Genomic DNA, 110116 nt, shown 5'->3' on the forward strand with positions numbered 1-110116 from the left:
GACCGCGCCTACGTCCGCGACGAGGCTGGCCACCAGCGCTACACCACTCTATGGGGCACTACTGCGGGGAAGATCCCTCACCATAAAGAATGTCGAACTCCGCCTGCCGTTTCTCCCCACGTGTGCGGGGAAGATCTCTGCCCCGGTCGGCTGGTTGACAGCTCGGCTCGGCCCCGCCTCCCGACTCGGCGCTACCGAGCTCCCGATTCGCTCCCCGTCACCGCGCTAGCTTGCGAGCACGGCACATTTCTACTTGCACGAATACAGAGGTATTTCGCTCTAAGAAATATTGTGCGGATGAGTCACATTGCAGTCACAGCGGAGAAATGCACCCAAAAGTTGCCGAAGAAATTGATCACGGAGCTGCCAGGCAGGATACTGGCCTACACGTCGTTTGTCTCATTGAGTTGATGCTTCGTCTCGCCAGCCGGGAACCACAGGTGATAGGAGACCACGAAGCGTCAGATTCCAGTGGAATATGAGTTCCGCCTCTTGAGAATCCCCTTCCCATGGCTTACATATTTATTTAACGCAGGAACTTCCGAATCACAGGGTAGGAGGCCGGCGTGTTAGTCATCTGCTGCAACCAGTGCCAGGACCGGCTAATCGACGACGGCTTCAAGACCTACGTTGAGGCCGAATCCGCGCGACGAGTCCTCGGGTACGTCACGGGCCAACTCACGCCTCATGGCGAAGAGGAAGTACTGTGCACTCCGTGTTCCGGATTCGGCTCCGTCACCGTGCTACCGGTGTCCGCCCCGCTCGAAATGCTGCCCGAGGCCGCCTGAACACGCCTCTGAGTAGCGCTTCCGCCCCTTGCACCTGACCTGGATCTGACACCTCGACAAGACTGGTGCGCAGTCGACAGGTCGGGCGCCTCGCCGAGCCGCATGCTGCACGTCGACAGCCAGGTGAAATCCCACGCCAAGGCGCACTCAAGCCCATCAGGCCTTGCGCTTGAGTCTCTCTTGCGCCGGTGCGTCGCCAGCTCTCGCCACCAGCCCTCCTCGTGCCAACTCTCCAGCTCATGGGATGCATGGCGCCTTCCAGCCTGACCGGCCGCATAAATATGAGAAGACCACACCTGCACTCGCAACGATCTCGGATATCGACTAGCGAAATTCCGTCACCTGCGTGCCTCTCTGATTCGCGGCTAATACAAATGCAGCGCGACAGGATCAAATAACAATGTGCCGATATCCGCGCATCCTTTCATTCAACGGAATGTGCGAGAATTTCTGCACTACATAATGTGCATCAAAGACCGCATTCGACGCCCCATGTAATACATAAGAGATCTTCCGGGTCTTGACGTGTTACATGTGAAAGGTAGCGCAAAGACGGGTCAGCATCGCGTTCAACGGCACGCCACATGTCTCGAACAGTGGAACCGTGAGAGAAAGGCCCTCAAGAGGCGTCCGGAACCCCTCAAGAGTCGCCCGGAACGCCACATGAACTTACCTGTCGCCAGATGATCACTGCGGCGCTTGGACTCCCGTCTCACGAGACTCCACACCGTCTCGCATATTCCGCCCCACACATGATCAATCCCGTCCCACGCACGATCAGATCCCGGCCGCCCCAAAGACATCAACGGTCCGGCCTGCTTCGCACGTGATTGAGCCCTACCCTCGGGCGAGATCATCGCTCTCGCCCAAGTATCACCTACTTCTTGGCTCTGTGGAACGTCCAGAAGGGCTCCACGGGCTCTGGACGTTCCGCAGAGCCAAGAAGTCAGTTCCGGCAGCCGTGCCAGGAGTCATCGATCATCCCATAGAGCCATTTGCGCATCGTGCATCTCTGGGAGAGCGCAGGCACGACGCTCGTTGTTGGTGTTCGCAGACACCCCTCCGCGAGATCAGCCCACGTGGGAGCACTGTTGCCCTCGCGGACGCGGCGGTTCATGATCGAAGTGAAGCGGGTGTGCGGAATTCAAGTCGCTATAGCGGCCTATTCTCCGCACACGAAACGCCGAAACTCTACATCGATCATCGTTGAGGCGGACCAGCATCTACATGTCGACCGTAGACAGATCACCCCCGCGTGCGCGGGGAGCACGTCGCCGACGAGCTGAGAAAGCTCCTGGAGGAAGGATCATCCCCGCGTGCGCGGGGAGCACCACCGCAAAGTGGCCCGCCTCTCGGACGCCGCTGGATCATCCCCGCGTGCGCGGGGAGCACCTGTTACAGACTCTAAGCCAGTTTCCTGACCAAGGATCATCCCCGCGTGCGCGGGGAGCACGCCCGCCGAGACTTATCCGCAGGCTTGTGAGCCGGATCATCCCCGCGTGCGCGGGGAGCACTCTGCTGGTTTGGTGGTGCCGGCGCTCAAACGGGGATCATCCCCGCGTGCGCGGGGAGCACCCTCGGCTCCGGAGCGCGTGACCAGCCATTGAAGGATCATCCCCGCGTGCGCGGGGAGCACTGGGTGGCCCCGTCTCCGATATCAATGTCGAAGGGATCATCCCCGCGTGCGCGGGGAGCACTCCGGATTCCAGTGACCTGACCGGACGAGCCGGGGATCATCCCCGCGTGCGCGGGGAGCACGCAGAGAGTAACCCGTGGCGATTGCGGATCGTCGGATCATCCCCGCGTGCGCGGGGAGCACCCTTTTTGACCAGGGTCGTTGTGCGCGGGCTACCCGATTTTGAGTCACTCTTGTCAAGATCCCAGACGGCGATCTCCGGCTTCTCGAAGATCAACTATAACGGTAGCGGGCATTCGGAAGTGGCGACACTACTTCTTGCGGAACTTCTTGCGTGCGTCGCGTCGCTTCCACACCGTCTCATCGGACGCTGTCGATCCGGCCCGCTGCTGGCGCATCGGCGCTGATGGAGCGGGAACGTAGTCCGGCGCGGTCTGGCGTCGCATAAGCATGACGCCGTCATAGTCAACGGGGGTCCAGTCGTGTCCGTGTACCTCGAAGGCCAGCCGCTGTTCACCGCTCACGGCATAGACCAGCAGTGCACGGCCGTCTTCAACGAACTCGACCACTCGTTCCCACATGTGCTGCCGTACCCGTGCAGAGACGTATCCGACGAAGACGCCTGGGCTGATCTCCAGCAGCCATCGGGTCAGGTGTCCCCGTAAACCTGGCGGTACGGCCGTCAGAACCACGATGGTCATGACGCATCTCCATAGGAGACGCCGCCACGCACGGACAGCACGTATTCGTCCCAGAGCGACACGTCGTCGAAGTCGACGTCACCGCCGTCGTCTGCCACATCGTCCGGCTCGTCAGGTAACAGCAGGCGGCGGATGTCACGCGCGCACCTGTCGAGCAGCTTGCCGTCATGCAGCGCATCCCGGACCAGTCGCCGGGTCACACCGCCGATCTCGCCTTCTTCTTCGGCCGCGACGTCGAATGCGATGGGAATGGTGAGCTCGGCCTTGTACAGGTCGGCAATGTCGTAGACGAATGATCGGTGATGCCCGGTATGGATGAACCCCAGCCCAGGTGAACATGCCAACGCGACGATGACGGCATGCACCACTCCATACAGTGCCGAGTTGGCCGCCGAGAGTGCCTGATTCACCGGGTCGCCGGCTTCCCAGTCCTCCGGGTCGTAGTGACGCCGTGACCACTCCACGCCGGTACGCTCGGCATGCTCGCGGTAGACCCGGCGCACGCGCGCGCCTTCGCGTCCCCGCAGCTTCTGCATGGTCAGCGACGAGACGTCCTCGTCGGGAAAGCGCATCGCGTACATGTCGCGCGCGACGCGTAGCCGTGATTTGGGGTTACTCACTGCTGCCGCCTGCGCCTCCAGCAGCCGGGATGTCCGGGCGAGGGATGTGCCGTGCGCGTAGTAACGCACGCCCCTCTCCCCGACCCAGACGACGGTAGATCCGCTGTCCGACATCAGCGTGATGGCCTGATGAGTGATCGTCGTGCCGGGGCCGAGCAGCAACGCTCCGACCGACGCGCCCGGAATGTGGACCGTTCCTCGCTCATCCGTCGCCGTGATCGCGTTGCTGTCCCGGTTGACGACACACCGCTCCAAGTAGAGAAACGAGATGCGGTCGACGGCCCGGGTGAGTTCTCGTGGCTCGGTCGGGCGGAAGCCGATCGTGTTCATGCCGAGCTCACCGCAACGTCGCTCTCCTCGGCTGCGTTGACAGTTAGACGTGCCAGTGTGAGCAGGCCGCACCCGTATGCCTTGGCTCGGCCAACACCGTGAGTGAGCGTGTGCCGCATCGCGTCGACGTCGGTGATCTCGAGCTTGCCTTGAAACGTCGCCATCGCCACGGTGACTTGGGTGCCCCGGCGCTTGAACCGCCGGATGGAACGATCGACGACGGCGACGTCCGGCTCCGCTTCAGCGACGTCGGGCTCCGCCCCTGCGGCGCCGTCGGCCGGGCCAAATCGCGTCGGCAACACCCGAAATCCCAGCCGCGACGCCCGATCCAGCAGCCACTTCTCCTGTTGTTTGACGGTGACGTGCGGCAGCGGTTTCGTGTCGGTCCAGTCCTCCCGGCGCCCGGAGTGCACCGGGTTCGCCGTGAGGCGAAAGTGCCACTGCTTCCCTACCTGCAGCGAATCGAGCAGATCATCGTATGGCCGGGTCTCCCATGCTTGCGTGGTCGGCCAGCCGGCCTGCTCGACGATGTGCGTGAAGTCCGGTTTATTCGGGCTCGCGACATACAGCAGCACGCGGTGCTTTCCGTACGAGTCCAGCCGCCACAGCACTCGCCCGTCTTCGGCGGCGGGTGGTTCGGCGAATCCCGCGAGCACGGCCGCATGCAATGCCTGCGGTGAGGCCATGAGTCGCCGCGCTCCGCGACGCGCCGGATTGATCGGCATCCTGGTCAAGAACACGTCAGCCTCCTCCCAGCACAGGCATGGGGTCATGCTCGGGCGTCACGTCACCCACGCCCCGGGGGTTGTCGACGACGACGCTGTCCCGCAGCACCGAGCGCCACGCATACATTCGACGGTTCGGATCGAAGCTCACTGGATCGTCGTGGATACGCTCCGCGCCCGGTTCGTCCGGACGGGCGTCACGGATGGTCTCCAGCTGCACCCGGCCGGCGCGATGCCGGGCCTGATGGTGCCTGCTCGCCAGCCACGGCACCGTCTCCAGCGCCGTGGCCAGGTCAGTGTCGTAGATACCGAGTGCGACGGGGCCAGCCGGTGGGCAGGATCGCCGGCCCAGGTAGAGCGGGAACGCCGGGCTGCGCACGGCGGCATCGATCTGCTCCACCAGGGCCTGGTCGCCTTCGAGGACGGCCAGGTATGCGGCGTCGCCGAGGTAGTAGCGCTCGGACAACGGCAACGATTTCCAGGTCACCGAGCCGTCCCGTTCCTTGCGGGGCTGTTGCGCGGTCTGGAAGTCACGTAGCAACCGGCCAGGCTGATCGATACGGACCGCCAGCCGCAGGCCCGGCAGTTCTCCGAGTGGATCAGTGCGGCGCAGACCTTTCGCCGCCGCGACCAGGCCGACGACGCCACTCTTCGTCGGCGCCAGCTCGGTCGTGCGGCGCACGAACTTGCTCCCGGATCCCCACGCCTGCAGCGGGCCGCATAGTCGTAGCGCGACGACACTCATTCTCCGGATCCCAGGCGCGACTCGACGACGGTGCCCAGGCTGGAAACGAGATCGCCCAACGGCACGCTGCCACCGAGGTCGTCCAGGCTCGACGTGTCGTCGCCGACCCGGGTGACCCAGCTCGCCACCGGCGACTCCGCGTACGCTCGCTCGATCTCGCTCGCCTCGTCGCGCAAGGCCTGCGACGCCCGCTTGATCCGGCCTTCAACTTCGGATTCACGCACCGGATTCTCGAAGGCGCCGACCAGGTTGACCGGCTGGCTGTCACGCACCATCACGACGACGGCTTCCGGCAGCGTGCGATTGGCGAACGTGTTCTGTTTGCCCGTTGGCATGGAGCGCACGAACGACTCGACGAATGTTTCCACTGCCCGGCGGGTGGCCGATACGTCGCCGAGGTTCTCCGCCAGCCGGTTCACGTCGACGGTCGCGTACCGGTACAGCGTGGACGAGTTGAACTCGACCGTGCCGATCATTCCGGCACCGGTCTCTTCCTCGGGGTTCGTGTCGTCGACCGCGGTGAAGTAGTCGAACTCGGTTTCTACCGGGTGCACGCTGATCGCGTGCGCGACCTGTGCCGATGCGTCGACGTTCAGGTCGGCCTGATCAGCGACCATCCGGCCGAACAGCGAGATCGCGATCGAATGGTCGCGGTCGGCCAGATCCTTGACCTTTGCCTCCTTCAGAGCTTTGCCGACGTCGTCGGTGTCCGACGCCTCGACTGCCGCGCGCGCCAGGCTCTCGATCTGGCGGCGGCTGAGAAAGACCAGGTAGCCGGATTCCTCGGTGGCGTCCTTTTTCGGTGCCTTCACCTCGATACCGACCGCTTTGAACGTGGCGACGGCCAGCTCGTGCGCGCGCTCTTCCAGCGCCGGTTCCTGCCTGCGGATTTCTTCCGCCAGCAGTTCGACGACGCGGCGTGTGCGCACTCCCAGCTCGGATGGGTCGATCTTGTCCTGGAAATCCACCCGGGTGGCACGTTTCCAGGCCTGGCTCGATACCCGGGCGCGGCGTACGCCGCCGTACACGGCGGTCTTCGGGCTGCCGGTGTCGTCACGGTTGAGGTTGCTCGGCGGGACGGTCTGCAAGATGTGAACGTCGATGATCGTGCGGCTCATGGCTGGTGCTCCCCTACTCGTCGTCGCTGTCTGTGCTGGTGGAGGGCGCGTCGTCGGCCGTCTCGCTGCTCGACGGCACGTGCACCCGGTGGAAGTCGCGACCCCAGGTCAGCCGTACGCCCGTTGCCCAGCCGGGAGTCAGCAGGCCGTGGATGTCGTCGGCGAAGGCGGCATAGTCCAGGCCGATGCTGCATGCCTTGAGCTGGGTGACGAGGCCGCGAACGTGGACGAGGATCTCGTCGATCGTCTCTGCCGTGGCGACCGCCATGAACCGCCGTTCGACGGCGTCCTCGCTCACCTCGGGACGGCTGGCCAGATATCGAACGGCGCGGCCGAAGGAGGTACCGGGTACGTGCATGGCATCCTGCCTCGACTGCTGGTGCACCGCGTAGAGGGTGAGGGCCGCGTGGGCTGCCTGCTCGGCCCGGCTGGCGTGCTCGTCAGTCCCGGCGAGCTGCTCGGGTACCGCACCGATGGTCGTCTCCCAGATCTCCGGGACGCTTCCGGCTGGCTTGCCCAGGCCACGGCGCAGGCGCGCCAGCTCGGCGCGCGCCGCGGGCCGGCCCTCGAGATACTCGCGTTGCAGCTTGCTGATCGTCCACTGCAGCGCCGATCCCAAAGCCCTCATGCGGCGGTGTCGCTGCTGCGGTGCCACCGCCGTCTTCGTAGCCGTCTCCGCCGCCGTATCGGTCGTCATCTCCGCCGCCGTGTCGGTCGTCGTCATTGCGTCTCCTCGTCTGTTGCAAAGGCCAGCGCCAGGTGCTTGCGCAGCGAAGCGCGGAACCAGGCTTCGGCGACGGAAACGTTCACCAGCCGACTGTTGATCGTCCGTCCCCTCCAGGCGGCCGGACCGGCCGACTCCAGCACCTCATTCACGATCGGCCAGCACGCATCACGCACTGTCAACTGCCACGACGTCCGCGCCTGCTGGGCATCGGTGCCGGAGCGCAGCTCGCCAAGCCACCTGCGATACGGCGTTTCCAGCGCGGCATACAGGGCCTCGCGGGGCCGATCACCCGCGCCTGAACCCCGCTCGGCACCGGCTGCCTGCGCGATGTTGTCGGCCAGGGTCCACACCGCGTACGCCACGTTCTCGGCGTCCTGCACTGCTCCCTCGGCCGTCCGGCCGAGTTCGACGCTCTCCTCGTTGATCAGGGCAGCCGTCATGGCCAGCACGTCGTCGACGATCTCGGCGAACGTCGCGCTCTGCGGGCCGTACTCCACGCCGACGATCCGGTTGCGCACCGGGTAGTCCTCCGGCAGGGAATCGCGACGGACGAGATCGCTGATCCACTGCAGGACACCCGGCGCGAGCGACGGCCGGGGTTCCTGCCCGCTCGTTCGCCGTCCCGACAGCGAGGGCAGCATCGCGCCCAGACCTCGCCAGACCGAGCGGCTCGGATCGTGCACCCGTGGCATGTAGACGACCTGCTTGAATTTCTTGCTCTGCGGCTCGCTGTGCCGCCAGGTGGTGTGCGGCTCCACCGGGTTCCGGTTGTGTGGCTGGATCTTGTCGCCGTTCGCCAGTACGACACCGGTGACGCCCCGCCGATCGCCCACCAGCCGGATCCGGCGGGTTTGCCACGTGTAAAGGTCGATCGCACCCGCCGGCGGGCGATCTTCGTCCCATGTCGGGCCGTCGACGTCGCGTTCCCACGGCGGCACGTCGTCCCGGCCACCGATCCGGACGTAATCCGATGCCTCGCGGCCGATGAGGTTGAGCAGCAACGTCTCACGCAAGTTCCGCCCCTCGGGGAGGACGCCTCCGATCTGCCCGCTCCATCCCGGGCCAATCGGGTAGCCCTTGCCGCCCTTGGCTTTCGGATCGTCGACCGCGCCGGTCTTGATCCCAGAGGGATCGAACGCCTGCGTATTCACTAGCCAGCGCGCAGCCTCGGCAGCCTCGATGCGTTCCAAGCTGGCAGCTGAGCGCGTCGTGAAGTACGGCGCGCCGTTCGGCACGTCGGCGACAATCTTCTCCAGCCCGCTGACCTCATCCTTGGCGCTACGAAGGCCGGGCACCTGGAAAAACGGCTGCGTCGCGTCGAACAGATCGAACCGGTGCCGGACGCGGCCGGCGTATGTGGTTATCTCCTCCATCGGCAGCGAGCCGGCTCGCCACAGCTCCTCCCAGTCGTCGCCGTCTTCGGGCCCGTCGATCGCACGGTGCAGGAACGCCAGCAACAGCCGGGTGATAGCGAACCCCTGCGTGGGCACCTCGCCACCGATCGTGACCAGATCCGGCGCCTTCTCGAACACCTCGAGGACCGACACCTGCTTCTCGTCGCCATGGGGTGTGAGCACCACGATCCACGGTTCGTCGAGCAGGTTGAAGCCGCCGTCATCCGCCGTCATCCGCAAACACCTCCAGTCCCCTCGCTGCCGTGTAGCGGACACGACGGCCGTTGATCTCTGCCCACCCGTGCTCGTCGACAACGAGTGCCGGCAAGCGGAAGATCAAGTGCGAGTGTTCCCACGACGGCGGGGTCGCGCTCCACAGCTCTTCCTCGGCGTCGGCGTTGCTGAACGTCAGCGGCAGCCGGATGGCACAGGCCGCCATGACCTCGGCGAGGTCGTCCGGCGGCACGTCGTCTGCCGGGATCTCGCGCCCGCCCTCCTCGGCCAGCCACGATGGTGTGTGCAGCACGCCCGCGGCGCTACGCTGCACCAGCATCGCTTCCAGGCTCGGCGCACCGTCACGGACCTGGCCCTGGCCTTGCGCCTCCTCGTCGGCTTCGCCGGCCGACGCCGTTATCCAGCCGACGATCGCCTTGCCGGGCTTCGCCGGATCGTTGATCTGGAAATGCCCTGCCTTGTCCTCGCGCCGCCTGCTGGACTCTCGTGACGTCTGCTCGGCCCCGGCCATGGCCTCCTGCCAGCTGTCCGGGCCGACGGGCTCGCCGCCATAGGCCCGCTGGACCAGCGGCGCGATGTCAGCCGGGAGCTCGACAACACCACCCAGCCGCGGCGTCAGGACGGCGGCAGCGCGATAGAGCACGTGGGCGTCGTAGACGTACCGCGCGGCGACCGGCTCCAACGCCGGTGGATCTCGTGACATGTCGGTGCCGCCGATATATGTGCGTGCCGTGCGAAGCTTGGCCGGCCGGTCGGTCTGATCCACACCCCGCTGGTGCCGGTGCAGCCGTCCCATCCGCTGCAACACCAGATCAATCGGCGCGAGATCGGTAACCAGCAGATCGAAGTCGACGTCGAGCGATTGCTCGACCACCTGCGAGGAGACGACGATGTGGCGTGTTGGCCTGTGCACGGCACGCGACGGCGAGCCGAACAGGTCGAGCAGCCGTTCGTCGTTGCGCACCCGGTCCGCCGTGATGAAACGCGCATGCGTCACCGTGATCTCGCCGGGGAACTCATCCTCCAGCCACTCGGCGGTCGCCAGAACCCTGTTCACGGTGTTGCGTACCACGAGCGCGGTTCCGCCACCGGAAAGCTTGTCACGCAGAATCGCGATGAGTGACGCTGAGTCGTCGCCGTGTTCGTCGCACTCCAGGGCGTCCACATGGACCGACGTGCCACGTCCCGACGGTTCAGCTACCCGCGTGTGGACGTCGTTGCCGTCCGTCCAGGTCAACACCGGGTAGCCGATGTCACCATCGATCTCGCCGGTTGCGCCAGTGGTCTCGGCGTTCGAGCCAGTGGCCTCGGCGTCGCTCGCGCCTACATCGTCAGCGGTGCCACTTACTGCTCGCGCCCGGCCTCGCCGATACGCCTCCACCAGCTCCCGGCGCCGGTACCCGGGCAACGTTGCCGACAGCGCTACGACGGGAACGCGATAGGCACCGAGCCACGTGAGCACCCGCAGCAGGTACGAGTTCATGTACGCGTCGTAGGCATGGATCTCATCGATCACGACGACCTTGCCGGCCAGCGCCAGATGCCGCAGCATCAGATGCCGCGCCTTCAGGCCGGCGAACAGCAGCTGATCGATCGTGCCGATAGTGAAGTTGGCCAGCTGCGCCTTCTTCCGGCCGGTCAACCACGAATGCGCGACGACGCGGTGCGCCGGCTCCTTGCGCCGCCGGTTGCCGCCGACCTGCTGGTCACGATCGATCTCACGCGTCCGACCGGCCGAGACGAAACCCCGGAAGAGACGATTGAACTGCTTCTTCCCGTGAGCCAGCATGATCGATCCGCCGATCTGCTGGTGATCGGCACCGATTGCGTCGAGCCAGTCGACTACTCGCGCGAACATGGCGTCGCTGGTGGCCTGGGTCGGTAGCGCGACGAACAGGCCGCCGGCGCCCCAGCGGCTCGCCAGGATCTCGGCCGCTGCCAGCGCCGCCTCGGTCTTGCCCTCCCCCATGGGTGCCTCGACGACGAGCAGACCCGGCTCTGACATCTCCCCGGCGACGTCGACGGTGCTCGCCTGAACCGGGCGCGGTGTCGCGCCGTCAGGAAATGCGAATCTCCTGGTGAACAACTCCTCGGTCGTGGTGTGCGGCAGCGCTGCACGCCACGGCACCGGCAGGCGCAAAGATCGAAGGGCGCGACGCGCCCGGTCGGTGCGGTCGGTGACGTGAGGCAGGTCGTCGGCGTGAAACGGAAAGAGTTCCTCGTTACTGGCAATCCAGTCGGCCAGAATCACCAGCCCGGTCTGCAGTACCTGGGCCTGCTGGGAGAATTTGACATCTGCCCACTTCTCCAGATGCTCCACGGCTCCGGTCCGGCCTGCCTGACGTTCCAGCAGCTCGTCCCAGACGTCGCACCAGAGCCCTTCGCCATACAGCTTCGGGTAGGCCCGGGGCGTGCAATCCAGGTCGACCGGCTCGGGCGGAGTCCCGTGATGACCCCCGAGCACGACGGCCCACGCCTCGGCCGCGCGTCCCGGCCATCCACGGTCACGAAGCCAGCGCTTGAAGATGTGGTGTCCCGTCACCGTGTGATGAGCGCGCTCGCGCTCCATCAGCTCGTTCTTGTGTGCCGGAGTGAACAGCCCCAACCCGCTCATCTGCTGCCCCAGCAGGGTGTGCTGCACCGCAAACGCGGGCGTTGCCTTGCCGATGTCGTGCACGCCAGCAAGAAAACGGCACGCCGTACGGGCCATGACGACATCGCCCGCGAACTCGGCAGCGATGAGATCGACGACGTTGCGCGAAAGCCACTCGTCGAAGAGCTGGCCGGCGACGTCGGCCGAGTCGTCCATGTGCTGCCACAGCGGCAGCCACTCCCCCCGCTCATTCGGGGACTTCGCCCACACCGACCGAGCGGCACTGCTCAAAGATCGATCCCCCACCGAACCCCCTCGGCGCGTTGCTGTGTCATCTGTCGTTCGGCGACCACAGAACCTTCCCCTCTTGCGGCCCTGCAGACGCCTCGACGTTATGCCCCACCCCGGACACAACTCGCTCATCGCACGGATACGACGACCGCGATCTCCGTAGATTGGTAGATGAGCTACACGAAAACAAGCCCTTCAGTCTCTTGTATTTTCGTGCCGATCATCGTATTTGAACGCTTGGATCCGGCGGGACAGTGCGATGTGTGTTGCTGGTCCGACAGAACCATCCCCTTACGCGGGAGCATGGGCCGACCGGGTCATCTGGCCGAGTGCGGTGAGGGATCATCCCCACCGAAGGGAGCACGTACCCCGCGATGACGAGTGCTACTTCTGCGACGGATAATCCCCGCGCACGCGGGGAGCACAGGAGGGATCGATCCATGAGCACGTTCGCCGGAAGATCACCCCCGCGTGCACGGGGAGCACGACAAAGCATCAAGCATCGAATCACGTGTTTGTGGATCATCCCCGCGTGCGCGGGAAGCACCACAACTTCCGCGCTGTCAATGCCCTCAGCCCCGGATCATCCCCGCGTGCGCGGGGAGCACGAGTGCGCCGCGTGTACTGCGGAGAGTGTCCGAGGATCATCCCCGCGTGCGCGGGGAGCACCGTTTCTGGCGCGCCGCGAAATCGAGAAAGAACGGATCATCCCCGCGTGCGCGGGGAGCACGTCATGTCGGGCGGCGGGTCGAGCGGGGGCGCCGGATCATCCCCGCGTGCGCGGGGAGCACTGACAGCGACGTGTACGACGACCCACCGGTGTCGGATCATCCCCGCGTGCGCGGGGAGCACGGGAAACAACACCAACGACGGCAACCAGCCGCCAGGATCATCCCCGCGTGCGCGGGGAGCACCCCCGTTGACTGGGGCGATTCTGATGCCATGCCGGATCATCCCCGCGTGCGCGGGGAGCACGACAGCGACCGCCTCATCGTCTCCGAGTCCGGGGGATCATCCCCGCGTGCGCGGGGAGCACGTCACCAATACCAGCCGGCTCGCAAATCCCGACGGATCATCCCCGCGTGCGCGGGGAGCACAGCGGGCTGATCGGGCTGCGGTGGCCGGACCTGGGATCATCCCCGCGTGCGCGGGGAGCACAATCAGGGTCACGTGTTGACACGGCATGGTGCAGGATCATCCCCGCGTGCGCGGGGAGCACTCTGCTGGTTTGGTGGTGCCGGCGCTCAAACGGGGATCATCCCCGCGTGCGCGGGGAGCACAATTGGTCTCGTCGTCGGTCTCGTCACCAACTAGGATCATCCCCGCGTGCGCGGGGAGCACTACGCGAAACCAGGATGCATCACTGACGATCGCGGATCATCCCCGCGTGCGCGGGGAGCACCTCGTGTAGCGGGATGATCCGTTCCTTGTCGCCGGATCATCCCCGCGTGCGCGGGGAGCACCCGCCAGCCAAGCCGATCAACGACGCTTCGAGAGGATCATCCCCGCGTGCGCGGGGAGCACGCCATGTCGCCTTCCACCTCACGTGGCGTCCAGGGATCATCCCCGCGTGCGCGGGGAGCACTTCGACGGTGATGTGGCCACGTCGGGTGCGGAGGGATCATCCCCGCGTGCGCGGGGAGCACTTCACCAAGAGCGATAGCGACAGCAACTTCTAAGGATCATCCCCGCGTGCGCGGGGAGCACAAAATTGATACAGGCCAAACGCCAGGTTTATAAGGATCATCCCCGCGTGCGCGGGGAGCACGCTGTCAACGCGACACCGCGTAGTTTGGCGCTCGGATCATCCCCGCGTGCGCGGGGAGCAATGAACCCGATTTGGATAAGAGATAAGTCCCCGTGGATCATCCCCGCGTGCGCGGGGAGCACGCGTGGTTTGTTTTGCCGTGGATTTTGGGCATGGGATCATCCCCGCGTGCGCGGGGAGCACAGTGAGTCTGCGGCGCGCCCAGCTCGGCCAGCCGGATCATCCCCGCGTGCGCGGGGAGCACATCACCATCTAACATAACAACGCCAGGCTCTTCGGATCATCCCCGCGTGCGCGGGGAGCACCTTGTCGACGCTCAGCTGTTGCAGCCGCGCCAGGGATCATCCCCGCGTGCGCGGGGAGCACCGGACGTATCAATGTAGAACGTCTCTCCAGGAAGGATCATCCCCGCGTGCGCGGGGAGCACCTTGGTACGTGGTACCAAACTAACAGGTGATCGGGATCATCCCCGCGTGCGCGGGGAGCACACGGGCCACCGGACACCCCAGGCCGGTGGCCCGGGATCATCCCCGCGTGCGCGGGGAGCACGCCCGCCGAACCGCCCACGCTGTCGGCCGCCTGGGATCATCCCCGCGTGCGCGGGGAGCACACCCAGAGCGCCGGCGGGTGGCTGCACGAGAGGGGATCATCCCCGCGTGCGCGGGGAGCACTCCCCCGTGCTGTCCCTGTCCGAGCTGCACTGGGGATCATCCCCGCGTGCGCGGGGAGCACCTCGTCGAGCAGCACCTGCAGGTCCTCGGAGAAGGATCATCCCCGCGTGCGCGGGGAGCACGATCGATGCGGGGGTGGGGTGGATGACTGCTGAGGATCATCCCCGCGTGCGCGGGGAGCACGTTTCACCGATGCTGCCGGGAGCGAGTGGTCGGGGATCATCCCCGCGTGCGCGGGGAGCACATCGACGCGCTGGACTGGCACGACCGCCTGCTGGGATCATCCCCGCGTGCGCGGGGAGCACATTTTGCTGGGCAGGCGAATTATCTGGCGAATCGGATCATCCCCGCGTGCGCGGGGAGCACCATACTCGCCGAGCTGGCGTTCGTTTGGGTAACGGATCATCCCCGCGTGCGCGGGGAGCACATCTGCTGGGAAGTATTGTCACAGTGGCACTTGGGATCATCCCCGCGTGCGCGGGGAGCACACTTGTTGACCAGCAGCAATATACGCCAGTACCCCGAATTTTAGTCAGTCTTGGTCGATCGCCGCGCTCATCTCGATCCCGGTCAGACCCGTACCCGAGCGAGGCGAGCGTTGCACCATGTGATCGAATCAAGAAGCGTTCCTGAGGTTCATCAGTTGTCGGCAGCGTAGCTGACGAACACGCTGAGGTGGATGGCTCGGCCAGGGGAAGCTGGGCACCCGTCGGTCACAACCTCGTGAAGGGCTGCCAGCGTGATGCGCCGGGCAGCCCCACACACAAGGAGCTCCCAGTGCGGCTCAACGTTTGCTGCGTCTATCGAGCCTGAACGCGAATTTGACCTCTAATACGTCATCGGCGGTAACCGAGCGTTTACGCCCGGTAACCGCCGATGAGTGTGGGTGCGTCCACGACTTATGGCTCGACGCGCAAGCGCATCTTCACCTGGGCGGGCTCTTTCTTCGGACCCTCGCCGCTCACACTCACCATGTACAGGCCGGGTTCCTCGTAGGTGTGGGTAATCGAGTCGAAGGCCCCGATGGGCTGTTCCGGTGATCCGTCGCCGAAGTCGATGAGTACGTTGTTGACGTCAAGAAGGCAGGTCCAGAATTCGACCTCCGTGCCGGGTCTGATCTCACGGCTGGGCGAGTAATACGCCCAGCCGCGCGCAATCTTCTTACTCCAGGTCGGCGCGTAGACACGCACGGAGATCGCGTCCCAGTCCTCGGCGCCATCAGCAGTCCGCACGACGAGTTCTTCCGCGTAGTACCCGGGCCGCTCGTAGTGAACGTCGGCATAGATGCCTTTGACGACGCTGCCATCGTGCAGGTGCCACTCGTAATCGACGATCTCCGAACCTGGCCGCGCCACCGAGCGGCTGGCATCCAGCCGGTAGGTACCGTTCGTGCGGACGTGACCGAAATTGCCGGCCAATGCAAGAACCTCGTCCGGATACGTTCGGAAGTACGATTCGATGAGCATCGGATAGGGGTTCACTTGGATCTCGTCGAGGTACAGCTCGACGTTCAACCGCGGCTCATACAGCAGTTTGCGGGCGCCGATACGCGTTTGCCCGGTCAGGCCGATGTGTTCGCCACGTTTCAGCTCGGTGCCAGCCACCACGTCGGTCCTGAGGTACTCGATGTTCATGTGTGAGTATCTGATCTGGGCACCATCGCCAACGTCTTGCGTGACTGGGTTGTAGTCCTGGGCCACTCCGGGCCTCGGCGCCTTCACCACCGTGCCATCGCGCATAGCCACCACGGAGAGTCGATCCGGGATCGCTCCCAGATCTTCACCACGTTGGTAGTACACACAATTGAACGGGACCATCGATCCCCACGTGTTGTGGTATGTGCTGCTTCTCCACCTGTAGTTGGCGATCGGAAACATGATATCTTCCGGAGCCCACGGCAGCCCCGCCTCGATCACCGAGAAACATACGTCCTGGTATCCATGGTACAGAGGGCGATATTGTATAAATCCGTGTGCCCATTTCCCCACCGTCTCCACCATCAGACGCACGCCGCCCACGGTGACAGGAAGGACGCCTGGCCGACAGCATAGGACCATGGGCTCGCCATCCACTTCGACCGTAACCATCGCCGCCGCGATGATTCGATTGTCGTGGATTCCGTCGACCCAGTATTCGGGTTCTGTGTGATATTCGATGTCGATAGGCTTGATAACAGTCGTTCCATTGGAGGTATTCAGCTGCGCAGCCTCACCAAGATCCAACTCGAAAACTGTTGGCCAGGGACCCGTAGCCTGAACCTTATTCAGGATCATTCGATCACCTATTGGTACGTGCTGTGTATAGGATCTGCGATCATCACGCGTGCTCATCACCCGGCCCAGCCGCTATCGAGCACGATTTTCCGCTCCGGCAAGGAACGAGACGGGCCAAGATCAGCAACTTTCACCGCACTTCGGCCCCGCCCACAAAGCCCACCCGAAGAATCGCTTCAAATGACAAGAACGCCCGTCCGCTACCGGCGCCCATCACGATCTCCAGCGGAACTTCAGCCGAAATCATGAAGCTTTCTCGATAATGACAATTCGGCTCTTATGTGGATATTTGACACTGAATCAGCACCTCTCACCATTCCCACCCCCTTCATTTCGCATTACTGAAACTTGAATTTTATTAATCGCATCATACGCCCGACCATGTGGCTCCGCAACCGCCCTCTGAGGATTCAATATTTTGCCTTTCGCGCGCGGGAACAACCTGCGGAGTCGAAGGAGCCCCCTGCACACAACACAACATCAGGGGCAAAATAGTATGTCGACCAGCCACGGCCACTATTGCCCTGGCGCCGATGTTCAATCGAGCGATGTCAACAAGAAAGAATTAAAGATGTCTACTGATTATGCTTCCTTATTTGCGCATTGTGGCAACGATGTCATCGTCGAGAATGATGTCCACATCGAGCGTCCAGAATTATTCGATGTAGGAACCAACGTGAGAATATGTGACGGGTTCTACTGTATGGGGGCGGCACGCGTGACCCTCGGTTCGAACGTCACTCTCTACCCCAGGTGCTTCATACAAGGCTCCGGCGAACTCGTGCTTGCCGACCACGTTGATCTATTCCCGAACGCCTACATGTCCACCGGTCATTCCGACGGCCGGATCCAGGTCGGCGAAGGGTCCCACGTCGCCGCGGGCGCGGCCCTATATGGCAAGTACCGCCTGACGCTCGGTAGGTACTGCAACATCGCAGCCAACGTCGTCCTCTCGACGGTGCAACATGATCCTCGCATCCACGCGCAACCAATGGCACGCGTCCGCAGCCAGGGCGGACCGATCACCATCGCCGACGACGTCTGGATCGGCGCCAACGCCACCGTCACGCCGAACACGACGATCGCGGAAGGTTGCATCATTGGTGCCGGAGCCGTGCTGACTCGGGACACGGAGCCGTACGGCATCTACGGCGGGGTGCCGGCGAGGCGACTGCGGGATCGTGAGGCCGCGTCCGCTGACGACCCGGTGGTGCCTACCTAGCCGGAACCACCATGCAGGTCGACGAATGCCTTGGGCACGAGGGTATCCAGGCGAACGTTCTTGAGAACGTCGACGATCCGCACGGCGGCCTGGCCGTCACCAAACGGCGAATGTGCTTCCTGCGTGCGTTCGTGATGCTCCCAGGTCAGCGCCCGGCGTATAGCCTTCCCGATGCTCGGGGCAGTCTCGTCGCAATCGATCACTGACGCCGCACGGGGACGGCCATCCTGCCGTGTTCCAATGTTCACCGTCGGTGTTTTCAGCGCCGGAGCCTCGATGAGGCCACTCGACGAGTTTCCGATCACGACGTCGGCATGCTTGACCAAGCTCAGGTACGCGGTCTGGCCGAGTGACGGCATGGTGAGCGCGCTTTCCGCGTGCTTGTCGATATAGCGGCTGATCGGCTCCAGTACGTGCGTCCGGCTTTGGTCCACGTTGGTGCCCGTCACCACAACCGTCGACTCGGCGAATGTTTCCAGTGCCTCCACAAGTCCAGCCGCGCCTTGACGACTACCTTCGAGATCAGCCGTGGCGGGATGGTACGTCACGGCAAACAACGGTGTTCGCAGCTCAATACCCAAAAGAGATTCGAGTTCGTCGCGGGCAGGAAGCTCCACCGACATGATGGTGTCTATGCTTGGCACCCCTGTCACGTGAACGCGGCCGGGATCCTCGCCCATCTGGATCACCCGGCGCCGGAAAACCTCGTTGGCGGTGAAATGCACGCTGGCGAGCTTCGTGATGGCGTGCCGCGTCGAATCGTCCGTGGAACCAAAGGACAGTTCGCCACCGCTGATATGAGCGACCGGCAGTAGCCGCAGGTTCGCAGCAATCACGACGCCTAGCGCCTCGTAGCGATCGCCGAGCACGAGCAGGACATCCGGTTGCATTCGATCCAGCGCGTCCGTATAGCCGATGATTCCCAGACCCAGCGACTTGGCGACGGCCGACGGCGTGTCATTGCTTAACACGACGTCTACCTGTTCATCGACGACGAATCCGTCGGCCTCGATCTGCCGCACGGTCAAGCCTTGCTCTCTCACGAGGTGGCCGCCCGTGACCAGCAGGCGCAGATCGATGTCCGGATCGTTCGCGAGTGCCCGGATGACCGCCAACAGCGGCCCATAGTCCGCCCGCGAGCCCGTAAAGACACAAACACGACGCACTATGCCGCTCCTACCGGCACATAGTCTCGGGGTTGCGATCGCACGTCTCGATCCAGCGCAGTGCTCAACATTCCTTCGAAATCCCAGGCCGGTGTATAGCCCAACGTGCGCCTCGCCTTCGCTATCGACAACTCAAAAGCCAACTTCACTGGCATCTGGACGGTGACGGCTTCAGCCTGGCTGTCATGCCGTGCGATGGCCGCCGCCGCGTCGTCGCATGTGGTGGTGTTCGGACCGATGATGTTGAACTCATCGTTGGCCGCCGCGTCACGTTCCATACCCAGGACGATTCCTGTGACGGCGTCACGAACGTCGGTGAGGTGTAACGACCAGGGCATCTTGTCTGGACCGGTCAGAACTATCGCGGGGTTGTCGTCGCGCGATCCGACGGCGGTGTCCAAGAGCAGCGTGGGATCGCCTTGGTTGGCAAGGAGCGGCCACAGATTGCTCCGCCTGCCCGCTGCGTAGTGCGCCGCGAGGAATGCACGCGTCCACGTATGACGAAACAGCGCTGTCGCCTCATTGGGGGCGACGACCGAGCCCAAGCGAAGGATCGTGTACTCCAGCCCGTACAGCTTGTGATAGTTCTGCACAAGCCGCTCGGCGAGTACCTTCGACGTTCCGTAGTAATCGCCTGGAACCTGCCGGCTTTCTTCGGTAATCGGCTGTGCCTGTGGATATGCCGGTCCATACGTGTTGTCCGTGCTGGTGAAGACGAATCGGCGAACGGGAGGGCGCTGGTTCACAGCGGCTTCGAGAAGTCGCAGTGTGCCGCCAACATTGATGTCGAAGTACCGCTCCGGGTCGGTGTCTCCGATTCCCATCTGTGCGGCCAAGTGCACCACCATGTCAGTACCGGCAACGGCCTGTCCCAGAGCCTCGGTATCTGTCAGCCAAGCTTCGACAATCTCGATATCGCGAGCAATCTCTCGGTCGGGGCGCCTTCCGTCAGGTCGGACCATCCCGCGCACGTCATACCCGTCGTGTAGTAAATGCTGGGTGAGCGACGATCCGATCCGACCGCCCACACCCGTCACCAGTACCTTCGTCATCAGCCGTCTCCTTCAAGGCGTCTCAGGCTTCTGGGGATCGTCATCTCCGGAATGACGCGTCGCTCAGCGTCTTGGTCAGGGCGTTGACGACGGTGAGCTGTTCGTCCGGGGTGATGCTCACGGAACTCGGCAGTGACAGGCCATTCCGGTATATGTGTTCGGCCGTCCGTCCGCCGAGACGTTCTGCTGACCTGTAGGGCGCCTGTCGGTGAATTGGCGGCCACAGTCGCCGCGCCTGCACGTCGAGCTCTGCCAGGGCGACCACCACATGGTCGACGTCTACGGGCTCGTCGTCGAGCAGCACCGAATAGAGCCAATATGAAGGGTCTGCCCACGAGGCCGCTGGTGCGGGCGTGAGGGGAAGTGGCCAGAGCCAGTCGTCATAGCGCTCCGCGATTGCACGTTTCGCGTCGAGGAAGGCGTCGAGACGCTCGAGCTGTGCCTGCCCCACGGCGGCAGCTAGATTGCTCAGGCGATAGTTATAGCCGACGGTGTCATGGACGTAATGTCCGGTCGCAAGCTTCGCCTGCGTCGTCAGGTGCCGGGCACGCGCTGCCAGATCGGCGTCGTCGGTCGTGATCATCCCGCCGCCACCGCTAGTCATGATCTTGTTTCCGTTGAACGAGAAGCACCCAATGTCACCGGCCGTGCCGACTTGCCTGCCAGCTAGTTGACCGGCACTCCATGACGCTCCCAATGACTCTGCGGCGTCCTCGACAATCGTGATGCCGAACCGATCTCGCAGATCCAGCAAGGGTTCGAGCTGTGCGGGATGCCCCAGTACATGCACGACCTCGATAACGGCTGGGATCTGCTCACCGTCACGGGCTCGCCGGACGACGTCGTCGTGCAGCCGCTCGGTGTCCATGTTCCATGTCGTCGATTCGCTATCGACGAGCAACGCGTCGGCGCCCGTGTAGCTGATGGCGTTCACAGATGCGATGAACGTGAAATCGGAGACCGCAACGAGCTGACCCGGCGCCGCACCGGCCACGCGCAAGGCGACGTGAAGTGCCGCCGTACCGCTCGAACAGGCCACGGCATGTCGCGCCCCCACGGCTTCGGCGAACTGGCGCTCGAATCGTTCGACGAACGGACCGACCGACGAGACATAGCCACTCGCGATGCATTCCTGGAGATAGTGTGACTCGTTGCCATCCAGTGCCGGCTCGATCAAGGGAATCATCGCTGGTACCTCCCGGCACGCACTGCGTCCACCCGAGGTTCGAGCCATCGCGCCGTCTGCGCCAGACCGTCTCGCAACGTCCATGTCGCCTGCCAGCCCAGTTCGCCTTTGGCCGTGCTCGGTTCGGACAACAGGACCTGCACTTCGCTGGCGGGCGGGCGGATCCGTTCCGGATCGGTACTCACCTGCGCTTCGACGCCAGTGACGTCGCAGCAGGCGGAGAACAGCTCACCAATCGAGACAGCGTCTCCCGTACCGAGCTGCAGCACAGAGCCCGAGACGAGCTCCGAAGTGGCGATACGAACGAATCCATCCACCGTGTCCGTCACATACGTCAGATCCCGGCGTGGGCTGAGACTGCCCAGCCGGACCGTCGTCGCACCACAGAGGAGCTGACCCAGAATGGTGGGGATCACGGCACGGGCAGATTGGCGGGGTCCATAGGTGTTGAACGGGCGCAAGATCAATACATCGCCATCGAAGGAGCGGGCATACGCCTCGCACAACTGATCAGCGCCGATCTTCGACGCCGCGTAAGGCGACTGCGCATGCAGTGGATGTGCCTCCGTGATGGGAATCGACTCGGGCGTCCCGTAGACCTCGCTGGTGGAAGTATGAATCATCCGAACATCGCCACGGTCTCGGACAGCTTCGAGCACGTTCAGCGTGCCGGTGACATTCGTGTCCACGAACGATGCTGGGCTCTCGTAGCTGTAGGGGATGGCCACGAGAGCTGCCAGGTGAAACACCACGTCGACGTTCGCCACTGCTTGCTGCACGGTTCTGGCATCACGGATGTCGCCGAGGCGCACGTCAATATCTGCTAGCCGCTCGCTGTCCAGCTCGTCGAGCCAGCCGAAAGAACCGTTGGAGTTGTAGATACAGAAGGCCGAGACTTTGGCCGCCTCGTCCAGCAACCGCTCAACCAGATGACTACCGATGAATCCGTCAGCTCCCGTCACCAACACACGCTTGTCCGCGAGACTTACCACGCGCTCCCCTTTCGGCTGCTATAGCGAATCGGCCAGCCTTTACGCATCGATCGTCGGCGCACTGGGCACGACCGGGACAGGGGTCTGTTTTATGCGGTACCAGCAGAACTCATCCCCCTTTACTGATGCTTTTCCCTGGAGTTGGAATATTTTTGCGCCTATGCGCCCTTTCAGCACCCGCGCCACAGATTGATGACGCTGATCAGGGCGTTCACACGTAACGACGGTGGGAGCATGATGAAAGGAATAATCCTTGCCGGCGGCAGCGGAAGTAGGCTGTATCCAATAACGATCCCCACTTCCAAACAACTTCTTCCGGTTTACGACAAGCCGATGATCTATTATCCGCTGTCAGTGCTAATGTTAGCGGGAATCACCGACATTCTGATCATTACGACGCCACCGGATCGGCCGATATTTGAGCGTCTACTCGGCGACGGTTCATGGATCGGAATCGAGCTGAGTTATGCCGAGCAAGCAAAACCCAGCGGCCTGGCTGAGGCGTTCATCATCGGCGCTTCGCATATAGGCGAAGACTCAGCTGCTCTCATCCTTGGCGACAACATCTTCCACGGCCCCGGCTTCGCCCAGGTCCTGCGGGACCGAAAACACCACATCGAAGGATGCACGCTGTTCGGCTATCCAGTCTCCGATCCACACCGCTACGGCGTGGGCGAGGCCGACGATGACGGCCGGCTCATCTCGATCGAGGAAAAGCCAGCGCAGCCCCGGTCCAACCGCGCCATCACCGGGCTGTATTACTACGACAACGATGTGATCGACATTGCCAAGCAACTCGAACCATCCGACCGTGGCGAGCTCGAGATCACCGACATCAACCGCGTCTACCTCGAACGCGAAAAGGCCCATATCGTCGACCTCGGGCGTGGATTCGCCTGGATGGATGCAGGTACGCACCAGTCTCTCCTCGAGGCCAGCCAGTACGTACACACACTCGAGGAACGCCAAGGCGTCCGGATAGCGTGCCTGGAAGAGATCGCGTTCAGAATGGGTTTCATCGGTGCAGAAGACTGCTACTCCCTGGGCCGGCGACTCGCGAACTCCCGCTATGGGCAATACGTCATGGAAATCGCGCAATCCGAAGGGAAGTGACCAGGCATGCTCAGCATCCTGGTACCCGGAGGCACCGGCCAGCTCGGCCGGGCTATCGCCGAGCTGGCCGGACCAGACCTCGACGTCCTCGCTCCCGGTTCGGCAGAGCTCAATCTTCTCGACGCTGACATGCTGGGACGAGCCGTCGACGATCTTGCCGAACGCGCTCGCGAGCGGGGCAATCATCCCCTCGTCATCAACGCGGCTGCCTACACGGCAGTTGACGATGCCGAGACCGACGAGCGCCGCGCCTACGACCTGAACGTCCGCGCACCCCAGCGGCTAGCAGCGCGCTGCCGGTCATCGAACGTGCCGCTGATACACATCTCCACGGATTACGTCTTTCCTGGCGACAAGAACGGAGCATATGAGCCAGATGACCCACGTGAGCCTCGCAGCGTCTATGGTCGCACCAAGGCGGTAGGCGAGGATGCCGTGCTCGACGTGAGTTCCCGTTCCTGGATCGTCCGTACGGCCTGGCTCTACAGCGCGTATGGCTCCAACTTCGTGCACACCATGATTCGCCTCGAACGCGAACGTCCGAGGCTAACCGTCGTCGCCGATCAGTACGGCTCGCCAACGTGGGCTGCCGACCTCGCCGCTGGCCTCCTGGAGCTCGGCCGTGCTATCGCCACCTCACGAGCACCGATGCAGCGTGTCCTGCACTGTACGAACGCCGAAAGCACCACATGGTGGGGCTTTGCCCGGGCGATTTTCAGCGAGCTCGGCGCCGACCCGGAACGCGTGAAGCCGTGCTCCAGTGCCGACTTCCCCCGCCCTGCTCCACGTCCTTCGAACTCTGTCTTGTCCCCGAGAATCTGGAACGCCGCAGGGCTTACGCCTATGCGTCCCTGGCACATAGCTTTGCAAAACTTCTTCATATGCAACGAGGACATTTACCGCTACCATGATCGCAAAACGCGACTCACCTGAGGAGTGTCTCAAGTGACCATGGAAGCCAGAAAGCTCACCGTCCCGTACACCTACGCATTCACCGATCATCTGATCCGTGAAAAGCGCGGCGCGTCCATCGATTTTTACCGGCACGATTCATTCGCCAAGGCCATTGGCTACCCGTTGCCAATCGCACATATCAGTCACACCGTTTCCAAACGCGGCACAGTGCGCGGCCTTCACTTTACAGACACGCCTCCTGGCAAGAGCAAATACCTCTATTGCCCTCGCGGCGCGCTGCTCAACATGATCGTTGATCTTCGCATCGGATCGCCCATTTATGGACGCTACGACGTCATCAGGCTCGACCAAGACGCCATTCGGGGTGTATTCCTGCCCGGAGGCGTCGGCCACGCCTACATTGCCCTTGCCGACAAGACCGTCCTCGTCGAGATGTGCTCCACTGATGACCCGGACATCGAGCACACCATCTATCCGCTTGATCCTGACCTTGAACTTCCCTGGCCATCCGCTATCGAACCCATCCTGTCCGAAAAAGAAATGAACGCACCCAAACTCGCCGAATACGAGGTTCCAGCCAAGCTACCCTTCTACGAAGAGTGGGTGGAATATTACGAAAGCTTCCTCAAGTAACTCCAGCCTGCGGTTGCCTGGCCGACGACACCGACCGGCCGGGCAACCGCGAGGCAACGCTTAGCCACTAAGGATCGTCTGCCGGCTCCACCTTTTCCACGCTACGACGTTGCCGAGCTCGCTCCTTCGACACATCCCGTGCAACTCGTCCATCGCCACCCGTGTGCCACACCCCCGAGCCCGCGAGCCTCGCTGATGTCTAACAAAACTCGAGCTCTGCCGCCCCGTCCTTAACGCCTGTCCCCTCATCGAAAATCTCCCCCTCGCTGTTCTCAGCGAACGATGAAACATTGGCTTGGCAAACGATGCCGACACGAGAACGGCACGACCCAATAGCTTCCGAGACACTTGTGGCTTTCGCTCAACCATTTCGAGCACCAGCAAGTAATGCACGAACTCTCGACTAAATGGGGGCTCTTCAGAATGAAGGTTCTGATGCTCACTCATGGCACTCGCGGCGACGTCGAACCTTTCGTAGCACTAGCCCTCGAACTCACATCGAGAGGACATGACGTCGTTCTGTTCGCGCCCGCGTCGTCCGCGCCTCTCGTAAAATCTTATGACCTCGAGTTCGTACCGGTCCACGATACCTGGAACGCCCTGATGCACGAGCCATCGATCCGATCAGGGTTTGAGACCAACTTCAAGACCGTCAAAACCATCACCGCCATGCGGAAGTTCCGACGCTTGGCCAGACAGGTATTAGACGACATGACCGCTGCCGTCTCGTACAACCCAGAGCTTGTTGTCTGTCATGCCAGCGGTCCTCTACATGCCATCGCCGAACGACTCCGCGTACCGGCCGTTATCGTATGCCCGGAACCCGTTTGGATTCCTACGAGGGCATTTCCCAACCCTTTAATACCCTTTCGCCTACCTACCCCGCTCAACCGTCTTTCCTACGCCGCGACTCCCTTATGGATTCGCGGCTTCATCGGCAAGACGACGAAGTGGCGCCGCAAGACGCTGGGCCTCCCTCGCCGTAGACATCAAAACAATTCGCTTCGACGACCCGACGGTTCGCATGCGACCGTTCTACAACCATTTAGTCGACATATCCTACCGGACACATCGGATTATCCGGACTCCGTTCACACTACCGGCTTCTGGTTCCTCCCCACCGTCTCTAGCTGGGTTCCACCCAAACGCCTGTCCGATTTCATCGCAGCGGGAGATCCACCCGTCTATATCGGTTTCGGGAGCATGGCCGGCACCGACCCTAAGGAGACTGGAGAACTTATCCGCCAAGCAACGTCAATCGCCAAGGTACGCGCCGTTGTCGTCTCCGGATCCGGTGGCATCGACCTTGAATACGAATCCGACCAACGAGTATTAAGCATCGATCAAGCACCGTTCAGCTGGCTCTTTCCCCGCATGGCGGCCATCGTCCACCATGGCGGCAGCGGCACAACCGGTGCAGCGCTCCTCGCCGGCCGGCCACAGGTTGTGTGTCCCTTTATGAATACTCAACACTTCTACGCTGAGCGGGTCCATGCCCTCGGCATTTCGCCTGAGCCGTTACCCCAAGATCGCCTGACGGCTCATCACCTCGCTCACCGCATTCATCGTGCGGTTAATGACGTCGAGCTCGAAAGACGAGCAGCTAATATGAGATCACTAATATATACTGAACACGGAACCGGGCGCGCAGTGAAAATTTTTGAATCGACGCTTAATAAAAACGCTATCCAGTAAATCATAAAACTGCCAAATACATTACACCCTTAACGTATCTTTGAAGCCATGGCATCGTCATAAATGCGAGAGCTTAAAACAACTACCGGGATAACCATCACTAAATTGATAAATATAACAGAACACGACCGCTCAACGAACCGTCTTCATAAGTCGCCGACGCCGAAACCAACAACTTCGGAGTGCGGTCATTTAGATATGCAGCGACTTTCATCTTGATCGCTTCGGGCACGACATCGAGATCCGCTACTAGGTGAATCGGCCGCGCAGATGACGTCAGCCACGACCCCGTTACCTTCTTCGTGGCCCCTGAGACAAGGGATTCTGGTCGCCAGTTCCGGCATGACTGATTGCTCCTGTCATTTGCATGATCCGGGGGTGTTGTCACCGGGGCTGGTGGCGTGGGAGGACCGCTGATAGGGACAGGACCGCTGGCTCGACACCGTGCTGTGCGTTGGGCTCGGTAGGTCTCTTCGTAACGTGGGTGCCGGCATCCTTCGCCAGACTTGCGACCAGTCGCCGTATGCGAAGGGGAGCCTATTCAATGCAAGGATAGGACAGATCTGGCTACGCCGTGTTTCTCGGTCTTGATGTCGGCAAGGAAGAACACCACGCCACCGGGCTGGACCCGGCCGGGACGCGGGTGCACGATAAGCCTCTGCCGCAGGCCGAGGACAAGATCCGCGACCTGCTCGAGTCGCTGGCTGTGCGCGGCCGGGTGCTGGTGGTTGTTGACCAGCCCGCCTCGATCGGTGCGCTCGCTGTGGCGGTGACCCGTGACCTGGGCATCGATGTAGCCTACCTGCCCGGGCTGGCAATGCGCCGCATCGCGGACCTGCACCCCGGCAACGCCAAGACCGACGCCCGCGACGCTTACATCATTACCAAGGCCACCCGGTCGATGCCGCGCGCGCTGCGCCGGGTCGACACCGGCGACGAGGCACTGGCCGACCTGGAGGTGATCATCGGCTACGATGACGACCTGGCCGGCGAGATCACCCGGATCAGCAACCGTATCCGCGGCCTGGTAACCCAGGTCAACCCCGCGTTGGAACGAATCCTCGGTCCGAAAGATCCGGCGTTCTGCCGTGCTGGAGCTACTGGCCCGCTTCGGCGGCCCCACAGGACTTGCCACCGCCTCGCGACGACAGTTCGTCGCGGCAACAAAGACCCGCGCGCCGCGCTCCTACGAGAAGTTCGTCGACGCCGTCGGGCACGCCCTGAACGAGCAGACCGTCACCGTGCCAGGAACCCGTGCCGCCGAGATGGTCCTGCCCCAGCTCGCGACCCAGCTGGCCGGACTGCTCGCTCAACGCGAGGCGGCCGCGGCGCAGATCGAGGAGATGCTCGATGCGCACCCTCTTGCCCAGGTCCTGACCTCGATGCCCGGCATCGGCGTCAGGACCGGAGCGCCCGCATCCTCCTCGAGGTCGGCGACGTGTCCTTGTTCCCGAGCAGCCGCCACCTCGCCGCCTACGCAGGACTCGCCCCGGTCACCCGCCGGTCCGGCCTGAGCATCCACGGCGAGCACCCCAGCAAAGCCGGGCAACAAGCAGCTCAAACGCGCCTGCTTCCTCGCCGCGTTCGCCGCGCTGCACCACCCCGCCAGCCGCGCCTACTATGACCGGAAATGCGCCCAGGCCAAGAAGCACAACGCCGCCCTCATCTGCCTCGCCCGACGTCGCTGCGACGTCCTGTTCGCCATGATCCGCAACAAGACCCCGTACAGCCATCCCGAACCTCAGCGAGCTTGACAAGTTTCATAGGGACACCCCCAATCAAACCGGCGACAAACCACGGTCCTGACGAACTTCCATGCCCCATCTACGCGACAGCGCTATGTCAGCGGTGCAGGAAAGAACCGGCCGGTCCGCAACGTCCGGTACGCAGATCCTCAACACCCGACATCCTCATAGGAATCCCTCAGCAGTCTTCGCCCGCTGGTCAACGTCTCTTCGTACTGCGAGGCGTCGCGCCGATTACTGCACTGACCTCGGCCCAATAGATGCCAAATAGATCGTTGCCGCTCGCCAACCCGATAGGCCATATCACCCTCCCCTTTGTGCGTTTCTCACCTCCAAACAAGGCCAGTCAGCCTATCGCGCCTTATGTCGTTTCGCTGATGCGTGCACGCAAAGCCTCATGCCGTTGCTCACCAGTGCACACGATATCACCGTTCATGCAGTCGCTTCTCAAGATCACACTCATGCATTAAATCTAAAGCTGACCTCAGGTACGATAGCTCCATGCTGTTTCAGTAATCGCTTCAATTGATCCATATTCACCTCTTCTGGATCGCTTCGATCTTGAGCAGCAAGAGCCGCCAGCGCACCTGCCGACTGTCCCATAGCCATACACGATGCCTGCACTCTCCCAGCGCTATTTGCCCATCGGTCACTCGCAAAGCACCGTCCTGCGACCAGAAGATTCCTACTGTCTCTGGGCAATAACGCCCTACGCGGAATCGATCCAACCTTTCCATATTCCATCGACTCGAAAAACCACGACGACGAATCAACCCCATGCAAATCAATAGGATAGAAACTATAACAAACAGCATCGTCCCATAAGCGTCCTGTCTTATAATCGTCAAGGGTTACTGCGCCTTTTCCTTCGATGGTGACTGTTTCTCGAATCCCCACCTCGGCCGAAATCCGCGCCACATATACGTCTTCAAGACCTGGTTGTTGCCTGAGGAATCGCACCATCCGATAGACGCTTCTTCTTCCTTCAATCTCTGCCTGTGTACGACCGACACTATCGCGAGCGTTAACCGATATCACATGATTCGCATTTCGGCCATTCTTTCTAAGAAAATCCACGCGAGGATTATCGACATTCCAACATCCATCGCTTGCGCTTATTTCGCCGCGCTCAATTGCTTGCTGGAATTCTAGATCGATCTTCTGAATGTCAATCGAGTCCAGGTCATAGCCCGCCAAATCACAGTCGAGAGTCGCTGGCTGCGTTTCTTCGTGTACATGTACCTTATAGCCTGCGATGAATACCATATTTGCGTCGCCCGTACAATCAACTAGTTGCCGCGTGCTAATCGTTTCCATGCCTCCCTTGCCACAGAGGCGCAATGTCCAACTATCTTGGATTTGAGAAATTTCAGCAATCATTGTATGTAACAATAATTCACAACCGGAATCAAGGACAAAATTGTCGCACAAATGTGAGTAAATCATCGGATCCACTAAGGGTTGATGCATTACGAAATTCGCTTCTGGATCCGAGAAATCCGGCATCTGTGCGCCGCTTTCACGGACAGTTCGCTCGACAAGTTCCCAACCGATGCCAGCAATTATCTGCCTACCCCATGCATGAAAGAGCCCTGGCACGTTGATTCCCGCATTGATGGTCACGCCGCCGAGCCGCGAGTCTTTTTCTACAAGCAGCGTACGTGCTCCAGCACGGCCAGCTTGCGTTGCCGCCACTACTCCGGCCGGGCCACCGCCCACAACGACTACGTCATAGTGTCTCATTGTATCTTCTTCTCGATCCAAAGAACGTTCGAACACATTTCACATGAACTCCTCAAATACGCTAGGTGATTATACGGATTACTATAGCGATCTACATAGCAGATGGAAATGACATGAGTTTCGACCCTTGAAGCTGCGGACGTCCTAACAGTTGCACAACGTTAGGTTACTAACCACATAAGCTCATGCATAAGCTTGCACTTGAAGAAATTTCGTTATGTATTTCGAAACGCACAAATGCCGCACCCTCCTAAATAGTCGCCAATGCAACAATTCTTTCTTGGCAATTTAATAATCAATGGCAAGTGGATTAGATAATACACTGCTAGCCCGATCTCCTTGCACAATGTAAAACACATTAGTGTCGCTTGCAATAACTTCAAGCCCACCGATTAGAAGCACTCTATTAATGTGCATCCATACCAATCCACAATGTTATTCTTAACCTAGGACCAGCATGGGAGTGTTTGGATCGCATCGCCTCGTCGTCGGCCTTGAACTGATTTGTTTGATTGAGTAATTTACCGTGATCAACGTAACTGGCCGGGACCCGTTTATTCTGAGAGTTGCTAACGTTGCTATCCGCAATAGGCCGAAAGTCGACCTAGGTACTAGATCTTGTTGAAGGACTTAGTGTAAAGCTGGTGCTCGTGCTCTGTACCATGAGCTTTGTATCTTGAAAGCCGAATTGCTACAACGTTTCGGAACATGGGATGTATTTCCGCCATTTACTATGGCTTATCAAAGGAGCATTGATAGATAACAGTATCGTACGAATTATATACGATCTTGTGCGTATCGAACATGCTCCGCGATATCGGCTGTCATCTGGAGACAACGACATGTCGTGCATCGATCTTCCCGGGCCAGGGACGCCGATGAGTTTCGGTCCGCGGTGCAGGACACCGCCGACGGCGGCCCGTTGAAATCAGTATCGCATTACCGCTCACCAAGGAGTTCCAATATCACTAAGTAGTCAGTTATTACTACGGCCTAAAACGCGAATTGCCGTACCCGGCGGAACCTCATCGAACGAGCGTCAAGGCTCAAGCCGTCCCTGGTAACGGTGAGAATTGACGTATCGCAGCCCGTTAGCTGTACAGTGGCAGAAGTAGCGTTTAGCGGCACTTCAACAGGCACTCGAGCCCGCCCACCGTGTCGAGCTACAGTGCAAGTGCCCAGTTCGTATTAAACACCTATACTGATATTTCAAGTTTGCGTATCCCTCTAGGACTACCTTTCTCCAGCTAAGGCCAAGGACACCACCAACTGGCTGTTGCAGGGCATATCCCTGTAGAAGCCGGATCGGGCTGAGAGGGCGGGTCTTCCGGAGCAAGATGAGAATTGCCAAGCGCTCATACGCCGAACAGGAAAAGCCCGCTCATGGCCTAATGTCGCGGCCGGCCGTCGTCTGGTGGCTCGGTGCGAGGCTCGTCCGATCGCGCATGCCGCGACGGAGATGGGATCTCCCGTTTGTGTGCTTCGACTCGGTTTACCAATACCGGAGCTATGGCGAGGTCGACCGGCCCAGCGCCTCGCACGTACAACCTACGGCGACGTCGGCCGCAGTGATGTTCCGGATCGAGTAGCTACGCCGGCGCCCGCAAAGCGCTTGGCGCGGCGGATTCCGCCCAAACCGGCCGCCGAGGGAATGGTCATCAGCGTGCACAAGGCGATGCGGCGCCTAGGCCGGCTCGGGCTCAACCGCCGCCGGCTCATCGACTTACCGGAAGGCACTATCGCGCCCCACGTCGCATCGGCGTGCACTGGCCCCGGTGACGCGATCCGCCTCAATGCGAACAAGGTCAGCCGTACCGCCGAACCCGGGGGCCCATGCACCACACCGACAACAGCGACCAAGCCAACCATGCAACGGGGCCAAGAAGGGTAGAGCACGGGCCGAATACACCACGTGCACCACCGCCATCGACGGCCGACTTTCACCTACTTACGCTGAAGCTCTCCCTAAACGAGAAAGCCACCACCGCCATCGGGCTCGTACATCGCGCCAAGGCGTTCTTCGCCGCGCAAGGCATCACCCGCATTCCATACTGCCGCAGGAAGCTAGCCACCAGCCTCCTACTACACACCGGCGTCACCAACGTCATAGCCTCATACACCCCGTGCTCCCGTACCACACGCTCCTGCTCAACATTTCGCGTATCTTTCGACATCCACAAAACCTGTTCACGATCCATCGATTCAGGGATTTGCGGTCGCGAAATCTTCGCACATTTTTTTCGTCTACAACTATTCATAGCACCATCGAGCGCACCTATCGCAATAGACTCTGATGAGGTTTACGAAGTGCCACCATCAAAAATAGGCACCAGCATATTATCACCGCGGCAACACACCAAAACGCAAATTGGTAGCCATTCACAATCGCCGTCCCCGAATGTGTCGGCGCCGCCGAGCTCGCCGTCCCAACAGCGGCTGCCGACGAATAGACCGCGATGCCCAGGGCCCCACCAATTTGCTCCGCCGCTCTAACCAATCCTGATACCAGACCCGTATCAGTATTAGGAAGCTTCGCCGTTGCGAGACCTATTAAAGTCACACTCCCATAACCGACGCCTAAGTTCATAACGGAAAGTCCCGGGAGCGCAACCGTAACGTACTCGGAATTGGGACCGACCCGTGTAAGCAATATTGTTCCAGCAGCGATTAGAAACAACGCAGCAGGAGCGACGATACCTGCTCCGAGCCAGCGCAGCATGTGGTTTGTCGTCAACGAGCCAATGACTACCATTCCAGTCGGAGCAAGGAAGGCCATGCCGGTCTGAAGGGGCGAGTATTCACGTATGTTTTGGAAATAGAGTGTCATGAGCACGCCCACCGCCATTACGCCCCCTGCCATTATCGGAAGTGTGACGACCGCGATTGTTAGTGTTCGTTCACGAAAAATGCTCGGCGTAATCAGCGGCGCCGAGTGAAAATGTTCGACTAATGTCAATGTGCCAAGCAAGATCACAGCCACTATCCCAGCAGCCAGTGTGGTTGGGGAAATCCAACTTTCTTGGCGAGCATTGAGCACTGCGTAAACCAACAAAACGGAACCGCTTGTCACGAGTAGCGCACCGCCTAGGTCGATCGATCCAGAAATTCGTGTCCACATTGGCATCCACCTAGCTGCTGCCGCCACGACGATCAAGCCGACTGGGACGTTGACCAGAAAGATCGCAGACCACGATAGCGTGTGGGTTAGTAAGCCACCGACGAACAGTGAAACACTAGCACCGGTAAAATTAAATGCCGCCCATATAGACAACGCTCTGCGTCGTTCTGGACCAGGAGGAAAGGAAGCAAGCAATATTGACAAAGTCGTCGGTATCACAACCGCAGCACCCAGGCCCTGGAGCGACCGCGCGGCAAGCAAAATTTCCGCTGTGGTTGCAAGTCCCGCAAAAAGCGAGGCAACTGTGTAGACCGATACACCGATAAGGAAGACTTGCTTTCGCCCAAATATGTCAGCAATGCGGCCACCGAGCAATAGAAATCCGCCGAATACCAAAAGATAGGAATTAACCACCCACGTAAGGCCCTCAACACCAAAGCCAAGGTCGCGCTGAATTGGTGGCAAGGCAATTACCACGATAGTTGAATTCACGATCATAAAGAATTGCGTAAGACAAATGATCGCAAAGACGAGACGCCGGCGTGCGACCAACTGTGTTTTCATCATCCTTTACCGTTCCGCAGTTCGCATCCGGTTACCTCGTCGTGGCCATCATGTGATATCAAAATTCTCTCTCGTTCTCGCCAATTCGATTATCCCTAAAGTTCTTGCCCTACTCAGCTGCAACCCGCAGAATGGGTGGTCAGGTAATTTCTGACAAGGGGTACTCTACGGTTGGACATGTTTTCTTGTTCCTGCAGGCGTTGCGCCACACGCTAAATCTTAAATTCTTACAACATTGTTGCGCATGTTATTCACAATTATTTCACCATTTTCAGGAATTTAAGTAGGGGGCAATTTTCGTCGGATTGATACTTCTTCAGTTCAAACAACTTGTTCATACCCTCGGGTCTTGCGACAATGACGGCCAGAGTGACAATGTCGGATGAAAATGCCAATTGGCTAAAAACCATTAACCATAGGCTTTGACGACTCGAAATCTATTTGATTTGACTTTCGGAGATGACTCAGGCGTAGCGCATTAGACGTTCTTGAGGCAGCCTGCACGAGAATATTATTTAGGGGAGGTAGTTTGCGCAGAACTTAGTGTGAACGATAGCTTTCGCCAGCGATACGAGATTTGCGCGTGCGACATTCACAGTCTGTTGGACAGGAAAACGATGACGATACTCGCCGCAGAGCAACGTCAGATCCTGCCGCCAGCTCCCTGATACCCCTTGTCAGCAAAACGACATGTTGTGCGCGAGCGCGTTCGAGGCGGAGGTGCTGGTCGCGTCCGACCACGTCGCAGCCGAGGCTACCCGGTTCGGCGAACCGCATCCTCGGACCATTGGCCGACGTCCACTCGCCCCCGAGCATGTAGATACCCGCCTTATCGAAGCCAACCCGGCCACGCTGAACGAGTATATCGTGACCGTGCCCGGCACCACCGCCGCCGACAGAGTGCTGCGGCAGCTGCCAGACAGCAGCTTGAAAACGGCGCTTTCTCAGCCGCATTAGCGGCTCAGGTCGAGGAACTACTTCATGCCTACCGTCATGCGCAGCTCCTAACCTCCACCCCCGGCATCGGAGTCAGCAATTACGCCCGCATCCTCTTCGAGACCGACGACGCCTCGCACCTCACCAAGTCGGCATACCTCACCGCCTACGACAGCGTCGCCCCCATCACCCGCAAATCCAACACCAGCTTCAAGGGCGAACACCCGGCGCAGGAGACAAGCGCAAACTCAAACGCCCGTGCTTCCTCGTCGCCACCGCATCTGTGTTAAAACCGGCCAGTCGGGCTCGGCACCACAACAAACGCGACCAAGGAAGGCACCCAAAGCCGCCGTCATCTGCCTCGCCCACCTAACGCCATTATTATTCCCCCACGCCCAGTTCCGCTGTAAGTCCCACTACTTCTATCCCTAGCCCCAGACAGCTCGAAAACCTCCACAGGCAGATCCAAGGCTCTGCCACAGCTCAAGCTCATCTGCCAAAGCAGCTGCCGTCCTCGCTGGCCCGTTCCGTTGACCAGCTCGAATCTGTCCACGCCGGTCACATGCCTCATCGAGACCCACGAGACCAAGATCCGTACCGCTACAACGCTACAAGTTCTACGCAAGACCCCATCACCTCGCAGGCTGCGCGGACCTATACGACCAGCAACAACCTCGAGCTCTGGCCAAACATGCAGCTACGTCCGGCCGCAACTACAACTTCCCGCTCATATGCCTGAAACAGGCGCAATCTACCTACAGCCACATCGACTCAGGCCCGCCCATGTTCTCTGCGCTGAACTTGCCTACACCCGGCAGATATCCTATCGATTCTGGGACCGCAAGTGCTCACCTACCCCATGTCGTCTCGCGGGACACGAATCAACATCGGCACCCACTAAAACTACGGTTAACAGCCATACCTACCAGAACGACCTCGACCAGTTCGCCAAAATGTTACAGCTGTCGCGATCAAAGTACCTTTCACCCGTCTCATCTTGACCGCGACCTAGTCAATTCCCAGACTGATTACTCCCTCAATGGCCGCCAGCAGCGCAACTCCTCGTTAAAATCGTCCCCTATGATTGACATATCAGCCCCCACGAAAATATATAATTGCCACTCAAAACAGGAACCGCAAGATCTATCTTCAGTTTCCAACGGGTCCGGCCTGGCAAAATTACGTGTAGCTCATCGCGAATAATTCTGAAGAAATTGGAGTTTAAATACAAACTACATCCAGACCGACGTAAGAACGAATTCATCCGTTCACCATTGACCGGCGTAAGCTCTATTAATCGTCCCGCGCTGCCTAATAGCCATCTCATACGCCAGATCTCTTCTTCCCCTTACGCGCTACCCAGGTTACACATTTTCCGAGAGCCAAAAGTTCCTATGTATCATAATTAACTCATACACGATTAGCATGCATAAGCAACCAATTTTACACAGTTGCTCGCAAATCAATATATCTCACATCGCCTCCATCCCGGGACCTCCAGGATCCGCAGCCATTCAGTCGGAAACAACACAGAGAGAAAATTTTCCATGACCTTAATAACAGCATTTCCCTTGAAACGGTTGACTGAGGTGAGAGTCGAAAGCTTCGGGCAGAACGTCATAACATTAGATTCACTCAAAGACCATGCGTCCTCTGGAGCCAGACATATCCTGATTGAGGTGAACGCCGCGCACACAGGATCGCAACCACAGTACTGCGAAGTTGTAATAAATTCCGACCGGCGAAAAGTCTACAACTGGCGGGAATTTAGTGCCGGGACGCGAGGGGTACTTACGAGGTACAAGCTTGAGCAAACCACAGGCCATGGCGTCGATATCCCCTCGCGCGACCAGGATTTATACGGCGGCGGATTTCTTCTATTTCCGAATGCCTTTCACTCGGACAATCTAAAGATCTTCCAAACAGTTGGGTCATCTGTCGAGGAAAGATTCAATCGACATGTAGGCATATACATGCGACCCGAACCCATAGACTCAATTCAACTCCGGCCATCACAAGACGTGGAACAAGACAACGCCTGGGACATTGGAAGCATTTTTCAATTATACGCAGTCGACGAAAGCCATCTTGTGGGCGAGCAGCATCCGGGAGCCGACGGTAGGATAACCGTAACTGAACCACTACGAGATACAAATCATCTTTCGTTGTTAATGCACATGCGCGCCCAGGAAGGAGTGGAGGCTTGGCAAGGTGAACGCATCTATCAGATCGTAAATGGATCAGATAATGATGACCGCTACGTGGTTCAGCGACTTGGTGGCGAAAACAACGAGGTAAATAAGATAATTGACGGAAGGTTTATCGAACAAAGAGTCGGATGGTCGCCGGATGAACTCGCCCCAAAAGGCTCATTTGGCACGATTGCGGCACTTTATCCAGAACTTCAAAGTGCCGAATTTTATCAGTCTTGGATTAGCCAGCACGCGTCATCGGAAGGCGTATATTTTCCCGTCAGTCAGGAGAATGGTCGATGGGAATATCGGGACCGGGTTTCCGAATTGCGATTCTACCCTAGATTCCGGTCAGGAAGCGCCGTCGGCTCCCGTATAGACGCTTATCGGGTACCATCAAATCCGACGACACGTTATCTAGTTGGTGAAGGCGGCGACAGATTAGTGAAGCTTGATGTCCCGCCAGGGGTAGTATGCCTTAGGGCAATTTTCGTCGCACGCACTGACGCCGACCAAGTCGAGGACGGCATCCTGATTGAACTCAATGAAGATACAAGCACCTTAAACTACGCTCGAAGGCGAGTATCTGCCGCGGACGGAACACATGAGACCGGTCGCGCAGATGACAATGAGTTCGGTGTTGCTCCGGGCCGTCGCGCACCGTCGAATGTGTTTGGTTGCGGTATTTTGAACTTTCTCCAACACGCCGCAGACGATAGGGAAAAGCATGTCCTCGCAATCGTCGGCACATCTGGAGGTCGCCTTGCACTGTATGGTGGACGGTGGCGTAGTAGACATCCAGTTAAGTCAGTGACCTTCAAGCCTAGAATGGGGAACGTCTTTGAGAAAGGTTCGGCATTCGAACTGTCGTTCGTTCCAGAGACCGCTAATCACATATGGGGTTGAGACACGTAATCCGTCCCAAGCTCAGTGTTGTAGATTCTGGAACGCCATACCCGCCGGAACACACTCATGCGCTCCCAATCTAGTCGTTCTCATTCGTAGCGGAACGGACATTAAGAATGGCAAACTCATCGCCACGATAACAAAGAGGCCCAAGCCGAAGCTTACCTGGACAACCTAATCCAAAGGTCTCAACACTTGCTCCCAACATAGAAGGACCTGCTCATGCTCTCGCGCCGACGCCCACCGTCTGCTGAGTTTGCATTCACGTCCGATATCTCGACCGGGAAACTCGAAAAGCTCGGCCCTTTGCCCTGCCCAGCTCCCGGACCTCCCGCGCCCCGCAGTAGGCACGTCGACGCGCTGCCGGCATCGACCTCGGACTGAGGCACACATTAGTGTATGCCTGGCCTCTCTAATCAAGCGGAAATGGCCTTGGTGGTCTCCCACTCCGAGGAGCCGTCACCAGGGCGCTCCATCACCAGCCGAACAACGCTATCCTCGGCGTCCTGTTGTTCTGCGCCTGAGATCTATTAGATATTTGGGCAAGGGAATCGAAGATCTCTTCGGACGTCTTGCATCAGCCGAACCGACGGGCATGTCTTCCACCGCTCGATCCACGCCCTCCTCGTTCTCCAGTGCCGCCACGCTCCCGTGCACGCCGCGGCGAGCAGGCTGGGCGGTAAGCCAGGCGGACCAGCACTCAACCTGGTTGAGTGGGGTGAAGGAGGTGTAAGTTAGGGCGCCCGGCTAGCCACTGCCGCGCCATTAGAGTCTTCTGCATGGCCTAGTGTCGCGTGTCGTAAATGGCCTTAGGGTTGGTGTTTGAAACCATGCAGCTTGGCGAATCGTGCTGCCCCGGCGTTGATGCTGCGTGATCGTGACCGTGCCGAGCTGCAGCGGTGGACGCGCGTGTCGACCGCGCCGGCGGGGCTGGTGCGGGGGCGCGGATTGTGTTGATGGCTGCCGACGGTGTGGCTAACGAGCGGATCGCGACGAGCGTGGGCGTGTCGGTGCCGACGGTGCTCACCTGGCGGGGCCGGTATCAGAGATCGGGCCTGGCGGGCCTCGGCGACGCCGCTCGCTCGGGGCGTGCGCGCAGCGTGGATCACCGGGCGATCGTGACCGCGACACTGACGCCTCCGCCGAAGAAGGTCGGGGTCACACACTGGTCTTCGCGACTGCTCGCGGCGAGGTTAAAGGTCAGCCCGGCCACGGTGGCGCGCGCGTGGCGGTCCTACGGGATCCAGCCGTGGCGGGCCGAGTCGTTCCGGTTCTCCACCGATCCCGAGCTGGTGGGCAAGGTCACCGATGTGGTCGGGCTGTACCTGGCCCCGCCGCAGAACGCGGTCGTGCTGTGTGTGGACGAGACGTCGCAGATCCAGGCGCTGGATCGCAGCCAGCCGGTTCTGCCGATGCAACCGGGACGGGTCGAGCGGCGTTCGCATGACTCCGTCCGACACGGCACCTCGACTCTGTTCGCCGCGCTGGACATCGCGACCGGGCAGGTCACCGCCACGCTCAAGCCGCGGCACCGCCGCCAGGAGTTCCTCGCGTTCTGCAAGCAGGTCGCCCGCGCCTACCCCACTGGCGAGCTGCACCTGGTGATGGACAACTACGCAGCGCACAAGACACCCGAAATGCGCGCCTGGCTGGAGGCGAACCCGCGCATACACGTCCACTTCACCCCCCGACTCACGCCTCCTGGATGAACCTCGTCGAGGTCTGGTTCGGCCTCATCGAGCGCCAAGCCCATCCGCCGCGGCGTGTTCACCTCCGTCAAAGACCTCAACACCAAGATCCGCGTCTTCATCGACGGCTGGAACAACCGATCCCACCCCTTCATCTGGACCAAGACCGCCGAACAAATCCTCGCCAAGGCCAACCCTCAGAAGACTTCAAAGACGAACCACTAGTTGTCGCGGACCAGAGCGTTGTCCAGCCCATTCGGTGTCGCCATGTCGATGCCGACCAGGACACTCCTGCACTCCGCGGCGCGGTCGCAGCGACGCAGCTCGGCGACGAGGCCGTCGGAGACGTTGAACCTGGCAAATAGACTCACAGTTCCATGGCGGACGTAGCCCTCGATGCAGAACTCGCCATGCCTGGCACCATCGCCAGCACCGGCCGGAGCGGTCAAGGGCCTACGCCATAGACATCGGTTCCCCCACGCTCGACGCCGCTCACCTGCAGTTTTGGGCCTCTCAAGCCCGCAAGGCTCCACCGTGAGAGAACTTACGTTCATCAAACTCATTTCAGGCGTAAGAAATCAATCGCGTGCGATCGCCATCGAATTGTCCTTGTTGGTACAAGATCATATACTTCATATCACGACAACGCACTAAGTCCGCATCTCCCAACCCGTAACCCACTGCAATATTTCTACAATCCGGACATCTGCATTTGTCGTGACTCAACGTCGTCGAGACTCCCGTTCGTTCAAATCTATTCACTCAGACTTGTTTCCAAAAAATTAATTGAACGAAACTTCTCTTTTTCTAGTCTCCTTGATACATGACTCCAATCTATCTTCTCTTCCAAACGTTCCTCGGTTATCTCGTCCGCCGACAAGATCATTCGAGATCTCAATCCGAGTATCTCAAGCAGTGAGCGGAATCGCTCAATGCCCCTTTCCGAATTTCCATATATGAAAAATTCTTTGCCAAATAAAATTGAGAATACGCAGCCATGAAACGAATCCGTCACGACGTACCGAGCATCTCGAAAACTCCGTAGCCACGATTCTACAGACGAAATTTCAACTTCTGAATATGACCCGCCTTCGTCTCCTGCCCGACCGGTATCTACTACTCCAAAATCTATGAAATTCGAAATCCTCCCAACGGCATCCATCTTGTCGTCTGTCACATCAAGCATATAACTAAAAACACTCGAATTAGCTTCCTCCTTACCGAAATCATCAAGCAACTCCTCGTAGTCGGAACAATCGAGCAACATCGTTGGATCTAACACCTGTTCGGCGTTAACACCCAGGTACTCTCGGCAAAAGAATACAGCGCTGGCCTCCCTAACTGACACGGCGTCAAACCGCTTCGCCAGCCTCGAGCATACCTCGGTCTCCTCTCTACAGAGCTCCCATCGATCCGTCCCAAATGAAGCCGCATATGCCAACCGCCTAACCGTCCAATCTTCTGCAAAGTGCAAAAAAACATTCGCCATCGAAGTCCGCAGTGCATGCCGCACGTACTCAGGTCGCCATATCTGATCGCTTCCTACAACTATCGCCTCCAAGTCATTCTGATGGAGCTCTGCCATATTCGAAGAAGAAATATGTTGGCCAATATGCTGATCGATAAATAGTTTAGTATTTATCCATTTGTCTTCCGCGCTAGCACTCGACTCGATGACCGACGCATACCTTCTTCCATTGCTCGATTCTTCTGAATCAGTTGAAGGCAAATTTTGCTCCCTAATCCAATGATCTCGGTTAATTATCCACACATCATGCCCCCTCCGTCGTAGAAATTCTTGCAGTGCATAAACCTGAATTATCCCTCCATAGTTAGTATGCAAAGGAAGGGTGAGAATTCCGATCTTCATTTCACTATCTCCTTCCAACATGAACTATCTGGTACATTCGCCTAGCGCACACCCGCGCCAGCACAAGTTGAGAAGACGCTCATATTGAGTACCAAGAACGTAAAGTAATTCAAATGAGGTTACTTTCAGATCGGAATCCATTACCCAAATTGCCGGATATCGCGCTGCCACCCTGATAGCTATTACATAAACCGATGCACTAATGTCTCGCTTAAAACTTCTGGTCGCGGATTCGTCTCATTCATCCGCCCACGATCTTTATACATTGCTCCGATGTAATCTGATCATCTACACATGCCTCGTACTGTTGCAGGCAACATGTCAGGTACGCCAGAGGGCCGTCTTCGGCGGAATCGAGCTCACGGTCAACGCCACGCTGCACTATTCCTTCCACGACGCCCAGTTGTACTGGCTCGCGCCCCATCCTCTCCCACAAATTGCACATGCCGTTAACCTAAACGCCATGTGCAACCGGCGAATAAGATCGACTCGAGACGTAAGCCAATCACAATCTATGCTGACGATCTAGCACATGCCTTACTATTGAGGTATCGTAGATTGCGCAGCCGAAATTCTTCGAGACAAAGGCTTGACGATATGCATGGCATACTCAACAATATTTCTACACATGATCTTTGAACAAGGAACTATGGTCTTACCCAAATCGCATCAGAATAGGCACGATAAGCTAATCTCAACTAAATAGCGTTCCCGCCTTATTAAGTTTATATATTAACGATTATCTTTACTATTTTCTAAAGTCGAAAAGTTGTCCATTTTCGAAAGCTTCAACTTTCAAATATGGAATCCGTCTCGTCCCACCGTACGATGCGTACTTGACCGCGGCTTAGACTCTTCGCCCGTGCTAGTGGCTGTCGACTATTTCGTAATTCTTCTAACGTTTCACCGTCCAACTTGCCTAAGTAGGCGTAACTCAGGATGGATACCGAAAACGTATTTCGCCACTCAAATTATCTCGGAGTAATCCAACCTTAGGTAAGGAGTCCGAACTATGAGCTACAGCGAAGCCGGAATTCATGATCATATTGAACACCTACTGTCCCAACTGGACCTGGAACAAAAAGTTCGGCTCGTGAGTGGCTCTGGCCTGTGGAGGACCTGCGGCGAGGCCCAGATTGGGCTACGTCCGATCGTACTATCCGACGGCCCGTCAGGCGTACGTGGAGAACGGCCTTTCGACGAGCGAGATCCTTCCGTTTGCCTTCCTTGCCCATCGGCCCTAGCCGCGACATGGGATGAGGATCTAATGGCTCGCCTCACCGAGCTCGTTGCCACGGAAGCGCTACGGAAGGGAGCACGGGCCGTGCTTGGCCCCACGATTAACATTCACCGAAGCCCGCTCAGCGGGCGACATTTCGAGTGCTTCTCCGAAGACCCGTTACTTACAGCTCGTATGGCAGTTGTCTATGTTCGAACGTTACAGTCTTTTGGCATCAGCTCTGCCCCCAAACACTACGTCGCAAACGATTCCGAGACTGACCGATTCACGGTGGATGTTCAGGTAGATGAATGCACACTACGCGAACTGTACCTTAAGCCGTTCGAATACGTGGTATCCGCAGGCGCTTGGATGCTGATGGCGGCCTACAATAGCGTTAACGGCTACACGATGACGGAGAGCCCACTGCTGTCCGATCCCTTGAAGGGCGAGTGGGGTTTTGATGGTGTGGTCGTTTCAGACTGGACAGCTGTACGGTCCACTGAAACCGCCGGCAGGGCCGGTACGGACCTCGCCATGCCAGGACCTTCTGCTGAATGGGGCCAACCGCTCGTCACTGCCGTGAAGGAAGAGCGAGTTCCCGAAGCTGCAATCGACGACAAGGTACGTCGAATCTTGCGACTGGCCTGTCGGGTGGGGGCTGTCGAAGGTGTAGAACGGGCCGTTTTGGCGTTTCCTAACGTCGCCGATTCGGGCGGACTCCTACGAGAAGCCGCAGCTAGCTCGATGGTCTTAATTCACAACCCTGATGAGCTGTTGCCATTAGACGCGAATGACTTACGTCGAATAGCGGTAATCGGGCCGAATGCTGAGAGATCACAAATACAAGGTGGAGGAAGTGCCGGAGTTACGCCTACCTATTCAATCTCGGCACTGGAAGGTATACGAGCAGCGGTCGGACAATGTGTTGAAGTAGCCCATCATAAGGGAGTTGACGTCGGAGGGACTCTACGACCCGCTCCAACAGAGGCGTTCGTGAATCTCCACACCGGAGAGCATGGTTTCCAGGTCCAGTTCCTTGACGCCTCTGGCACTGTGGTCGACGTTGAGAACCGCCGTGCGACGACCCTCATATGGACATTGGCCGAACTTTCCGACGTAAAAACCATTGAAGCACGTGCCCGCTTTCGCGCACCTGGTAATGGCAAACACACGCTCGGCGTTGCCGGAAGGGGACACTATGTGGTCGAAGCTTCAGGAGAAGTGTTAATCGACGATTTCGCTAAGCCACGAGATGACTTCGCGGCTGAAGCCCCCACCTACCTTGATGGCGAGTTGATGCTTAACCAGGATCAGCAAGTCGATATAACAGTGAAGTACGAGGTTCCCACTACCGGCCAAATCGCTGAGATTATCATCGCCCTCAAGGAACCGACATGGCCGGACGACGAATCTATTGCATCCTCAGCACGCCTTGCTCAGATGGCTGACGCCGCCATCGTCGTCGTTGGTACCACGGCGTCAGACGAGAGCGAAGGAGCCGATCGTACGACTCTCTCGCTTCCTGGTCGCCAGGACGATCTTGTGTATGCCGTCGCGGCAGCAAACCCTCGCACAGTCGTTGTGGTCAATTCCGGTGCGCCAATTCTCATGCCATGGCACCTTGACGTTGCCTCAGTCCTCATCAGCTGGTTCCCGGGACAAGAGTTCGGAAATGCACTTGCCGACGTACTCTTTGGTGCCCGGGAACCCAACGGTCGGCTACCAACTACATGGTGGAACTACCAAGACGAGTCGATCTTGCCGCAAACTTGCCCTCAAGATGGCCGTCTAAACTATACTGAGGGCATACATATTGGCTATCGTACCCCAATTACAGTAAGAGAGCAGCCTGCGTATCCTTTCGGACACGGGTTAGGATATACGACATGGGAATACTTATCGATCGAAACTGCCGAGAAACTTGACATTGGGCAAGCAACGTGGGTGCATATTCAAGTTTCCAATACCGGCAGACGAACCGGACGAGAAGTGGTGCAGGTATACCTCCAGAGAACGGACTCTGCATACCAGCGACCACGCATCTGGCTGGCCGGTTTCGCACCGGTCGTGGCACAACCTGGCGAAATGGTCGAAGTAGCGGTGGAGCTTGAAGCCCGGGTCTTCGAACACTGGTCTCCCATGTCCCGCCGCTGGGAGATTGAGCCAGGCACATTCACGGTACTTGGCGGCCGATCCGCCGTCGATCTGCGTCTCCACACGGAGATAACATTTGACAGCAAGGTAGTTCCTTGAGCCGGCGTTTCACATCGAAGCTGACAAAGGCCATGGGCCCCGTTGAATCTCATTGTGCTAGTCGTGGTGGGAATTCGAGCTACGTCAATCACCAACAGGCGGAGCTCCTGCATGGCTGCGGTTGACCGAGATCCACGGTCGTACCGGGAGCTACACATGCTTCACATCTGCCCGCTGACTGTCCGCCATGGCATATAACGCTCCCAACAGAACTGTGTGCGTAACCCCGAACAGCACCTTCCTGGCTACCCGATCCGATCGTCGACCACATACCATCCCGCTCAAACAACCGTCACCTGCTCAGCATGAACCTACCGCCGGTCCCAGGCTGATCGGCCTTCGCCTTCACGACTCCGCCAGCGCCGGCTGGAGCCATACCGAACCTTATCGCCGCCCGCGCCCGCGAGGTCGTCCACTCTTTCGGCCGCTCGCAACCTATTCGGATTCGCCGACAACGGTTCCCGAGGAATCGGTAGCGCCATTCAGATCTCGCTCCCCTGCCGCGACGCTCATCTTTACCCCGCCCAGAAGGCTGCGCCTCTTCTCCGTCGGTAGCCAATAGAGACGCCGGCCCAAAGCGATCCTTAGGCCGCATTAAGAACACAAAACGGCAAAAATGAACCTAAGAAATTCGGCGTAAGAGAACTTACATACGGCTCCGAGATATAGATGTGACGAAATCACTCATACCTATCTTCCCCGTTCCGCGAAAAGGCCACATTACATGTCGAATACTCGTCTAGGATCATACTAGTGATTCAAGAATCTTCACTGCACAAGCCGTCCCATTCTCTGCACGGACCCTAGCACCAAGTTGTTCGGCCCGATATGACATGACACGGTCCGTCACAGCCCGATTAATAGCCTGGGCCAGGTCTTCAGATGTGAGTCGTCTTTGTGGTTGTGGAGCACTTGCAACTCCAATCTCATAGAGACGCCGCGCGTTGAACGGTTGATCGACAATGAAAGGGCACAGGACCTGTGGACGACCCGACGCAAGCGCTATGCTCATGGTGCCTGCACCTCCATGATGCACAATTGCTCTCGTGCGCGGAAATAGCCAGTCGTGTTGAGTCTCATTTATACATAAGACTTTCTCACCAAAAGCTTCTGGTTCAATGGCCCCCCAGCCAGTCGCAACAATGGCGCGAACATCAACCCGTTTGAGTGCCTCGGCCACAATACGGGTAGTATGCTCAGGATTCGATCCAACCATGCTGCCGAATCCCACGTATACGGGAGAATCACCAGACGCCAGAAAATCTCTCAAGTCCTGATTTGGTTCGAATTCGTGGCTGTTTGGCAGACGCCAAAAGCCCGTTGTATGGACCCAACTGGGGTAATCCAACGGACTGGGCAAAACAACTGGGCTAAATGCTTGCAATACTGTTACAGGTCCTCCATCAGGTCGTCGCAGAATATCGTGGCGGTTTCGTCGCAAGTCCAATCCCAAGGTCTCTTGACGCCACCTGTCGATAGCTCTCCGGAGGAGTGCATTCATCACCAAATTTGTCGGAAACGCCTTGGTGATCGAATAGGACGCGCGATTGATCACGCGAGATGAGCCGAATCGGAAGGCTGGATGAGCAAAAGAGCTAGTTGGAACCCAAGAAGGATGCAAGCACACAGGCACCGCCGGCACGGCCAACTTTTCAGCTACGTGATGAGCTGGAAGAGTCGCGTGATGGACGATAACATCTGCTCCTTCATCAGCCGCAGCTGAGATATTCTCGAGGCCACCCACCATCGAGGAAGCGTCTTCCCCGAATAGCCGAATAGTTCGCTTTAGGCGCGTCAGAGTATGCCTGTCAGCATCCCATACCAGGGCTCGATATTCCGAACCTGTCAACAATCGATTGAGCTTGTTATTCAGTGGCTTGGTACGAATATTGTACGCTTCCGCAAGAGGGGACAATGCATCAGGCAAAGCAAGCGTGACTTCATGACCAGCCCTTACAAGTTCGATCGCGAGCGCGACAAAGGGTTGTATATCGCCCCGCGTTCCGTTGGTCAGGAGCAAAACCTTCATTTTCGCTTTTCCTTCCCGATATCCAATCGCCCGCGCACAAGCGGCACTTTCTAATATGGTTAAGTCAAAACAGAACTCACTCAATGCCTGAAGACTTTACATAATGCGCTTGATAGAACTAATCAAATCTAACGCTTGGCGGAGTGAATTACAGAGTATTGAGTTCGCAAATTTATTCACTACCTATTCGTTGAGTTCCTGCACACATTGAAATCAACATGCCTTTCCGGCCGTCCCATTGCAAAAAGCTGGGAAGCTGTAGTCATAACTCCTTATGTAAGCGATGAGTGGCTAGGCGAAAAGAACGCAATTGGCTCGTGTAATCAAATATCTCAGGACGGCGAATACTTTCAAAAGGGGGCTATTTCCGCGCCCGCAATATTACATTACTCCAGCAATCCGACGGAGATAATAGTATAGATGAAGAGCGAAACTAGGTAGACTGGCGAAATACCCAGCACTTCTAACGGCTCATTCTGGGGCTGACGGGCATCTCGCCATGACACTATACTGGCCCTGGGGAGATGTACCGTTTCGACACACGCCGCCCTCGTAGTTCGCTCGTAATTTGCGCTTTACTACGACTGAGAGCAGCTGACGGCGATCGAGAATTGACCCTTGGATGAGTTCTTTCAAGAATAGCCGGTAAGGTGTGGACGAATTATCGTCTCTTGGCTCGTAAAAGTTGCCTTTGATTGCGATGAATTTAGTTGACGAGGTAGGACCTGTGCTCGCTCCAGGGGCGGTAATCGTGAGTACCCCGCTGGAACGAGCCAACGCCTCGTTCAGCTAACGATGAGAGGGGTAGGTGCGAACAAGTGGACGAGTTCGAAGCTGAAGGGACGGAACCAACCCTGTCCGTCACCGCGCCGGCACCCGCGCAGCCTCAGTGCAACTCTGCCTACCAACCGTCCGAGCCGGTCGACTTCTGAGGCCGTCAACCCTTCGCGCTTCGACTGCGAACATTACTGCATGTCCGGCCGGGCGGGCCGAGATACCTAGACACCGGTGGACCGGCTGGCGCAGTGGAAAATTCTCCGGAGTGTGCTGGAGGTGCTGATCGACGAACATGTGCGCGATCGGTTTCTCCACACAGCGGGGAGGACGGCGTGACCAGTTTCGATCAGGCGGAGACTGGCGCAAGGCTTGGGAAGCTGAATTCGACACGATGATGGGAATTTCGAGATCCTGACCAACGCCGTTGCGGAAGCTATCGATCTTGCAGGAATCGGTCGAACGGGTTTGACGACGGTGCGAATGAACAGGTTGGACGCCGGGATGGAGACTTCACGCAAACTGGTCGCATGGTGCAATAGTGGTCTGTGTGACTTGCCCCGATAGGATCGGGTCCCACGCTACCCATAAGTGGTTGAATGAGCTTCCCGATGAACGCGCGTGTGGCGCGAGATGCGTGTGGCGCGAGATGAGAGATCGTCGTTCCCCGTGCAATCCTCCAGATCGTCGCCGCACATAAAAAGGTGGCCCTGTTAGGGTCCGCCCGGCACCAAAGAAGTTTCAGAAGACCGTCAGGCGCAAATCACGTCGTCCGTCTCTGGACTCCGCCACAAAGGGCCTGTCTCGTCTCTCCTCATCTCCTTGGTCCCCGCACATCGCTCCGCCCTCACCATTCAACGACTTCTACCGGGGAAGTGACACGCCGACTCGTGACCAACGCCAGCTCGGTCTGCCAGTTCCGGCGTCTCATTTTCACACACCTCCGCCGCCTTCCAGCAACGACCCCGAAATGAGCATCCGATCTCATCTGCCCTCACATCATCCGCACCACCTTCGAGAACCACCCGTTGTTTTGCTTCCCGGTCTCTCGGATCGCTCACCGGAACCGCCGACAACAAGGCCTCTGTATATGGATGTGACGGATTCTCATAGATATCACGAGGCGCACCTATCTCCACAAGTTCACCGAAATACATGACCGCCACACGATCGCATACATGTCGCACGACCGAAAGATCATGCGAAATAAGTAAATAGGACAGCGATAATTGTTTCCGCAAACTCTCGAGTAGCTCAATCACTTGTGCCTGGATAGATACATCCAGAGCAGACAACGGCTCGTCCAATACCAACAGCCGCGGGTTCAGTGCCAAAGCCCTGGCAATACATATTCTTTGTCTCTGTCCTCCCGAAAATTCATGTGGATATCTCCGGCCGTGTTCCGGTTCCAACCCCACAAGCGCCAGAAGTTCATCCACCCTCTCCGCTCTTTCGCGAGCACCATAAGCACCATGCACCTGGAGAGGTTCCGCCACAATTGCACGGACCGTCATTCGAGGATTTAAAGACGAGAAGGGATCTTGCAGGACGATCTGCATCTCTCGGCGAAGTTTTCGAATATCCCTCTTACTCAATTGAGTAACGTCATTGCCATCGAAGATAATTCGACCCTTACTTGGCTGAATAAGCCCAAGTATCGCCATGCCGGTCGTCGACTTTCCGCAACCCGATTCACCCACAAGACCCAACGCCTCACCGGCCAAAAGGTCGAAACTCACGTCATGCACCGCAGAAACTGTACCCAATTTTCGCCGCAGAACACTTGAAAGTATCGGATACTCAACGGATAGTCCCTCGACGCGCAACAGTTTTTGACGATCGGGACTCGGAGAAATTGAATCTGTCTCAATGAGCTCCATCATAAGCTTCACCCCAGCCACCAGCACCAGTCAGCACTAATCACCTATCAAAGATGTCGAGTTCATCCAACTCCCTTGAGAAATGGCACGCCGATAGTCGTTCGCTCCCGCTATTTGTTTCCTGCAACGGCGGTTCTAGCTCTCGGCACAACTGTCTATCGTGTGAAAGCGAACAGCGTGGATGAAACGCACATCCTTCTGGCAGCTCCACCAAGCTGGGCATCTGCCCACTGATCGATCTCAACTCATCGCTTTGATCACCGATCCTGGGCAAACTCTCAAGGAGGGCACGTGTATAAGGATGGCGGGGACTGGCAAACAATTCAACAACACCCGCAGACTCCACAATTTTCCCCGCATACATGACCAAGACTCTATCTGCAAGTTCTGCCACAAGACCTAGGTCATGTGTAATTAAAACGATTGCTCCCCCCGTTTCTTTTTGCACTAGACGCAACACGTCAATAATCTGAGCCTGTATCGTCATGTCCAGCGCTGTCGTCGGCTCGTCCGCAATGAGCAATCTCGGCCTATTCGCCATTGCCATCGCGATCATCGCGCGCTGACGCATTCCGCCCGAATACTGGTGCGGATACTGCTTGCACCGGAGTTCCGGATTTGGCACCCCAACCATGGATAGCAGGGTAATAGACCGCGACCATGCCCACCGCCGCGTCGCCCGCTCGTCATGCACGCGTATAGCTTCTGAAATTTGATCCCCAATCGTCTTCACCGGATTAAATGATGCCATAGGATCTTGAAATATTACCGAAATATCTTTACCGCGCACCTCTCGAAGTTCACGTTCGCCAAGATTCAGCAAATCTCGACCACCGAACTCCGCATGACCGCTGTTCACAATGGCAACGTCTTGCCGCATCAGACCAAGAAGCGTATTGACACTCACACTCTTGCCAGAACCCGATTCACCCACAATAGCTAGGACTTCTCCATCGTAGATATCCCAGCCAATGTTCCTTACCGCTTGAACTAACCCTTCATCCGACCTCAACGACACTGATAGATCTCTCACGGACAATAGAGGTTCTCTTTCGGCACCCCTCTTTTCTCTCGCTTCCGCCATCTCATTCATAGTCGCTGCCTCGGGTCGAATGCATCACGTAAGCCATCCCCCATGAAATTTATCGACAAAACTGTCGCAGCTATTGCTACCCCTGGCGGCAGCCAAAGCCACGGCATCTCCTGAAGTATTGTCATCGACTGTGCCGCCTGCAGCATGCCACCCCATGTAGCATTTGGCCGTTCCACTCCGAGTCCTAAAAACGATAGGGCCGCTTCAAGTAAGATGGCATTCGCGCTAAGCAGGGTTGCCACCACGGTCAATGGAGGCAAAACTGGCCCAATCATGTGCCGACGTACAATCGCCAAACTACCGGAACCCATCGCACGCGCCGAGAGGACGTAGTCCATCTCACGAACCGACAACGACACCTGACGCACGATGCGACACGCAGTCGGCCATTCGAATGCGGCAATCACTACTATTATCGTCGTTACGCTTGGGCCCAGGATAGCCACCAACAGCAAGATCACTACCAGCGGCGGGAACGAGAGAAATACGTCAACGACCCTCATAATAATCGCGTCAACCCAGCCGCGAAAAATTCCCGCGATCAGTCCGAGCAACGTCCCTAGACCCGTCGCCGAAACGGCCGCTGCAATTCCGACGGTCAGTGACACTCGTGCTCCGTGCAAAAGTCGGCTCAAGACGTCTCTTCCCGCCGAATCCGTCCCCAACCAATGAGCACCACTCGGTGGCTCACGATATGCCGCCGTATTTACAGCATTAGGATCATACGGAGAGATAAGGGGAGCTAGGACGGCTAGGAGTAGCAGAAGTGACAGGAGCAAGACGCTTGCCATCGCTAGGCGATGATGCCTGAAACGCCTTATAGCGAGCCGAGACGGCGATAGCGCCTGTCCCGCCCGCCCGTTTCCTCCTTTCTGCACCTCCCTTTCCCGCCGCCGACCTATGCCTTCTTCGTCGCTCCTACCTGCCACCGGAACGGCCGTTTGCACGTTCTCACTCATAGTCGAATCCTCGGATCAAGCGCTGCCGCAGTTACGTCAGCGAGAAGATTGAATAGCACGACAAAGACTGCGCTTATAAAGACGATCGCAACTATAACGGGATAATCTCTGCCCATGATGGACTCAAATGTCAGTCGTCCTAACCCCGGCCAAGAGAAAATTGTCTCAATCACAAGTAGTCCTGTCAGCAATATTGGTACTTGGATTGCAATCACCGTTGTCAGTGGAATAAGCGCATTTCTCAGTCCGTGTCCAAAAACCACCTTCATCCAAGGCACGCCTTTGGCTCTCGCAGTAGTTATGTAGTCCTGTCTTATTACCTCAAGCATACTCTGTCGCGTATACCGCACATACGGTCCAATCAAATTGATTGCAAGCACTAATGCCGGCAGGATCAAATGGTGGACACGATCTAATGCCGACGGATTACTCGCAGCCAGCGTACGCATTCCACCTGTTGGGAATATTCCTAATGATATTGAGAATATATATATTGCCATGAGGCCTAAGAAGAAGTTCGGAATTGACACCGCCATCATACTCGTCACACTTGAAAGATAATCAAACCACGAATTCTGCTTCAGCGCCGCAAACGTACCCAACAATACGCCAATGATCAGAGCAATAGATAACGCGGTTATCGCCAATATTGCCGTCGGTCCAATTCGCTCGAAGATCATGTCAGCTACCGGAGTATTTCGCCGGAACGAATGTCCGAGGTTTCCTTGCAGTACCTCACCTATCCATGCAGCGAACTGTACAAATATGGGCTTATCTAGACCCAACTCTGAGCGACGCTGTTCAATATACTCCGGAGATGCTGTCGCCAGCTCCTCCGGACTCATCAGTGCCCTAACCGGATCTCCAGGTAACATCTGAACGAATATGAACGAGATTCCCAAGATCCCGAACAAGACCGGCACCGAAATGAGGAGGCGTCGTCCGACATAGCTGAGCAATTCTTGCTCCTCTTCGCTATCGCTACACCTTCCTATGTGTCCTCCATATACTTCGACGAACACACAGGAAGGTGTCAGCTTATTGCCTCATGTGCTCTCGCCCTATTCCTCCCAGGACCAATCTCCAATTTCGCGAACCCGCGTCTCCGGATTGACACCATCTAATCGCGCATCGTGAGCCACGATGTTGTCGGGTATTATCATCCAGATATTGGGCACGTCTTCATTCAAAATACGAAAGGCATCTTTATATATCCTGGCCCGTTCTTCTTGATCAGTTTCACTCGAACCGGCTGACCAGAGATCATCTAATTCCTCATTACAGTAGTGTCCTCGATTCGCGCCCATTGGGAAGTGCTTGTCGCAGGCGGTCAGTTCTCGGACGAAATTGGGATCAACTGCGAAATTGCCGCCTGCACCCTCCCAGCCATGAAATGACTCCGGTGATTCTTCATTTCGCTCATTCATAGTCGGCAGGTCGACGTTCTCAATCGTCCAATTTATCCCCACATCTGCCATGTTAGCCTGCGCTATCTCCAGGGCCCGGTCTCGCGGCCCCCCTGGTTCGCTCCAACTCAGAAATATGAGTTCGTTCTCCGAATTCCAATCAGCCTGTTTAAGAAGCTCTTTCGCACGCTCCGGATCATAGTCATACACAGTTATTCCAGAGTCCGGAAGTGCCCATTCCGGAGCGATGTGTGGAATATTGGTTTCGGGAACTGTGCAGAAACCATTAAAGGCGGCCTCGCAGATCCCTTTCCGGTCTATTGCATGAGCCATGGCCTGACGCACTCGTTCATCGAGCAGAGGCTCGTTGTACATCAACCCCCATACAGGGGATTGCGAGACTCCTGTCGTTGATTGAATCTCGACGTGCTCAAATTCCGCAATTCGGTCCGCATCGGAAGGATCGACCCTGTCATAATAATGGAGCTCTCCGGTTTCCAGTTGGGCGTTAGCAACATCGCCCGGTAGATATTTGATAAATAGGCGACTAAAGCCTGCTTCTCCCAAGGACCACTGATCGCTGCGCTCAAGTTCGATATGCTGACCTGATTCCCATTCCACGAACTTATACGGGCCATTTGACACAGGAAAGCTCGAAAAGTATTCGTGATCATTAAGATCGTCGTGTGGCACGTCTCCAAGGACGTGCTCCGGAACGACAAAGATCCGTTCCCTCGCCATATCTTGCAACCATACAGATGGGCTCTCAAGCTCGATTACCACCGTATGTTCATCTGGCGTAGTCAGACCTGCTATCTCTTCCGTCTCGCCGCTAAGGAATTCCTCTGCTCCTACTACACCTGCCAGTGATCCGGCTCGTACGCTGACCTGTGGATCTAAATTGTGTTCTAGCGTAAGCGCGACATCAGCTGACGTTACCGCAGTGCCGTCGGTCCATTCCAGGCCCGAATTCATCTCTAGGGTTACGGTCAGACCGTCGTCTGACACCTCCCATGATTCCAGGAGCTCGGAGTGCCATTCGCCGGCCGAGTCGACCCAGATAAGTGGCGTGAGTATCGCTGCAAAAACCGGTTCTTTACCACCGTGCGAATCGTACGGCAAGAGATCGGGAGGTTCGTCCGGATTTCCTAACTGCAGCGTTTGCTCGCTCCCCGATTCTGCACCTCCGTCGCTTGTATCATTGTCATTAGGACCACTACATGCGGCGATTATCAAGATAGACACCGCCGCGGGTGCTAGGCCTAGGGCTCCGAGGTTCATGCCGTCACGCTCCCTTCTTAGCGGGCAGACGATTAAAGTCGAGTATCCGCTAGAGCGCTATCCGCTCACTCAGCGTGTAATACATCCGCTCCTTATAGCCTTTGTATATTCGCCCCGACTGGGCTCAGCCCACGATGGTTTTATTCAACAAAATATACATTTTATTCATAGTAGAAACTGGCTGATTCCGTGTCAATCGTTGACGCGCAATATTGGCTCGCTGTGATTGTTTCGTCACCCAAGGCCCTCGTAGTAATGAGAGGGTGGAATATTTGCATGACTGACATGATGAATGTCTGCTACGTCTACTTATGTCGCCCTCCGCTCGTTCTGCATGAAACGGTGGCTATGTTCGCGTGAAATTTGTCAGCTATTTTTGTTTTTGCCGAATTGATCTATATGTGATCTTAACAATCGCTTCTCATTCCGCGACATCTGATATTCCGTAACTTACGAGGCTTGAGTGCTGGACAATTGGGGCGGTCTCGATAATGCAGGCCGTGACAGTGATCTGCCTATATGCAGGATACACGGTTATTATGGAATTTCGTGCATCCTGGTCAAGCTGCCTAGAAGTGACGTTCATTTCCTTATCTGGCATTATTACTTCAGCTCAGTCGAATGGCGCGTCATCGGGTTGTGATCGCTTGCGATACCCAAACTGAAACTACGGCAATATCTCAGAGATTTGATGCCGATGCAACACTTATTTTGGCTATATAATCGGTCTTTCGTGCATAACAGCCGCAGGCCAGTTTGATCGGTGCCGCTGTGTTTGATTGGTGGAATAGACGATGCTGTCTAATATAGCTTGAACACCTTGTGCGTGCGTGCGGTGCAGCCCTTTGAAGATGAGAGAAAGGTAGTAATTTTTAATCCAAAAATGACTTCGAAATACTCGAGGCAGGTCACGATCATTCAAGGCTTTACGTATTTTTTATATCTTTGGATCTCGGTGGAATTCCAAGAAATATTTTCGCGATCCCAAGCACTTGACACATGGCAGACAACATATATGCTTGTAGATATGAGGTGTTCATTCGAACGGCACCTCAGATCTCATCAAAATGGCCACGCTTCCGGACAAATTTGATGAGATGAACTCCTCTTGCGGCCCAAAGAGGGCCACTTTTGTAAGAGTAGTTTCCACCCGAAGCGGTCCGGGTCGATCCCTTTAATGATTGGCCCGGACCGTTCATTTTGCGGTGCGCGAGCCATCGATACGGCTATTCCGCCGTCCCGCCCGCATTCGTGTCCTTGAGGTCTGGGAAATACTCAACTGCGTCCGCAGCGTGAATAGCGAACCGATCTCTTGATCGGGCGGTATCTGCGACGCCACACCACACAACACTTCGTCTGATGGTGTCGCGGCGACCTTCTCGTCGATCTTCCGCCGAATTTGTGAATCCCCATGCCGGCACATTCTAGAGAGTCAATGGTCGACGTGCGCAACAGGGCTACGGACTGCCGCTCCCCACCGCGTCATCGTGCGTCACGCCGACCTCACCACGGCCCCGATCGCCGACGCGGACCGGCAATCGGGGCCGTGGCTTTTGGCGCTGACGGGGCGCCAGCTCTTAGATGGCGCAGGTATAGCGCGCCTGACCTGGCTCGGCTTCGAATGTCTGGCCGTCTGGCAGTACCACGCGGGCGTTCGTTCCCGGGGGCACCGTGATGTCCAGGACGAACGTTCCGTCGTCGATCTGCCATCCGGACCGGAGAAGGCCGTAAGGGCTTTCGTGTTGGGTGTTCGCCCACGTCAACCCGCCACCGGGCATCGGCGAAATCTCGAAACGGCAATAGCCAGGGCCATCATCGAGTAGTTTGATGCCCCCAACGTACCTGTGCAGGAACGAGATCACGGCGCCCTTGCTGTAGTGGTTGAGCGACAGCAGTGCGTAGCCGTTCTCATCGACCCCACCCCAGTCTTCCCAGATAGTGGTGGCATCACGGTCGATCATGGTCAGCCAGGACGGTTCCGTGCTCTGGAACAGCAGCTCGTAGGCGACGTTGGGGTAGCCGGTTTCCGCCAGTACCGGCAGCAAGTAGGGAGTGGACAGGAATCCCGTCGTCAGGTGCGTGCCGGACTTGCGGATCAGGTCTACGAGCCGCCGGGCCGTCTGCGCGCGAAGCTTTTCGGGCACGAGATCGAAGGCGAGGGCACGCACGTGGCTGGCCTGGCTGTCCACGACGAGCGAGCCACTGGCGTCGATGAATTCGGTCTGCCAGGCGAGCCTGGTTGCGGCAGCAACACCCGCGTACCAGCCGGCATACTCGTACTCGTCCAGGAGCAAGGAGGTTTCGGCCAGCAGACGCGCCGAACGGTGCAGGTAGGCAGTGGCCACCTCCGAATGATCGGTGTCGGCGAGCTTGGCCATGATGCCGGGATCCCAGGTGTCCGGTTCGAGCCACTCACCCCAGTGGTAACCGGTGTCCCAGAGCCAGCGCTCATGGTCGAGCGGCGTGACGCGCTTGGCCACCCGGTCCTCGTGACGCCGTTCGTTGGCGGCGCGTACTCCGTAGTCGACCCAGGCCATCATTGAGTCATACTGTTCAGCCAGGATCCCCACATCGCCATACGCTCGATAGATTTCCCACGGCACGACGACGGCGGCGTCCCCCCACCCCGCACTGCCGTGGGCGAATCCCAGCTTGTTCGCGTACCAACTGGAGATCGTTTCGGGCACACAGCTGCTGACCCGGCCATCGCCGCGCTGCTCGGACACGAGATCGTACAGCCACTTCGTGGAGAAGCCCGCGACGTCGTAGATGAACGCGGCAGCTCCCACGAAGATCTGCCAGTCGCCCGTCCAGCCGGCGCGTTCCCGGGTCGGGCAGTCCGTGGGGATGTCACATGCGTTGCCACGGAAGCTCCACACGGCGGCTTCGTGTAGCCGGTTGAGGCGATCGTCGCTGCATTCGAACCAGCCGGTACGGCGCATGTCCGTATGGACGACGACGCCTGTCACGTCATCTGGTGTCAGTTCCCCCTGATGGCCCTCGACGCGTACGTAGCGGAACCCATGGGTGGTGTGTCGCGGCTCGAACGTTTCACCCGGCTCACCGGCAGATGTCACCTGGTCCGTCTGGAACGGCGCGGAGAGGTTGGCGAATTCCGGATCGTCAAATGTCGGGTCGGTCTCGATCCCGACGACCAGCATGTTCTCTTGTGTGACATCGCCGTACGCATCGAGCGCTTCGCCATACGTCAAGGTGAGCCTTGTCCCGGCCGGTCCGAGGTTCGTCATCCGGACCCAGCCATTGATGTTCTGCCCCAGGTCGACGACTCGCACGCCGGGCCGCGGTTCGGTGATCTCTACCGGACGTATCTCTTCGACCCGCCGCACCGGTGGAGCAGACGGCCCGCGCAGGCGTTCGAGGTCGTACTCACCCACCACGACAGGTGACCAGCCCTCTGGCGCCGCTCCGGGCGTGCACCAGCCGTTGATGCGTCTGCGCAGATCTACGGCCTGTCCCTGGATGAGGTCGGCCGCCTTGATCTCGCCGGTGCGACATGTCCAGTCGGGGCCGGTTCCGACGGACGTGACCAGTCCGTCGGTGTGGTGCACGTTCAGCTGGGCGAGCAGGGCGATGCTGTCGCCATAGAGATTCGTCAGGCGCAGGCCACCGTTCTGGCCACGGAACCAACCATCCGAGACGATGGCGCCGATGGCATTCTCCCCTGGCAGCAGCAACTCGGTGACGTCGTACGTCTGAACCTGCAGGGTGGTCGGGTAGCTTGTGAATCCTGGTGTCAGTTCGGCGTCTCCCACCCGGACGCCGTTGATGAACACTTCGTAGATTCCATGCGCCGTCACGTACAGCCGTGCACTGTCGATCGTGTCCTCGAGCGTGACGACATGGCGGAACAGGTATGCCGGCCGGGGCGTGCTGTGACGCACGTGGTCGTCTTCGAGGGGTTCGATCCACCTCGCTGTCCAGTCCTCAGGCGACAGCAAGCCCGTTTCCCACCACGACGGCTCTGCCCAGTCAGACACGCCGGCGTCGGTCCAGACCCGCACCGTCCAGTGAACGCGCTCGGCCGAGTCCAGTGCCCTCCCCCTGTAGGGCACCAGTACAGAGCTGCTTGATTCCACCTTGCCGGAATCCCATTCTCCGGCTCGCACCTGGTAGGCCAGCTGCTCGCGAGCGTCGGCAGGAAGTCGCCATGACAACCGTGGGTTGCGACACGTGAGACCTATGGGTTGATCGAGATGCTCGACCCGCAGATGCGTCGGAGCGTTCATGCAATCCCCTTCTTATCTCTTGTGTTGTGCGCATCCAGCGGCCTGGATCGGCATGAGCGACACAGTATGGCAACTCGATCTAGACTCACCGTGTACGCGTTGAAGAAATGCTTTCGTCGTAGAATGAGACGGTAGTAATCCCCATCCCGAGGGTCAAGCGAATCGACGGAGAAATGTGGATCATCTTGACCGCATCAGAAAACTGGCCCCCACCACGCCGTTATCAACGACCGATTCGGGCCGCGCCACCCGTGATGGAAGGCGATTCCGAATCGATGACTGGCCCCTACCGTGAGTCACTGACCAGCACTGACGGGATGCACGCCAACCCTGAACGCGTCACTCAATGTCAGCAATCGCCACGACCCCCCTTGACGAGCCGGTCAGCCAGCCGTAGTCTCTCGCTTAAGAAACCGCTGTTTCTCATTAAGAAATGAGATGGCGAACCTTTTGTATTGGTAGTTGACAGAACGATTGCTTTTGAGGTGCTGAAGACCCAGTGTGCGGGTGGGTTGCACATTGAGTTCGCCGAGCAATCAACGACAACCAGATCGACGTCATCTCGTTTTCGTTGACGTCGTTCCACTCGTCGATATCGACAAACACGTCATACATCGATATACGACGCGCGACGGCGAGGGAGTGAAGCCAGGAACCATGGCTGACCGATCCACACCCGGGACTGTGACTCGTCCGCTAGCCGGCGACGTCGTCCTGACCGCCATCTCCGGTCCGGAACCGGGGCCGACGCTGGCGGTGCTTGGCGGTGTCCACGGTGATGAGGACGAAGGGGTTCTCGCCGTACAGCGCGTCACGAAGGAGGTGAGTGCACAACCACAACGACTACGTCGGGGGACCATTCTCGCTATTGCTCGTGCGAATCCATCCGGGTGGGCAGCACAAGACCGTCACAGCCCCGTCGACGGCTCCAACCTCGCCCGGAGCTTTCCCGGATCCCCCGATGACGGGCCCACGGCGGCGATAGCATCCGCGATCACGACGGATGTCCTGGCTGAAAGCGATGCACTGATCGATTTGCACTCAGCAGGTCTGCGCTATCGCATGCCGTTGATGGTCGGCTACTGCGAAGACACCTCGGAGCACAAACGCTCGCGAGAGCTGGCCGAGGCCTTCGCGGTGCCGACCATCTGGGTCCACCCCACAGGGGCAGCGGGCCGTTCCCTCTCGGCCGCTGCCCAGCTCGGCGTACCCGCCATTTACGCGGAATGTTCCGGCGGCGGCAGCATCCGGGCGCACGAACTCGACGCCTATACACGTGGAGTTTTCAACGTCATGACTCACTTGGGAATGTCTTCGGACACCCTCGATATGCCCACCCGGCCACCACGCTGGGTGCGCGGAGATGGTGATCTCGACGACGGTTTTCAGGCAACCCATCACGGCTTCTTCGTCTCCTCGGCCGCCGTCGGTGAATTCACCGCCGCGAATAGCGAGATCGGCCGTTTCTACGACTTCGATGGAAACTTCCTGCATTACGTGAACGCTCATGCCGACGGCGTGCTGATGTTTCTCCGCCGTCAGGCTCGTACCCAGGCTGGCGACGTGCTGTTCGTCCTGGCCCAACCTTCCGACATGCACGAGGCATACACATGACCGGACGTTCATCCGGAATCAGCCGATTCGCTAGCGACCTTCCCAAGGTCGATCGATTCGTCACGCTCGGCGAGGGCAACACCCCTCTCGTGCCGCTCGACAAGCTCGCTCACGAGCTCGGCGTCGCCAAGCTCTCCGCGAAGCTGGAGTTCACCAATCCGACCGGCTCGTACAAGGATCGGGTCGCGGCCATGTCCATCTCGCTCGCCGTGCAGCGAGGCAGGCGCGGCTGGGTGGCGACGTCGTCGGGGAATGCCGGGCTGGCCATGGCTGCCTACGGCACGCGAGCCGCCCTGCCGGGTTTCCTATGCATGGTCGCCAACGCGCCGTCGCACAAGTGGCTGCCGCTGACGCCGTATCCCGTCGGCCTCATCTCCGTCGAAGGAACCGGCCACAACGGTTCAAGTTCGGTCTCGACGAGGATGCTCGCACAGATCGAGCGGGCGGCCGACGAGTACGACCTGTTCCTCGCAATCACCGCGCACGTCTTCAACCCGGACGGCATGCGTGGCGTGGACACGATCGGCTACGAGCTCGCCGAACAGACGACGGACCCCACCTGCGTCTACGTTCCCACGGGCGGAGGCGGGCTGATCTCCGCTGTCTCCCGGGGATTGTTCTCCCGGGACATGCCCGTGGCGGTGATCGCTTGCCAGCCAGCCGGGTGCGCCCCGATCGTCCACTACGTCAGAAACGAGATCGACACTCCGCAGATCGAGAGTTGCCTGAGCCAGATCTCCGGTCTCCAGCTTCCCGACCCACCCGACGGGTATCTCGCCGCGGAAGCCATCCGGGAGTCCTGGGGGTGGGGCACCAGCGCCACTGACCACGAGATCCTTGCCGCGCAACAGCGGCTCGCCGCCACCGAAGGAATCTCGGTCGAGCCTGCTGCCGCCGCCGGACTGGCCGCCCTCATCAACGACATCGACAGCGGGATGGTCGGTGACGAGGACCATCCCATCCTCATCTTGACCGGCGCCGGCTGGAAGGACCCCCAACGTCCCCGCCACTCGTCGCAACAATGCCCGATGGTCAAGGTCAAAGACATCGAAAACTACATCGAAACCTGGCAGCGCCACATCTGATCGCTCACGTCACCCGTCCGCGGTCACGCGAGAAAGGATCTCCGTGATGTTAGTCCTCGTCACCGGCGCCACCGGACGCGTCGGTGCCAATATGGTCAAACGCCTGGTCTCTTCTGGCGCCCAGGTCAAGGCGATGGTCATGCCCGGTGACCCGCAGGCCGCCAAGCTGACGTCCATGCCCGAGGTCGAGATCGTCGAGGCCGATCTCACCGATCAGGCAGCCATCAACCACGCCTGCCGCGACGTTACGCACGTGGTGCACCTGGCCGCGCAGCTCATCCGCGGTGACACGCCGGTGGACACGTTCTACGACATCAACGCCCTGGGAACGTTGCGCCTGCTCGAAGCTGTGGCGCGCGGCAACGGCGTCGAGAGATTCCTGCTCGCCAGCACCGACGGCACCTATCGCCCCGGCGACCCGCCGTCGATTCCCCTCTCGGAGGAAACCCACCAGCGCCCGGCTGATTACTACGGAACGTCCAAGCTGCTCGGCGAGATCATCCTGCACAACCATGCCGCGCAGTTCGACATCCCGTTCACGATTACCCGATTCGCCACCGTACTTGACCCCGCCGAAGCCGCCCAGCAGTTCCGGGTCCATTCGCTGCGCGGCCTGCTGCGGCGGGCCGGGCTCGGCCGGGATTCCAACATCTGGCAGCTGTTCTACAACCACCCCGGCATGACCGAGGCGTTCGAGACCGGGGTGGCTGGCGCACCGGATGAGGCCGCGGTCTCCCTCGTGGGCCGCGACGGCGAGTCGTGGAGCATCCACCTGCTCGACGTCCGCGACGCCGTCGAGGGTCTGTACCTGGCGCTCACCAAGCCCTACGCGCTCGGGTGCGCCTTCAACATCGCCGGGCCCGCACCCACCCGGCACGACGACGCGGCGTCCATCATCGCGGAGACGTACGGGGTACCGAAGGTCACGGTCACCATGCCCACCACCTGGCGTCTGGAGATGACCATCTCGAAGGCGCGCGGCCTGCTCGGCTTCTACCCGCGGCACGACTTCCGCAGCATGGTCGAATCCGCTTCGGCGGGTTCGGATTCGGCGGCCAGCGCGGGCACTGACCCCGACGAGGCATACATCCCCGCACGCGTATGATCAGCTAGCTGTGGCGCCGGTGATCGTCGACGCGCGTTCGCGTCGACGATCACCTGACGTGCATTCAGAACTTGGACATCTTGCCGAGCATCCGGTTCACCACGCGGCGGCCACTGCGCAGCGCGCTGTCGATGTATCCGCTCATGGGTTCGGCGTACTCGCCGGCGAAGTGCACGTGGCCGGTGCGCGATGCGAGCCTCTGCAGGGCCTTAACGTCGCCCGGGCGGAACGCCGAGGCAGTGCATCCGCTTTCAGGCTCGGTGTCCCACCACACGCCCATCGGTTCACCGTCCGGGTCGCCGAGTTCGGGAAACCACGCGGCGAAGGCGCGAATCGCCTCCTCCGCGTCGATCCGTTGCATGCCGTAGACCCCGAGTATGCCGCCCCGCGCACGCTGATCGGGTGCGTTCTCGTAAACCAGGTCGAAACTGACCTCTTCGGTCACGTCCAGCTCGGGGTGGCGCCAGCCCGGCGCCGGGTACGGCACCAGGAGCTTCCCGCCGCGCCCCTGTCCGATGACTGGAAGCTCGATTTCAGGATCGAACGTCACGCGGGCGAGTGCGGGCAGCGGTGCGGTGACGATGACGTCGTCGGCTTCGTAGGTGGCATCGTCGGTCACCGCAGCAGCGCCGGACGCGTCGTGCTCGATGCGCCGCACCGGTTCGCCGAGATGTATGGCGGCGCCCTCGCAGCGCTGCACCAGCGCATCCACGAACGATCCGGCGCCGTCGGCGAACCGGTAGGACGTGCTGCGCGAACCGAGCCGTCCGGCCATGCTGAGCACGACCAGCGACAGCTCATCCGGCTCCACCATGTATTCGGCGCGGATGCGGGCCTCGAACCACGCCCGCGCCTCGTCCGCCGGGCGCAGGTCATCCAGCCACTCGGCGACGCTGCGGCGATCCAGCTCCATTGCGGTGCGGTCGGACCAGGGCCGATCCATCCTGATGATCGGCTCGGCGAGGTCTTCCAACGCTTCGGAGATCAGGTGCGCCGAACGCGGCTTGGTCGGATGGAGCCGGCCATCGACGACGTAGGCTTCGAACTCCCGGGCCGCAACCATTTTCAGCCCGAATGCTGCGGCCATACCCCTAACGAGATGATGCTCGGCCTTGACCCAATCGGCGCCGGCGTTTGCCCACCGGCCATCGGGGAGGGAGACCGTGTGCACGCGCCCTCCTACCCGCGGACGCGCTTCCAGCACCGTGACGTCGACGTTCGCCGCGAGCAAGTCCATCGCTGCGGTCAACCCCGCCACTCCGGCGCCGACGATCACTGCTTTGTCTGGTCCCATGAGCGGCAATATGGATCATCGGACCGGTGTTTCGCTACCGATTCCCGTCCTTTTTTCTAGTGATCACGGAGAGATGACATCGGACACGTTGACGAGCTCCGTCACCGTCGTCACGCCGTACCACGCCGACGCACCGATGACGAGGGCAAACGTCAGTACCCAGAAGCCGCCCGGCAGGAGACGCATGCGGCGTCCCATCATGTAGGCGTCCGAGCGGGCCACACCGGAGCGCGTGAGGTGACTGCGCGTGATCGACCACAACGCCCGCACCGATCCGACGATCAGCAGCCACGCGAACGCGAACACGACGACGTTTTGCACCCACGGCTCTCCGAACCAGGCGACCGCACCGAGCAGGACTCCCGTGGCGAGAACGACGGCCACCGTGTGCCAGCTCCGGGAGAACAGGAACGTCAACGCCAGGAACACCACGAGGACCGCCAGGGCGACTTGCGCCCAGCCCTGCGACACCGCCCACATCAGTGCGGCACCGGCGACGGCAGGGGCCGGGTATCCCCACCACAGCGTCCAGAGCACCCGGAAGACGCCCTTGCCCGCGAAGTTGGTGGCCCCGGACATGTCGCTGTTCACGGTGATCCCGCGCACCCGGTATCCGACCAGCGCGGCGGCCAGCGCGTGCCCGATTTCGTGCACGATGGTGACCGGGTATCCGACGACGTTCCAGGTGACCGGGTGTAGCGCCAGGGCGATCGCCGCGAGAGCGACGACGAGAACCTGTCCCTCCGGCATGGAATTCAACGTCTCGTCCAGCCGGTACCCGCTCAACGCATGCACGGGTCGACGTTACACGCTGGCGATCACCACCACTTCACCTGGGGCTTCGGCGCGTCTAGGCTGGTGAGCAGGAGGTCGTGCCACCACAATGGCGTGGTGGCACGACCGTTCACTCTCCGAGGCGCTGCAGGATGAGTTCCCGGACGCGCTGCGCGTCGGCCTGACCCTGCGTCGCCTTCATCACCGAACCGATCAGCGCCCCGACCGGTCCCATGTTCCCGCCACGGACCTTCTCGGCGGCGTCGGGCATGGCCGCGATCGCGTCGTCGACGGCGGCGCCGAGCGCCGCGTCGTCGGAGACGACGGCCAGGCCGCGGGCCTCGATCACCTCGTCGGGGCTGCCCTCACCGGCGAGCACGCCCTCGACCACCTGCCGGGCCAGCTTGTCGTTCAACGTCCCGGCACCGATCAGCTCCTGGACGCGGGCCACCTGCTGCGGCGTGATCCCGACCTGGTCGAGTTCGGCGCCGCGCTCGTTTGCGGTGCGCGCGATCTCGCCCAGCCACCACTTCTTCGCGCCCGCCGGGTCGGAGCCCGCGGTGACGGTCTCCTCGACCAGGCCCATGGCCCCGGCGTTGACGACGTCGCGCATCTCCAGGTCCGTGAAGCCCCACTCCCCTTGCAGGCGGGCCCGGCGCGCCGCGGGCGGCTCGGGCAGGGTGCCCCGCAGCTCCTCGACCCACTCCCGTGACGGCGCCAGCGGCACGAGATCGGGCTCGGGAAAGTAGCGGTAGTCCTCGGCTTCCTCCTTGGTACGGCCCGCCGTGGTCTCGCCGGTGTCCTCGTGCCAGTGCCGGGTCTCTTGCACCACCGGCTCACCCGCGTCGAGCACCGCAGCGTGCCGGCGGATCTCGTAGGTGACCGCGCGCTCCACCGAACGCAACGAGTTCACGTTCTTCGTCTCGCTGCGGGTGCCGAACGTCGTCGTGCCCCGCGGACGCAGCGACACGTTCGCATCGCAGCGCATCTGCCCGAGCTCCATGCGCGCCTCGGAGACGCCCAGCGCGCGGACGAGTTCGCGCAGCTCCGTGACGTAGGCGCGCGCGACGGCGGGCGCCAGCGCCGCCTCCACCTCGATCGGCTTGGTGACGATCTCGATCAGCGGGATCCCGGCGCGGTTGTAGTCCAGCAACGAATGGCTGGCCCCGTGGATACGTCCCGTGCTGCCACCGACGTGCAGGGATTTGCCGGTGTCCTCTTCCATGTGGGCACGTTCGATGCCGATCGGCACCACGCGCGGGCCGTCGTCGGTGTCGACGGTCACCTCGGTCCAGCCGTCGAAGGCGATCGGCTCGTCGTACTGCGAGATCTGGAAGTTCTTCGGCATGTCCGGATAGAAGTAGTTCTTCCGGGCGAAGCGGCAGTACTCCGCGATGTGGCAATTCAACGCCAGGCCGATGCGCATCGCGGACTCCACGGCGGTGCGGTTGACCACCGGAAGCGAGCCGGGAAGTCCCAGACACGTGGGACACACCTGCGTATTGGGTTCCGCGCCGAACTCCGTAGAGCAGCCACAGAACATCTTGGTGACCGTGCCCAGTTCGACGTGGACCTCCATGCCCATCACCGGGTCGAACCGGGCGATGACGTCGTCGAACGACGGCAAGGCGGTGGTAGCGGTCGGCATCACTTGTCCTCGAGCTCGAAATCGGCGGACCCGTTCTCGCCTTCACGCATTTCACGCACGACGACGGCGACGGTGACGGCCACGGTCGCGACGCTGAGAGCGGCCTCGACCATCTTCAGCGTGTCGCCCTCGCGCTTGGCCTTGGCGAGGGCCTTCACGGCGGACCCGGCCGAGACCGCGCTGCCCACGAACCTGATCATGTGTTTGATGTTCATTGACGTTCCTCCACTTCTGGCGCTTGGTCCAGCAGGTACCCACCCCACTGCGTGACATATGCCTGTTCGACGGCGGCGCCGACCCGGTACACGCGCTCGTCGGCCATCACCGGCGCCATGACGTGCAGCCCGACCGGCAAGCCGTCCTCGTCGGCCAGCCCGCACGGGAACGACGCCGAGGCGTTGCCGGCGAGGTTGCTGGGGATGGTGCACAGGTCGTTCTTGTACATGGCCAGCGGATCGTCCACCCTCTCCCCGAGAGGGAAGGCCGTCGTCGGCGTCGTGGGCGACACGAGCACGTCCACCTGCTCGAACGCCGCGGCGAAGTCCCGGCTGATGAGGGTGCGCACCTTCTGCGCCTGCCCGTAGTAGGCGTCGTAGTAGCCCGACGACAACGCGTAGGTGCCGAGGATGATCCGCCGTTTGGCCTCCGCGCCGAATCCCGTGCCCCGCGTGGCGTTCATGACGTCCTCCGCGCTGCGCGTGCCGTCGTCACCGACTCGCAGCCCGTAGCGCATCGCGTCGAACCGTGCCAGGTTCGACGAGACCTCGCTCGGCAGGATCAGGTAGTACGCCGCCAGCCCGTAGGAGAAGTGCGGGCAGGAGACCTCGACGACGTCGGCGCCCAGCTTGCCCAGCAGCTCCACCGTCTCGTGGAAGCGGGCCTCGACGCCGGCCTGGTATCCCTCACCGCCGAGCTCGCTGACCACGCCGACCCGCAACCCGGAAAGGTCCCCCTCGGCGCCCTGCCGGGCGGCGCCGGCGACGTCGGGGACCGGGCGGTCGATGCTGGTCGAGTCGAGAGCGTCGTGCCCGGCGATCACCTCGTGCAGCAGCGCGGCATCCTGCACCGTCCGTGCGCACGGCCCGGCCTGGTCGAGGCTGGAAGCGCAGGCGATCAGCCCGTACCGGCTGACTCCGCCGTAGGTGGGTTTGACGCCGACGGTTCCGGTGACAGCGGCCGGCTGGCGGATGGATCCGCCGGTGTCGGTGCCGATGGCCAGCGGCGCTTGAAACGAGGCCAGCGCCGCTGCCGATCCACCTCCGGAGCCGCCCGGGATGCGGGAGAGGTCCCACGGGTTGTGTGTGGGCCCGAACGCGGAGTTCTCCGTCGACGAACCCATCGCGAACTCGTCCATGTTCGTCTTGCCGAGAATGATCACACCGGCGTCCCGCAGCCGCTGGACGATCGTGGCGTCGTACGGGGGACGCCACCCCTCCAGGATGCGCGAGCCCGCCGTCGTCGGCATGTCGGACGTGGTGATGACATCTTTGAGCGCCAGCGGCACACCGGCCAGCGGCCCGAGTTCCGCACCGGCGGCGCGCCGCGCGTCGACATCGGCCGCGGCGGCCAGCGCGGCGTCGGCGTCGACGTGCAGATAAGCGTGAACCCCACCGTCGACGGCACCGATCCGGTCCAGATGTGCCTGCGTCACCTCGACGGCACTGACCTCGCCGGACGCGACGGCCGCGGCGAGCTCACCGGCGGTGTGCCGGCTCAGATCCCGCGCCGTCATTGCTCCTCCCCCAGGATCTGCGGGACCCGGAACCGGCCCTCTTCCGCCTCGGGCGCGCCGGATAGGGCGGCCTCCGAGCTCAGGCAGGGCCGGCGCACGTCGTCGCGGAAGACGTTAGTGATGGGCAGCGCGTGCGACGTCGGCGGGATGTCGTCGGCCGCCACCTGCGACACCTGCCCGACGGCGCCGATGATCTGGTCCAGCTGACCTGCGAGGTGGTCGAGCTCGTCCGGTTCGAGCTCGAGGCGGGCGAGGCGCGCCAGATGCGCGACCTCGTCGCGGCTGATCGAGGACATGTGCGTGCTACCCCTCCGTCGTCGGGACGGCTCGTCCGGGCATGCGTGGCCCGGCCGCCCCTCGCATCGGTGATCCGGCTGACTCGGCCGATCCTACGCCAGGTGGGGCCTGCCCTACCGCCGTGTCGCGTGCTAGCACCACCACGAAGACGCCAGATGGCCGGGCTGTGGATCTCGGCGCAGGTCACCAGGCTGGTAGCCATGTTCACACGCCGAGTCGAGCGCGATCCGTTCGTGGACGTGCTACGGGTGTTCGCCGTCATCGTGATCGTCGGGCTGCACTGGCTCATGCCGGAGCTCTCCTACGACGGCGAGCGGCTGATTCGTGGCAACACGCTCGCGCAACCGGGAATGTGGCCGATCACCTGGCTGTGCCAGGTCATGCCGCTGATCTTCTTCGCCGGCGGCGCAGCCGCCGCATACAGCTGGCGAACCCGCGCCCGGAACGCATCGGGCACGGGTGCCGCGCGCTGGACGGGGCAGCGACTGTACCGGCTGGCATTGCCGGTGCTGCCACTCGCGGCGATCTGGCTGCCGCTTCCCTACCTGCTTCTCCTTCTCGGACTACCAACCGCACCCGTCGTCATGGCAGGCGAGATCACCGGACGTCTCTTGTGGTTCCTGGCCGTGTACGTGCTGTTCACCACGGTGACGCCGGCACTGATCGCGCTGCATCGGCGCTGGCGCGGCGTCGAGATCGCCGTCCTGGCAGCGGGGGCCGTCGCCGTCGACGTCCTGCGGTTCGGCCTTCTTGGCGGCACAGATGGGGCCGTGGGCGATGCCATCGGCTATGTCAACGTCGCCTTCGTCTGGGGTGCGCTCTACCAGCTCGGCATCGCCTACGCACATGGCCGGCTGGCCTGGTTGCACCGGAGCCGGGCCTGCGTCGCCGCGGGCATCGGCCTGCTTGTCACCGCCGTCGGCGTGGCCGCGGGTCCGTACCCCGCCAGCATGATCGGGATGCCCGGATCGCCGGTGTCCGCCATGAATCCGCCCAGCGCTGCCCTGCTCGGCATCGCCACCCTCCAGCTCGGTCTGGCCTTCGCGATGCGTCACGCGATCCGGCAGTGGGCGTCTGGCCGGACGGTCTCGCACGGGCTCGCCTGGATGTCCCAGCGACTCCTGACGATCTACGTCTGGCACACACCGGCATTGGTCCTCGTCAGCGGGATCGCCGTCGTCGGCCTCGGCTGGTCCACGCCGGAACTGTTCAGCGCGGATTGGCGACGCGAGATCCAGGCATGGCTGGCCGGGCTCGCCCTCGTCCTCGCCGCGCTAGTGCACGTCTTCTCCCGCGTGGAGCGGAGGCGGGCCAACGTCGACGCTCCCGCCTGGCGCGTCGGGGCCGCTGCCGTACTGATCGGGCCGGGACTGCTCGAGCTCACCATCGACGGATTCGACCCCACCACCGCTGGCGATCTCGTCGGGCCGGCCACCGCCAGCCTCGCCATCGTCTCCGGTGTCACGCTGCTGCGCGTTCCCCGGCGTCGGCGCGACCCCGGCACCATGCCCGCCGCGATGACTGCCGCCATGCCCAGCACCATGCCCGCCGCCATACCTGCCGTCAGGTCTGCCGCGATGCCTGCCGTCAGGTCTGCCGCGACACCGCAGCCGCCGGCAGCCCGCACACCCGAGGTGGGGACAACCCCACCGCCATCACACCAGCCAACCGGCTCGCATCGCGGGCCCGAACGCGAGAGTGTAGGAGCGTGACCACGATGGATACCTCGATACAGCCCTTTTCGATGTGGGAACCCGGCACGGCGCGACCCGACCGTTCCGGCCGTGCCCCCGACGATGCTGCCGATGCTGGACAGGACAACACCTTCGGTCCACCCCGGCCTCGCCCCCGCCCCAGCTGGCATCAGGCCGGCAGGGACCTCATATACCTGCTACCCGGACTGCCGATCGGCGTCGCGTCGTTCAGCGTTCTGATCACGGGCTTCTTCCTCGGAATCGGCCTGATCCCGCTCGCCCTGCTCGGGCTGGTGGTGCTGCTGGTGACCCTGCTTACGGCCCGCGGGTTCGCCACCGCCGAGCGCGTCCGGGTCGGGCTGCTTGAAGGCTGGCGGGTCGGACCGGCGTACTACCGGCCCGGAGAGGGTGCGGGCCTGACCCGCCTGCGTCGGTACTTCGCCGACCCGCAACTGTGGCGGGACTTCTTCCACGGGCTGCTGATCCTGTGGGTGCGGCTCTTCACGTGGACGGTGACGGTCAGCTGGACGGCTGCCGCGCTGACCGTGACCTACCCGCTGTGGGCATGGTCGATACCGCGCGGCGACGACGTGCAAGGACTGGCCGATCTGGTCTTCGGGTGGGAAAGTTTCAGCGCCGACGTCCTGGTCAACACGGTGATCGGCGTGGTGTTCCTCGTCACGCTGCCCTACGCTGTCCGAGCGATGGCAGCCATCGAGACATCGCTGGCGTGGACCATCCTCACCAACAAGCACGCCGCCTGGCAGGCACGTGCCGAGAATCTGGAGCGCAGCCGGCAGGCGGTGGTCGAGGCCGAGGCCGATACGTTGCACCGGGTGGAGCGGGACATCCACGACGGCCCGCAACAGCGTCTGGTGCGGCTCACCATGGATCTCAAGTCCGCGCAGCGCCGGCTCAACGACGACCCCGAGGCCGCTGGCCCGCTCGTGGAAGGCGCGCTTCAGCAGACCGAGGAGGCCCTCACCGAGCTGCGCCACCTCTCCCGGGGGATCGCGCCCCCGATTCTCACCGACCGCGGGCTGGAGGCCGCTCTGGCGGCGGCCGTGGCGCGCAGCCCGGTGCCGACCACGCTCGACGTCGATCTCGACGATCGGCAACGGCTGCCACGTTCGGTGGAGAACGCGGCCTACTTCGTCGCCACAGAAGCGTTGACGAACGTGGCGAAGCACAGCCAGGCCACCAGCTGCGAAGTCTCCGTTTTCCTTGCTGACCATATGCTGTGCGTCCGCGTCGCTGACAACGGGCGGGGTGGTGCACATGTCGGGAAGGGTCACGGCCTGTCCGGGCTTTCCGATCGCCTGGCCGGCGTCGATGGCACGCTTTCCGTCGACAGCCCTCCTGGCGGCGGCACCGTGCTCAACGCCGACATTCCCCTCTCTCACTCGTGATCATGAACACTAGGCGACCACATAGGTGGCCTAGTGTTCATGATCACGGGAGGGGACGGGAGGAGAGGACGGGAGGAGAGCGCGGGAGGGGATAAGCGAAGATAGGGGGATGCGCATTGTGCTCGCTGAAGATTCCATCCTGCTACGCGAAGGTCTCATCCGCCTGTTGGGTGAAGCCGACGCCGAGGTCGCCGACGCCGTCGGAGACGGGGAGGCCCTGGTGCAAGCCGTCATCGAGCACAAGCCAGACGTCGCCATCGTCGACGTGCGGATGCCGCCCACCTACACCGACGAGGGCCTGCGCGCCGCCCTCGAAGCCCGCCGTCACGTTCCCGGCACCGGAGTCCTCGTGCTGTCCCAGTACGTCGAGGTGTCCTACGCCACCGATCTGCTCGCCGACGGCTCCGGTGGTGTCGGCTACCTGCTCAAGGACCGCGTGTCCGATCTCGCCGAACTGTCCGATGCGCTGGAACGTGTCGGCTCCGGCGGCACCGCGCTGGATCCCGACGTGGTCGCGCAGCTGTTCGCGGCACGCCGCAACGACCCGCTCGACCGGCTGACGACGCGCGAGCGCGACGTGCTCAAGCTGATGGCGGAAGGACGGACCAACGCGGCGATCGCGCGGACGCTCGTCATCACCCATGGTGCAGTGGAGAAACACATCTCCTCGATCCTCACCAAGCTGGATCTGTACGCGTCCGACGACGGGCACCGCCGCGTGCTGGCCGTGCTCGCCTGGCTCGAATCGAGTCGCTGACCACATTCGCACGTTCGGGCAGGTGAAGAAGGCCGAAACGTGGCAGGATCGTACTCGTGTCGTACCTACTGCGCGTCGTACTCCCGGATCGTCCCGGTGCTCTCGGTGCGGTCGCCTCGGCGATCGGTGAGGCCGGTGGTGACATCGTCGGCGTGGACGTCGTCGAGCACCGCTCCGACGGCAGCGCCGTCGACGACCTCCTCGTCGACCTCCCAACCGGGCGCCTTCTCGACTCGCTGGTCACCGCGTGCCGCTCCGTCGACGACGTGACCGTCGAGTTCATCGGTCACTACAGTCCCGGCGGCCACCTGCACCGCGACCTTGAAGCTGTCGAGGCGATGACCACCGATCCGAAGAATGCCGACACGATCCTCGTCGACCTCATTCCCGGTGTCTTCCGCTCCGGCTGGTCCTTGCTCGTCTCCCTCGACGGCGGGCGGGTGCGAGTGGAGCGGGCCGCGGGCGGCGCACCCGAGACCGATGGCTACCTGGCCCCCTGGATGCCGATGGGCAAGCCCACCCGGATCGTCACCGACGCGTGGGCACCCGAATCCTGGACCGACGTCGTCGCCGTGGGTGCGCCGCTGGAGGTTCCCGAACGGGCCATCATCCTCGGCCGCGACGGCGGCCCCCGCATCCTCGACTCCGAACTGGCCCGGCTCAGTCACCTCGCGGACCTGGTGACGGTGATCCGCCAGAGCACTCACCTGCAACAATCAAGCGCTCACGGCGAGAGCGAAGGGCAGCACGCGGGCGGCACCGGCACGGCGTAGCTCCCGGCCGGCCACGGTGACGCTCCACCGGGAGTCGACGAGGTCGTCGACGAGCAGGACGACAGGCTCGGAGCCCACGCCCGCCAGTGACTCGCGCATCGTCTCACCGACCCGCCACCGTCCCCACACCTCGGCCAACCGGAACGCGCTGTTTCCGGCCGGCTCCTCCGGCGGCGCGCCCCCGATGTCGTCCAGGGCTCCCAGCTCGGCCAGCCGGCCGGTGGCGGCCAGCGACGACCCCACCGATGCGACCAGCTGCGGGCGCGTGCTCGACGGGATCCACGCCACGGCGTGCGGGCGCTGTTCCCAATCCCACGCCCGCAGCACCTCGACGCAGGCCGCCAGCAACGCGTCCGGTGCCGGGCCGTCGGTGCCCGCGAACAGTTCGCGCAGGCGCTGTCCCCAGCCGAGCCCGGTGAGGCGCGCCACGGCCCGCCCGGGCTCCACGCGATCCGTGTCGGCGATCTTCCCGCGGAGGTCGATGCCCAGCCGCTCCATGCCCGACGGCCACTGCGCGCGGGGTTCGATGACGACGCCGGGCTGGTCGAGAGCGCCGCGGGCGTGCGAGCGGGCCTCGTCGGGAATCGCATGCGGATACCACGCACCCGCGCACACGTCGCATCGCCCGCACGGCGCCGCCGTCGGATCGTCCAGAACCTCCTGCAGGAACTCCATCCGGCATTGCTCGCCTCGCTGGTAGGCCAGCATCAGCTCGGCCTCGTGCGCCCGCGCCCGGGCGACGCGCTCGTAACGCTCGGTGTCGTATTCCCACGGCACGCCCGTGGACTCCCAGCCACCACGAACCCGGCGCACCGCTCCCTCGACGTCGAGCACCTTCAGCAACAGCTCCAGCCGGGTGCGCCGGACGTCGGCGACGGTCTCCAGTGCCGCCGTGGACATGGGTTCACCGGCACTGTTCAGCGCGCTGAGCACGGCGTGCGCCTGATCGGGTTTGGGCATCGAGGCGGTGGCGAAGTAGCGCCAGATCTCGGCATCCTGCGGGCTCGGCAGCAGCAAGACATCGGCCCGTTCAGTGGCCCGGCCGGCCCGGCCGACCTGCTGGTAGTACGCGACCGGTGACGACGGCGCCCCGAGATGGACGACGAAGCCGAGATCGGGCTTGTCGAACCCCATCCCAAGTGCACTGGTGGCAACCAGCGCCTTGACCTCGTTGTGCAGCAGGGCACGTTCGGCATCGACGCGGTCGGCCGGGTCGGTGCGGCCGGTGTAGGCGCGGACCTCGTAGCCGGCGTCGCGCAACATGGCGGCCGTGTCTTCGGCATCGGACACCGTCAGCGCGTACACGATGCCGCTGCCGGGCAGCTCGTGCAGATGGGCGACGAGCCAGCCGAGCCGCTCCTCGGATGAGCCAAGCGGCAACACCCCCAGGCGCAGGCTGTCCCGGGCCAGCGAGCCGCGCAGCGTCTGGACCGTGGCGCCGCCGCTGCCGAGCTGCTCGGCCACGTCGGCCACCACCCGGGCGTTGGCCGTAGCGGTCGTGGCCAGAACCGGGGTGCCCTCCGGGAGCGAGTCCAGCAGATCGCGGATGCGGCGGTAGTCGGGCCGGAAGTCGTGCCCCCAATCGGAGACGCAGTGGGCTTCGTCGACGACGACCAGCCCGGCCCGCCCGGACAGCTCCGGCAGCTGTTCCTCCCGGAACCGCGGATTGTTCAGCCGTTCCGGGCTGACGAGCAGCACGTCCACGGCGTCGTCGGCGAGCGCCTTGGTGATCTCGGCCCACTCGTCGGCGTTCGCGGAGTTGATGGTGACCGCCCGGATTCCGGCGCGTTCCGCCGCGGCGATCTGATCGCGCATGAGGGCCAGCAACGGCGACACGATCACCGTCGGACCCAGCCCTCGCGCCCGCAACAACCCGGTGGTGACGAAGTACACGGCCGACTTGCCCCAGCCGGTGCGCTGCACCACGAGGACGCGATTCCCGTGCTCGACGAGCCCCTGCACCGCGTCCCACTGCCCGTCCCGGAACTCCGCCGACGAATCGCCGACCAGGCGACGCAGCAGGTTCTCGGCCTCATCGCGCATCGTCATCCTCCCGGTATCGCTCGGCCTATATCATCACCTCAAGCTCCCGTAGTACAGCCGCTCGAGTTGAGTATTCTGTGCCTGTCGATGGTGTGGTGATCTGTGCGGCGTTCCGGCCCGGTGCCGCGGGGAGAAACAGTCGTGATAGCGGCCGATTCTGCACGCACGGGTGCCGCGTCTCCACGCACAGGTAGCGGAAACGGCGGCGCCGGAACGTCTACCCTTCCGGCTGTTGCACGTGCGCCTCGGCCGCATCCGGACCGCCGTCGAGCAGCGCCCGGAAACCGTCCTCGTCGAGCACCGGCACGCCGAGCTGGACCGCCTTCTCGTACTTCGAACCGGCGCTCTCGCCGGCGACGACGTATGACGTCTTCTTCGACACCGAGCCTGACGCCTTGCCACCCCGGGTCAGGATGGCTTCCTTGGCCTCGTCCCGGCTGAAGCCGTCGAGCGAGCCGGTGACCACGATAGTCAACCCCTCAAGCGTGCGCGGGAGCGCATCGGAGTGGTCGTCTTCCATACGCACGCCGGCCTCGCGCCACTTGCGCACCACGTCACGGTGCCATTCGACGCTGAACCACTCGACGATCGATGCCGCGATGGTGGGGCCGACACCGTCGACCGCCGCCAGCTCCTCTTCCGTGGCGTTCTCGATCGCCTCCATCGACCCGAACGCCGTGGCCAGCGCACGCGCTGCCGTCGGGCCAACGTGGCGAATGGACAGCGACACCAGCACCCGCCAGAGCGGCTGCTCCTTCGCCTTTTCCAGCTGTTCAAACAGCCGCTCGGTGTTCTTCGTGGGCACCGACTCCTTGGCGTCGTCGGCCTTGGTGTAGAAGTACGGCACGAGCTCGGTCTCCCCCGGCTCGGCGCCCTGGCGCCGGGCCTGGCGGCGGACCTTGACATCGCGCAGATCTTCGATATTGAGCAGGAACAGATCGCCCTCGTCGGTGACCGGCGGCTGCTCCGGTTCTGCAGGAGCCGTGAGCGCCTGCGCCGACTCCCACCCGAGTGCCTCGATGTCGAACCCGCCGCGACCGGCAAGGTAGAACAGCCGCTCGATCAGTTGCGCCGGACAGGAGCGAGTGTTGGGACAGCGAATGTCGACATCGCTTTCCTTGGCCGGGGCCAGCGGCGTGCCGCAGGACGGGCACTCGGCGGGCATGACGAACGCACGCTCGCTGCCGTCACGCAGGTCACGGACCGGACCCAGGATCTCGGGAATGACGTCGCCCGCCTTGCGCAGCACCACGGTGTCACCGATCAAGATCCCCTTGCGTTCCACCTCCGAGGCGTTGTGCAGCGTGGCGTTCTCCACCGTCGAGCCGGCCACCTGCACCGGCTCCATCTCCCCGTACGGGGTCACCCGCCCGGTGCGGCCCACACTGACCTTGATGTCCAGCAGCTTGGTGGTGACCTCTTCTGGCGGGTACTTGTAGGCGATGGCCCAGCGCGGCGCCCGGGACGTGGCGCCGAGCTGGCGCTGCAGCGCCACCTGGTCCACCTTCACCACCACGCCGTCAAGCTCGTACTCGACGTCATGGCGGTGCGCGTCGTAATAGTCGATGTACTCGCGGACATCGCCGAGCTCGGGAACGACGCGCACGCGGTCGCTGACCGGCAGCCCCCACGCCTTGAGCGCATCGTACGCCTCGGACTGATACTCCACCTCGAAGCCGCTGCGCTGACCCAGGCCGTGACAGATGAGCCGCAGCGACGACAGCATACGCCGGGCACGATCGAACTCGGCCTCCAGCCTGTCCACCGTGCCCTGCGCGCGACCCGAACCGCTCGCAGCCTGCGCCCGCTCGCGCGCCGCATCGAGCTTCTCCCTGCGGCGATCGAGGCGCTGGCGCAGCACACCGGCAGCGGAGTTGCGCGCGTTGGCGAACAGGGGAAGGCCGAGCTCGCCGCGTTCGGCGTTGATCGCCTCGAAGGTCTCGGCGGGAAACACCACCTCGCCACGGATCTCGACAATCTCGGGCACGGCATACGCCGACGACGTGTCCAGCTGCTTCGGGACGGCGTCGACGAACTGGGCGTTGTAGGTGATGTTCTCCCCGGTACGGCCATCCCCCCGCGTCGCCAGGGTGGCGAGCTGACCGTGGCGATACACGATGTCGACCGCCACGCCGTCGACCTTCGGCTCGCACAAGTACCGCGCCCCGGCACCGACCTCGCGCTCGACCCGGACAGCCCACTCGGAGAGCTCGTCGAAATCGAACGCGTTGTCGAGGCTGAGCATCCGCTCGAGGTGATCGATGGGCGGCCACGAGCCCTCAACCACTCCCGGCTCGGCAGCGGGTGCTCCCACCTTCTGCGTGGGAGAGTCCGGCGTACGCAGGGCAGGGTACTGGTCTTCGATACTTTCCAGCTCGCGTACCAGGGCGTCGAACTCGCCGTCACTGATGGTCGGCCGATCCAGCACGTAGTACCGGTGCCGATGCGCCTCGATCTCCTCGGCCAGCGCCGCATGACGCTCGCGCACCTCGCGCGGAACGTCGTCGATACCGACCGTGCCCGCCGCGCCAGCGGTGCCGGCGGCGTCAGCAGATTCCGCAGCTTCCACAGGATCCGTCGTCACAGTACAGACGTTACTGCTCGTCACCGACAATGTCCGCGAAGGCACGGGCCGTCGAACGGGCCAGCGTGTACGCCTGGCGCGCCCAGCCGACATCCGCTCCGGCCAACCCGCACACCGGCGTGATGACCATACGCTCCGCCATCTCCCTCGGATCCTGGTCCAGGCGGCGGCACAGGCCGACGACCCGCTGGGCCAGCTCGCGCTCGGCCGGCGGCGTGTTCGGCGGGGTCGACGGCACCACGCCAGGCCACAGCGCCAATCCCGCATCGACGGTCTCGGTCAGCTCCTTCATGTCGTCACGGTTGAGCAGGTCGACGTCCAGCGCCACACCGACCGCGCCCGCACGCTGGAGCAGCGCCGTCGGCACCCGGCGAGCGCAACAGTGCACGACGACGGGCACGTCGGAGCCAGCGGCCTCGATCACGCTCCTGAGCAGCGATTCGGCCTCGCTCTCGTCGACCGCTCGCAGCCGGCCGTACCCGCTGACCGTCGGAATCTCCCCTGCGAGCACCGCCGGCAAGCTCGGCTCGTCCAGCTGCATCACGACGGACGCCTCCGGCACCCGCCGCGCGACGTCGGCGACGTGCTCGGCCACCCCTTCCGCGAGCGACTCCGCGAGGTCGCGGCGTGCCCCGTGGTCGGCGATGGCGCGCTCGCCACGAGCACGTTCCAGTGTTGCGGCGAGTGTCAGCGGACCCACGATCTGGATCTTCAGTGGCCCCGTGTACCCGTAGGCGGCGAACTGCATCGCTTCGAGATCGGCGTGCAAATCCGAGCGTGCCCGGCGCTCGTCGATGCTCTCGCCCTCGATCAGCCGCCACCCGGACGGTTGAAGATCGACGTGCAATTCTTTCAGGAATGTGGCACCGCGCCCGGTCATGTCCGAGCCCGCTCCGCGTCGGGGCAGCTCCGGCACGTGCGGAAAGTCCGGAAGCTCACCGACGACGACGCGGGTGGCCTCGTCTCGATCCACGTATGGCAGCGACCCCATGCCGGTCGCGACAGCTGGCTTCCACGGATATGTCACGCCCATCGAGCCTACGTGACGGTGCACGGCAGTAGTGTCGTAGTGACAAGAGACAAAAGGGGGACGATCACATGTCCGAGTCCGCGATCCAGCTACGCGGGCTGACGAAGACCTTCGATGCCGTCGAGGCAGTACGCGGTATCGATCTCGATGTGGGCGAGGGCGAGTTGTTCGGCTTTCTCGGGCCCAACGGAGCCGGGAAGAGCACCACCATCAACATCTTGTGCACACTCACCAAAGCCACCTCGGGATCGGCCGTCGTAGCCGGGCACGACGTCAGCGTCGAGCGTGCCGCGGTACGCGGCCGCATCGGTCTGGTCTTCCAGGAGCCCACACTGGACACGTATCTCACGGCCGAGCAGAACTTGCACTTTCACGGCGAGCTCTACGGCGTCCCACGGGCCCGGCTGCGCGAGCGCATGGACGACGTCCTGACCATGGTCGGGCTCTCTGAACGCCGCAAGGATCTGGTACAGACCTTCTCTGGCGGCATGCGCCGCCGGCTCGAAATCGCCCGGGGTCTGCTGCATTTTCCAAAGGTGCTGTTTCTCGACGAGCCCACCATCGGCCTGGACCCGCAGACCCGCGCCGCCATCTGGGATTACGTCGGCAAGCTACGGCAGACTGAAGACATCACGATCTTCGTCACCACGCATTACATGGAGGAAGCCGAGTACTGCGACCGGATCGCGATCATCGACGGCGGCGAGATCGTCGCCATCGACACACCGGAAGCCCTGAAGGGCACCATCGGCGCCGACCGGGTACAGATTCACACCAACGACGACGACGCGGCCATCGCCCAGCTCGGTGACCGGCTCGGAGTCGACGCCGCAGTGCACGAAGGCATGGTCACCTTTGCCGTCCCCCAGGGTGCGCAGTTCGTGCCACGGCTCTTCGCCGCGCTGAATGTCGAGATCAACACGGTAACGATCACCCGGCCGAGTCTCGACGACGTGTTCATGGCCTACACCGGCCGCACCATCCGCGATGCCGAGGAAAGTGGCGGCTCGCAGCACCCGTTTCGTCTCATGGCAGGTAAGAGATGACCACACGCACCGACACACCCGCCGTCCCGATCGTGCCCGTCGCTGCTGGCCCGGCGCACGAGCTGCGTTCGGCCATGATGGTCTGGCGGCGGGAGATGGTCCGGTTCCGGCACGACCGCGCCCGCATGATCGTGATGTTGCTGCAGCCCTTGCTGTTCCTGTTCGTCATGGGGACCGGGCTGAGCAGCATCGTCGAAACCGGCGGCGACGTCGATTTCCGGACCTTCCTGTTCCCCGGCGTATTGGCGATGTCGGTGCTTTTCAGCGCCGCGTTCGCCGGAGTTTCCCTGGTGTGGGATCGCGAATTCGGGTTCTTGCGCGAGATGCTCGTCGCGCCGGTCAGCAAGTTCGCCATCATCGGCGGGAAATGCCTGGGTGGTTCCACGGTGGCCACCCTGCAGAGCGTCGTCCTGCTCGCGTTGGCCGGGCTCGTCGGCGTTCCCTACAACCCCATGCTCATGATCCAGCTTCTGGGCCTGCTGTTCGTGGGCGCGTTCATGCTGACCGCGCTGGGAGTGCTGCTGTCCGCCCGGATCAAGCAGATTCAGACCGCGATGCCAACGAGCCAGCTCATCATCATGCCGATGATGTTCCTCTCCGGTGCGCTGTTCCCGATGGCGAACCTCCCGGACTGGCTGGCCGTGCTCACCAAGCTCAATCCGCTCACCTACGTGGTCCAGCCCATGCGCGCGGCCATCTTCGACCACATGGACGTTCCGGACGGCGCCCGCGAGCTGCTCGACCCCAGCATCACGTGGTTCGGAGCCACCATACCCGTCGGCGTGCAGATTCTGGTGGCCGCCGGCTTCGCCGTCGCCGTCCTCACGGCCGGCGTGCTGGCCTTCAAGCGCACCGATTGAGCACGCCATCCCGACGTCATGCCGGCCGCCGCCAGCCCGGCGCCGGCCGGCATCCGCACCCCAGCGGGCAGGCACCTACTTCGATGCCCAGGCGTGCGTTTATAGCCCGTGACGGCGTCTTTCCCGCACGTCTGGACATCGACGTTCAGATCGGGCCACCGTCCATGCGCCGCTGGTTCCCGACACCGCCGGTCAGCCGAGATGCGTGCGCAACCAGGCAACGGCCTGCCGGTCCACTTCTGCCGCATACCGCGTCTGTGGTGCCGGTTCGACGCCGGGCTCTTCGGCCAGCGCGTGCCCCATACCTGCGATCTCGACCAGCTCGATCCGCTCGTCGTCGGCATAGAGCTCGCGCAGCTTCTCGCGCAGCGCCGCAGCCGGAACGCGAAATCCGTCCGCGTCGTCCTGCTCGCCGACGGCGAGCAGCACGGCAGGCTCACCTGCCTCGACGAACTCGGCCGCCCGGGCGACGACGTCTAGCCGCTCCGCGATACGGGACGACTCGTCAGACCACGTGTAGGTGAACCCGAACTGGCGAGCCATCGCGTCCACCGACTGGCGTAGTTGGATCAGCGGACTCACCAGGACGGCGGCGCTCGCCACCACGCGCTGTTCGAGGAGCACCTGCAGGGCAACCGCGGCCCCGATGGACCCACCCACCAGGCCGATCGGGCCCGCACCGAGATCGAATCGGGAACGCAGCGTGGCGAACGCGTCTGGAAACTCCTCCACAGCCTGCGAGACCACCGGACCTTGCAGGTTGAGCACCGCGTCCTCGTAGCCGAGCCGCATCAGCTCGTCAACCCCTCCCTCAGGAAGGCGCGACCCGCTCAGTGGCAGGCCCATATAGATCCGCCACGCGTCGAGGTCGTTCATCGGCAGCGCCGCGGCGAACGCGGCCTCGGTTCGTGGAGCATCCATCATGTGCCAGGCCACCACCGCGGGGGCCGAGGGCCTCGGTCCTCCGGCGGGAGGGACGGCGATGAAGGGAACTCCGGCGGCTACGCCGGACACGGCCTCGTTGGTGGCAGGTTCATTGGCGGGTTCATTGGTGGCAGGCATCGGGTGCCCCTCTCGCGAGTTGTACACCGTTCAATTATTGGACAGTGTACAGTTTAACCATGGGAGATACCAGAGCTCCAGGCCAGCGAGCCGGCCTCACCCGGGACGCGATCTTGCGATGCGCCCGCGACGTACTCTCCGAACAGGGCATCGATGGGCTGACAATGCGCTCGGTGGCCCGTCGCCTCGGCGTCGCACCCAATTCCCTCTACAGCCACGTGGCCGGAAAGGACACGCTCGTCGACGACCTCCTCGACGACGTTCTCGGAGAGGTGGCCGAACCGAGGACCACCGAGCCAGCCGCGGGACTGCGCCAGATCATGACGTCGACCTACGAGGTCCTGCTGCGCCACCCAGATCTCGTGCCGCTGTATCTGGCCCGGCAGGGCAGCCGGGGCGGCAACGCGCAGCGCCTGGGGGAGATCATGCTGGATTTGCTCGACGCTGCGGGCATCGCCGGACCCGAAGCTCAGGAAGCTCGCCGCGTTCTCATCGTCTACACGATCGGCTTCGCCGCCATGACCACTGGATCCACCTCCGATGCGGCCACGTCGTTACTGTCGCGCGACGTGCTCGCCGCCAACTTCACGACGGGCCTCGACTGGCTCCTGGAGGGGATCCTGGCAACATCCGACAACCAGTTGCCGCCACACTCACTCTGATCAGCCATTGATGCCGTGTTCACCATCTGGAACTGTGGCGCTGAACGTGACGACTCGGGGGATGGACGTTCCGGCTCGACCCTGCTCGATGCCGCTGAAAACGGAGACCGCCCGCACCACGGAGCTCACCGGTTCAAGCCAGGTTCCAGGAGGATCGACATGGTCAAGATCCCATTTCACCGGCTCGTTTCCACGGTACTCGCCCCCGTCCTCGGCCTATCGCTGTCAGCGGCTGTGCCCGTGGGCGCCGGCGCTCATGGGCACGACCACGACGACGATCATGGTGGCGGGAGCGCTCACGTAACCTTCGGCACGACGCCGGACACCATCCGCGCCGGCCGGACCGTGCCGCTGCAGTTCACCGTCACCGGGGCCGACGGCACGATTTCTGCCACCGTCACCGCGCCCGACGGGCAGGGCACCGAACTCGATCTACGAGCCGGGCCACGCGATCGGTACATCACACTGGTGAGCACGGAGCGCGAGATGCCGGGCTACTACGAGGTGGCCGTCCGGGACGGTGGCGAGCCGATCGGCACGGTCGCCTTCCCCGCGTTCGGTGGCCCGCCCGGCAAGGGAGCCGACGTCACGCTCCTGCACGACACCCATTTCCACGGCGCGTTCCATCACGACGCGGACACCGGCGTCTCCGAGATCGCCCAATACATGGCGCTCGTCGAGGAACGCAAGGACGCCTTACCCCATGCACTGTTCACCGGCAACGGTGACGATATCGCCCCGTCCCTGCTCGCCGGCGTGTTCCACGGCGAGCACATGATCGAGGCACTCAACGCGTCTCCGTTGGATGTCGATACCTTCGGCAATCACGATTTCGACTTCGGCCCGGAGAACCTCCGCGAGCGGATCGCCGAAAGCGAATTCCCCTGGGTGACGGCCAATGTTCGCGACATCGACTCCGGAGAGCCATTCGCCGCGGACCTCGGCGTGGAGCCATTCATGCTCGTCGATGTTCAGGGGGTGGATGTCGGCATCACCGGGCTCGGTCCCGAGAACATGGCCGACGTCACGTCGCTGGGGCCGGACACCGAGCAGATTCCGGCCATCGACGCGATGGAAGAGGTCGTGCCCGACATGCGCGACGCCGGCGCCGACCTCGTCGTCGTCACTTCCCACCTGTGCGGCCCCGATGCCCGCGAGCTCGCTGCCACTGTGGACGGCATCGACGCCATTGTCGGTGATCACTGCGCCGAGGTGCTGGAACAACCCGAGATCATCAACGACACGCTCGTGTCGTTCGTCGGCGACGAGTTCGACCTTCTCGGCGAGCTGCGCATGCAAGTCGAGGACGGCGAGATCGTCGACCATCACTTCACCAGCCACGAGCTCCCACCCGACATCGCTCCCAGCCCGGAGGTCCAGCACATCGTCGACACCTGGGAAACCAAGCTCGACGAGGCGTTCGGCGAGGTCATCGGCTTCCGGCTGCACGAGTGGGATGTTCGAGCGGCCCAGGTCCGCAGCACGGAGACCGGCTTCGCGAACTACATCGCCGACACGATCCGCATGACGGTGGATGCAGACGTCGCACTGCAGAACGGCGGTGGCATCCGTAGCGATCGGGTCTTCCCCGCCGAGACGGACATCACGCGGCGCGATGTCATCGACGTTCTGCCGTTCCCGAACACGGTTGTCATGGTCGAGGTCGACGGTGCCACCATCCTCGAGGCGCTGGAACACGGCGTGAGCCGGGTCGAGGCCGGTGATGGCCGGTTCCCGCAGGTCAGCGGCATGCGCTATGTCTGGGACCCGGACGGGGAACCGCGGGATCCGGAGAACCCGGAGTCCCAGCCCGGCGAACGGATCGTCGACGTCACGATCGGCGGCGAACCACTCGACCCCGACGCGACGTACACGCTGGCCACGAACGACTTCCTGCTGGGCGGCGGGGACGGCTACGCGATGCTGGCCGATGGCGAGGTGCTCGTCGGACCCGGTGAGGGACGTTTGCTCTCCGAGGTGGTGACGGATCGCATCGTCTCCGAAGGGGAAGTCGAGTCCGAGACCGACGGCCGCATCTCCCGGGTCGAATAGCTGCACGAACGGTCGTGCTATTATGGCTCCATGGGCAAGGGTGCTGAGACCCGCCAGGAGATCCTCCGGCACGGCGTGACGAGCGCCTACCACGTCGGCCTCGCCGGGCTGACCATCGGCAAACTTGCCCTGCACACCGGGATGTCCAAGAGCGGCCTGTTCGCCCACTTCCAGTCGAAGGAGGGCCTGCAGCTCGAGGTGCTCGCGCAAGCGCGCGCCGACTTCATCGACACCGTGATCCGCCCTGCGCTCGCCGTTCCACGCGGCGAGCGCAGGGTCCGGGAACTCTTCGAGCGCTGGATCAACTGCGGCCTCCTCCGCCGGCCCGGTGGATGCCTGTTCGTCAAGGCCGCCACCGAACTCGACGAGCAGGAGGGGCCGGTGCGGGAACGCCTGTCCCAAGACCATCGCGATCTCCTCGACACGATCGCCCAGGTGTTCCGCACCGGCATCGCCGAAGGCGAATTCCGTGACGATGCCGATCCCCACCAGTTCGCGTACGAGCTGAACAGCATCATGCTCGGCTTCTACCATGCGCATCGCCTGCTTCGTGACGATGCCGCCGAACGGCGGGCACGGCGCGCCTTTGACGCGCTCCTCGACGCGGCCCGTGCGCAGCCCACCAAACCCGTCTCCACCGAACCCGTCAGCACACCCGACCCCGTCGCCACCCAACCCTCCAGCAGTTCCGGCGGCGACGACGCCCCGCCATCCTGATCCCCCACACCCATGCGAGGTCTTGCCATGTCGCCCAACTCGGCACGTCAGAAAAGCACGATCGTTCGTTCTTCTCATATGCGCATAGCGGTGCTGCGGGCAGCGTTCACCACCCTGGACCGGCTGAGCCCCGCACTCGCCAGCCGCTGGGCTCTGCGGATCTGGTGCACGCTGCCCTCCAATTCGGGCAGGCGCCAGGACAACCGGCCATATCCCGGACGGCTTTCCACGGTCCGGTTGCGCGATGGGCGCGAGGTCGCCGTGGAAACGTGGCTCCCGGTCGCCTCCGACGACAATGTCCCCGACCGCCCTGTACACGCACCCGCACCGCCCGTCCACGCCCCTACCCCGTCGGTCTCCACGTCAGGTCGGCCCGTTTACCTCGTTCACGGCTGGGGCGGCTGGCGGGGTCAGCTCGGCGCGTTCGTCGAGCCGTTGCTGCAGGCCGGGTACCGCGTAGTCGCGTTCGACGTGCCCAGTCACGGCGACTCGTCCCCGAGCGCGATCGGTCGCGGCCGCGCCACGGCTCTCGACTTCACCGACGCCCTGGCCGCCGTCGTCGCCGAACACGGCGAACCGGGCGGCATCGTAGCGCACTCCCTGGGGGCTGCGACCACCGTCCGCACGGTTCGTGACGGCCTGGGCACGCCTCGGATGGTGTTCGTCGCTCCGAGCCCGGATCCGATCGCCACGCTCTGGAAGCTGCAACAGGCTCTCGGCTACGGGCCTCGCACGCACGAGCGCCTGCTCGGGCGGCTGGAACGGCTGGCCGGGCGCCCCCTCGACGACTTCAATGCCTTTCTGGTGGATTCCGAGGACGCGGTGCCGCCGGCAATGATCGCTCACGATCGCCAGGACAAGGAGTCTCCCTACCAGGATGGCGTGCGGTTGGCGAGAACGTGGCCAGACGCCGAGCTGGTGACGACCAGCGACCTGGGACACCAGCGCATCCTGCTCGACGAAAGTGTGCTCAAGCTCGCCGTCGACTACCTCACCACCACACCCGCACCCCCAGATCCAGAATGATCATGTTTGGTACGTTTCCTCGGGCCGTAACACGTCTGCAGTCGTGTCATGGCCCGAGGAAACGTACCAAACATGATCATTCGGAAGCCGGTGGAGCGAATAGCGGGGCGGAGGACGGCAGGCCAAGACGCGCCAGCAGGTCCCGGACGCGGCGCTCGATCTCGTCCCGGATCGGCCGCACCCCGTCGACGTCCAGTCCCGCCGGATCGTCGAGCACCCAGTCTTCGTAGCGCTTCCCGGGAACCACGGGGCAGGCATCACCGCACCCCATGGTGACGACGACGTCGACGGCATGCAGCATCTCGTCGGTCCAGCGCGTCGGGGAGGCCTGCGAGATGTCGATGCCCCGCTCGGCCATGGCCTGCACCGCTGCCGGGTTCACGTGCTCGGCCGGCTCCGATCCGCCGGATAGGGCCATCGCCCGACCATCCGCCAGGTGTTCAAAGAAGCCCATGGCCATCTGCGAGCGCCCGGCGTTGTGCACGCACAGGAACAGTACCGCCGGCGTGCCGTCCGCATGGTCGGCCAGGTGCTCATGCACATCCCTCACCGTCCCTCACGTCCTTCCCCGGTCCCCTCATCCGCAGCACGCTGACCTCAACCGATACGGCGACGGCACCTCAAGCCTACGTTCTCGCACCGCGACATCGTGCGCACCCGTTCCCGTACAGACGCCCGGACCCCGGCGCCCCGGGCCGCACGCGGCCGCCCGTCACGCTCCGGCACCGCACCGTTACGCTGGACGCCGCATGGACGACGGCTTTTCCTGACTTTTCCTGGGGGCATCGGTGAACGACAGGCCCGTGAACGTTGGTCTCGTCGGAGCGGGACCGTGGGCTTCGATCCTGCACGCGCCCGTGTGGACGGGCGGTCCGGAAGCGACGCTGTCGGCCATCTGGGCGCGTCGCCCGGAAGCGGCATCCGAGCTCGCCGCCGAGTACGGCACGGAGGCGGTGCCGTCGTTCGAGGCATTACTGGAGCGCTCCGACGCGGTCGCCTTCGCGGTACCGCCGCAGGTCCAGTGGGAGCTCGCCGTCCGCGCCGCTCGCGCCGGCAAGCATCTGATTCTTGAGAAACCCATCGCCGATTCACTCGATCACGCACGGGAGCTGGCCTCCGCCGTCGACGAGTCCGGCGTGGGCTCGATGGTGATGTTCACCAGCCGGTTCGACCCGGGAGTGCGGACCTTCCTGGAGAAGGCGCAGGCCTTCGACACGGTGGGTGCCCGGGGTGCGGTGATCACGCCGGCTTTCCTCCGCGGGCCGTTCTCCAACTCCCCGTGGCGGCACGAGCGCGGCGCCCTCGTCGATGTCGGCCCGCACATCCTCGACATGCTCACGGCTGCTCTCGGCCCGGCGGCCCGGATCGGTGCCCGCTCGACCGATCGCGGCTGGTTCGGCCTGCATGTGGATCATGCGAGTGGCGCGGCGTCCGACGTGACGCTGAGCTGTCGCATCGGCCTGGAGCGGGGGCGGTTCGAGGTGGAATTGTTCGGCCCCGAGGGCGCACTCGCACTCGCTGCGGAAACGCGGGACGAGGCCGCGATGCGTGCCACCATGCGCACCGAGCTCGCCGGGATCGTCCAGGGCCAGACCCACCCCTGCGATGCCCGTCGCGGGCTCTACATTCAGGCGCTCGTCGACGCCGCGGAACGCTCTCTCGGTGACGGCTCTGTCCCGGTCGCTCCCGCCGAGCCGTAACCGGGCGATCGTCGTCACCTCTTTCCACCGGCGCGCCTGCGCACCTTGACCGGACGCGGCATCGTCAGACAGGCGAACACGCCACCGATCAGGACAATGGCCGGCATCAGGATGGCTGACCGAACGGCATCGGTGAATCCGTGCACGAAGGCCGCCTCTGCCGCGGCTCGGGCGTGCTCGGCAATATCAGCCGGCGCGGACTCGGGAAGGTCGAATTCGAGCCGGGCTGCCGCGTCGGCGGCGCCGCCAGCGCGGGTCACTCCGCCGCTGATCTGATCGACGAACTGTTCACGATACTCCACGGGGAGCTCGCCGGCCCGCGCGATCGCCTCGCGTCGCACCTCGGTCGCCAGGCGCGCCTGCAACAGGACACCGACAGCGGCGCTCCCGACGACGCCTCCCACCTGGCGCAGCGTGTTGAACAGGCCGGAGCCACTGCCCACCAAAGGCGGGGGCAGGCTGAGTGTGCCGAGGGTGGCCAGCGGCGCGAAGATCGCTCCCATGCCGAGCCCGGCAAGGGTCAGCGGCAGGACGAGTGTCCACGGCGAGCTGTCGGCCCGGATCACCCAGGCGAGCAGCGCCAGCCCTGCCGAGTATCCGGTGAATCCCGCAGCTCCAAGCATCCGCCCGTCGACGCGCTCGGCGATCCGGCCGATGAACACCGACATGACCCCGGACGCGAACGCCATCGGAGCAGCGATCAATCCGGCGAGCAATGCCGGATACCCCCGAACGGTTTGCAGGTAGAGCATCAGTGGCAGCACCGCCCCGATCAACGCGAAACCCAGTGTCCAGTTCGCGAGGATGGACAGCGAATAGCTCCGGAACTCGAACAGCCGCAGGGGCAGCAGCGGCTCCCGATGGGTCCGGCGCTGCCACATCACGAAGGCAACCAGCAGGACGAGTCCTCCGCCGAGCAACCACCACACGGTGATCGGCCCGGCCACGCTCCCCCATTCGAAGCGCTCACCTTCCTGCAACCCGAAGATCACGGCGGCGAGACCGACCGTGAACAGGGCTATGCCTAGCGGATCAAAGCGCCGGCTGTGGCGGGGTTGCCAGTCCGGCACCAGCCGGACCGTCATCGCTATCGCTACGAGACCCACGGGGACGTTCACGTAGAAGATCCATTGCCAGCCCAAGCTGTCGACGAGGAGCCCGCCCAGCAACGGGCCGCTGACCGTCGCCACGCCAGCGGTTCCGCCCCAGGCTCCCATGGCCACACCGCGCCGTCCGGGCGGAAACAAATGATAGACGAAGGCCATGGTCTGCGGCATCATCGCGGCCGCCCCCAGTCCTTGGCCCGCCCGCGCCGCGATCAGCGGTTCGACGCTCGTCGCCAGACCGCACGCGAACGACGACGCGGTGAACAGGGCCAGCCCGGTGAGGAACACCCGCTTCGGTCCGTATCGATCACCAAGCCGGCCCGTCACCAGCAAGGGAACGGCCAGGGCCAGCAGGTACACGCTGTTGACCCAGATCATGTTCTCCAGGTTGGTCTGCAGCGCCACCAGCATCCGCGGGATCGCGATGTTGACGATGGTGGTGACCAACAAGATCATGAAGAATCCGAGACACAGCGCGCTCAACGCCAGCCACGCGCGCCTCGGCTGGAACTCCTCGTCCGGCGAATCAGCCGCCGACGGCCGATCCTGCAGATCGCCGTTCACGTTCCTGGCCCGAGTCACATCTCACTCCTGGTCGCGACCTTACTCGGCCGCAACGCACCTCCGCGCGCGCACCGCGGGATCCGGGGGTGTGGTGCGGACCACACGGTACGCGCCGGGTAACCTGCCTGACGTGGTCTCGTTACGCGTGGGCACGTACAACATCTTGAACGGACTCGCCGTCGCCTCCGGCCAGGTCCGGGATCGAGATCTTCATGCCGCGATCACCGCTCTCGACACGGACATCGTCGCTTTGCAGGAGGTCGACTACGGACAGCTCCGGAGTGGAAGGGCCGACCAGGCAGCCATCGCGGCCGACGCCGTCGGCGCCCGCTCCTGGAGGTTCGCTCCATCACTGATCGGAGATCCGTCTGGCCGGTGGGAGGCCGTCGACCTCCTCTCTTCACCGGACGAGCCGAGCTACGGGATCGCGCTCGTGTCCCGGATTCCCCTGCACAGTTGGCAAGCGCGCGCGTTTCCCGCCGCCTCGGTGCCGGTGCCGTTGAAGGTCGCCGGGCGCCGCGGCCTGACGCCGGTGAATGACCATCCACGGACCGTACTGGCAGCCGTCGCCGACACACCCGAGGGCTCGTTCACCGTCGCTGCCGCCCATCTGTCATTCGTCCCCGGATGGAACGTGCGCCAGCTCCGGGCTATTACCCGATGGCTCGCCACGATGCCCGCGCCACACGTGCTGCTCGGGGACCTGAACCTGCCCGGCAACGTTCCCGCTCGGGTCACCCGCTGGTTCCAGCTCGCCCGAACCCGGACGTATCCGTCCTGGAGGCCACGTGTCCAGTGGGATCACGCGCTGGCCAGCGCAGCGGTGACCGCTCACGCCACAACCACGCACCGGCTCGCCGTCAGTGACCACGCCGCGCTCACCGTCGACATCGACCTCGAACCCGGCACATGATCCCGAGTGCCCACTTCTTGGGTTTGCGGAACGTCCAGGAGGCTCTCACGGGCTCTGGACGTTCCGCAGACCCAAGAAGTGGGACGTACGAACCTGATCCCCGGCGTCACGAGCAGCGTCGTAGTGTCAGGCTTGGTGCAGCGGCACTTCGGTGTCGGTGAGCCGGGACGGGTCGACCGTGCGCCCGGACCGGACGAGACGCTCGCGGATTCGAGGCCAAAGGCACTTTCCTACAACACCTCCTCAAGAGAGGCAACCGTCGCGAGTGACCCACCCCGACTTCCGACGATCAAGAAACCCGAACCGGGGCCAGTATTTCTTCCGCCTGGTTAAGGACTTCAGTCTCGATATCCAGACCCGAGACCGCTACGTTGTCCTTGAGCTGCTTCTCATTCGACGCGCCGATGATGACACCAGAGATCACAGGATTACGCAGGCACCATGCCAGCGCGACCTGTGAAGGCTTATATCCTGCTTCTTTCACGAACGCACAGAACCTCTGCACCGTCGCCAGCAGGTAGTCATCGAAATAGCGCTCGAACATCCAGGTATTCGAGGACCTAGCCGCACGACTTCCGGGAGGAAGCTCTCCTCCCGGTGAATACTTCCCGACCAAGACTCCATGATCGAGTGGGGAGAAGGCCAGCACACCCATTCCAAGTCTTTCGCACTCTGGAAAGACGTGATCCTCTCCGGTTCTCCAGAGGAGGGAGTACCGGGGTTGATTGCTGACAGGTAGATCCCATCCTCGCTGCCTACATACGGCAACTGCACTCTTCAATTGACTCGCCGACCACTCCGAAACGCCCCAGTACATGATCTTTCCCTGTCTGATCAAGTCATTCATCGCTCCAATCGTCTCCTCGAGCGGCACTGTGGGATCGTAACGGTGACATTGGTAAAGGTCTATGTAGTCAAGACCGAGTCGCCGCAGCGAACCGTCAATCTGTGCCATGACGTGTTTTCGCGACAACCCTCTCTCCAGTGGCCCCTTGCCCATTGGAGAAAACACTTTGGTAGCAATCAAATAAGTATCTCTGGGGAGAACCGAAACCGCCTTGCCGAGAACTATTTCAGCTTCTCCCTCACGTCCCTCCGGGTATGTGTTCGCTGTGTCGAAAAGGTTGACTCCGAGATCGTACGCCAACCGTGTGCACTCGATGACCCGTTCTTCGTCATCTCGTCTAGCATGTGTCAGCCACGTGCCAAGCGAGACCTCCGAGACTTTGATACCCCACTGCCCCAGGCTCCGATATCTCATGACTTCCCTCCAGCGACATGGCTGCCGAAGCTAACGGCAGTTGAGATACTTCTCTACCTGCCGACACAGCCACGTTCGAGGAGGCGGTCTCCACCGCTTACTCTGTCACCCGGCGACAAGCCGCCTGCTCGAGCCGGGCGGCACTACGGATAGCATTCAGTGCATCCTCCGACCTCACGAGGAACGGCGCACCAGTGGTCACCGCGTCTAAGAAGTGATCGACTTCGGCTCGCAGAGCGCCCCCGATTTGCCCACGCACTGACGGCCACGCCGTGCAGTCCAGCTCATGGGCTCCGTTGGGCTCGTACAGCGTCACGCCGTCACCACTCCACGTCGCCTGCACCACGCCACCCTGACAGTGCACCTTCAAATCCCAACGAGCAGCCGCGCTGCTGGGCAGCGTCCAGCCTGTCACCATATTGAAGCCGATACCGCTGCTAAGTGAGCCAGTCGCAGAGAAGGTCGAACAGTCCGCCCCCGATTCGATTAGTTGCGCTCCGTCCACCTCATCCACGACACCTTCACCAATCCACTGGATGAGATCAATGTCATGGATGGCGAAGTGCCACAAGGGATTCGTCGTCTCAGCGACGCGTGCACCGATTGACTTCGGTCCCCATGTCGACGTGGTGATCATTACCGGCCTGCCGATAGTGGAGCCGGAAACCGCCTCGGCAACGCGCGTATAGCGGACGAAGAAGCGAGTGATGTGTCCCGTCATTACCCGGCTACCACGCGCACGCGCACGATGCAGAATGGCCTCCGCGTCGTCTACCGTCGTCGCCAGCGGCTTCTCGATCAGAACGTGCACTCCGGCCTTTATCAGGGTCTCTGCGGGCTTCCGGTGCGAGGAATCGGGAGTTGCAATGACCGCCACGTCCGGCTCGATCTCGTCAATCGCCTCTGAGAGTTCGACGAACCCTTTCACTCCGAGCTCGGCACCAAGAGTTGAAGCCGCACTCGTGGAGCTGTCGACCACGCCATGCAGGTCAGCCATCGTAGAATCGCGAATCGCACGTGCATGAAGCGACCCCATAAAGCCAGCTCCGACAACCAGCGCCTTCATATATTTCCTCCATCACCGCCAACAGCACGTCAGGGCTCGAACAGGCGCACAATCACCAGGCAGTCCAACCACCGTCGACGACGATTTCGGCCCCGGTAACGAAACTCGCTTCCGTGGAGAGCAGGAAATTGATGACACCGGCGATTTCCTCGGGACATCCCATACGGCCCATAGGTGTCGCGTCGCTCAGGCGATCAATACCATCTTGATCCAACTTCCCTACGTCGATCATTCCCGGAGAGACGGTGTTCACGCGCACCCCCATCTGTGCTGCCGCCACGGCCAGTTCCTTGGACAGCATCCGCAAGCCCCCTTTAGATGCCGCATACGACACGTCACGAACCGGCCCGTAAGAAGTTCTCGCAGGAAGACGATCGTCATAGTATCTGTTGTTGAGAGCGACCTTGCCATACACCGAAGCGACGTTCACAATCGAGCCACCCTGCCCTTCACCGACTCGCCGGATCACCTCGAACGACAAGAATGCCGCCGATTCGAGATTGAGGACCATATTTTCGCGCCATGCTTCGACATCTTGAGAAAGCAAGGGAGAAATATTCGAATCGCCAACATTGTTGACCAGACCGTACAACCGCTCCCTCGTTGCTTCTGTGGCCAACAACACGTCTTCTCTTCCCTCGATCGTCGCAACATCAGCAGAGACCGGGTAAGCTGACCCGCCAATTCCTCCGATCCATTCCGCCGTTTCGTCCAACGGACCTTTATTGCGACCCACGAGGACGCACGAAAAACCTGAGCGAGCGAGTCGCACCGCCGTTGCGCGCCCGATACCACTGCCCGCGCCAGTTACAATTACCAAGCGATTCTCACCAGGATCCACGCGACTCCTCCACAGGGAGACAATACTGGCCAGCCATACATCTAAAGATCACGCGAGTGGCGATGTGCCACAATAGAAAATTCCGCCCGGACAAAAACAACGGATATGGGAATTAAGTGCGCCTAATTACTTTGATGATAGTATACGCATGCCGTCCGGCCGCGGCAACTCGCTGGCAGGATCGTGAATAATTCCGGACTACCGATTCCAAGGATGTCCACTATCGAGAGAGGATCTCCATGGTCACCAGATCGACCATCCTCCATCGACAATCCAGTCAGCACCGGTAACAAACGATGCCTCGTCGGACGCTAGAAATTCGACCACCGATGCTATCTCGTCCGGCCTTCCCATTCTCTTCAAGGGAGTTCCATGCGCAAAGCGATCTACTTGGAAATCAGGCCAACGCCGTTCCGGGTTCTTGATCATTCCCGGTGAGACCGTGTTGACTCTAATGTTCCATTGGCCGGCTGCTACTGCAAGCTCCCGCGTAAGTGCCGCAAGGGCACCTTTCGAAGCATGATATGCCAATGAACGTCTCGGATTATCATCAGATGTACTCGACTGGAGTTCCTCATAGAACTGTTTATTCAACCCCAATAACCCATACACCGAGCCGATGTTGACGATGGCTCCGCGACGGTTCGACTTCATCAGCTCGATCGCCCATGAGGACAAGATGGCGGCGGCCACGACATTGATGTCGAGCTCAGCCCTCCATTGCTCATCCGTTTGATCGAACAGCGACATGGATGTGCATTGAGCAGCGCAATTCACCAATAATTCAAATCTGCCCGGGATTTCGTCAAGAGTCTTACGCAATACTTCGCGACCCACCGAAGTAGAGATATCACATTCTGCCATGATGATATCAGGTGCATTTCCAGGCTGACGGGATGCCGTATACCTAAGATCTTCGTCGTCAAGACCGGCAATGAGGCATCGCCAGCCGTTTCCGGCCAGTCGGAGCGTCGTTGCCCGCCCGATTCCACGTCCGCCACCCGTAATGACTGCGATCCTGTCGTTGGACTGCTCGGTCGACCGGTAGGCATCCATGACATCAACTGCCCCTTTGTTCGCTGGCCTCGGCCCGCAAGGATCCCGGCACGACAGCTCATGTGAGTTGCGTCCCACGTGCAGTCACACAGCGACCCCAGCCAGGATCGCTCCTGACCTGCACCAAATCCCTTCCGTGGATCAAGGACCAGTGCTCCCGCATCGATCATCATGCAACGATCGGGCTGTTCGCTACGGGGCTCGGTTTCACGCGCTCTGATACCAGCGGTGGTCCCCCTGATGTTCAAACTCATACCGCCCTGGGTCACGGAGTGCGGAACACCACCGAGAACTGTCTTGACGGCCGGGAGATCACATGTGGTGCAGCGGCACGTCGGTGTCGGTGAGCCGGGACGGATCGACCGTGCGCCCGGACCGGACGAGTTCTTCGACGGGGCCGATGCCTTCGTCCCAGAGGTTCACGTGCATCCCGGCACGCACCCGGCCACCGCTGAGCCAGAAGGCGTGAAACGCCCGCCCTTCGACGTCGCCGCGGAACACGACGTCGTCGTACGCTCCCGGCGGCGCATAGCCGATGTACTCCATGCCGAGGTCGTACTGGTCTGTGAAGAAGAACGGCAGCCGATCGTAGCTGACCTCGTGCCCGAGCATCGAGCGAGCGGCTGCCGGGCCGCTGTCCAGCGCGTTCGCCCAGTGCTCCACCCGAACCCGGTCACCGAGCACGGGATGGTCCACGCTAGCGATGTCGCCAGCGGCGTAGATGTCCTCGTCGGATGAGCGGAGCCCGGCGTCCACGAGCACGCCGCCGCCGTGGCCGTCGACGTCGAGGCCGGCCGCCTCGGCGAGATCGACCAGCGGGCGCGCTCCAATCCCGACGACGACGGTGTCGGCCATGATCTCGTCGCCGGTGTCGGTGCGCACCGCTACCACCCGGCCGTCGTCGCCGATCACCTCCTGCACGCTGCTTCCGAGCCGCAGGTCGACACCGTGCTCCCGATGGAGGTCGGCGAAGACGCGGGCGGCGTCATTGCCGAGGGCGCCCTGCAACGGAAGTTCGGCCGTCTCGACCAGTGTCACGTCGACGTCGGCCGTCCGGGCGGCCGCGGCGACCTCCAGGCCGATCCACCCACCACCGACGACGACCAGCCGGTGGGGCGGGTCGAGTATGTCGAGCAGGTGGTCGGCGTCGGCGAGTTCGCGGAGGTAATGGACGGATTCGAGCTCCACACCCGGAACGTCGAGGCGGCGCGGTGTGGACCCCGTGGCAAGCAGCAGCTTGTCGTAATGCACCCGCTCACCCCCGGCGATCTCGACCTCGTGATCGTCGCGATGCACGGCCGTGGCCGGTGTGGACAGCCGGAGGTCGACGTCGTGTTCGACGTACCACTGCTTCGGGTGCACGAACGCCTGGGCGCGCTCGTCGGTGCCGAGCAGGTAGCCCTTGGACAGCGGCGGGCGCTCGTAGGGAGGTTCGGCTTCTGCCGCGAGCAGGACGATGCGCCCCTCGAAACCTTCGTCGCGTAGCGTCTCGGCCGCCTTCGCCCCGGCCAGGCCGCCACCGACGATGACGACACTGGAGGTGGAATCCATGGTGCCGACCTTTGCCGAATGCTCCGGCCATGTCAACGAAAAGCCGGATCTTGGCTTGTGCGCAGGAACATCACCGGCACCCGCGGCCGTGGTTACCGCGTCTCCGGCGCCACGTTCAGCAGACCGTCGGCGGTCTCGACGACGCGTACCCCGAACGGCTCGCTGACCGTGCTCAATGTCGATGCCAGCCAGGTCACGTCCGCATCCGGGGCGCGTTCCAGGCGCATCGTGCGCGTTCGCATCGGCACGATCCGCAGTCTCGCCAGCTCGCCGCTTTCCGGGCGCACGGACGCGAGGTACATCGCCCGGAGATCGTCCCGATAGCGTTCACCACCGGATATGCCCTCGTAGTCGTTGATTAGGTCGCCACATCCGTACAGGATCAGCTTGCCCCGATACATCTCGATCGGCCGGGCATGGTGTGACGAGTGCCCGTGGACGACGTCGACTCCCGCCTCGTCGATCAACTGGTGAGCGAAGGAGCGCTGCGCGCGCGGGATGTCGTACCCCCAGTTCGACCCCCAGTGGATCGATGCGACCACGATGTCGCCTGGCCGGGTCACGTCGGCGATCCGGGCAGCCAGCGAGGCAGCGCCCTCGGGCGTGAGATCCACGAGATCGACGCCCCGCCGCCGCGGACCCGCGGCCCAGTCGGTGGGGATGCCGCTGGAGACCGAACCGAGCCCGAGAACGACGACGCGCCCGCCATGCCCGATGTCGATCACGGCCGGGCGCCGCGCCCCGTCCTCGTCGCGCCCTGCCCCGATCCCCCGCAGTCCCGCGCGTTCCAGCACGTCGAGTGTCTCGTCGAGCCCGTCGGGGCCGAAGTCCATGACGTGGTTGTTCGCGAGGACGCACGCGTCCGGTGCGGCGACGCGCAGGCTGGCGATGTTGTCCGGGCTCATCCGGTAGTGCACGGCCTTGCCCGGATCGAACGTCGGGGAGCGGGTGATGCTCGTTTCGACGTTGACGATCCGCACGTCCGGAGCGAGCTCGTCGAGCGTAGGCACCGCGTCACCCCACGGCCAGGAGGGATCGACCGGGCGCGGGATCGGCCCGTTCATCGATTCGGCGAGCTCGACGTACGTACGGGCATCCTTGACGTGGTGCTCTCGCAGCTCCGGATCCCCGGGATGCGGCAAGATTTGATCGACACCGCGGCCCAGCATCACGTCGCCACTCAGGAACAGCTCGACGTTGGTGGTGACGCCGTCCGCTGCGTTCTTATCTACCTGCTCGGACATCGGAAAACGCGGAAGGTCTCGGACAGAAGTGAAGCTGGTACCCATCTCGCCCAACGGTACGCCGAGGCTCTCAGGCGCCTGGGCGAGTCGTGACGCATACGCGACATCTCACCGTCGAACACCCCATCCGGCTTGCCGAGTTCGCCCTCGGCACTCAGCCAGCCATTCGTGACCACGGTCTTCTGGCTTCCGCCGCGGAACGTCTGAGCACATCCATGTTCGGCACGGAGATGTATCCGACTCTTCTCAGCAAGTCCGCCGCGCTCAGGCACTCGATCGCTCGCTTCCGTCCTCTGGTCGGCGGCAACAAGCGACTCGCTTGGCTGAGTACGGCCGTCATGTGCGAGATCAACGTCACCCGCCGGCCACGGACTGCGCGCCCGCACGCGCACGATCGCTCGTTCCCGCACGGTCGCTCGTTCCCGCACGATCGATCGTGGCCGAGCCGATCACGCGCTCACCGTCGTACAAGACGATCGCCTGACCCGGCGCCACGCCTTCCTGTGCCACGTCGAACCAGACCGTGATCTCGTCGCCATGCACCTCGGCCCGGGCCGGAACCGCCTCGCCGTGCGCGCGGAACTGCGCGCCGCAGGTCACCACGCCCTCGGGCGCGGGACCGCACCAGCGCGTCGAGCTGCCCGCCACCTCGTCGACGGCCAGCTGCTCGCGGGGCCCCACCGTCACCGTGCGGTCAGTCGGTGAGATGTCCAGGACGTAGCGGCGCTTGCCGTCCGGCGCGGGAGTGCCGATGCCCAGCCCCTTGCGCTGACCGATAGTGAAGCCGAACGTGCCGTCGTGGGCGCCGAGCACCTCGCCGGACGTGTCGACAATCTCACCCGGCGCGTCCCCGAGCTGGTCGCGCAGGAACCCGGCCGTGTCACCGTTGGAGATGAAGCAGATGTCGTGGCTGTCGGGCTTGCGCGCCACGGCGAGCCCGCGCCGTTCGGCCTCCTCGCGAATGTCCGTCTTCGGCGTGTCACCCAGCGGGAACATCGCGTGCGCGAGCTGCTCGGCGGTCAGCACGCCGAGGACGTACGACTGGTCCTTGTCCGGGTCGACGGCACGGTGCAGCTCGCGACCATGCGAACCGTCGACGATTCGCGCGTAGTGGCCCGTACAGACCGCGTCGAACCCCAGCGCGAGGGCACGATCCAGCACCGCCGCGAACTTGATCTTCTCGTTGCAGCGCATACACGGATTCGGGGTACGTCCGGCAGCGTACTCGGCGACGAAGTCGTCGACGACGTCCTCGCGGAACCGCTCGGCGAGATCCCAGATGTAGAAGGGGATGCCGAGCACGTCCGCCGCGCGCCGCGCATCGCGCGAGTCCTCCACGGTGCAGCATCCACGCGCGCCGGAACGGAACGACTTCGGGTTCGACGACAGCGCCAGATGCACTCCGGTGACGTCGTGGCCGGCCTCGACCATGCGCGCGGCCGCGACCGCGGAATCGACGCCTCCGGACATCGCCGCCAGGATTCGCATCGTCACCTCACTCCAACCATGCCGGCCGCGCGGGCACGTTCGGTCACCGGACCGATCGCACCCGCCACGGCGTCGACGTCTTCCTGTGTCGACGTTCGCCCCAGGGAGAACCGCAACGACGCCCGCGCCACTTCCTCGTCGATACCCATGGCCAGCAAGACGTGCGACGGCCGCGGCACGCCCGTCGAGCACGCGCTTCCCGTCGAGCAGTGGATTCCCATGGCGTCGAGCAGGAGCAGCAGCGAATCGCCTTCACAGCCGGGGAACGACAGGTGCGCGATGCTTGGCAGCGAGCTCGAGGGGTCGCCGTTGTACACGACGTCCGGCACGGCATCGCGCACCCGACGGACCAGCTCATCCCGCAGCCGGCCGAGTTCACGTGCGTGCATGGAGACGTCGTCGGTCACCGTGGCCACGGCCGTCGCCAGGCCGGCGTACGACGGCGTGTCCAGCGTGCCCGAGCGCACGTCGCGTTCCTGGCCACCGCCGTGCAGCACTGGCGTGAGTTCGACGTCGCGCTGCAGCAGCAGGGCGCCGACTCCCATCGGACCGCCGATCTTGTGCCCGGAGATGGTCATGGTGTCCGCGCCGCTGGCGGAGAAGTTGACCGGCACCTGCCCGACTGCCTGTACGGCGTCGGTGTGGAACGGAATTCCGTGCTCTCGTGCGAGCGCGCTCACCTCGTCGATCGGCTGCAGCGTTCCGACCTCGTTGTTGGCCCACATCACCGTCACCAGGGCGACGGAGTCGGGGTCGCGTTCGATGGCGACGCGCAGCGCGTCGACGTCGAGCCGGCCGGTCGCGTCGACCGGAAGCCACTCGATCCGGGCGCCCTGGGCATCGCCCAGCCACTGCACGGTGTCCAGCACCGCATGGTGCTCAACCGCCGAGGCCAGGATGCGCACCCGGCGCTCGTCGGCGGATCTGCGTGACCAGTACAGACCCTTGACGGCGAGGTTGTCGGCCTCGGTTCCGCCGGAGGTGAACACCACCTCGCTGGGCCGGGCGCCGAGGGCGGCAGCCACGGTCTCGCGGGATTCTTCGACCATCTTGCGGGCCTGGCGTCCGGCGGCATGCAGCGACGACGGATTCCCGAGGTGGGTCATCGCCTCGGCCACGACCTCGACGACCCCGGGAAGGACGGGGCTGGTTGCCGCGTGGTCGAGGTAGACACGTCGCTCGGACTCATACATAACGACGTCCAGTCTACGTGCTTGACGCCGCCAGCGGCCCGTGGCCGACAGCGATGACGGCCCGGCCCGGGTCCAGGGCTGGCCCCGGGCCGGGGGCCGGGCCGTCGTCACTCTCGGGTCAGTCCGCGACCTCGCTGAAGACACCCACGCCGTTGGGGACCGGACGTTCTTGCCCGCCAGAGGGCGAGTTCACCACGCTCACCGAATCGGCATGTCGCTCGCGCGCCACCATCGTGGTGGAACCTCCACCGTCGAGGTTGACCCCCGCGTCGGCGCCGAAGTCCACCATCAGCTCGGCCATGTCCTGAATGGAGATCCCGGCACTGTCCTCCTGGCGACCGTCGACGGTCACCAGGTAGACCGTGGAGCCGTCCGCGCTCGCGCCCGCGGAGGTGCGCGGCGCCCGCACGCCCTCCTGCAGGCCGGCCAGAGGCTCACCGTCGCGCAGGATGGGCGTGCCGCCGATGGCGAAGTCGAACGCTGCCCCGTCGTCGGCGACCATCTGATAGGTCACCTCCACGGCGTCGCCCGGTTCGAGGCCATCCAGGTCCTGGACTCCTCCTTCGCGCCCGACGAGGACGATGGTGTCGTCGGCGATCGCGCCGGAACGCGGTTCGTCGTGCACCTCCGTCACGACGCCGCCGGTCACCACCACCTCGATCGTCTCGTCCACGCACGGATCGTTGCGACGCGTGTCCGATCCGCACGTCGCGCGCCTGCGGTCGGCCGTTCCCCAGTCGGAGGTGAAGGCGCCGACGCCACCTTCCTCGATCGCGTACTGGTTGAGCGCGTCCACCTCCGTGGTGCCGGACGGGGTCGTGATCGTCCCTTCGAGGGACAGCTCACCGATCTGCGCGCCATCATCCCCGGCCCCGAACACCGTTTCCAGGGTCGTGGTCTCGGGCGCGAGGGGCGGTCCCCATCGCTGGCCCATGGGCACGGCGGCGGTGAGGTCGACGCCCGTGGCCACGGCCGGACCGACCGGTGCGTTCGTGCCGTCGATCTCCGGGGTCCCGCCGATGTCGAAGAAGTCGCCGTTCACGCCGGCGACCGCGCCCTGCTCGTCGGCCAGCGTGGACACCGGCTCCCGGGCCGCGACGACGCCGGGGTAGAGCAGATCGAGGGAGACGGTGGGGTGGCTCAGATCGACCGTCAGGACGTCTCCCTCCACCCGGTCGCCAGCATCGTCCACCATCTCGAACTGCCGGTGTTTGACCCCCGGAGCCACCGGACGGGTCTTCCGGAACTCCGCGCCACTATCGTCGCTCTCCGCGGCGTCGACACCCGGCACCGCAACAACGGCCAGCGTCAATGCCCCGACCGATACCGCCCCGGCAAGCCGCCTGGTGTGCCCTGACCACGAGAACGTCCGCCCTGCCATGTCGCCCTCCTCGCGCAGTCCGCGTTTTGGGCCAGGACTGTACAGGCCTAGACCACTTTGGTCTAGGCCACTTCCGGAATCATGACAGGAATGGGTGCACTTCGATGGTTAAACGTGCGGAAATGCCCTCGGATCGGCGAATAAACACACGTTTGACCATCGAAGTGCTCGACCGACTCCAGGAGCGGGCGTCAACGCGCCGGCACCACCTTGAGGGTCGCGGCCCCTAGCCTTGGCGTTTGGTGATCTCCTCGGTGGCCCGCGGCAGCACGGTGTGCAGGTCGCCGACGACACCGAAATCGACCATCGCGAAGATCGGCGCCTCGGGATCCTTGTCCACCGCGACGATCGTCTTCGACGTCTGCATGCCCGCCCGGTGCTGGATCGCACCGGAGATACCCGCGGCGATGTACAACTGGGGAGAAACCGTCTGCCCGGTCTGGCCGACTTGATGCGCGTGCGGGTACCACCCGGAATCGACCGCCGCCCGCGACGCACCGACCGCGCCACCCAGCGCGTCGGCCAGCGCCTCCACGGGGCCAAAATCACCACCGGTGCCGCGCCCACCCGACACGACGACGGCCGCCTCGGCCAGATCCGGCCGGCCCGTGGTCTCGCGCTCGCTGCGTTCCACCACCGTGGCACGCTTGGCCGTATCGGAGATCGACACGGTGACCTTTTCCTCCTCCGGCGTGCTCGCAGCGGGCTCGGGCGCCGCCGAGTTCGGCTTCACGGTGATGATGGGAGTGCCGTGCGTGACGCGGGACGTGACGCTGTACTCCGCGGCGAAGACGGACTGGGTGGTGGTGAGATCAGCATCGATGTCCACCGCATCGGTGATGATCCCCGATTGCAGCTTCACCGCCAGCCGCCCTGCGATCTCCTTGCCGTCCGGGCTCGAGGGCAGCAGGATGGCCGCCGGCTCCGTCGTCGCCGCGATCTGCGCGAGCACCTCCGCCTCGGGCGCGACGAGATAGGTGCCGAAATCGGAGCTCTCGGCCACGTACACCTTGGTCGCGCCGTAGGCGGCAAGGGTTTCGCGGGCGGATTCGTAGCCCGATCCCAGGAACACCGCCACGGGATCGCCAGCACGACGGGCCAGGGTCAGCAACTCGGTCGTGGTCTTTCGCACCACGCCGTCGGCGTGGTCGACGAGGACGAGAATCGTAGGCATGGACATATCTCCTTCAGGCGCGCCGGGCACCGGTCTAGATGAACTTCCGGCTCGCGAGGAACTCGGCGAGCTTGATTCCGCCGTCGCCGTCATCGGTGACGACCTCACCCTGCGTGCGCTCCGGGCGCTTGGTCACGCTCTGCACCTGTGACCACGCCGCGTCCAGGCCCACCTGCTCGGCCGCCACGCCGAGGTCGGCCAGCGACCAGCTCTCCACGGGCTTCTTCTTCGCCGCCATGATGCCCTTGAACGACGGGTAGCGCGGCTCGTTGATCTGGTCGGTCACCGACACGATAGCCGGCGTCGCCGCCTCGACGGTCTCGGTGACGTCCGAGTCCCGGCGGGCCCGTACCGTGCCGCCGTCCACGCTCATCTCGCCGACGAAGCCGATGTGAGCGAACCCGAGCCGCTCGGCCAGCATTGCCGGCACGACGCTCATGCCGCCGTCCGTCGACGCCATGCCCGTCAAGACCAGGTCAACCTCGCCGATCTTGCCGATCGCCTCGGCAAGCACGTGGGACGTGGCGAGCGCGTCCGAGCCGTGCAGGGCATCGTCGACGACGTGTACGCCCGAATCCGCCCCCATCTGCAGGGCCCGTTTGATGGCATCTGCGGATCCTTCCGGACCCATGGTCAGCGCAATGACCTCGCCCGACTCGGAGCCGGCAAGCTTGAGCGCTTCTTCAACGGCGTACTCGTCGAGTTCTGACAAGATCCCGTCGACGCCGACGCGGTCGGTAGTGTGGTCAGCCTCGTGGAACGTCCGGTCCGCTGCGGCATCCGGAACGTGCTTCACCAAAACGACGATCTTCATGGCCGTACGACGACCTCCTGCACTGGTAACGGCACATCGAGAGGCTGCCGGCATCCGCACACGGCACGCCTCTCGTGAACGTCCCGATCGTACCTCTTGTTACTCGCGAGTAACACCCGGAGTGCTCTTCCTCACACCAGTCCGGGCCAGCACCGTCGGCTCTGGCACCGCCTCGTCGGCCCCGTCAGCCTCGTCGGCCCCGTCAGCCTCATCGGCTTCCCCGTCAGCCATACGCTCACCACCTGAATGCCGGCTACGGCGCACGGCGTCCGCGATCGCCTGATACGTGGCATCGCGGATGAAGATCGCATCCGCCGCGAGAATGGCCAGCGAAAACCACGGCAGGGCCATGGTCACTGCGATGCTCACGTGCATCCCCAACACGAGGATCAGCGCGATAACGCGGGTCCCGCGCCGCATCAGCAACAACGGAAAGAACACCTGGACGAAGACGGTGATGTAGCTGGCCACCGTGATCACCAGGCCGCTGGTGTAGACGAGCTCGTTGAGCGCGGGGAACGATTCGTACTGCCCGATCCGCAGCGGGTAGTAGACCCCGACGCCCTCCTGCCACATCGAGCCCTGCACCTTCGACATGCCGGATACGACGTAGACCACGAAGATCTGAAACGCGATGGCCAGCAACGCGACATTGTGTACCAGGACACCGGGCCAAGCCGGCCAGTTCCAGCGGCGCCGTGACGGCCGCCGTCGACGGCGCCGGGCGTCCAACGACCAGTGCATCGCGGTGTCCGCCAGGCACATGAAGAGCAAGGAAATCCTGATGATGTTGTCACCGGCGTCGGTCGCCAGGCCGTTCAACCGCATCAGGCTGGCCAGCATCACCAGCAGCACCGGCGTCACCACGCGGGTGCGCCAGCCGAGAGTGAACAGTACTGCGAGGCCACCGAGCAACAGGTACTTGACGGTGAAGACCGCAGGAGAATCGTCGGCGGCGAAGATCTCGGTGATCGGAAAGCCCCAGTCGTCCACCGTGAGCCACGGGTCCAGCCACCGCGCCCCGGGACCCCAGACGTAGTGCCGTTCGGCGAAGTTGGCCACCCACGAACCCAGGATCGCCAGGCCGAGCGCGATTCGCATGACGGCCAGGCCGTAGGTGGCCTTCTTGCGATCGAACAGCCATTGCTCCCCCGCATCGACGATGCGAAGAACCGTCGCCGACGTGACGTGCGCGGCCGCGCGGATCACACTGCTCATGGCCGAGCCGGTTCCTCCAGTCGCCGGAACGTCGCTGCGAAACTCCCGTCGTGCTGACCGTCGTTTACGAGCACCGGCCGCCAGCCGAACTCCCGATGCGTCTGCGGCTGATCTTCCGGGGCGACCTCGAACCGCTCCTCCCAACGCGGAACCGGAGTGCGCCGGAGCCGGAACTGAACCGCCACGATCTCCTCGTCCCATCTCGCGCGTGCCACCTGGGTCGCATACCCGGTAGCGACGCGGTCGCCCCGGACCATCCGGGCGATTCTCGACGAGGTGTCACCGCCCTGCGCCTCGATCAGATCTTCGGCCAGCGGCTTCCACGTCGACATGTCGTCGAAGTCCGCGGCCATGATGTCTTGCTGCTCCTCGTCGAGGTCGTGCCACGCGGAGTTGAGCCGGCGATACAGGTTCGACGACAGGCGGCTCGCTCGCGACGGCGCGGGATCGTGCCGCACCTCGCTCCATTCGAGCTGCGTGGCGGAGATCCACTCAGTGGTGCGCTCGATCTCGGACTCGGGATCGAAGTACCGCGCCCGCACCAGCAACTCGCCCTCGCCGTTGACCGGATTCGGCGCGAACAAGCTCCAATTCTGGTAGAAAACAGGCGTGATGTAGTCCCGTACCTGGCTACGCACCGCCTCTTTCACGGGGTTCGACGGCGCGTTCCACAAGAACGTCGCCAGCATGTGCATCCCGAGCAGCCCCACGAGCACGAACGCGACGCCGCGGGCGACCGGCGAGATCCGGACCCGCTGTGGCAGCTCGCCCCTGGATTCGGACACGACCGCCAGAGTAGATGACACGGACGGTTCGCGTCTGCGGACATCGCTTCTCGCGACATCGGAGCCCGACGTTAACCCGAGCGAACCTGGACGGCCCCAAGCGAACCTGGACGGCCCCAAGCGAGCCCGGATGACACCGCGCGAGCCCGTGCGAATTTCGCGCCGACCATGCGAAAGGGCGATGCCCGAGACCGGGCATCGCCCCTTCACAGACGGTGAGGACCAGGGGTTGACGGACGGCGGGTGCCGATGTCCGTCCACCCGAGCGGTCTCACCTGGCGGGGTAGGCGCGATTTACCCCTGAGCAGCCATCCGGCGGTTGCGGCTGGCCATGTAGAAGGTGTAGCCGCCGACCGCCAGCGCGCCGACGAGCAGCATCAGCCACAGGATGTTCGACCCCGTGTCGGGCAGCTCGTCGTCGTCCCCGTCGACCTCGGCCTCGGCCTCGGCCTCGGCATCAGCGTCGGCCGCAACCTCGGCGTCCACCTCGGTCTCGGCGTCAGCTTCCACCTCCGTCTCAGCGTCGGCCTCGACCTCGGCCTCTACCTCGGTCTCGGCGTCCGCCTCCACATCGGCTTCCACCTCCGCCTCGGTCTCCACCTCAGTTTCGACCTCGGTCTCCACCTCGGTCTCGACCTCGTCGCCGTCGTCAACCACGTTGGCCCCGACCTCCGAGCGAGCGATATCGAGCACCGCCAGACTGTCTTCTGGCAACACGTCGATATAGAGCGCCGACACGCTGAACGGGCCCCCGGATTCCACGGCCGCGGTCTCGCCCTCGGCCGTCGGGACGCTCCGAAGCGCCTGCGTCTCAGCGTTGTTCATCGGCTGGTCCGGCTGGTAGTTCAGCTTGATCGACAGGACCTCGGACAGGACGTCACCCAGTTCGTCGAACAGGTCCTCGAGGGCGAGGCCGCTGACGAGGCCGTCCAGCGTGCCGCCGAGGTCGTCAACCTTGTCGACCACCTGGTCGAGCAGGTCGCCGATCGTCGGAACCAGGTTGTTCAGGAGCGAATCCAGCACGGTCTCAAGCAGTCCGCCGACGCCGGAGCTGTCGACCTCCAGATCGGCCTTGTCCTCGATCAGTTCCGTCACCGTGCTGTCCAGGCTGGCCTCGAGCGACCCGAGATCGAGCCCGGCCGGCGCAGCATCAATGGACAGATCGAGATCCACCGTTGCCGCGCCAAGCGCGCTCTTGACAGTGGAGACCACGTCGTCGAGGACGTCGGCCAGCAGATCGCTCACGTTGTCCAGCAGCCCGTTGATGACCGCCGAGCTGATCAGCTCGGTGTTCGGTGGCTGACCGTTGAGGCCGCCGTCGAGCAGCTCGTTGAGGTCGATGATCAACGTGCCGTTGGCGAGGTCGAGCTCCACGCCCGAGCCGGCGATCGGCTCGGCGAGGATCTCCTCGACCGCACCCTGGACGTCGCTGTCTACGCTCGCTTGCAGATCGAGCTTCACTCCTGCGATCTCGAGCAGGCCGGAGAGCCCGTCGATCGTGTCCACGAGCGCCGACAGCACGCTGTCCTCGCTCAGGAGGCTGTTAAGCAGGCTGTCGACCTCCCCGACGGAGTCCACGATGTCCGTGTTGAGCTCCTTCAGAACGGGCAGCTCCACCTTGAGCGAGCCGCCCGCGATCTCGTAGTCGCGGGCAAGATCGAACTCGTCCGAGGCGTCGAGCACCTCGAACACTTCGCTCTCCGACGACGGGCCGATCAGGTGGGCTTGCGACGAGACCGCGCCCAGTTCGAGTTCCAGACCGGCGATCAGGTCGGTGAGCTCGTCACCGAGGACATTGGAAAGGTCGAAGTTGGCGTTACCCGGGAAGCCCGCGTCGACGCCGGTGCCGATCCCACCGTTGTCCGCCACGGCGCCCGTGGCCGCACTCGACGTTCCCTGGTCCTCGGCACTCGCCCACTGGTTCACGGCCCCGAGTTCGATGATGTCGCTCAGCGGCAGTTGCACGCCACCGGGTACATCGATGTTGATCGAATCGAGGAGGGTGACGTCGAGGGGGTTGGCCTCCGTCACCGGCTCCGGCGAACCGGAGTTCTCCACCTCGACACCGGCAAGCTCCACCAGCTTGTCGAGATCGGTTCCAAGGACCTCGCCGGAGAGGAACCTCGCCTCTGCGCGCGAGGAATCTCCGTCGTCCGCGGCTGCCGGCATCGCCAGCGCCGTGGACGTCAGGGCGGTTACCGCCCCAGCAGCGACGGCGCAAGACAGCAGCCGTCGGCGCCTTCTACGTTCAAACGTCATGCCTTCTCCCCTAGGCAGTACCACAAATGGCCGTCGCGGGCAGGACATATTCGCTCCGCGACGTGACCAAGACACTATCGATATGAAGCTCGATTGTCGTATGAGAAGTGATCATCCGTTTGGACATAATTTCGGGTACATCCAGGGGCTAGTCAGGGAGATATGACAAGAAAGGGGTGATGCCCTTTCTTTGCCCCGTATCGGACATTTATGGATTCTTCTAGCCGTACCGGATGGTTCGATGACGTCCGATCGGAATTAGTTTCTCACCCAACAGACGAAGGGCGCCGATCGTACAATCGGCGCCCTTCTCGCTTCGGACGAGAACCGTCACTCACCGTGCCTGTGTTGCCATGACGCGGTCGGGCTCGTCGGCTTCCCCCGCCTCCGCCAGAGCCCGCAGCTTGCGGCGATCACGCTGCGTCTGCCACCACTGTCGAGCCCACTGCTCGATTCCACGGTACGTGGAGTCCCGGATGAAGATCATGTCAGCCGAGATGACGACCAGCGAGAAGAACGGCAGGCCCATGGCCACGCCAATGCCGAGGTGCATGGCGGCGATACCGAGGAGCGCGATGACCCGCGTCAATCGACGCAACAGCAGCAACGGGAAGAAGATCTGGATGAACACCGAGAAGTACGTCGCCACCATCACGCCGAGCGCATTCGCACTCAAGAGATCGTTGAGCCACGGCCAGGGCGCGTAATGCCCCATCTGCATCGGGTAGTACACGCCCGTGCCGTCCTGCCACAGTTCGCCCTGGACCTTGTACAGGCCGGAGGCCACGTAGATCAGGCACAGCTGCACGGCGACGGCCACCACGGCCAGGTTGTTCAGCACGATGGCCAGCATGCCGAAGTTTTCCCGCACCTCCGGCCGCACGCGCAGCCGTAGCGGGCTGTGCCACTCCCCGGCCTCCTGCTTCGCCCGTCGCCTCGCATCCAGCGACCATCGCCGCGAGATGTCGGCAAAGCAGAGATAGAAGAGCAGGATTCGAAAGATGTTGTCGCTCTGGTCGCCGACGATCGGTTGCGCCTCGAGCAGGCTCGTCCAGAGCACCAGCACCACGGGCGCCACGATCCGTGCGCGCCAGCCCACGACGAGCAGCACCAACAGCGCTGCGACCACGGCCAGCTTCAGCTCGAGTTCGAGCCGACCGCTCCCGCCATAGAAAAAGGTAAACGGCCAGCTGAACTCGGCGTTGTCATCGACCGGCTCGATCCAGCGCCCGGCGTTACCCCACAGGTAATGCCGGTTGAGCCAGTTCGCTGCCAGAAAGCCCAGCGCCGTGAGTCCGAACAAGATCCGGACCATCGCCAGCCCGTACGTGGCGCGCTTCGCTCCCAGCAGCCAGTCTTCGAAGAACCGTAGTTTCGCTGCCGCCTGGCTCTTCCACATCTGAGGCGTTTCGACGCTCATCCTGCAAACCTCTCGATCGCCGCAGCGAATGCGTCACGGTCCTGTCCCTCGAACTCGATCAGGGGGCGGCGGCCGAACTCGCGCTCTCTCGGTTTGGGTTCACTCTCGCCGTGCCGGTTGGCGAACGCCGGCGCACGCTGGTCGACGGTCTTGACCTGGACGTACTTCACGCCCGCGTCCTCGCCCCACCAGGCATACACGAACTGGGTGGCGTAGGCCGCCATCGTCCGGTCGTAGCGCAGCAGATAAGAGATTCGAGTCGCAGATGATCGGTCTTCTTGCTCCATCAACCGCTCACGGAGGCGGCTCCAGGCGTTCGAATGATAGTGGCCCGTCAACACCTCCTGCTCGTCGCCGTTGATCCGCGAGTGATGTGAGGCGATACGCGTCGCCAGCCTCCGCGTCGCGATACCGGCCCGGGAGGGCAGCAGATTGTGCTCGATCGCCGCCTTCAGCTCCAGTTCGGTGACATTCACCCATTCGGTGTGGTTCTCGTCGTCGAACCAGCCACGCACGTACATCGACCGTTCAGTACGGATCGGGGTCGGAGCGAACAGGCTCCAGTTCTGCTGGAAAAACGGCAGCATGTAAGAGTCGAGCGGTTCCTCGAACGTCTCCTTCGCGGCGTTGTCCGGCCCGACGAACAACGCGGTCGCGGCCAGATGCGCCGCCACGGCCGCGCTCAAAATACCGGCAATGACCTTCAGCCAGACCGGCCGACTCTGATCTAAATGCCGCGTCTGCTGCATGTGACGCCCCTCATTCGCACCGGACCGCGCCTCGCTGGTTCGTCGCAGCCCGTGCGGAATCTCACCGGATATTCGACCTTGCGCAATTAGACGTATCACGTATGTCGGTGGGCCCACACCATCCATTTGGTGCGGGCCCACCGGCCATTCGTCGGATGGACGTTTGGCTACTTGGTCACCGCACCGTGCCGGTTGCTGGCCGTGAAGGCCACCACGCCAGCACCGAGCAGCAGGGCGACGCCCAGTGCCAAGAACCACATGCTGCCGATACCGGTGTCCGGCAGGTCGCCGTCGGCTTCGGTTTCGGCATCGGCGTCGGCGCCGGCCTCAGCCCCGGCATCCGCGTCAGCGTCCGCCTCGGCATCCGCGTCAGCGTCCGCCTCGGCGTCGGCATCGCCGTCAACCTCGGTCTCCACCTCAGCATCGCCATCGACTTCGGCCTCAGCGTCGCCGTCAACCTCGGCCTCAGCGTCGCCATCGACCTCGGCCTCAGCGTCGCCGTCAACCTCGGCCTCGGCACCACCGTCGACCTCGGTCTCCACCTCAGCATCGGCCTCGGTCTCCACCTCAGCGTC

76 protein-coding genes, 3 pseudogenes and 2 CRISPR repeat arrays are annotated in these 110116 nt (G+C 62.3%); of the genes and pseudogenes, 26 read left to right on the top strand and 53 right to left on the bottom strand.

Annotation, left to right across the window (positions count from 1 at the left end):
* The first annotated feature begins 2030 nt into the window (after positions 1-2030).
* Positions 2031-2607: direct repeats of the CRISPR family, unit length 28 nt; unit sequence GGATCATCCCCGCGTGCGCGGGGAGCAC.
* 128 nt (positions 2608-2735) lie between these two features.
* The 9 genes from cas2e to DPM12_RS15055 all read right to left on the bottom strand — a co-directional run bounded on the left by cas2e (position 2736) and on the right by DPM12_RS15055 (position 16614).
* On the bottom strand, positions 2736-3125 hold the full coding sequence (gene cas2e, locus DPM12_RS15015) for a type I-E CRISPR-associated endoribonuclease Cas2e (RefSeq protein WP_112259158.1): 390 nt from the start codon (positions 3123-3125) through the stop codon (positions 2736-2738).
* Complete coding sequence (gene cas1e / locus DPM12_RS15020) at positions 3122-4075, bottom strand: type I-E CRISPR-associated endonuclease Cas1e (RefSeq protein WP_112259159.1); 954 nt, start codon at positions 4073-4075, stop codon at positions 3122-3124. The genes cas2e and cas1e overlap by 4 nt, the downstream gene beginning before the upstream one ends.
* On the bottom strand, positions 4072-4815 hold the full coding sequence (gene cas6e / locus DPM12_RS15025) for a type I-E CRISPR-associated protein Cas6/Cse3/CasE (protein WP_112259160.1): 744 nt from the start codon (positions 4813-4815) through the stop codon (positions 4072-4074). Before cas6e ends, cas1e begins: the two co-directional genes overlap by 4 nt.
* A 1-nt stretch (position 4816) precedes the next feature.
* Positions 4817-5545 carry a type I-E CRISPR-associated protein Cas5/CasD gene (cas5e, locus tag DPM12_RS15030; RefSeq protein WP_112259161.1) on the bottom strand — a complete coding sequence of 243 codons (729 nt, stop codon included), beginning with the start codon at positions 5543-5545 and terminating at the stop codon, positions 4817-4819.
* Positions 5542-6663: a type I-E CRISPR-associated protein Cas7/Cse4/CasC gene (gene cas7e, locus DPM12_RS15035; protein WP_112259162.1), complete on the bottom strand. Its 1122-nt coding sequence runs from the start codon at positions 6661-6663 to the stop codon at positions 5542-5544. Before cas7e ends, cas5e begins: the two co-directional genes overlap by 4 nt.
* A 13-nt stretch (positions 6664-6676) precedes the next feature.
* A complete protein-coding gene (casB, locus tag DPM12_RS15040) occupies positions 6677-7387 on the bottom strand; it encodes a type I-E CRISPR-associated protein Cse2/CasB (protein WP_211659010.1) in 711 nt (236 codons plus the stop codon).
* Positions 7384-9018: a type I-E CRISPR-associated protein Cse1/CasA gene (casA, locus tag DPM12_RS15045; RefSeq protein WP_112259163.1), complete on the bottom strand. Its 1635-nt coding sequence runs from the start codon at positions 9016-9018 to the stop codon at positions 7384-7386. The genes casB and casA overlap by 4 nt, the downstream gene beginning before the upstream one ends.
* The gene (cas3, locus tag DPM12_RS15050) at positions 9005-11902 is read right to left on the bottom strand and encodes a CRISPR-associated helicase Cas3' (protein ID WP_211659011.1); all 2898 of its coding nucleotides are present in this window, start codon (positions 11900-11902) and stop codon (positions 9005-9007) included. The genes casA and cas3 overlap by 14 nt, the downstream gene beginning before the upstream one ends.
* A gap of 397 nt (positions 11903-12299) precedes the next feature.
* A CRISPR array of direct repeats spans positions 12300-14829; the repeat unit is 28 nt; unit sequence GGATCATCCCCGCGTGCGCGGGGAGCAC.
* Between the two features lie 411 nt (positions 14830-15240).
* On the bottom strand, positions 15241-16614 hold the full coding sequence (locus tag DPM12_RS15055; protein WP_158542904.1) for a PKD domain-containing protein: 1374 nt from the start codon (positions 16612-16614) through the stop codon (positions 15241-15243).
* 496 nt (positions 16615-17110) lie between these two features.
* Between DPM12_RS15055 and DPM12_RS15060 the strand changes: the two genes are divergently transcribed.
* Positions 17111-17836: an acyltransferase gene (locus tag DPM12_RS15060; RefSeq protein WP_112259166.1), complete on the top strand. Its 726-nt coding sequence runs from the start codon at positions 17111-17113 to the stop codon at positions 17834-17836.
* On the opposite strand, the gene neuC is transcribed toward DPM12_RS15060, so the two are convergent.
* From neuC to DPM12_RS15080, 4 genes are read right to left on the bottom strand one after another with little or no spacing between them, the layout of a single operon-like run.
* Complete coding sequence (gene neuC / locus DPM12_RS15065; protein WP_158542905.1) at positions 17833-19002, bottom strand: UDP-N-acetylglucosamine 2-epimerase; 1170 nt, start codon at positions 19000-19002, stop codon at positions 17833-17835. The two genes, DPM12_RS15060 and neuC, sit on opposite strands and share 4 nt — an antisense overlap.
* On the bottom strand, positions 19002-20054 hold the full coding sequence (locus DPM12_RS15070; RefSeq protein ID WP_112259168.1) for an NAD-dependent epimerase/dehydratase family protein: 1053 nt from the start codon (positions 20052-20054) through the stop codon (positions 19002-19004). Before DPM12_RS15070 ends, neuC begins: the two co-directional genes overlap by 1 nt.
* A 40-nt stretch (positions 20055-20094) precedes the next feature.
* Positions 20095-21240: a DegT/DnrJ/EryC1/StrS family aminotransferase gene (locus DPM12_RS15075; RefSeq protein WP_112259169.1), complete on the bottom strand. Its 1146-nt coding sequence runs from the start codon at positions 21238-21240 to the stop codon at positions 20095-20097.
* Positions 21237-22202, bottom strand: a complete 966-nt coding sequence (locus tag DPM12_RS15080) for an SDR family NAD(P)-dependent oxidoreductase (RefSeq protein ID WP_211659012.1) — start codon at positions 22200-22202, stop codon at positions 21237-21239. Before DPM12_RS15080 ends, DPM12_RS15075 begins: the two co-directional genes overlap by 4 nt.
* 267 nt (positions 22203-22469) lie before the next feature.
* Between DPM12_RS15080 and rfbA the strand changes: the two genes are divergently transcribed.
* The 5 genes and pseudogenes from rfbA (at position 22470) to DPM12_RS15105 (ending at position 28342) form a co-directional block, all read left to right on the top strand.
* Complete coding sequence (rfbA, locus tag DPM12_RS15085) at positions 22470-23345, top strand: glucose-1-phosphate thymidylyltransferase RfbA (RefSeq protein ID WP_112259225.1); 876 nt, start codon at positions 22470-22472, stop codon at positions 23343-23345.
* Between the two features lie 6 nt (positions 23346-23351).
* Positions 23352-24278, top strand: a complete 927-nt coding sequence (rfbD, locus tag DPM12_RS15090) for a dTDP-4-dehydrorhamnose reductase (protein WP_112259170.1) — start codon at positions 23352-23354, stop codon at positions 24276-24278.
* Between the two features lie 18 nt (positions 24279-24296).
* Positions 24297-24893 carry a dTDP-4-dehydrorhamnose 3,5-epimerase family protein gene (locus DPM12_RS15095; protein WP_112259226.1) on the top strand — a complete coding sequence of 199 codons (597 nt, stop codon included), beginning with the start codon at positions 24297-24299 and terminating at the stop codon, positions 24891-24893.
* A gap of 435 nt (positions 24894-25328) precedes the next feature.
* Positions 25329-26588, top strand: a complete 1260-nt coding sequence (locus DPM12_RS15100; RefSeq protein ID WP_245951288.1) for a glycosyltransferase — start codon at positions 25329-25331, stop codon at positions 26586-26588.
* A gap of 574 nt (positions 26589-27162) precedes the next feature.
* Positions 27163-28342: pseudogene (locus DPM12_RS15105) on the top strand (IS110 family RNA-guided transposase).
* Positions 28343-28792: 450 nt separating this feature from the next.
* Here the strand turns inward: DPM12_RS15105 and DPM12_RS15110 are convergent.
* Together DPM12_RS15110 and DPM12_RS15125 are read right to left on the bottom strand one after the other, a co-directional pair.
* Positions 28793-30112, bottom strand: a complete 1320-nt coding sequence (locus DPM12_RS15110) for an FAD-dependent oxidoreductase (RefSeq protein ID WP_211659014.1) — start codon at positions 30110-30112, stop codon at positions 28793-28795.
* Between the two features lie 2239 nt (positions 30113-32351).
* Positions 32352-33758 carry an MFS transporter gene (locus tag DPM12_RS15125; RefSeq protein WP_158542907.1) on the bottom strand — a complete coding sequence of 469 codons (1407 nt, stop codon included), beginning with the start codon at positions 33756-33758 and terminating at the stop codon, positions 32352-32354.
* A gap of 695 nt (positions 33759-34453) precedes the next feature.
* Between DPM12_RS15125 and DPM12_RS24515 the strand changes: the two genes are divergently transcribed.
* The 3 genes and pseudogenes from DPM12_RS24515 to DPM12_RS15135 all read left to right on the top strand — a co-directional run bounded on the left by DPM12_RS24515 (position 34454) and on the right by DPM12_RS15135 (position 39705).
* Positions 34454-34984, top strand: coding sequence for a transposase (locus DPM12_RS24515; RefSeq protein WP_158542908.1), 531 nt, complete (start codon positions 34454-34456; stop codon positions 34982-34984).
* 1389 nt (positions 34985-36373) lie between these two features.
* Positions 36374-37792, top strand: coding sequence for a hypothetical protein (locus tag DPM12_RS22830; protein WP_123788407.1), 1419 nt, complete (start codon positions 36374-36376; stop codon positions 37790-37792).
* Positions 37793-38656: 864 nt separating this feature from the next.
* Positions 38657-39705: pseudogene (locus DPM12_RS15135) on the top strand (IS630 family transposase).
* On the opposite strand, the gene DPM12_RS15140 reads toward DPM12_RS15135, so the two are convergent.
* A complete protein-coding gene (locus DPM12_RS15140; RefSeq protein WP_158542909.1) occupies positions 39702-39851 on the bottom strand; it encodes a hypothetical protein in 150 nt (49 codons plus the stop codon). The pseudogene DPM12_RS15135 and the gene DPM12_RS15140 sit on opposite strands and share 4 nt — an antisense overlap.
* A 383-nt stretch (positions 39852-40234) precedes the next feature.
* Complete coding sequence (locus DPM12_RS15145) at positions 40235-41350, bottom strand: polysaccharide pyruvyl transferase family protein (RefSeq protein ID WP_158542910.1); 1116 nt, start codon at positions 41348-41350, stop codon at positions 40235-40237.
* Between the two features lie 1012 nt (positions 41351-42362).
* Between DPM12_RS15145 and DPM12_RS15150 the strand changes: the two genes are divergently transcribed.
* On the top strand, positions 42363-44825 hold the full coding sequence (locus DPM12_RS15150; protein WP_211659015.1) for a beta-glucosidase family protein: 2463 nt from the start codon (positions 42363-42365) through the stop codon (positions 44823-44825).
* A gap of 745 nt (positions 44826-45570) precedes the next feature.
* Here the strand turns inward: DPM12_RS15150 and DPM12_RS15155 are convergent.
* The 7 genes from DPM12_RS15155 to DPM12_RS15185 all read right to left on the bottom strand — a co-directional run bounded on the left by DPM12_RS15155 (position 45571) and on the right by DPM12_RS15185 (position 58494).
* On the bottom strand, positions 45571-46938 hold the full coding sequence (locus DPM12_RS15155) for a glycosyltransferase (protein ID WP_123788406.1): 1368 nt from the start codon (positions 46936-46938) through the stop codon (positions 45571-45573).
* 1544 nt (positions 46939-48482) lie between these two features.
* A complete protein-coding gene (locus DPM12_RS15160; protein ID WP_211659016.1) occupies positions 48483-49511 on the bottom strand; it encodes an ABC transporter ATP-binding protein in 1029 nt (342 codons plus the stop codon).
* Positions 49512-49548: 37 nt separating this feature from the next.
* A complete protein-coding gene (locus DPM12_RS15165) occupies positions 49549-50601 on the bottom strand; it encodes an ABC transporter ATP-binding protein (RefSeq protein ID WP_170313706.1) in 1053 nt (350 codons plus the stop codon).
* Positions 50598-51560, bottom strand: a complete 963-nt coding sequence (gene opp4C / locus DPM12_RS24320) for an oligopeptide ABC transporter permease (protein ID WP_112259180.1) — start codon at positions 51558-51560, stop codon at positions 50598-50600. The genes DPM12_RS15165 and opp4C overlap by 4 nt, the downstream gene beginning before the upstream one ends.
* Positions 51557-52582, bottom strand: coding sequence for an ABC transporter permease (locus DPM12_RS15175; RefSeq protein ID WP_211659017.1), 1026 nt, complete (start codon positions 52580-52582; stop codon positions 51557-51559). The genes opp4C and DPM12_RS15175 overlap by 4 nt, the downstream gene beginning before the upstream one ends.
* 39 nt (positions 52583-52621) lie before the next feature.
* Positions 52622-54247, bottom strand: coding sequence for an ABC transporter substrate-binding protein (locus DPM12_RS15180; protein WP_112259182.1), 1626 nt, complete (start codon positions 54245-54247; stop codon positions 52622-52624).
* A gap of 1577 nt (positions 54248-55824) precedes the next feature.
* Positions 55825-58494 carry a family 78 glycoside hydrolase catalytic domain gene (locus DPM12_RS15185; protein WP_112259183.1) on the bottom strand — a complete coding sequence of 890 codons (2670 nt, stop codon included), beginning with the start codon at positions 58492-58494 and terminating at the stop codon, positions 55825-55827.
* A 684-nt stretch (positions 58495-59178) separates the two neighbouring features.
* On the opposite strand from DPM12_RS15185, the gene DPM12_RS15190 reads away from it, so the two are divergent.
* From DPM12_RS15190 to DPM12_RS15200, 3 genes are read left to right on the top strand one after another with little or no spacing between them, the layout of a single operon-like run.
* The gene (locus DPM12_RS15190; RefSeq protein ID WP_158542911.1) at positions 59179-60108 is read left to right on the top strand and encodes a succinylglutamate desuccinylase/aspartoacylase family protein; all 930 of its coding nucleotides are present in this window, start codon (positions 59179-59181) and stop codon (positions 60106-60108) included.
* Positions 60105-61193 carry a pyridoxal-phosphate dependent enzyme gene (locus DPM12_RS15195; protein WP_112259185.1) on the top strand — a complete coding sequence of 363 codons (1089 nt, stop codon included), beginning with the start codon at positions 60105-60107 and terminating at the stop codon, positions 61191-61193. The genes DPM12_RS15190 and DPM12_RS15195 overlap by 4 nt, the downstream gene beginning before the upstream one ends.
* A gap of 46 nt (positions 61194-61239) precedes the next feature.
* Positions 61240-62298 carry an NAD-dependent epimerase/dehydratase family protein gene (locus DPM12_RS15200; RefSeq protein ID WP_112259186.1) on the top strand — a complete coding sequence of 353 codons (1059 nt, stop codon included), beginning with the start codon at positions 61240-61242 and terminating at the stop codon, positions 62296-62298.
* 64 nt (positions 62299-62362) lie between these two features.
* Here the strand turns inward: DPM12_RS15200 and DPM12_RS15205 are convergent, their stop codons facing one another.
* The 6 genes from DPM12_RS15205 to gatC all read right to left on the bottom strand — a co-directional run bounded on the left by DPM12_RS15205 (position 62363) and on the right by gatC (position 68042).
* Entirely contained in the window at positions 62363-63592 is a 1230-nt protein-coding gene (locus DPM12_RS15205) for a flavin monoamine oxidase family protein (RefSeq protein ID WP_112259187.1), read from the bottom strand.
* A gap of 63 nt (positions 63593-63655) precedes the next feature.
* Entirely contained in the window at positions 63656-64387 is a 732-nt protein-coding gene (locus DPM12_RS15210) for a M50 family metallopeptidase (RefSeq protein WP_112259188.1), read from the bottom strand.
* 109 nt (positions 64388-64496) lie between these two features.
* Positions 64497-66014, bottom strand: a complete 1518-nt coding sequence (gene gatB / locus DPM12_RS15215) for an Asp-tRNA(Asn)/Glu-tRNA(Gln) amidotransferase subunit GatB (RefSeq protein WP_112259189.1) — start codon at positions 66012-66014, stop codon at positions 64497-64499.
* On the bottom strand, positions 66014-66202 hold the full coding sequence (locus DPM12_RS15220; protein WP_123788404.1) for a hypothetical protein: 189 nt from the start codon (positions 66200-66202) through the stop codon (positions 66014-66016). The genes gatB and DPM12_RS15220 overlap by 1 nt, the downstream gene beginning before the upstream one ends.
* 23 nt (positions 66203-66225) lie before the next feature.
* Positions 66226-67746, bottom strand: a complete 1521-nt coding sequence (gene gatA / locus DPM12_RS15225; protein ID WP_112259191.1) for an Asp-tRNA(Asn)/Glu-tRNA(Gln) amidotransferase subunit GatA — start codon at positions 67744-67746, stop codon at positions 66226-66228.
* Positions 67743-68042, bottom strand: coding sequence for an Asp-tRNA(Asn)/Glu-tRNA(Gln) amidotransferase subunit GatC (gatC, locus tag DPM12_RS15230; protein ID WP_112259192.1), 300 nt, complete (start codon positions 68040-68042; stop codon positions 67743-67745). Before gatC ends, gatA begins: the two co-directional genes overlap by 4 nt.
* A 201-nt stretch (positions 68043-68243) precedes the next feature.
* Here gatC and DPM12_RS15235 point away from each other — a divergent pair, with 201 nt between their 5' ends.
* The 4 genes from DPM12_RS15235 to DPM12_RS15250 all read left to right on the top strand — a co-directional run bounded on the left by DPM12_RS15235 (position 68244) and on the right by DPM12_RS15250 (position 72676).
* On the top strand, positions 68244-69755 hold the full coding sequence (locus tag DPM12_RS15235) for an acyltransferase family protein (protein ID WP_158542912.1): 1512 nt from the start codon (positions 68244-68246) through the stop codon (positions 69753-69755).
* A gap of 5 nt (positions 69756-69760) precedes the next feature.
* Positions 69761-71146, top strand: a complete 1386-nt coding sequence (locus DPM12_RS15240) for a sensor histidine kinase (RefSeq protein ID WP_158542913.1) — start codon at positions 69761-69763, stop codon at positions 71144-71146.
* A gap of 109 nt (positions 71147-71255) precedes the next feature.
* Positions 71256-71903 (top strand): response regulator transcription factor, encoded by a 648-nt coding sequence (locus tag DPM12_RS15245; protein WP_112259195.1) that lies wholly within the window; start codon positions 71256-71258, stop codon positions 71901-71903.
* Between the two features lie 56 nt (positions 71904-71959).
* Complete coding sequence (locus tag DPM12_RS15250; protein ID WP_211659018.1) at positions 71960-72676, top strand: ACT domain-containing protein; 717 nt, start codon at positions 71960-71962, stop codon at positions 72674-72676.
* On the opposite strand, the gene DPM12_RS15255 is transcribed toward DPM12_RS15250, so the two are convergent.
* The 3 genes from DPM12_RS15255 to DPM12_RS15265 form a co-directional block, all read right to left on the bottom strand.
* Positions 72620-74719: a RecQ family ATP-dependent DNA helicase gene (locus DPM12_RS15255; RefSeq protein WP_211659019.1), complete on the bottom strand. Its 2100-nt coding sequence runs from the start codon at positions 74717-74719 to the stop codon at positions 72620-72622. The genes DPM12_RS15250 and DPM12_RS15255 overlap by 57 nt on opposite strands.
* Before the next feature lie 217 nt (positions 74720-74936).
* On the bottom strand, positions 74937-77303 hold the full coding sequence (gene ligA / locus DPM12_RS15260) for an NAD-dependent DNA ligase LigA (protein WP_245951286.1): 2367 nt from the start codon (positions 77301-77303) through the stop codon (positions 74937-74939).
* 10 nt (positions 77304-77313) lie between these two features.
* Positions 77314-78330 (bottom strand): uroporphyrinogen decarboxylase/cobalamine-independent methonine synthase family protein, encoded by a 1017-nt coding sequence (locus DPM12_RS15265; RefSeq protein WP_211659020.1) that lies wholly within the window; start codon positions 78328-78330, stop codon positions 77314-77316.
* A gap of 71 nt (positions 78331-78401) precedes the next feature.
* Between DPM12_RS15265 and DPM12_RS15270 the strand changes: the two genes are divergently transcribed.
* Together DPM12_RS15270 and DPM12_RS15275 are read left to right on the top strand one after the other, a co-directional pair.
* The gene (locus DPM12_RS15270; RefSeq protein ID WP_112259200.1) at positions 78402-79379 is read left to right on the top strand and encodes an ATP-binding cassette domain-containing protein; all 978 of its coding nucleotides are present in this window, start codon (positions 78402-78404) and stop codon (positions 79377-79379) included.
* Positions 79376-80239 (top strand): ABC transporter permease, encoded by an 864-nt coding sequence (locus DPM12_RS15275; RefSeq protein ID WP_112259201.1) that lies wholly within the window; start codon positions 79376-79378, stop codon positions 80237-80239. The genes DPM12_RS15270 and DPM12_RS15275 overlap by 4 nt, the downstream gene beginning before the upstream one ends.
* 192 nt (positions 80240-80431) lie before the next feature.
* Here DPM12_RS15275 and DPM12_RS15280 read toward each other — a convergent pair whose 3' ends face one another.
* Positions 80432-81301 (bottom strand): alpha/beta hydrolase family protein, encoded by an 870-nt coding sequence (locus DPM12_RS15280; RefSeq protein WP_112259202.1) that lies wholly within the window; start codon positions 81299-81301, stop codon positions 80432-80434.
* 59 nt (positions 81302-81360) lie between these two features.
* Here DPM12_RS15280 and DPM12_RS15285 point away from each other — a divergent pair, with 59 nt between their 5' ends.
* The 4 genes from DPM12_RS15285 (at position 81361) to DPM12_RS15300 (ending at position 85758) form a co-directional block, all read left to right on the top strand.
* Entirely contained in the window at positions 81361-81963 is a 603-nt protein-coding gene (locus DPM12_RS15285) for a TetR/AcrR family transcriptional regulator (RefSeq protein ID WP_112259203.1), read from the top strand.
* 159 nt (positions 81964-82122) lie between these two features.
* On the top strand, positions 82123-84015 hold the full coding sequence (locus tag DPM12_RS15290) for a 5'-nucleotidase C-terminal domain-containing protein (RefSeq protein ID WP_123788402.1): 1893 nt from the start codon (positions 82123-82125) through the stop codon (positions 84013-84015).
* Positions 84016-84045: 30 nt separating this feature from the next.
* Positions 84046-84732 (top strand): TetR/AcrR family transcriptional regulator, encoded by a 687-nt coding sequence (locus DPM12_RS15295; protein ID WP_112259205.1) that lies wholly within the window; start codon positions 84046-84048, stop codon positions 84730-84732.
* 78 nt (positions 84733-84810) lie between these two features.
* On the top strand, positions 84811-85758 hold the full coding sequence (locus DPM12_RS15300; protein WP_158542914.1) for an alpha/beta fold hydrolase: 948 nt from the start codon (positions 84811-84813) through the stop codon (positions 85756-85758).
* A 76-nt stretch (positions 85759-85834) separates the two neighbouring features.
* Here DPM12_RS15300 and DPM12_RS15305 read toward each other — a convergent pair whose 3' ends face one another.
* Positions 85835-86308, bottom strand: a complete 474-nt coding sequence (locus DPM12_RS15305; protein WP_245951287.1) for an arsenate reductase ArsC — start codon at positions 86306-86308, stop codon at positions 85835-85837.
* A 253-nt stretch (positions 86309-86561) separates the two neighbouring features.
* On the opposite strand from DPM12_RS15305, the gene DPM12_RS15310 reads away from it, so the two are divergent.
* Entirely contained in the window at positions 86562-87458 is an 897-nt protein-coding gene (locus DPM12_RS15310) for a Gfo/Idh/MocA family protein (RefSeq protein ID WP_158542915.1), read from the top strand.
* A gap of 14 nt (positions 87459-87472) precedes the next feature.
* On the opposite strand, the gene DPM12_RS15315 is transcribed toward DPM12_RS15310, so the two are convergent.
* Positions 87473-89146, bottom strand: coding sequence for a DHA2 family efflux MFS transporter permease subunit (locus DPM12_RS15315; protein ID WP_211659021.1), 1674 nt, complete (start codon positions 89144-89146; stop codon positions 87473-87475).
* A gap of 112 nt (positions 89147-89258) precedes the next feature.
* Between DPM12_RS15315 and DPM12_RS15320 the strand changes: the two genes are divergently transcribed.
* Complete coding sequence (locus tag DPM12_RS15320; protein WP_158542916.1) at positions 89259-90041, top strand: endonuclease/exonuclease/phosphatase family protein; 783 nt, start codon at positions 89259-89261, stop codon at positions 90039-90041.
* A 289-nt stretch (positions 90042-90330) separates the two neighbouring features.
* On the opposite strand, the gene DPM12_RS15325 is transcribed toward DPM12_RS15320, so the two are convergent.
* The 6 genes from DPM12_RS15325 to DPM12_RS15350 form a co-directional block, all read right to left on the bottom strand.
* Positions 90331-91302, bottom strand: coding sequence for an aldo/keto reductase family protein (locus DPM12_RS15325; protein ID WP_112259208.1), 972 nt, complete (start codon positions 91300-91302; stop codon positions 90331-90333).
* Between the two features lie 97 nt (positions 91303-91399).
* Positions 91400-92368, bottom strand: coding sequence for a Gfo/Idh/MocA family protein (locus tag DPM12_RS15330; protein WP_112259209.1), 969 nt, complete (start codon positions 92366-92368; stop codon positions 91400-91402).
* A gap of 52 nt (positions 92369-92420) precedes the next feature.
* The gene (locus DPM12_RS15335; protein WP_112259210.1) at positions 92421-93209 is read right to left on the bottom strand and encodes an SDR family NAD(P)-dependent oxidoreductase; all 789 of its coding nucleotides are present in this window, start codon (positions 93207-93209) and stop codon (positions 92421-92423) included.
* Positions 93210-93452: 243 nt separating this feature from the next.
* Positions 93453-94265: an SDR family NAD(P)-dependent oxidoreductase gene (locus DPM12_RS15340; protein WP_112259211.1), complete on the bottom strand. Its 813-nt coding sequence runs from the start codon at positions 94263-94265 to the stop codon at positions 93453-93455.
* Between the two features lie 312 nt (positions 94266-94577).
* Positions 94578-95816 carry an NAD(P)/FAD-dependent oxidoreductase gene (locus DPM12_RS15345; RefSeq protein WP_112259212.1) on the bottom strand — a complete coding sequence of 413 codons (1239 nt, stop codon included), beginning with the start codon at positions 95814-95816 and terminating at the stop codon, positions 94578-94580.
* 92 nt (positions 95817-95908) lie between these two features.
* Positions 95909-97060 carry a CapA family protein gene (locus tag DPM12_RS15350; RefSeq protein WP_112259213.1) on the bottom strand — a complete coding sequence of 384 codons (1152 nt, stop codon included), beginning with the start codon at positions 97058-97060 and terminating at the stop codon, positions 95909-95911.
* Between the two features lie 89 nt (positions 97061-97149).
* Between DPM12_RS15350 and DPM12_RS24325 the strand changes: the two are divergent.
* A pseudogene (locus DPM12_RS24325) lies at positions 97150-97389 on the top strand (Fic family protein); the annotation flags it as partial.
* Between the two features lie 25 nt (positions 97390-97414).
* On the opposite strand, the gene mnmA reads toward DPM12_RS24325, so the two are convergent.
* From mnmA to DPM12_RS15400, 11 genes are all read right to left on the bottom strand, one after another.
* Positions 97415-98548 carry a tRNA 2-thiouridine(34) synthase MnmA gene (gene mnmA, locus DPM12_RS15355; protein WP_112259214.1) on the bottom strand — a complete coding sequence of 378 codons (1134 nt, stop codon included), beginning with the start codon at positions 98546-98548 and terminating at the stop codon, positions 97415-97417.
* 2 nt (positions 98549-98550) lie between these two features.
* Positions 98551-99741: a cysteine desulfurase family protein gene (locus DPM12_RS15360; protein ID WP_112259215.1), complete on the bottom strand. Its 1191-nt coding sequence runs from the start codon at positions 99739-99741 to the stop codon at positions 98551-98553.
* A 118-nt stretch (positions 99742-99859) separates the two neighbouring features.
* Complete coding sequence (locus DPM12_RS15365) at positions 99860-101122, bottom strand: phosphodiester glycosidase family protein (protein WP_112259216.1); 1263 nt, start codon at positions 101120-101122, stop codon at positions 99860-99862.
* A 226-nt stretch (positions 101123-101348) separates the two neighbouring features.
* Complete coding sequence (locus tag DPM12_RS15370) at positions 101349-102296, bottom strand: electron transfer flavoprotein subunit alpha/FixB family protein (RefSeq protein ID WP_112259233.1); 948 nt, start codon at positions 102294-102296, stop codon at positions 101349-101351.
* A 34-nt stretch (positions 102297-102330) separates the two neighbouring features.
* On the bottom strand, positions 102331-103110 hold the full coding sequence (locus DPM12_RS15375) for an electron transfer flavoprotein subunit beta/FixA family protein (RefSeq protein WP_112259217.1): 780 nt from the start codon (positions 103108-103110) through the stop codon (positions 102331-102333).
* Positions 103111-103209: 99 nt separating this feature from the next.
* Positions 103210-104328, bottom strand: coding sequence for an HTTM domain-containing protein (locus DPM12_RS15380; RefSeq protein ID WP_158542917.1), 1119 nt, complete (start codon positions 104326-104328; stop codon positions 103210-103212).
* Positions 104325-105113, bottom strand: coding sequence for a DUF5819 family protein (locus DPM12_RS23240; protein WP_158542918.1), 789 nt, complete (start codon positions 105111-105113; stop codon positions 104325-104327). The genes DPM12_RS15380 and DPM12_RS23240 overlap by 4 nt, the downstream gene beginning before the upstream one ends.
* A 294-nt stretch (positions 105114-105407) precedes the next feature.
* Positions 105408-107372, bottom strand: coding sequence for a choice-of-anchor G family protein (locus DPM12_RS15385; protein ID WP_158542919.1), 1965 nt, complete (start codon positions 107370-107372; stop codon positions 105408-105410).
* A 334-nt stretch (positions 107373-107706) separates the two neighbouring features.
* On the bottom strand, positions 107707-108792 hold the full coding sequence (locus tag DPM12_RS15390) for an HTTM domain-containing protein (RefSeq protein ID WP_112259220.1): 1086 nt from the start codon (positions 108790-108792) through the stop codon (positions 107707-107709).
* Positions 108789-109541 (bottom strand): DUF5819 family protein, encoded by a 753-nt coding sequence (locus tag DPM12_RS15395; RefSeq protein WP_112259221.1) that lies wholly within the window; start codon positions 109539-109541, stop codon positions 108789-108791. Before DPM12_RS15395 ends, DPM12_RS15390 begins: the two co-directional genes overlap by 4 nt.
* A gap of 167 nt (positions 109542-109708) precedes the next feature.
* A partial coding sequence (locus DPM12_RS15400; protein ID WP_146751919.1) for an LPXTG cell wall anchor domain-containing protein occupies positions 109709-110116 on the bottom strand: 408 nt, incomplete at its 5' end.

The organism is Phytoactinopolyspora halophila, assembly GCF_003287285.1.
Classification (GTDB): domain Bacteria; phylum Actinomycetota; class Actinomycetes; order Jiangellales; family Jiangellaceae; genus Phytoactinopolyspora_A; species Phytoactinopolyspora_A halophila.

What these genes read in the sequence shown, in the direction of transcription:
- cas2e (WP_112259158.1), bottom strand. Translation starts at nt 3,125, where the DNA reads ATGACCATCGTGGTTCTGACGGCCGTACCGCCAGGTTTACGGGGACAC.
- cas1e (WP_112259159.1), bottom strand. Translation starts at nt 4,075, where the DNA reads ATGAACACGATCGGCTTCCGCCCGACCGAGCCACGAGAACTCACCCGG.
- cas5e (WP_112259161.1), bottom strand. Translation starts at nt 5,545, where the DNA reads ATGAGTGTCGTCGCGCTACGACTATGCGGCCCGCTGCAGGCGTGGGGA.
- cas7e (WP_112259162.1), bottom strand. Translation starts at nt 6,663, where the DNA reads ATGAGCCGCACGATCATCGACGTTCACATCTTGCAGACCGTCCCGCCG.
- casB (WP_211659010.1), bottom strand. Translation starts at nt 7,387, where the DNA reads ATGACGACGACCGACACGGCGGCGGAGATGACGACCGATACGGCGGCG.
- casA (WP_112259163.1), bottom strand. Translation starts at nt 9,018, where the DNA reads ATGACGGCGGATGACGGCGGCTTCAACCTGCTCGACGAACCGTGGATC.
- DPM12_RS15055 (WP_158542904.1), bottom strand. Translation starts at nt 16,614, where the DNA reads ATGATCCTGAATAAGGTTCAGGCTACGGGTCCCTGGCCAACAGTTTTC.
- DPM12_RS15060 (WP_112259166.1), top strand. Translation starts at nt 17,111, where the DNA reads ATGTCGACCAGCCACGGCCACTATTGCCCTGGCGCCGATGTTCAATCG.
- DPM12_RS15070 (WP_112259168.1), bottom strand. Translation starts at nt 20,054, where the DNA reads ATGACGAAGGTACTGGTGACGGGTGTGGGCGGTCGGATCGGATCGTCG.
- DPM12_RS15075 (WP_112259169.1), bottom strand. Translation starts at nt 21,240, where the DNA reads ATGATTCCCTTGATCGAGCCGGCACTGGATGGCAACGAGTCACACTAT.
- rfbA (WP_112259225.1), top strand. Translation starts at nt 22,470, where the DNA reads ATGAAAGGAATAATCCTTGCCGGCGGCAGCGGAAGTAGGCTGTATCCA.
- rfbD (WP_112259170.1), top strand. Translation starts at nt 23,352, where the DNA reads ATGCTCAGCATCCTGGTACCCGGAGGCACCGGCCAGCTCGGCCGGGCT.
- DPM12_RS15095 (WP_112259226.1), top strand. Translation starts at nt 24,297, where the DNA reads ATGGAAGCCAGAAAGCTCACCGTCCCGTACACCTACGCATTCACCGAT.
- DPM12_RS15100 (WP_245951288.1), top strand. Translation starts at nt 25,329, where the DNA reads ATGCTCACTCATGGCACTCGCGGCGACGTCGAACCTTTCGTAGCACTA.
- DPM12_RS15125 (WP_158542907.1), bottom strand. Translation starts at nt 33,758, where the DNA reads ATGAAAACACAGTTGGTCGCACGCCGGCGTCTCGTCTTTGCGATCATT.
- DPM12_RS15145 (WP_158542910.1), bottom strand. Translation starts at nt 41,350, where the DNA reads ATGAAGATCGGAATTCTCACCCTTCCTTTGCATACTAACTATGGAGGG.
- DPM12_RS15150 (WP_211659015.1), top strand. Translation starts at nt 42,363, where the DNA reads ATGAGCTACAGCGAAGCCGGAATTCATGATCATATTGAACACCTACTG.
- DPM12_RS15160 (WP_211659016.1), bottom strand. Translation starts at nt 49,511, where the DNA reads ATGATGGAGCTCATTGAGACAGATTCAATTTCTCCGAGTCCCGATCGT.
- DPM12_RS15165 (WP_170313706.1), bottom strand. Translation starts at nt 50,601, where the DNA reads ATGAATGAGATGGCGGAAGCGAGAGAAAAGAGGGGTGCCGAAAGAGAA.
- opp4C (WP_112259180.1), bottom strand. Translation starts at nt 51,560, where the DNA reads ATGAGTGAGAACGTGCAAACGGCCGTTCCGGTGGCAGGTAGGAGCGAC.
- DPM12_RS15180 (WP_112259182.1), bottom strand. Translation starts at nt 54,247, where the DNA reads ATGAACCTCGGAGCCCTAGGCCTAGCACCCGCGGCGGTGTCTATCTTG.
- DPM12_RS15185 (WP_112259183.1), bottom strand. Translation starts at nt 58,494, where the DNA reads ATGAACGCTCCGACGCATCTGCGGGTCGAGCATCTCGATCAACCCATA.
- DPM12_RS15195 (WP_112259185.1), top strand. Translation starts at nt 60,105, where the DNA reads ATGACCGGACGTTCATCCGGAATCAGCCGATTCGCTAGCGACCTTCCC.
- DPM12_RS15200 (WP_112259186.1), top strand. Translation starts at nt 61,240, where the DNA reads ATGTTAGTCCTCGTCACCGGCGCCACCGGACGCGTCGGTGCCAATATG.
- DPM12_RS15205 (WP_112259187.1), bottom strand. Translation starts at nt 63,592, where the DNA reads ATGGGACCAGACAAAGCAGTGATCGTCGGCGCCGGAGTGGCGGGGTTG.
- gatB (WP_112259189.1), bottom strand. Translation starts at nt 66,014, where the DNA reads ATGCCGACCGCTACCACCGCCTTGCCGTCGTTCGACGACGTCATCGCC.
- gatA (WP_112259191.1), bottom strand. Translation starts at nt 67,746, where the DNA reads ATGACGGCGCGGGATCTGAGCCGGCACACCGCCGGTGAGCTCGCCGCG.
- gatC (WP_112259192.1), bottom strand. Translation starts at nt 68,042, where the DNA reads ATGTCCTCGATCAGCCGCGACGAGGTCGCGCATCTGGCGCGCCTCGCC.
- DPM12_RS15235 (WP_158542912.1), top strand. Translation starts at nt 68,244, where the DNA reads ATGTTCACACGCCGAGTCGAGCGCGATCCGTTCGTGGACGTGCTACGG.
- DPM12_RS15240 (WP_158542913.1), top strand. Translation starts at nt 69,761, where the DNA reads ATGGATACCTCGATACAGCCCTTTTCGATGTGGGAACCCGGCACGGCG.
- DPM12_RS15245 (WP_112259195.1), top strand. Translation starts at nt 71,256, where the DNA reads ATGCGCATTGTGCTCGCTGAAGATTCCATCCTGCTACGCGAAGGTCTC.
- DPM12_RS15255 (WP_211659019.1), bottom strand. Translation starts at nt 74,719, where the DNA reads ATGCGCGATGAGGCCGAGAACCTGCTGCGTCGCCTGGTCGGCGATTCG.
- DPM12_RS15270 (WP_112259200.1), top strand. Translation starts at nt 78,402, where the DNA reads ATGTCCGAGTCCGCGATCCAGCTACGCGGGCTGACGAAGACCTTCGAT.
- DPM12_RS15275 (WP_112259201.1), top strand. Translation starts at nt 79,376, where the DNA reads ATGACCACACGCACCGACACACCCGCCGTCCCGATCGTGCCCGTCGCT.
- DPM12_RS15280 (WP_112259202.1), bottom strand. Translation starts at nt 81,301, where the DNA reads ATGCCTGCCACCAATGAACCCGCCAATGAACCTGCCACCAACGAGGCC.
- DPM12_RS15285 (WP_112259203.1), top strand. Translation starts at nt 81,361, where the DNA reads ATGGGAGATACCAGAGCTCCAGGCCAGCGAGCCGGCCTCACCCGGGAC.
- DPM12_RS15290 (WP_123788402.1), top strand. Translation starts at nt 82,123, where the DNA reads ATGGTCAAGATCCCATTTCACCGGCTCGTTTCCACGGTACTCGCCCCC.
- DPM12_RS15295 (WP_112259205.1), top strand. Translation starts at nt 84,046, where the DNA reads ATGGGCAAGGGTGCTGAGACCCGCCAGGAGATCCTCCGGCACGGCGTG.
- DPM12_RS15300 (WP_158542914.1), top strand. Translation starts at nt 84,811, where the DNA reads ATGCGCATAGCGGTGCTGCGGGCAGCGTTCACCACCCTGGACCGGCTG.
- DPM12_RS15325 (WP_112259208.1), bottom strand. Translation starts at nt 91,302, where the DNA reads ATGAGATATCGGAGCCTGGGGCAGTGGGGTATCAAAGTCTCGGAGGTC.
- DPM12_RS15330 (WP_112259209.1), bottom strand. Translation starts at nt 92,368, where the DNA reads ATGAAGGCGCTGGTTGTCGGAGCTGGCTTTATGGGGTCGCTTCATGCA.
- DPM12_RS15340 (WP_112259211.1), bottom strand. Translation starts at nt 94,265, where the DNA reads ATGGATGCCTACCGGTCGACCGAGCAGTCCAACGACAGGATCGCAGTC.
- DPM12_RS15345 (WP_112259212.1), bottom strand. Translation starts at nt 95,816, where the DNA reads ATGGATTCCACCTCCAGTGTCGTCATCGTCGGTGGCGGCCTGGCCGGG.
- DPM12_RS15350 (WP_112259213.1), bottom strand. Translation starts at nt 97,060, where the DNA reads ATGTCCGAGCAGGTAGATAAGAACGCAGCGGACGGCGTCACCACCAAC.
- mnmA (WP_112259214.1), bottom strand. Translation starts at nt 98,548, where the DNA reads ATGCGAATCCTGGCGGCGATGTCCGGAGGCGTCGATTCCGCGGTCGCG.
- DPM12_RS15360 (WP_112259215.1), bottom strand. Translation starts at nt 99,741, where the DNA reads ATGTATGAGTCCGAGCGACGTGTCTACCTCGACCACGCGGCAACCAGC.
- DPM12_RS15365 (WP_112259216.1), bottom strand. Translation starts at nt 101,122, where the DNA reads ATGGCAGGGCGGACGTTCTCGTGGTCAGGGCACACCAGGCGGCTTGCC.
- DPM12_RS15370 (WP_112259233.1), bottom strand. Translation starts at nt 102,296, where the DNA reads ATGCCTACGATTCTCGTCCTCGTCGACCACGCCGACGGCGTGGTGCGA.
- DPM12_RS15375 (WP_112259217.1), bottom strand. Translation starts at nt 103,110, where the DNA reads ATGAAGATCGTCGTTTTGGTGAAGCACGTTCCGGATGCCGCAGCGGAC.
- DPM12_RS15380 (WP_158542917.1), bottom strand. Translation starts at nt 104,328, where the DNA reads ATGAGCAGTGTGATCCGCGCGGCCGCGCACGTCACGTCGGCGACGGTT.
- DPM12_RS15385 (WP_158542919.1), bottom strand. Translation starts at nt 107,372, where the DNA reads ATGACGTTTGAACGTAGAAGGCGCCGACGGCTGCTGTCTTGCGCCGTC.
- DPM12_RS15390 (WP_112259220.1), bottom strand. Translation starts at nt 108,792, where the DNA reads ATGAGCGTCGAAACGCCTCAGATGTGGAAGAGCCAGGCGGCAGCGAAA.
- DPM12_RS15395 (WP_112259221.1), bottom strand. Translation starts at nt 109,541, where the DNA reads ATGCAGCAGACGCGGCATTTAGATCAGAGTCGGCCGGTCTGGCTGAAG.